This window comes from Bacillus sp. FSL K6-1560 (assembly GCF_038592935.1).
Taxonomy (GTDB): domain Bacteria; phylum Bacillota; class Bacilli; order Bacillales; family Bacillaceae; genus Bacillus; species Bacillus subtilis.
This window is the reverse complement of sequence record NZ_CP151946.1, coordinates 2,217,866-2,333,208: the sequence shown is the minus strand read 5'-3', so window position 1 is coordinate 2,333,208 and position 115,343 is coordinate 2,217,866. Positions and strand designations below refer to the sequence as shown.

The window sequence follows — 115,343 nt, the reverse complement described above, 5'->3', positions numbered from 1 at the left end:
CTGCGAGCGTTTTTTAAATGATGTGAGTCGGGAAGGCACAAGGGAGTTTCCTTATGTGTTTGATGATGAAAAAGCCCGCCGGTTCCTTTACTGGATGGCTCAGTTTAAACATACGAAAGGGCCTTTGCTGGGAGCTCAAAGGGGATGACGTAAGGCAGATTCAAAAAGCGCTGGCTGCGCTTTATTTCTACCTGGATAAAAGGGGCGAAGAATAACGGTATTGATGGCGTGTATGTCCCGAAAACAGCAAATGCAGTCAAACGTTTCCAGCCAGTAAACAGTCTGACTGCTGACGGCATTTATGGTCCGAAAACGAAAGCAAAACTTGAAGCACTATTAAAATAATATAATAATCCTCCCTTGCTAATTGTGACATTACGTATCAAAAATAGCCCTTTAGTAGCTGACTTTTTTTGTTACAATGATGGAAATAGTAAGGGGGGATAATATGGCTTTACTTCGCTTTATAAGTTTGTACGGAATAGCCATCATTATATTGGCGGTCATAGCGAATTTTGCTCCATTTTTGGCGATGCCGTTATACTATATTGCCGTAGTTGCATTAGTCTTTCTGATTGTTTATCTGATATATCATTATACCCGAAAAAACAGTGGGAGGAAAAAGTAAAATTGTAAAGAAATGTATATAAGAGGGCGAGGTGACTGATAAATAGGAGGAGATTATCGTGAAAAAGATATTGCTTTTTTGCCTGACTTTCTCTTTGGTATTTAGTATCTTCGGTGAAGCAGCGAGCGCAGCACCTAAACAAAAGTCACAGCAAGATATTACTGACATTAGAAATTACGTTGAAAAAACAGTTCCTTTGTTGAAATCTAGCCTAGAAAATCTACCCAAAAACTCTTCTTTGGAAAAAATCGAAAAAGTAATTTCGAATCACTACAAAAACAATCCAGCACCTAAAGCATTTAGCAATCCAGACATATCGCTTTATGATGTTTTCCCAGAAATGAAATCAGAACTAGAAAAATTCAACGGTAAAGCTTTCAATATGAACAGCTTTATGGCTGAACAAGAAAAAAGCAAATCCTATGGGGATGTGCTTACTTTTGAAACACAAAACAGTACGGTTAAGGTTTATCTAGGTGATCTGGGGGATATCCAGATACTTGAGCAAAAAACTTTAACTGACTCTCCAGACTCTGATGCAAGCGTCCAAGGCACTACAAAAACAGAAAGGACCACTGGTATTGCTTATGGACTTGGTGGACCGAAGCTCTTCACACTTTGGGCCGAAGGAAGATTTAAATATGACGGCAAAAAAGTTTGGGCTACTTATAAAGATGGCGACTATCAGCGCCACCCGATGGGGACAGCTTTGGCAATCTCTCCTAGGGTATTAGGACAAGACCGGGACGCCAGCCATGGAGGATATGCCTATAGAGAGGTTTATTCACGTATATATGTTGAATCCATTGTAGGTTTTAAATGGGCCGGCATCGTTTTAAACTCAGCTCTTGTTGAGGCGTTTATAGGGTCTACTGCAAAAGGAAGTGTTTACGGAGGCGTGAAGAAAGTGTAAAGGTAATAACCTCGCCCGAAAAGCCCGTCTCATAAGGCGGGCTTTAAATAATCCATAATTTCTTTTCTTTATCCCAAGAAAGAGCACCTTTACGAATTAAGCTTTTTGTAGTCTCACGTATTTCCTGTTCACTTTATCCGGTCTTTCTTTTTAATTCTGGCAAAGTCGGGTTCTTTCCATATAAACGCATGTTAACGATATGATCCGATATAACTTACGTTCAAAATCATTCATGTTACAAGCCTACTTAATAATTTTTCTCAATAATTTGTTAGTGGCTTTACCAGCAGCACGGCGAGCAATTCTTTTCCCGAGCGTTCCTTTTATTGCGGCTTGCACATTACCCAAGATGCGTGCTAAAGTATATAAAAATCCGCGGCTTTGTAAAGACTCAAAATGGTTACTCCCTTATCAAGTTCATACATTAATTATAACAGAAGAGAAATGCCCATATTGCCCACGGTTTGCCCACACTTTTTTATAAACCATTGCAAACCAGTTCAAATAGACATATAATGATGCCTTGCAAAAAGCCTGACGTAATAGGATTTAGTTATAAATGGGTTGTATTCTAAACCCTAGAGGAACAATTGATCTGATGGTCACTAAAGTTAAGATATATTCTAAGTTTATGACCAAAATCAAGACCAAAATTTGACCGAAAAATATAACTAATCATACATACTGTATTACAATTTTATACGAATGAACTTACTGAAACGCGTGATAAATAAGGGTTTTCATTGTTATACATTATGTATATTATCTAAAGAATCATGTTCCGCACGCAAGTATATTCTTTAGAACGCGAACAGTATATGTCTCAGTATTAATCTTTCAACCCCTTGGCACTATTGGTGTTAAGGGATTTTTTATGTTAATAGGTAATAATTTATGGAGCAGCACTGCTAAAAAGCAGGGTCACTTTTATCTATGTCACTAATAAGTCTATGTACTAAATTTTTAATTAGGGAAATAATTCCATGCTTAAGGAAGCAATACGCATAAATAATTCGACAAACTCTGTGATAATTCCATTGTTCAATACTTCTACCAGCAATAATAAGATGAGTGGGTAGATGTTTATCATTGACATCATAACCAAATAAATCAATAATTACGATGAAATCTAAATCAATTTTCAAAAAGGAGATTTTATGAAAAAATTGACTATCTTCTCCGGGGGATTAGGAGTGGTTTTTTCTATACTGGCTCAACTGTTTGCGGTTATAGATGACTCTTACACTTTGGGGAATTTATGGTTTTTAGGTGCTTTGGCGGGAATTATAACCATGCTTGCTTCAATCCAGACAAATAATAAACCAGTCTTCAGCATATTATTAATTGCTAGTTCAGTAATAGGTCTACTTGGAACTGGTCTTGTATACATCATACCAACACTTTTCAATATAATAATAATTTATAAATTTTCAAAAGTAAGCCAATGGTAAAATAAAGGTTCTTTTTTATTTAGTATCCCTTTGACAAGGTCGGTAATGAATCGCAGAATGTTGCAGCTAGGGCTTCCGTGGGCATGATTATCGAACGCCATGTTTCTAGGATACCGGAATTGAAACATTTGCTGAGACATTTCGTGAAGCTGATCACCAAATGACCATTTCCATAGAGGCACGTCTAAAGAAGCTATCATAGGAGGACAACACTGTGTGGAAAGCTTTAAGTCAATTACTCAAGAAACAGAAAAATCAAAGTCCAAGCGATGAAGATTATATACAGATTCCAGAAAAGGATTTTAATCTAGAATTAAAACAAATGATATTTGAATTGGAGAGCCTGGGGGAAGTAGTATCGAAAAAGCTGCAGAATAAGTATATAGATGTTTTTGAAGTACAGGGTAAACCAAACCTTAGCATCAAAATTTGTAGAGACATAGATGGAGATGTGCTAAATGATTTTACAGCTGAGAGATGTTTTGAAAAAGAATACCGTTCACAAATAGCAATTAATTACTATCAACCTGCAATAGTCTGTGATGAAGAATTAGACTGTTTCACAATGGATTTGTGGTATTACTACGGTGGATATAAAGGGACGGGTTGTGGAACTTTATTCGATTTAAATAATAATGACTTAGAAAAAGAAATTGAAGAGGCGCTAATATTTTTACTCAATGACAAACAATTCGAGAAATAAAAAAGAAAGCAGCAAAGAGCTTTCAATCAACTGATGAAGCTAAGAAAAGCGTTTAAGAATTAGCTGACTTGGGTGACAGCGAGTTTTCCAGGAAGGGTGCAGACAACATTAAAGCATTTTATCATGATCATGCCGGCATTACAGATCAATGGATCGATCGGATTGACATGGAAATTGCTTTCTTAAGCATCATTTTTGCAAAACTTGTAGATGCAAAGATGTAAGATACTTACATAGAAGAGTCATTTTTAAAACATGAGCTGGCTAACGATTACACAAAATCAAAATTCATTATGTCTGAACAAAAGAAAACGATGAAAGACATTCTGAATAACATCATTGAATAAATATCTTAAGAGGATAAAAAAGTGAATTGGTCAAAGGAATTGAAATATTTAAAAGGGCTATTAGGCTCCAAAACGCTTGCAAAAGATTTAAAAATCCAAATGAATGTTTAAGTATTTGTTTTCAGGTTTAGTGATAACTATGTCTATACTTAAAATTATATCCATTTGATAATCCAGAGAGAAAAACCTTAATGTCCCGTTTAATAGGGGAAAGAACTATGATATCTCCTAGTCACCAATATATAAGAAATGGGACAAGCAAAGATTTGTTAGGCGCAACTTTAATTAAATAAAATAGCAATCTTGTGATAATAGTAGCTAAGCTGTTGGTACCCTTGCCAGCAGCTTTTATAAAACGTTTTTTTGACTTTAGTTGCTCTTTCTTAGTCTGATAAAACTTCTTCATTAGCGTCCGCTTCTCAATCTAGGATATGTGAAATCCTCAATCGCATTGCAAATTCCCGAAAAGCTTTTTCTGTCTTTAAATCAAGTTCAAACTTCATTTTCTCGGCCGTCTAAGAAGCTAATTTACTGTTTCTTCTTTTCAGGTTCCATGTACCGGTCTTTACAGTGTCTGGAAGAAAAAGTGATTCGGGGCATTCATCTTTTTTTATTTCAGCTAGCGAAGTGAAAGACCGATGGCATTTTTCCTGCATATAATAGCTGGAACTATTCAAAAAGGCAGGGAATGAAGTTGAGTGAATGATGTGATTGTAAATGGAGGTTTTGAAACAGGCAATCTGACAGGCTGGGCTTCTGCAAATACGTCCGTTATTAATACTTTTGCCCATTCTGGAAGATATTCCGCACAGTTTTTCAGTAACCAGCCGTATGCTTTTTTAGGGCAGATCGTGCCTGTCGTTTCTGGACAATCTCTGATATTCATCGTTTCGCTTGGGAGAATTGGAAACAATTCCAGTCCCCAAGTAACTATACAAATTTTATTTGTTAACAGTGAAGGCGAAGAGATTGAAGGCGGACAGGAAATTATCATTGCTTCCGGAAATTTGCCAAATGTCTCATTTAATACATGGAATGAAATATATAAAACAATTGAAACCCCCGCTGAAGCAGTAAACGCAGTAGTGGTAATAAGCAAAACTACTTTTGGGTCTGTTCTAATTGATGATGTTTCTTTAATAGAGTCTGCTGGGGGAATTGGACCGACTGGACCAACAGGAGCAACGGGAGCAACGGGAGCAACAGGAGCAACAGGAGCAACAGGTCCAACCGGATCAACGGGAGCAACAGGAGCAACAGGATCAACAGGAGAAACAGGAGTAACTGGTGCAACTGGAGATACAGGACCAACTGGAGTAACAGGTGCAACCGGATCAACCGGAGAAACTGGTGCGACGGGAGTAACTGGTGCGACGGGAGTAACTGGTGCAACGGGAGTAACTGGTGCAACGGGAGTAACAGGTGCAACGGGAGTAACAGGTGCAACCGGATCAACGGGAGTAACCGGAGCCACTGGATCAACAGGCGCAACAGGAGTTACTGGAGCAACTGGAGCAACTGGAGCAACTGGAGCAACTGGAGTAACAGGATTAACTGGTGCGACGGGAGTAACTGGTGCGACGGGAGTAACTGGTGCAACGGGAGTAACCGGAGCCACTGGAGTAACAGGTGCAACCGGATCAACGGGAGCAACAGGAGTAACAGGTGTAACCGGATCAACCGGAGAAGCTGGTGCAACGGGAGCCACAGGAGCAACGGGAGTAACTGGCGCAACAGGAGTAAAGGGATCAACCGGAGCAACAGGTGCAACTGGAGTAACAGGGGCAACAGGAACAACAGGAGAAACTGGTGCAACAGGAGAAACAGGAGTAACGGGAGCAACAGGAGCAACAGGAGTAACAGGTGCAACTGGAGAAACAGGAGAAACAGGAGAAACAGGATCAACCGGAGAAACGGGAGCCACAGGAGAAACAGGAGAAACAGGACCAACAGGAGCAACCGGTCCAACAGGAGTAACAGGAGCAACCGGAGAAACAGGATCAACCGGAGTAACAGGACCAACTGGTGCAACCGGAGTAACAGGACCAACTGGTGCAACGGGAGTCACTGGAACAACAGGATCAACAGGAGAAACAGGTGCAACAGGATCAACGGGAGTAACTGGTGCAACCGGAGCTACAGGAGTGACAGGAGTAACCGGATCAACCGGAGAAACGGGAGCCACAGGAACAACAGGAGAAACAGGAGTAACAGGAGCTACTGGTGCAACTGGAGCAACAGGACCAACCGGTCCAACAGGAGAAACAGGATCAACAGGTCCAACAGGATCAACAGGAGCAACCGGATCAACGGGAGCTACTGGAGCAACAGGAGAAACAGGATCAACCGGAGCAACCGGACCAACGGGAGCTACAGGATCAACGGGAGCTACAGGATCAACCGGATCAACGGGAGCAACAGGACCAACAGGAGCAACCGGATCAACGGGAGTAACTGGTGCAACCGGAGCTACAGGAGTGACAGGAGTAACCGGAGAAACAGGATCAACAGGATCAACCGGAGCAACAGGTGCAACGGGAGTAACCGGAGCAACCGGAGTAACAGGAGAAACAGGATCAACAGGAGTAACCGGTCCAACAGGAGAAACAGGATCAACAGGAGTAACCGGTCCAACAGGAGAAACAGGATCAACAGGATCAACAGGATCAACCGGAGCCACTGGTGCAACGGGAGTAACTGGAGCCACTGGTGCAACGGGAGTAACTGGAGCCACTGGTGCAACCGGAGCAACTGGTGCAACGGGAGTAACCGGAGCAACCGGAGCAACAGGAGAAACAGGAGCAACAGGATCAACGGGAGTAACAGGAACAACAGGCGCAACCGGAGTAACGGGAGCAACAGGATCAACCGGTCCAACAGGAGTAACAGGAGTAACAGGAGTAACAGGGGCAACTGGTGCAACAGGACCAACAGGATCAACCGGTCCAACGGGAGTAACAGGACCAACCGGTTCAACCGGGGCAAATCCACAGCTGTTTTACAGTGAAATAGCAGGCCCCGTTCCGGTTGCTATTAACGGTACTGAAACGTCGATTGGTACTTTAAGTGTGCCAACAGTCGCAGGACAATTAATAAAATTAGACCTTGCCATTTCTGTAGATGTTACAACGACAGCTAACTCAAACTTTACTTTTCAAACCAGAATTTATAGAAACGGAGTATTAGTAGATACACGCTCCGTCCAAAGAAATATCAACGCTGCAATTACGTCAAGATTTCCAATTGCTACAACGTATGTAGATGCTACAACGGTCACAGGCACGACTTCTTATGAGATTAGGATAATCTTCACAACAGTAAGTAATGTGAGTGGCAGCAGCGCACTAAACCTAGATATAAATGCTATTAGGTTCCCTTAATAATAGAGAATTAAAAAATCACTTTTAAAAAAATTCAAGCATATGAAACAAGAAACCTACTTTTAAACAGTAGGTTTCTTTGTCGTGGTATTGAAACCTTATCATGTCTCGGAATATTCCTCCAAAAATTTTTTAAGGTAATAAGAATACTGGTCTGTATCAAACTCGTTGCCGCATGCATGTAAGACCCAAGGCTCTTTCTGATGAGGGATGCCCACTATATATCCTTTTTTTCTGAACTCAAAGCATTGAGAAGTATCGTATAGATGCCATCCGTCAAAAATATCTTTTCGCCATGGAACATCGTACTGAGTCGCCAGTAATAAACCGTCTAATGCTTGAACTGCTTTCACAGTTTCATCAATTTCATCAAATAATAAATAGTTGTACGTACTGCGGTATTCAATGACTTTTCCGGCTTTTTTAGAAGCCTCCCACCAAATCCCGCTTTGCGGCACTTCTTCACCTCCTATGACACCTATCATGCCAAGCTGATCATTCTGCTGAAAGACATGGAGAATATCATAAATAAAGGAACGATTGATGATAAATGTGTCCTGGTGTAAATACACTTTATATTTTGAGTCAGAGTCCTCCATTGCCGCCTGGTAGCCGGAGGCCATATTGTCTGCGTCTCGGATATTGATTAATTCTACCTTCATATGCGGCGGTACAGAAAGAGACTGAATATGTCTTAGACAGAGATCATAAAGGGTATCGTCATTCACGCATGTAATGAAGCTAATTGAATTTTCGTTTGTATGCTGATTCATCTTTTCTCTGCCTTTATGACATATTGATAGGCTCTGGCCTCCTCCTCAAGATCTGCATGGTGAATTCCCATGCATGATCTGACATAAGCAAGTTTGCTGATCATTTTTTCATAATAATGAGTCGTAAAAACAATAGGCTCGATTTGGCTGATCTTGTAGCCTGTTTCATGAAACATCTTTTTCATTTCCTCCAAGGTGAAAAAACGGAAGTGTGTTTTATCGAGCAGCCCTGCCTGTATATACGTCCATTTGCCGGACAGCAGACTTTCGAAAATCGAGATATGTCCGATATTCGGGATGCTTGCCAAGATACTCCCTGTTTCTTTTACGTAAGGCTTGATGTTACCTAAAACTGCCCACGGGTCTATTAAGTGCTCCAGAACATCACCGAAGATAATGTGATCAAATGTGTTTTTTTGAAAAGGCAGCTTCAGTGTTTCAATGTCTCCCGTTATTACTTCGTCAATATAATGTGTTGCTTTATCGGCAGCTGGTGGATAAGACTCGATCCCGTAATAGGAGCAATTCGTTTTTTCCTTCACAGCTGCGCCAAACAAGCCTTCAGCACATCCGACTTCAAGAATGGTTTTCGCATGCGGTTCTATCAGATCAAATAGCTGCCAGTTGATGCCTTTGTAATACTCTTTATCTTTTAGCTGATACTCTTTCATAGACTCAGCTAGTGACCTTTTATTGCTTTCCATGCTGTTCACCTCCGGAGCTAGCTTGCTGGTGAAGGATATCTTCAAAATATTTTTTGTTAGCTAGCATTCTTGAATCATGGGGACGGAATTGTAATGCGGATTCATTATGCTGATAGGCAAGCTGATGCTGGCCGAGTTTATCGTAGCAGACGGCTAATTGCAGGTGGGGAAGCCAGGTCGAGCAGGCGCGGTTTTGAAAAGCCAGGTTTTCTGCTCCTTTGTTTTCTATTGCTTTTTCATACCAATAGACCGCACTTTGAAAATCGTTTTTTTCTAAAAAAGAGTATCCCAGCCTGCAGCAGGTTTCTGCTCTAGGCGGTCCATAGACGAGCGTGTGGAGCACCCAGCTTAATTCTTTTTCCTTCAGCCCCAATGAATGATAGCAGTCTGCTAATTTATTGCACGCTCTGATATTATCCTCGACCCATCCCTGCTTCGTTTGTAAAAAACGTAAATAGTACTCAATCGCTTGCTCCATTTTTCCGTGATCACACAACTCGTTCGCATAGTAAAATAAATCTCTTGGAGAAAAATCCTTTCCTGACGAGGCCATTTTTTCATAAATTCGGAGGTTGCGATCCGCGTCATGGCTAAGTGGCAGGTGAGAAACCGCTGCATCACTGTGGTGAAGTTTCCCATATACTTCTAGGTATTCATGAACCGCGCCGATCCATTTAAAGCTCTTTTCCCGTTTTACGAGCCGGTATCTCCTTAAGCTGGATGTGACGTTATTTTCTTCATCAAAAGCCAAATGGTATTTCATTGAGACCGCGTCTATATCCGGGTCAAGCGTTCTTTTTAAATCCAATAACAGCTCTTGATCCTTCTTGGTAAACACGTCGTCGGCGTCAAGCCATAAGATATAGTCGGATGTCGCCTGCTGAAACGAAAAATTTCGGGCTGCCGCAAAATCGTCAATCCATTTAAAATCAAAGATTCTGTCTGTATAGCGAGCAGCAATGTCTTTCGTCTTGTCAACTGACCCGGTATCCACAATATTGATCTCATCAGCTATCTCCTGCACAGAATCTAAGCATCGGCCAATAACAGCCTCTTCATTTTTTACAATCATACATAAACTGATTGAAATCACATCGCCACCTCCGTTTTATTCTGTTTTTTCTTTATGGCATGGACAAACATGTAATCAATATGGGCATGTTTTGACAAGTGATCCAAAGACAAACCAAATTGCCCGGCAAGGAATTGAAGTTCTTGTAAAAAGAGCTGTATGTTTGATTCAGTACCGGAGGAATGGGAGGTGATGGATTTTATGTCATAAAGATATTCAGGAAATAGGGTATTTACGTTGCGAGGTGTGATGAAATGTGTGTACGTCGATGCACCACATAATAAAGAGAAAAATGTATCTGGATAGGCAGTATTTGGGATGCTGCAAATCAGCGAGCCAGAAGGCTTTAGATAAACGGCAAGAGTCTCAATTGTATGTCTGGGATTTTTTGAGCAGTTTAAAAGGTCACCGATCAAAATGACATCGAAAAAGGACTCAGGGTAAGGGAGGTCGCATGTTTCCACATCTGCCGAAATGACTTGTTCGTAATAGGGGCTTGCAATGGTCTGTAATAACTCATCCTTTTCAATCCCATACAATAAACAGGATTGCCGGTTCAAAAGCTCTGTCCCCGCAGCTCCCGTGCCGCAACCGATATGTAAGATAGAGTCGGCTTCCGCTGGCACAAGTGCTGTCAGCTGGGGCTGGGAGTCAAAGAATGTTGTTACATCCACCTTCCATTTATCGATGAAGCGTTGCCGGTTTTCTTCATATAATTGACTGATGCTTAAATCTGGATTGCCTGTAAACGTGGCATGACCGTGATGGTGGACAAACGAATCAAGAGCGATTTTTAGCTGATACCCCGCTTGCAGTACGCGGAGGCTTAAATCATCATCTTCAAATGAACCGCCTACAAAACGTTCATCAAAACCGCCGACTTGATCCAACACCTTCTTTTTGACAAGCAGGCAAAATCCGACCAGTCTCAATACAGCTTTTGACCTGCCTCGCTGCTGCAAACAGTAAAGACGAGAAAAATCTTCAATTTCTTCAACGTTTGTATAGTTAACGGGAACTTGCTGCGGACCGCTGACATAATTGCTTACAGGCCCGACCATGCCGATTTTATCATCCTGATAAAGCAGCTTGATCATTGGCTCCAGCCATTGATTTGTTACAACAGTATCATTGTTTAAAAAAAGAATATTGTCCCCTGAGGCAACTTCAAGGCCCTGATTACAGGCTTTTGCGAAGCCTTCGTTCGTTTTATTAAAAATCGCCTTAATTGAAGTTATCTGTTTGAGGTAGTCACGTGTACCGTCATGAGAGCCGTTATCTATAACAATTACTTCTATACAGTCATTATTCGTATGCTTCCATATGCTCTCCAAGCATTGTTTTGTTAAAGCTAATTGATTATAAGTCAGAACAATAATACTCGTTTTCACTATAACCTCCGCCCTTCGCCATATCATTCGGATACTATATGTATATCGTAATGTTCAGACGGAATGATTCTTTCCTGTAAAAAGGAGAATGCTGCTTAAACGTAAAAATGTGAATGGTTTTTTAAAGAAAAACTCGATGAATTTGTTTTACATTTAGTTTTCCCTTAAGGGGATCAACAAGGTTGGGGAATTCAGGGAAATAGGGATGATAAGTTGCCTTAACCAGTTTGTATGAAAGTTATATTTAATTCTTTCTGTATTAAATGGTGAATTAGGAGTTATATATTTAGATCTTCTAGTCTATGAGGCACTTGAATTTAACAAAGAATTGCTATCGAGACTATTTGAGATGCGTCGCAAATCCACAAACTTTAGAAGAAGAGATCATTTGCTCCAACACAAGCCCTCCTATATTAAATATGTAATATTTTATCATATTTAAATGAATATGGAAGACTAATGTTATATTAAAAAACAAAAAAGCCTCCTGTTAAATTAAGAGAAGGGTAAGGGAATTATTTTTGAGAATCATATTCCATTGCTTGTTCACAGTCAGAAATCCTTGAGTTGTTCTAGCAAGAGGCAATATTGTTGAATAAGAATAGTTTTAAAGAGGTTATTGTTGTCTTCATATTGAAATAAAGATTAAGTATATTAGAGGGGAGTTACTTTAATGCATATCACAACAAAAAGGTTATTGATACGTGAATTTGAATTCAAAGATTGGCAGGCTGTATATGAGTATACATCTGATAGTAATGTAATGAAGTATATACCTGAAGGGGTTTTTACTGAAGAAGATGCAAAGGCATTTGTAAATAAAAACAAAGGTGATAACGCTGAAAAATTCCCTGTCATACTAAGAGATGAAGACTGTCTTATAGGCCATATTGTTTTTTATAAGTATTTTGGTGAACATACATATGAAATTGGGTGGGTGTTTAATCCCAATTATCAAAATAAAGGGTATGCTTCTGAGGCAGCCCAAGCTATCTTGGAATATGGATTTAAAGAAATGAACTTACATAGGATTATAGCTACGTGTCAACCTGAGAATATTCCCTCATACCGAGTTATGGAGAAGATTGGAATGAGAAGAGAAGGCTTTTTTAAAAAATGTATTCCAAAAGGCAATGAATGGTGGGATGAATATTATTACGCTATTTTAGAGGAAGAGTGGAATTGTAAGAGGGGTAATGCAGGAATTTGAAACTATAACAGCTATAGAACGTATAGTGATAGTGGGGTTTATAGTGCTTAATATGAATGATGTGAGAGGAGTATCCAATCCAAATGCAAATTCATCTTACCAAAAGCGAAAACAAGACAATCATCATAAATGGTTAGGAACTGTCTTGCTCAGTTGGGGAACATTCGTATTTGCTTTGTTTTTTGCTACTTTAGTTGGTTCAATGGCTAGCCAAGCAGGAGCTTCCAAGCTTTTGAAGCAAGGCATCCAAGCAGGTTTAGTTACATTAATAACTGTCCCGTTGCTCTACATTCTTCTTAAACGGATGTCTAGTAGACCATTTTATTCTATAGGACTGTCTGGATGGCGGCAAGTCATTCCGAAAGCCATTATGGGAGCAATGTATGTGATTGTATTATCCGGATCTGGTTTCGCTATCGCCCATTTATTAGGCTGGATCAAAGTTACACAATTTCACTTCTCTGTCCATTTAGTGACAGCATTGCTCTTAAATATGATTATCGCTTTCTTTTATGAAGCTTTTCCAGAGGAATTAACTTTTCGTGGGACGGTGTACTATGCTCTAAATAAGCGTTGGAACTGTTTTATGGCCTTACTCCTACAACCAATCCTGTTTGTGCTTGCACCAATAAGTGGTTTACAATATATAGCTGGAATTGAATCACCTGCTATCACATTAGATTACATCGTTTTATTGTTGACTTTTGGATGCATCCTTCAACTCCTGCGTATTTTAACAGGAAGCTTATGGACGTCTATCGCTTTTCATCTGGCCTTTCTCGAAAATTCTCGGTTCTTCGTCCTGCAGGGGAAGGAGCGCTTTATTACCTATGAAGAAATTGTTCCGGGAACAGGTGCGCTGTTTGTGATCTTTTTTATGTTGCTTATTGTCGGTACTCTACTCTTAATACCTGTTGCGATAACTCGCCGAAATGCTATTCAATGGCGGAAGAATGAGAAATGCGACCAAGATGTTTAATTTCTAAGTAGAACAGTAGTTTTAAAGTGATTTTAAGGAGGATCTAGACAATGTTGAAGAAGCATTCATTAAGAAAGAGGTTATAAACATGCAAGTTTTAAGGATCATATTTGTTCATGTCTTGTCCGCGTTATCAGCTGCTGTTGTTTATGTTTTTGGCATTGGTTATGACGGCTACATACCATACTTCCTAATAAGTGTTCTTCTCTTTATCTTTTATTTAATCTTTGCTGCACCTGTTCAATATTTCTTAAATCGCAATCCAAAAAGGTTTAACGCGAAATATTTACTCATATACATATTCTTTTCCTTCTTAGTATGGTTATTCTTCGCTTTCATTACTGATCCAAAAAACACCTTAAACTTTCTGATGGGATATGAAATATACTTGTTTAGCGTCTCATTTGCTGTAATATTTTGGATCTGGGACTCGGTTTTTCTGCAAAACATTGGGAGGGTAGCAGCGTAGCTTAAATCATCACAATCCTTTTCCTTATGCACGGTCAAAAAGCTCTTTCATTTACCGAATTACGCCATAAACGGGTAAAGGGAGAGAGGGATGAAAAGGGTTAATCGTTTAACTTTGGTTTGCTTAGGCTTAGTCTCAAGTTTTAATCTTCCGAATGCTGAAGCAAAGCTAACGGTGGATTAAACAAATGTAGACTTTGTTTTGAGCGAGGAATCAACAATTGTCTTCATGGCAGATAATTTCGACCGGAATTCCGACCGCACTTGGTTATAAATTCACAATACACAATAATAAAGACTGTACTCTAAATATGAAACTTAGCAGAATAGCTCTAACTGATGGATATTTTCAAGGAGCGAGAAAGAATTCCAGGAAGTTATTTGGACTACAGTGCAGCAGATCGAGTAGAAGGTGATCAGTTGGAAATAACAAAAAGTTCAGGCTTCGGCGATGTGTGGATAAAAGGTACTTATGGATTTGAACATGAAGAGCGGGATTATTAAATTCAGCGAGGTCAAGGATCCATTATAAACTTAATGATCATTTTAAGTGATCAAAAATAACTAAAAGGTGAGAATATGATTAAATCAAAGGTAAAAACGATTATAGACCAAAGAAAGATCAGTATCCGGAAACTTTCCAGAGATATTGATCATGAGTATCCAACTGTCAGAAAGCTATATAATAACGAAATGGAGCGGTATCCGAGAGAGCTGTTTGATAAAGTCTGGCCCTATCAAAACATCGAACTGCATGAGTTGTTGATATTCCAAAAAGATCATATTCCTAAAGTGAGAATGTCTAAATGAAGATAATGGAGTATATGGAGGAAAGGTTTCAAAACCTCGAATTAATTCCTAGCATCTATAATCAATGGGGCACAGGAATCCATTTTTGTCTTGGGGAAAATATCTATCAACTCAAAGCAAATGAAGAATTGAATCTAAAGATGTTTCGGGTTGTATATGAACAAACCTCAATCATTTTTAATGAATTATTTGAACAAAATGATGACATATTCCTTGTGACGAATATGTATAAGCACAAAAAGAAAGAGAAATGTATAAGAAAATTAAAGGTGTATCAACCGTTTCTAAAATGTAAAAATCATTTGAATCAAATTATGGTGAAGACATATCCCTACCCTTTCGAAATCAATAAAGCTGAAGAATACGAGATGCAACAATTTTCCCTGTTATGCAAACCTCGAGACTTACGTGTAACTGAATTACTTAAAGCAGCCAGTAATGAGGATTTTCCACAAAAACCGAAATTCGGAGGTTACTCTATTGATTACCCTGATGTTTTCTTTGTGAACATTACAAAAGACATTATTTTCTTTATCTATGATGACCGCGGATGCGAAGTCATAGCTCATGATTTCAAACGAATACGTCACCTTTATGAAAAGTATCACGACTGGGTAGAAGAGTATAAGTGAATGTAATACTTTTTTAAAAACGATTTATATCAGGAAAGGCAGAATTAGATTATGAGGGCCTTACATACAAGATTTAAACGGTTATTGAAACTGAGAAACTTAGAATTTTTTCAGTTGGTATTATGTGATGATGAGAGATCTGCATTTTTATTAGTAGTTGATAAAAGATTAGTGGCCTTTTAGATAAAAGAATCCTTTTAAAATGACCTTCAATCCAATTCTGAGTACTGATACTCAATTTATTTTTCTTGTGAGAAAAGGGTTTAAATGAGTTTGTGGTATTTACTACATGAAACAAATTGAGGGCTTAAGAAAAATCAAGAAACAATTGAATCTTAGTAATCATACAACAAATATTAGGGAGGTAAAAATGAAATTGTATAATGAATTTATCAATATAGCTAAAACGTTTAATAAAGAGTTAGGCATAATTCCATTATTATATGGCTCTTTAGGTCTTGAAAGGGTAACTGGGTTGGACTTTTCCCCAGAAGATATTGATATCCTTATTCCTTTAATTTTTTTAGAGGAAAAGCGGGAAAAACTAAATAAACTTATGGAACTGCAAGGGTACAAAATGGTTGATTTACATGAGCATGAATTTAAGAAAACTAATACAAAAATAGGCATTGCTTACATTGAGGATTTAAAACCATTTGCAGATGTAGACTATAATAACCTAGAGGTTTTTGAGGATGGCGGAGCGAAATATCATTTGCTAACGATTGATGATTACCTCAAGATTTATAAAAAGTCTTTATTAGATGGTTATAGAAGAAGGAAGAAGAATCATAAAGACCAAAGTAAAATTAACATATTGAATAAATTAATACGGAATTAATTTCTGTATTCTCTTTTGGTTTCCAGTCTCAATTAAAATTTTTAAGATTAAAATAAGTTTGAAAGGATAAATCATAGTGTTTAACACAGCCATTAATCCTCAGACAGTCAAATAGCCATTTCTACTCCGGTTGAAAGCTTCTCAATTTTTGCTTCTTATTTATCTTTCCTGTATTGATATATGTATGTAGGGTTGGACTTATAACATAAACTATTCTGGCCATTCCTGTTCTTTCAATCATGACCGGGCTTGCCATCAGCATAAATCTAGGCTAACAGTCGCCATACATCCTGTGATCACCTTTATCAAACTCTTAAATGCAACTTACCACTAACCAATTCTTTATTTCGCATAGATCATCTTTGTCATGTGTTTACACAAGAATCTGTTTTGGACTGAGACACTGAATATAACAAAACAGTCAAAAATCAATATTTAATTCATTCTGTTTAAACTTTCTGAAAAAGATGTTGAAAAAGTCGAGAGGATTTTATAATATTAAATCAAGTTAGTTTGTTCGATCAACAAACTAATAAGATGAACTTTCATTGTCCACAAGATAAGGTCTTACTGAATATGGATGGAAGGGGGATAAGAGGGTCGATTTAATGGAGCTAAACAATATAAGAAACGAAAGAATGAGGCTTTTATCCTTTTCCAGGTATATAAGGTATGACGAAAAAAGATGAATTTTTTGCTTGCTGATCACCATATTTTTTTGCACTGTTTTGAAAGCGCTTTTATAAAAGTTTACTGACCGTAAATTCGAGAAATTGTTATACCGTTTCACACTGTTCCATATTAAAGGATCGAAAAGGGGAGAAATCATGCTCAGTGAAAATGTAAAGAAGATTAGCATGGTTGAAAAAGTTGGATATGCGTCTGGAGATTTTGCTTGTAATTTAATTTATGCAACAGTGTCTACGTATCTTTTGTTCTTCTATACAGATGTTTTTGGTTTATCGGCAGCAGCAGCCGGTACTATGTTTTTAGTGGTTAGAATAATCGACGCTCTCGCTGATCCTTTTATCGGAACAATAGTTGACAGAACGAACAGCAGATTTGGACGCTTTAGACCGTATCTTTTATTCGGAGCTTTTCCATTTGTCATACTGGCAATACTCTGTTTTACAACACCAGACTTTTCGGATATGGGGAAATTAATATATGCCTATATAACCTATGTTGGCTTGTCGCTTACATACACAACGATAAACGTTCCATATGGCGCGTTAACTTCTGCAATGACTAGAAATAATCAAGAAGTTGTTAGTATAACTTCTGTTCGCATGTTATTTGCGAATCTTGGGGGACTTGTCGTTGCATTTTTTGTTCCCTTACTGGCTGCTTATTTAAGCGATACTTCCGGCAACGAGTCTCTTGGCTGGCAACTAACCATGGGTATTTTGGGAATGATAGGCGGGTGCCTTTTAATCTTTTGTTTTAAAAGCACAAAAGAGCGGGTCACTCTTCAAAAATCCGAAGAGAAAATTAAATTTACGGATATATTTGAGCAGTTTCGTGTTAATCGTCCACTTGTTGTATTAAGTATTTTCTTTATTATTATTTTTGGAGTGAATTCCATCAGTAATTCGGTTGGCATTTACTACGTAACGTATAACTTAGAAAGAGAGGATTTGGTGAAGTGGTACGGTTTGATAGGAAGTTTGCCCGCTTTGGTCATTTTACCGTTTATTCCAAGGCTTCATCAATTTTTGGGGAAAAAGAAATTACTAAACTATGCATTATTACTGAATATTATCGGCCTCTTAGCTTTACTGTTTGTTCCGCCAAGTAATGTTTACCTCATACTTTTCTGTCGATTAATCGCTGCTGCTGGAAGTCTCACTGCCGGGGGATATATGTGGGCGCTTATTCCTGAAACAATAGAATATGGAGAGTACAGGACTGGGAAAAGAATGGGTGGGCTCATTTACGCTATAATCGGATTTTTCTTTAAGTTTGGTATGGCCTTAGGAGGAGTTGTTCCGGGTCTGGTTCTTGATAAGTTTGGATATGTAGCAAATCAGGCACAAACCCCAACGGCATTAATGGGGATTTTAATTACAACAACCATTATTCCCGTGTTCTTGCTTGTTCTAGCTTTAATTGATATTAATTTCTATAACTTAGATGAGAAAAAATATAAAAACATGGTTCGAGAATTAGAGAATAGAGACAAAGTTTATTTGGATCATATTGACGATTTCAAGGCTTAAAAAAGAAAATAAACTGAGGAGGAATTCCATATGAAAATTATCAATCCCGTACTTAAAGGATTCAATCCCGATCCAAGTATTTGTAGGGCAGGAGAGGATTATTATATCGCGGTATCTACATTTGAGTGGTTCCCGGGAGTCCAAATACACCACTCAAAAGATTTAGTAAATTGGCACTTAGTTGCACATCCATTACAGAGAGTTTCACAATTAGACATGAAAGGAAATCCAAATTCAGGTGGGGTTTGGGCACCATGTTTAAGCTATAGTGATGGGAAGTTTTGGCTGATCTATACGGATGTTAAGGTAGTAGATGGCGCATGGAAAGATTGTCACAATTATTTAGTTACTTGTGAAACGATTAATGGTGATTGGGGGGAGCCGATTAAATTAAATAGCTCGGGGTTTGATGCTTCTTTGTTCCATGATACGGATGGAAAAAAGTATTTATTAAATATGTTATGGGATCACCGTATTGATCGGCACTCATTTGGAGGAATTGTTATACAGGAATATTCTGATAAAGAGCAAAAATTAATCGGTAAACCAAAAGTTATATTTGAAGGAACGGATAGAAAACTGACAGAAGCTCCGCACCTTTATCATATCGGGAACTATTATTATTTATTAACTGCAGAAGGAGGAACACGGTACGAACATGCTGCTACAATTGCCCGTTCTGCAAATATAGAGGGGCCATATGAAGTTCATCCCGATAATCCAATCTTAACGTCATGGCATGACCCAGGAAATTCATTGCAAAAATGTGGTCATGCATCCATTGTTCAAACACATACAGATGAGTGGTATTTAGCTCATTTAACGGGACGTCCTATTCATCCTGACGATGATTCAATTTTTCAGCAGAGAGGATACTGTCCTTTGGGCAGAGAAACAGCTATTCAAAAACTTTACTGGAAAGATGAATGGCCCTATGTAGTAGGTGGAAAAGAAGGAAGCTTGGAGGTAGATGCACCTTCTATACCCGAAACAATATTTGAAGCAACGTACCCGGAAGTTGATGAATTTGAGGATTCAACATTAAATATAAATTTTCAAACTTTAAGGATTCCATTCACGAATGAATTAGGTTCATTGACTCAAGCGCCAAATCATTTACGATTATTCGGTCATGAATCATTGACCTCGACATTTACTCAGGCATTTGTAGCCAGACGCTGGCAAAGTCTCCATTTTGAAGCCGAAACTGCTGTTGAGTTTTATCCGGAAAATTTTCAACAAGCCGCTGGATTGGTGAATTACTACAATACAGAGAACTGGACGGCTCTTCAAGTCACGCATGATGAAGAACTTGGGCGCATTCTTGAATTAACAATATGTGACAACTTTTCTTTTTCACAGCCATTAAATAATAAAATTGTTATTCCTCGTGAAGTAAAGTATGTATATTTAAGAGTAAATATTGAAAAGGACAAATATTATTATTTCTATTCTTTTAACAAAGAAGATTGGCACAAAATTGACGTTGCACTGGAATCGAAAAAATTATCAGATGATTACATCCGTGGGGGAGGATTCTTCACAGGGGCCTTTATAGGGATGCAATGCCAAGATACCAGTGGTAATCATATTCCGGCCGACTTTAGATATTTTCGTTATAAAGAAAAATAATTTGCACATGAAAAAGGAGATTTCTATTTTAGAACTCCTTTTTCATATGAGAAGGTGCCTATGTCACTATTGCTTCAGAAATACTCCTAGAATAAAAAAACTCATCTTTAAAGATGAGCTGTCCATTCCATAAAAAATTACATTGTAATCATGTCCAGAAAATGATCAATCACAATGGAGGACATTCCTAATGCCGGTGCATTCTGTCCTAAGGAAGATGGCAATAATTCATAGCTATTGCCTATTTGGGAATAAACCCTTGATGATACTTCACTTCTCATTGAATTTAAAACCATAGGATGCGATTCAATTATGCTATTTCTTAAAATTACGGCTTGTGGGTTGAAAGTATTTAAAATATTGGTAAGGCCTATTCCTAAATAGAATCCAAAATTTTGTAATGCATTTAAGGTTCCGATATCATTCAGATGGGCGAGGTTTATGATATCTTGATAGGACAGTTTTTTCTCTTTGGTCTGAAGAGATTTTAATAAAGCCTTCTCTGAAGCATACAATTCCCAGCAGCCTCGGTTTCCGCAACTGCATTTAGGACCATTAAAGTCTATTGTCATATGTCCCATTTCTCCAGAGAAGCCGCTTACTCCTCTATATAAATGATTGTTGATAATAACACCGATCCCTATTCCTGTGCTGATACTTACGTAAATAATGTTATCGTGATTTTTTGCAGCTCCAAATACTTTTTCTCCATATGCGCCAGCATTTGCCTCATTTTCAATAAAAACAGGCACATTGTACTTCTCTTGTATCGAAGATTTTAAGTCAATATCTCTCCAGTTGGAGTTCGGAGTGAAAACAATTTTTTGATCTTTATCAATGAGTCCAGGCACGCAAATACCTATACCAATAAGCCCGTACGGAGATTGGGGCATTTGCGTAATAAAGTGATGAATCATATCAATCAAAATGTCTTTCGTTATTTCTGGAGAATTGGATTCCAAATGGCGGTATTGATCAAGAACGATTGTTCCTTCAAGGTCTGTTAAAATGCCATTAATATAATCCACACCAACATCTATTCCAACGGAGTATCCTGCCTTTTTATTAAAAACAAGCATGACAGGTCTTCTTCCGCCACTTGATTGTCCTTGACCTATTTCAAATACCATACTTTCTTTCATTAACGTGTTTACCTGTGATGAGACAGTTGATTTATTTAATCCAGTCATTTCAGATAATTTTGCTCTTGAAATAGGTGAATTTTTAAGGATTTCTTTTAATAATAACTTTTGATTTACTTTTTTGACAAAGGTTTGATCAGCGATATCCACTTCATCCACTCCATTTGTTTAATCTTTAAATTAAGTATCAACATAGTACATAGCGAATCTTCCCTTTATTATATCTAATGTGTTCATAAAAAACTAAAAAAAATATTGAAAATACTGACGAGGTTATATAAGATGAAAATAAGTTAGTTTGTTTAAACAACAAACTAATAGGTGATGTACTTACTATATGAAATAAAATGCATCTGTATTTGAATGAATTTATTTTTAAGGGGGAAATCACATGGCTCAATCTCATTCCAGTTCAATCAACTATTTTGGAAGCGCAAACAAAGTGGTTTACGAAGGGAAAGATTCGACTAATCCTTTAGCATTTAAATATTATAATCCTCAAGAAGTAATCGGCGGAAAAACGATGAAAGAGCATTTGCGATTTTCTATTGCCTATTGGCATACATTTACTGCTGATGGTACAGACGTTTTTGGAGCAGCTACGATGCAAAGACCATGGGATCACTATAAAGGCATGGATCTAGCGAAGATGAGAGTAGAAGCAGCATTTGAGATGTTTGAAAAACTAGATGCACCATTCTTTGCTTTTCATGACCGGGATATTGCACCAGAAGGCAGTACGCTAAAAGAGACAAACCAAAATTTAGATATGATCGTGGGCATGATTAAAGATTACATGAGAAATAGCGGCGTTAAGCTATTATGGAATACCGCAAACATGTTTACGAATCCCCGTTTCGTCCATGGTGCCGCGACTTCTTGCAATGCAGATGTGTTTGCGTATGCTGCAGCACAAGTGAAAAAAGGGTTAGAAACAGCAAAAGAGCTTGGCGCCGAGAACTATGTATTTTGGGGCGGCCGTGAAGGATATGAAACATTATTAAATACCGATTTAAAATTTGAGCTTGATAATTTGGCTAGATTTATGCATATGGCAGTGGATTATGCGAAGGAAATCGGGTACACAGGGCAGTTTTTGATTGAGCCAAAACCAAAAGAGCCGACCACCCATCAATACGATACAGATGCAGCAACAACCATTGCCTTTTTGAAGCAATATGGCTTAGATAATCATTTTAAATTAAATCTTGAAGCCAATCATGCCACATTAGCCGGGCATACATTCGAACATGAATTACGCATGGCAAGAGTACATGGTCTGCTTGGCTCTGTTGACGCAAACCAGGGTCATCCTCTTTTAGGCTGGGACACGGATGAATTTCCGACGGATTTATATTCTACGACATTAGCAATGTACGAAATCCTGCAAAATGGCGGCCTAGGAAGCGGCGGATTAAACTTTGACGCGAAGGTCAGAAGATCTTCTTTTGAGCCTGATGATCTAATATATGCCCATATTGCAGGGATGGATGCATTTGCAAGAGGATTGAAAGTTGCCCACAAATTAATCGAAGATTGTGTGTTTGAAGATGTGATTCAACATCGTTACCGCAGCTTTACTGAAGGGATTGGTCTTGAAATTATAGAAGGAAGAGCTAATTTCCACACACTTGAGCAATATGCGCTAAATCATAAAGCAATTAAAAACGAATCTGGAAGACAGGAGAAATTAAAAGCGATATTGAACCAATACATTTTAGAAGTATAACAGGATAAGCTCCAGATCCTGCTATCAATACCAAGTCACTGAATTACCCGTCATGATTCCTTTCCTATTGCTTGTTGTTATGACGGGTAACTTCTATAATTAGGATTTATTTAGAGTGAATGGTTTTTTAAAAGGGCAAGGAGTGAAAAAATGAAGTATGTCATTGGAATAGATCTTGGAACGAGTGCTGTTAAAACCATTTTAGTTAACCAAAACGGCAAGGTTTGTGCAGAAACGTCCAAAAGGTATCCGCTCATCCAAGAGAAGGCGGGATATAGTGAGCAAAATCCTGAAGACTGGGTTCAGCAAACAATTGAAGCATTGGCTGAATTGGTTTCTATATCCAATGTTCAAGCCAAGGATATTGACGGGATAAGCTATTCGGGACAAATGCATGGATTAGTACTGCTTGACCAAGATCGTCAGGTGTTACGTAATGCAATTCTTTGGAATGATACCAGAACAACGCCTCAATGTATAAGGATGACCGAGAAATTTGGCGATCATCTTCTTGACATCACAAAAAACCGTGTTTTAGAAGGGTTTACATTACCTAAAATGTTATGGGTAAAGGAACATGAACCTGAACTTTTTAAAAAAACTGCTGTGTTTTTGCTTCCGAAAGACTATGTGCGATTCCGTATGACCGGTGCCATTCACACCGAATACTCCGATGCAGCAGGAACTTTACTTTTACATATTACTCGCAAGGAGTGGAGCAATGATATTTGCAATCAAATTGGTATTTCTGCAGATATTTGTCCTCCGCTTGTTGAATCTCATGATTGTGTAGGGTCGCTGCTTCCGCACGTTGCCGCCAAGACCGGGCTATTAGAAAAAACAAAAGTGTACGCTGGGGGAGCAGATAATGCTTGCGGCGCTATTGGAGCAGGTATCCTTTCTTCCGGAAAAACATTATGCAGTATTGGGACGTCAGGGGTCATACTTTCCTACGAAGAAGAAAAAGAAAGAGACTTTAAAGGGAAAGTCCACTTTTTTAATCATGGAAAAAAGGATTCTTTTTATACGATGGGCGTCACGCTCGCTGCAGGATACAGCTTGGACTGGTTTAAAAGAACGTTTGCACCAAACGAATCGTTTGAGCAATTATTGCAGGGGGTGGAAGCTATTCCGATAGGAGCCAATGGACTGCTATACACTCCTTATTTGGTTGGTGAAAGAACGCCGCATGCTGATTCTTCTATTCGGGGAAGCTTGATCGGAATGGATGGAGCCCATAATAGAAAGCATTTTTTGAGGGCAATAATGGAAGGTATCACATTCTCTTTACATGAATCAATTGAGCTATTCCGCAAAGCGGGAAAATCAGTTCATACTGTTGTTTCTATTGGTGGGGGAGCTAAAAATGATACGTGGCTGCAAATGCAAGCTGATATTTTCAATACGAGGGTAATTAAGTTAGAAAATGAACAAGGGCCAGCTATGGGGGCTGCAATGCTGGCTGCCTTTGGAAGCGGATGGTTTGAATCCCTTGAAGAATGTGCAGAGCAGTTCATTCGTGAGGCTGCTGCATTTTATCCAAAGGCACAAAATGTTCAAAAATATAAAACACTATTTGATTTGTATAAGAACATTTATACTCACACAAAGGATCTCAATACAGCTTTGAAGAGCTTTCGAAAAAACTAATGATGTTATTGTCCGGAGATCAACCGAAAAACAATTAATGATCAATCATCATCAAAGGCCTTTGATGACATGGCTGCCTTCTTTTGAAAAGATGGTGAGAATAAGGTATCGCAACCTTTAAACAGTATTGGAGTGTCCAGCAGCAAAACGAACGAGCGGAACCGTATTCTGTCAGCGAACACTTCAAGAAGTGGGGAAGCTTAGGAGTGCCAATGGGTAAGATGTATGAAACCGCGCTAACGACGGTAGAGGGATCTCTTGATTTATGATGAAATAGGAAGGATGTTTACACACAAATAACCCCCTCACATTGACGTGAAGGGGTGTTTTTTATTGTTACTATACAGCGGAAATTTTACAGGCTAGTTGCATGATTTTAGCTTGATAAGCAGAATGGAAACTAGACACGCCATCATCTCTTTCTCATTCTTTGGAAACTGCATTCTGCTAGGTTTGCTGCTTTTTTTAACAAACAGTGTTTTCTATTTCACACAGCCATTAAATCCTCTGTTCGTCACATAACCGCTCTTACTCCAAATTGACAGTTTATCTGATTTTGCTTCTTGCTCATCTAGTCTGAATTGGTCTATGTATTTTGTGTTAGGCTCATATACATATGCTACTCTGGCCAATCCCTCTTTCAATAATGTCTCTTGAACAGATTTGCCGTCAACATAAACGTATGCTAACAGTCTTCCATACTTATCTCTGCGATCGCCTTTATCAAATTCCAGCTGTAGCTTACCGCTGTTGACCAATTCTTTATTTCGTTTCGACGCATCCTCACCGTATGGTTGAACACAAGAATTTGGTTTCTTCGTCTCAGGTGTATCAACGAGCAAGTAGCGAACTGTGTCTTTCTTTCCGTTGTAAATAACCTTAATCGTATCTCCATCTATTGCTCTATCTAATGTAACATTGACCAATTTCTTCTGCTTTTTTGAATGAGGCGTGCCGGCCTTTTGTTCTGTCTGATTATATTCATTAGATTGAGTATCTTGAGAGACTTGCTCCGTCCCATTAGAATCTGAATGGTTTTTGGCTGCGTGATGTGATCCGCAAGCTGCCAAAGTAATACTTAAAACGATTGCGATCATACTGATCAAAATCTTCTTCATATTGATTCCCTCTTTATCATTTTCTCTTTTCGCGATTAAACATCATCATTATAACGATATGGACATTTTTTGTGAATGGAAAACTTCAAGGGAACTTATAACACTCAAATTGCCAATAGTTAACTTCACAACGAGATGATCAAAACATCACCATCACATAGCGGAAATAAATAATCCTGAAAATAATATTGACTGAAAATGCTTTTGGAATTATGATAATATGAGAAATGACAATGATGTGACAAAAACATTACTACAACATAACAATTAATAGCTTAGGTTTATTCTATTGACTAAAAATGTAAACGGTTAAAAATCCAGAGGCGAAAATCTAAGATAGAGATGACTTTAGTTTTGACTCAATATCCACACTGAAAGAGCTTATTAAGTATTCTTAATAAAGGCAGGGGAAATGGATATGAATGAACATCGAAATCGAAGGTTGAAATTAATAATGATTTCAGCAACTTTTGGAGGGCTTCTCTTTGGATATGACACCGGAGTTATAAATGGAGCTTTACCTTTTATGGCAAGGCCAGATCAGCTTGATTTAACACCGGTTACAGAAGGGCTTGTTACGAGTATTCTTTTATTAGGTGCCGCGTTTGGAGCGTTGTTATGCGGAAGATTGGCTGATCGATATGGCCGCCGTAAAATGATCCTTAATCTTTCCTTTTTATTTTTCCTGGCATCACTGGGAACAGCGTTAGCACCTAACGTTTTCATCATGGCGGTCTTTCGTTTTTTACTGGGGCTGGCTATTGGAGGAGCCTCGGCGATGGTGCCGGCCTTTTTAGCAGAAATGGCACCGCATGAAAAGAGAGGGCGTATGGTAACCCAAAATGAACTAATGATTGTTGGCGGGCAATTTTTAGCATATGTTTTTAATGCGATCCTCGGTGTAACAATGGCAAATACGGGACATGTTTGGAGATACATGCTTGTCATTTGTGCTGTACCGGCTATCATGTTATTTGCCAGTATGCTTAAGGTACCAGAAAGCCCCCGATGGCTAATCTCCAAAGGCAAAAACAGTGAGGCGCTGCGAGTTCTTAAACAAATTCGAGAAGATAAACGTGCAGAAGCTGAATGTAGAGAAATTCAAGAAGCGGTAGAAAAAGATACAGCACTAGAAAAGGCATCACTCAAGGACTTTTCTACACCATGGCTGCGCCGTCTTTTATGGATTGGAATCGGTGTTGCCATAGTGAATCAAATTACAGGTGTGAACTCGATTATGTATTATGGCACACAAATCCTTAAAGAATCTGGTTTTGGTACAAAAGCGGCTTTAATCGCTAATATTGGAAATGGGCTGATATCAGTTATTGCAGTTATATTTGGGATTTGGCTGGTCGGAAAAGTGAGACGGCGTCCAATATTATTGATTGGTTTGGCGGGGACGACTACAGCGCTCCTATTGATTGCGATTTTCTCAATTGTGCTTGATGGATCTATGGCACTTCCTTATGTAGTGCTTTCTTTGACCGTTTTATTTCTTGCCTTTATGCAAGGGTGTGTAGGACCTGTGACTTGGCTTGTCATAGCGGAAATATTCCCTCAAAGGTTAAGAGGACTTGGTTCTGGGATAAGTGTTTTTTTCCTTTGGATATTAAACTTTGTGATCGGTTTTGCTTTCCCGATCTTGCTTAGCTCTGTAGGTTTGTCTTTTACATTCTTTATATTTGTGGCTTTAGGTGTATTGGCAATCGGTTTTGTATACAAATTCATGCCGGAAACAAAGGGGCGTACACTTGAAGAATTAGAAGAGCATTTTCGTTCTCGACACGATCATAATACTCCTGAACAATCAATTATTGAGGTATAAATATGTTGAAAATCTCTCTTCTTATAGGAGGGATTTTTTTAGTTTCAGAAAAAACAAAATCCCTCTGGTAGAGGGATTTTGATTCAGAATTTTAAGATGTTCTACACGTATAATACTGGAGTTGATACTTTAAAAATCTCGCCATCTCTTATATAAAAACGAGGGATGCGGCGGCTTAATGTAGACACGACTTCATAGTTAATCGTATTGAGCATTTCAGCCACTTCATCAACGGAAATCTCGGCTCCTTTTTGCTTACCGTAAATCACGACTTCTTCTCCTTGTTTACCTTCACCGTTTTCTCCTAAACTGACCATGATCATATCCATTGTTACTCTTCCCGCCACTGGCACTCGTTTTCCGCGATGAAGAACAAACCCGCGATTGGAAAGGGCACGAGAATAGCCGTCAGCATAGCCAATCGGGAGTGTAGCAATTACTTCATTAGGTTCTGCGACGTATGTAGCACCATAGCTAACGGTTCGGGGTTCTGTACGCATGGTTTTCACATAAGCGATGCGCGCCTTTAAACTTAACGCAGGTTCAAGCTTAACGAGATTTAGTTGTTTAATATAGGCTGAAGGATATAAACCATATAAGCCGATACCTAAACGGATCATATCAGCGCTAAATTCCGGAAATGCGATAGCTGCAGCCGTGTTGCACATATGCACGGTGGGCAGCTCAATCCCCTGTTTTTGTAAAAAGCTGAGAAAACTGATGAATTTTTCGTGCTGCAGCTTTGTGAGTGTTGTGTCCGGTTCATCAGCTGTCGAAAAATGTGTGAAAATCCCTGTCCATCTGAGGAATTTACTTGCCTTTAAGGCTTTCACTACTTCTAAAAGTTCTTCCTTTGTGCGTACACCTAATCGTCCCATGCCGGTATCCACGTTAATATGAATGGCCAGCCGGTTAGCACTCGCTTCTTTTTCCAATATCTCGTTTGCTTCTTTCATCCAATCAACCTGAAATGCTGATAATGTTATATTCCAAGCTGCTGACTTCTTTACACAACTAAGGGATGTAAAACCAAGCACAAGGATAGGCGCTGTAATCCCAGCTTTTCGTAAAACGATTCCTTCCTCCACACTGGCAACAGCGAGCTCACTCGCCCCGTGTTCCAGTGCATGGCGTGCCACTTCTATAGACCCGTGACCATAACCGTTCGCTTTTACGACAGCCATAATTTTGCTCTTATGTGGAATATGACGGCGAATCGCTCGCAAATTCTTTTTAACGGCATCAAGATTGACTTCGATCCAAACTTCTCGGCAAAGCTTTATCATCAACGCTTCCTTCCTTCTTATGGATTATAAATACCACCTATTGCCGCAAGAATAAATGTTAATTGTTGGATGATTCGATCTTATTTTATTCAACTTTATTTGAAATCATTCAACAGCAAATCCATGTGATACGAGAAGGTGCTTATCAATGTTCGAATAGCAAGTACGGGATACATGAGGCTTGTAAGTGGGGTGTTAATGGATACGGCGACCGAGGATTACAAAAATGATTATTTGTTTTGGGACATTTTTTTCTAAGGGTAGATGATAACGAGAAATCTAATCAGGAAATACTTACCGTTGTTATGAACATTGGAAGAACCTTTTAAATGAGAAGGGCTGAGAAAATTCTGTAAAAGATAATCGGTTGAAAAGGCAGTCGATTCCTTGTTCCATAAACCTAACATTAGAGTATATAATTAAACTCGTATTCACAAAAATCGTTTAAGCAAGGGGTATACTTGAATAGGGGAGTTAGTTTTCAAATACCGAATGAATATGGAAATTTTCTATGGAGAATACTGCAGCCGGTAGAAATAGCTAATTATAGGTGGCAAACGAGTGGGGAATCTTATTTTGTTGTAGAAGGAGAGCTCGATGATGAGGAGCTTTTTCATGACTACGCAATTGTTGAAGGGGCAGTTTTTGAGCAACAATTAAAAACGAATCAGTACTATACCATTTTCGTTGAACTGAAAGCATTTCCATATGGAAAAATGGTTAATCAAGTCAATACATATGAAGAGTTTGCTGACAGTGATTGCGAACTTGTCCTTTTGATAGCAGATAATAGTTACGTTTCGATTTACTGTAAAAACAAAAAAATTATTGAAAAACTGTACTTCAATGCTTTACAGAATGATTTTGAAGACGTTCAATTTATAACTGATGAAAATGACACAAGAACAAGCCTTACTGTATGATACTCAATAAAAATTAAAGGAGCTAGTACATGACAATGCAAATTAAAATCAAGTATCTAGATGAAACACAAACAAGAATCAGCAAAATTGAGCAGGGAGACTGGATTGATCTTCGGGCAGCTGAAGATGTAACAATCAAAAAAGATGAATTTAAGCTTGTCCCATTAGGTGTTGCAATGGAGCTGCCTGAAGGTTACGAAGCACATGTCGTCCCTCGTTCAAGTACATATAAGAACTTTGGCGTTATTCAAACAAATTCAATGGGTGTTATCGATGAGTCATATAAGGGAGACAACGATTTCTGGTTCTTTCCCGCTTATGCATTGCGTGATACTGAAATTAAGAAGGGTGATCGTATCTGCCAGTTTAGAATCATGAAGAAAATGCCGGCGGTTGAATTGGTTGAAGTCGAGCATTTGGGAAACGAGGATAGAGGAGGACTCGGTTCAACAGGTACTAAGTAAACAAAATAAATCCTTGGCTGTCTTCATGCTGTGTGATTGATCAATGGAGGTTTCAGCCAAGGTACAAAGAAATACTTTTATCTAAATTTTTATAAGTAGGGGAAGGCAACTACAAACTAGTAATGCCACTAATAATAAGCCAAGTTAAATGACATGTGTTCATTAATAATTGAATTTACAGCAGCCATGAGAACAAGTTCAAAATATAAGATGAAATGAGACATAAGACTTCACAAAAAAATCTGAGTATCGTCGATAAATATCATAAAAAAGCCCCCGGTATGTCGCCGGGGAATAAATAGACGTTTAAGAGATTTAGTGATGTTTTTTATATGATTCGACAAAATCATAATAATGATCATCGTCATCATAATACTTTTTTTCGTAATGATAATCGTGATCATCGTAATACTTTTTATCATGGTCATAATACTTTTTATCATAATCATAATGTTTTTTATCATGATCATAATACTTGTCGCAATCATAATGCTTCTTATCATTGTCGTAATACTTTTTGTAATATGTTTTTTTCCAAGTGTAATACTCTTCTTTATATTTTTTATAATAACCCAATTAAATTCCTCCTTTATGTTATTCGAATTTAATTTATGAAGTTTAAATGATATGGTATGGTCAAATGAAATAAGAATAGTAAAAAGAGGCTGTTTAAAACACTTTCTGAAAAACAAAACGGATAGCTGTTTAAGAGCGAGAGAGAGCACTCAATCACTGTAAAATAATAGTAAAGTGTATAGAAAAGATTAGTATAAGTAAAAAGGGACTTTCTCATTGAAGAATATTTGAACGTTATGGTTAAGATTCAAGAGCTCTATGATGTGATTTTTAACACTGCTTTTGAAGGGTTTAGAGTTAGACATCAAAAACAAACATCAAAACCGGTTAGAAACAGATCATATAAGGAATGAACCGCTGCCAAATATCATAAAAAAAATGAATGAAATTAGAGAGAATTTATTTTAAAGAAAGCCCAATTGCACATGGACAAATGACAATTGATATTGAGGTAAAATACAATACATTAAATCAGAAAAAGCTATTGGAGGATTTAATGTGTTTAGACAATTTCCAATTTGGTATACACAAACACCTGACTATTTGAATTTTTATGTGCCGCAATATCAAACCATTTCTTATAATCCTCAACAATGTTATCAACGGTGTATGTACCAAACTGGCGGTAACTATGAGCTATGTGACAGACTATGTTATGGAGAAATACAGGTGTAAAAGAGGGGGTTATTAACTCCTCTTTAAACACACAGTGAGTGGAATAAGATCCTCACTTTATCTGCGAGTGCTTAGTATTTGCGATAATATTGCATTCGTAATAAATTATGCTTAGAACTGAAAATGAAAGAAGGATATGAATAGTTATGACGCAATTCGATAAACAATACAATTCAATTATAAAGGATATTATAAATAATGGAATCTCAGACGAAGAGTTTGATGTGAGAACCAAGTGGGACTCAGATGGAACACCGGCACATACTCTAAGTGTAATCAGTAAGCAAATGAGATTCGACAACTCAGAGGTTCCGATTTTAACGACAAAAAAGGTTGCCTGGAAAACAGCCATTAAAGAGTTGCTCTGGATTTGGCAGCTGAAATCTAATGATGTTAATGATTTAAACAAGATGGGCGTACATATTTGGGATCAGTGGAAACAAGAAGACGGCACCATCGGACATGCATATGGATTTCAGCTGGGGAAGAAAAACAGAAGTCTAAATGGAGAAAAAGTGGATCAGGTAGACTATCTTCTTCATCAATTGAAGAACAACCCGTCTTCACGCAGACATATTACAATGCTGTGGAATCCTGATGATTTAGACGCAATGTCCTTAACGCCATGTGTATACGAAACTCAATGGTATGTGAAGCAAGGTAAGCTCCACCTCGAGGTAAGAGCACGGAGCAATGACATGGCATTGGGAAATCCATTCAATGTATTCCAGTACAATGTGTTGCAGCGCATGATTGCTCAAGTGACTGGTTATGAGCTTGGTGAATATATCTTTAACATTGGGGATTGCCATGTGTACACACGTCATATAGACAATTTGAAAATTCAAATGGAAAGAGAACAGTTTGAAGCACCTGAACTATGGATCAATCCTGAAGTGAAAGATTTTTATAACTTTACCATTGATGATTTCAAATTAATCAACTATAAACATGGGGCCAAGCTTTTATTTGAGGTAGCGGTTTAATGCTGCCTTTTTATTGTTATTTTTCAGAATATAAGCTGGCATTAGGCTAAAAATGAAGAAATTTCTTCTTCATATTTCTATAAACAAATAGTAAACAAAATTGGAGCCCAACGCGAAACAAAAGGATTGTTAGAAGCGTTGGGTTCTCTTAGTACAAGTGAACAACGATTGCGTGGTCTGAAAAATTAAACGAACGATATGAAAAGGCCATTGGTTTTATAAGGTGTTAATTCCTCCTATTAATATCATAAGGCTCAAGAAAATTGTAATGAAAAGAAAAGCCCATACTATAGCTGAAAAAGGATTGTTGAGTCCCATCCTTTCTTTCCAATTTATATTAGTGGATCGATTGGTTTTGTATTTTATTAACTGGATACATAAGATCACATTAAAAAAAACTGAAATAACAAGAGCTATAACTAAATAAAGGTTCATTTTCATCAACCTTTCTAGGTTTTTTAAACACTTGAATAGCTTAATTGTAAACCTAATATTAACATATACATATTTCACCTTAAAAGACCAGCATCGTGCAATGAATACAATTACTTTGTGCAGTTCTAGGTTATTTGTTTTTATTATGAAACTTTTTGGTCCCTGGCTAAAATTCAACTAAAAATGAAAAGATTGAAATTATCCATGATTGTGTTTCTGCGATGGATTGCCTTAAAATTTGGTAGGGATGAACAAGCACTATATTAAATAATACTATACCAATGAATTTCTATTAGAAAAATTCATAATATTTTAAAATAACCATTTAAATATATTTCTAGAAATTGTATACTTATATGGTACTAAATGAATACATAGAAAGGACTGTTGTCGATGAAAAAAGTTTTTTGTAAGTTAGCCATTAGTTCTATAGCTCTATTTACCCTATCTCTTCCTAATGGCAATGTATTAGCTGCTGAAAAAGGGGAAGAAAAACCTGTCTCAATTAAAGGCGTTGAGTCACAAGTGCATACTGTATTTGCAAACGAGACAACTGGGGTAAAAAGCAATTTAGGAGGAGGGGAGTTTACTGCGCAATTTGTGAATGATTTTCGTAATGTTAAGATGAATGTAAAAACATATAAAAGCTGGTCTAGCTTTAAAAGAGTTTCTGATAATATAGCAACGGGGAGTAAAGGAGGATCTATTACTGCAAACAAAACAGTTACTTTTACAACAACTGTCAGCGGATCTATAAGTGGTTTAGGAATATCCACTGCAGGCTCTGTAGCTAGCTCTAAAGGATACACTCTAAATGTTGGAGCGAATAAAAGAGTCTATATGGCATATAGAGTTAGGTATAATGTAGAAGAAGGGTACAATTGTCGTAAGGATATAGTTACTGGTAAATGTGTATCAAAGAAAAAATACGTAGTTAAAAAACCTATGTATGGAGAATATGCACTGAAAAACTATTAATTTTATATAAAAAAGATTAGCTATAAAAGCTAATCTTTTTTATTAAGAAGGAAATATCCTAATTTTGAAACGAGATACAAAGTGAAAGCAATCATTAATGTTCTCGATATAACAATTCCATGAATAGCCAAATCATATCCAGCAGGTATCAAAGCTTTTGTATTAAACATAAAATACATTGATACCAGAAGAGCAATAATAACTAAAATAATTCCAAAAAGACCTATTTTTCCGTATTTCATACAAATTCCACCCTATATTAAAATATGATAAATAACCAAAGGAGCTGAAGATTTCGATAATTCACTTTACAATCATCAAGCAATGACCAACATCGAACCTCAGTTGGTGTAATTGTCAACTTAAGCTTCAAGTTAGTTATTTTTGTAATTAAAAAAATAATTGAAAGCCCCATAAATAAGGGGCTTTTAATTTATGTAGTTCTATAGTAATTGAATTAATCATACCAAAGTTATTTCAAAATTTCAACTTTTGCTTATGATGTTTTTATCATCGAAACAAAAATGTCTTAATTCTAACGCTGTTCAAATAAATTTTCATATAAAAAGGAAGTACTACTGTTCGTAAATCTATATAGGGAGTGGATTCCGACACGGTTTTTTATGGAGATGGAAAATTAATTATAAAACCGCCAGACAATGCTGGCGGCTTTTTGCTGCTTCGTTTATTTATTAACAGAGATCGTAACGTTATTTCCTGCAACTGAAACCTTTGCGAAATCCTGTGTATCTACCACAGGAGTGACGGCTTTATTGTCGATTGTGATGTTGTTAAAAGATGTCGAAAAGGTTGCTTTGATCGCATCACGCTGGCTTTCATACGAAACAGCCGCGGTAGCAAGGGTTTTCCATTTTGAAATCGTGCCGATGTTGGTTCCTTGAATTTCTGTGATAATCCGTCCGGTGTAGCCGTCATTGTTCGTTCCCCAAAGGGTCATGCGCGTATTGCCGTTTAAGTTTTTATAGATTGTCATTTGGACTGTGCTTCCAGGGCGGAAGCCTTTATTGTATGTGAATTTGTCTTTTCCTTCGATGTACGTTTCTTCATTTTTGGACCCAACCTTCATGAGGGGCTTCCAGACGTTGTATTGTTTGCTGTACTGAAGCCCGATATCGGCTTCAGTTCCGCTTGTTGCCCTAAAGCCAGAATAAATATAGGGAGTGGAGACCGAGTCGTTGTTTTTGACAGTTTCAGGAAGCGTAATTTTAGCTGTAAAAACGGCGCCCGTACTGTTCAGGTAGACACGGCCGCCGATTCCGTTAGGCAGCTGGGATGCTGCTTTTGCGACTTGAGCGTCTGCCGCGGGTAAGCCTGGTATACCTGATGAAAGGGTTCCGAAAAGAACTGCTGTTCCTACTGCACCTGCAATCAATACTTTTTTCACCAAAATTCCCCCTTTAGATAGTGGTTTCGCCATTTATTATACCTTATTTTGGAACTAGATTGATGTATATAAATAGACAAAATATTTCATTTTGAATGATGTTAGGGACGAAAAGCTTCTCCAATCTGAAAGCTATGTAACTTTATCAGAGGAAAGAACGAGATCACAATCGTTTTAACCGATTTGAAATTTTCCTCAAAATAAAAGTACAAATGCTTAAAGAAACGATCATTAAAAGAATGCCCGCTATCGTTTCCCAGCCTGTAAAAAAGAGGTGACGTTTCATCAATGTCTGTCCTTGTAAAATGATAAAAGCACAGATACCGTCTAAGAAAAGAAAACAAATACTTAGGATTGCTAACGCTTTACGTGAGTATGTTTTCATGTCGTCTTTAAGGTACAGCAATACGAAAACAAAGCAGATAACATTGGCTATTGTGCTTATCACCTCAAAGCTTTTCATGACAACTGATATAAATAGACAAAGTAAAATGAGATAAAATACGGTGTTTCTATACAAAAAACCTCTCCTTTTATGTATGATCCTCAAAGAGTTTATAAAAGTTTCTTTGTAACAGCAATAAACTGAATGCGCTCACTTATGAACTAACTAAACTATGTACTAAATTTTCATTATTGTTTTTTAGATTCAGTCACCAAGGTTTTCATAGAAAGGGAAGATTCAGAAATATACATATAGTCATAAACAAAAAAGACCCGGCAATAGCCGGGGGAAAGTAAAAACGAGGAGATGTTAATGGCGTTTAGTAGTGTTTTTTATGCTTTTTATACTCTACAACATAATCATAGTCTTTTTTATCGTGATCATAATATTTTTTATCATAGTCATCATATTTTTTGTCGTAATCACAGTCATCATATTTTTTATCATGGTGGTCATAGTATTTTTTATCATATTCGTAATACTTCTTATAATACGTTTTTTTGACCGTATAATACTCTTCTTTGTATTTTTTGTAATAACCCATATATACTCCTCCTTTATTTTTACTACGCTTTATTATACGGCGAGTAGATTTTGCGGCTTGGACAGTTAAAATCATAGAAGGAAAAAAGGGCTGTCCAAATGATTAAAAAAAGACAGATGACACAAAAACAAATCAAAATAAAGAGCCGATTTTTCATCGGCCCAAACGATTTATCCTACATTTGTTTGTCTTCTTTGTTTTCTGAGTCATTTTTTCTGATATCCTGAGTCAGTCCGCTTGTTGCTTGTTTAAATTCTGATAAGGCTTTTCCTGCTGCACGGCCAAGAGCCGGCAGTTTATCAGGCCCAAATACTAAAAAACCCACAAACAAAATAACGAGTATTTTTGTGAAGCTTAATTCCATATCCTTTTCCCCCTGATTGAAGTACAACCTTTTAAACAAATTATAAGAGATAGCAGTACAAATGGGAATGCATTTATTTTGAACATTTTAAAACCAGCACAAAGGCAGATTCATAAAACGGCTGCTGCTGAATATAATGTCCAATGCCACCTGCCTAAGAAGCAGGGAGGCAGGCTGGATCAATTATGTAGCTCTGCCGAAAATGATACAAACGTATCTGCGGCTATCATTGAAATAGAGGAGTGATGTAGCTGATGAGATTCACTAAGGTAGTTGGATTTTTGTCTGTTTTAGGGTTGGCTGCCGTTTTTCCATTAACGGCACAAGCAGAAAAAGCCGGAACTGCGGGGGCTGGAGAGTGGGATAAGTTGGGGACTTACACATATACTTACTCAAGTCCGACGGTATACTCGACCGGAGGAGATTTTAGAGTGTGCCTTTCAGGAAGCACTCCTTTTTCTGTTTCACTGCACTTATATGAGGATGATCCCGGTGACAATCCTGATGATTATGTAGGGGCAAACTATTTTTCACCCGGAGAATGCCACACCTTTGGCAGTATTGGAAAATTTGTAGATGGGAGCAATAACAAGGCCGAGTTCTTTGTTACCGATTACTCTGGTAAATCTAAAACTGTTACGTTTTATGATTGATGGACTCAAATTGTGAAGTATAACCCTTGAAAAAAACAAAAAAGAGAGATACTCTCTCTTTTTTATTCTTCGATAGCCTTACGAAGCCGTTCATTTACAATGCCAGTCCAGCCGCCATCCATCTTGCCGCGAACGACGGAGCTTTTCTCGTTTGCTTTGCCGATCACTTCATTCGGCTCTTTCCAGCCGCTGTGAATAAGGGTAAACCCTGTCTTTTCCCTTAAGTCTTCTAATTGAAAGGTAACGACCCATCCTTCTGTATCCCATTCAAAAGAAAGTTCAGTTGGAGCTTGAACAGCCAAAACTTTACAAGGGGACGGCCCAAACGGTGATTGTAAGTGAAATTCTTGTCCTTCTTTGAGCTGAAAGTCATTGGGCATAAACCACTTGGCAATGCCTTCTGAAGTAGAGACTGTCTCCCAGACTTTCTGAATGGGAGCCTCTAGGGTAATGCTTTTTGTAATATCTGGTAATTTATTTTCGTTGTTTTGAGCCATTTCGTTTACCTCTTGACAAATGATGTTTTTTCAATTCAATCATATAATAACTAATAAGATCATGTCCATAGCGTGATTATTTATGCTAGAGCTGCTGTTCAACAGCGTGTCAGTCGCCAGTCTGATCTGTGAATGGGAGAATTCTGCATGTTCGAGAAAGAGAGAGACGTGTATGTTGTCATTTCGTTCATGCTTGTTTGCTCAGCCGCAACTGTTATGTTTGAACTGGAATTCCTGTTCAGCCAATTTATTTTGCGATTTTTGTTTTAATAGTAAATGAGCCATTTTCTAAAACAGGAGGTTTTTTATGCTTGGAAAAATCAAAGCAGCCATTGATAACAGTCCAGGGAAGCCGGCCAGAATTTTAGTTAGTGAAAAAGCGTTTCAGCAATTAGAGGAAGAAATGCGCTTTGTTTACGTTTCCAAACCGAAAACGATAATGGGGATTCCTGTGGAAGTTTCAGATCAGGCAGAAAGCTTCAAGCTGGAATTTTAGTTTTCCCAAACTGCTAAAAGGCTCATTTTGTGTTAATTATGCAAAATGGTCAGGTTGATTTCTTTAAAAGCATGATGAAATGTTCATCATGCTTTTTTTATTGAGAAAAAAGACGAACATAAAAAATAGGTATACGGGAAAAATAATCCTATTAGAGAGAGGGGAAATGACAGATGGATAACATGATATCAACACTTACTGATTGGAATGTGTGGTTTCAAGCGTTAGTAGTATTTCTCGTTCCATATGTAATCTATAAAGTGTTTACTTGGATTCATGTATAAGAAGGTGCAATGATGAGGTGGCGGAACAATCAGTACAAAACAAAGAAGCAGCATAAATCAGATTATTCGACAGCTGAAAAGCAGGATCAGGATGTGTTAACCGGTAACATCGGATACGACTTAGAACATGTAAAAAGAAAAATAGGACATAACGGGGACGTTCATTTCCGTGAGCTTGAAATCACTCAATTACATGTGAAAGCGGCATTGATCTTTGTTGAAGGACTGTCTGATCAGGACTTGATTAATAAAGGACTATCAGTGTTAGTCATGAATCAACCTAATCAGGTAAGCGATGAAATTTCTCAATCCGGCAAAGGTATTTTAACTTCGAAACAGATAAAAAATCAAATCGTATCAATCGGTGATGTCATAGAATCAGAGAAAATCAGTGATATCGTGTTGAATGTTTTCATTGGTTCGACAGCGCTTCTCATTGATGGAATACCGCAGGCCTTTCTTCTGGGAACTGTAAAAAAACAAAATCGAAGTATCGAGGAGCCGCTTTCAGAAGCGCTTGTCAGAGGGCCGCGCACAGGCTTTACAGAAGAGTTGAGTACGAATACAGCTCTTTTGAGACAGCAAGGAAAAAATGATCAATTAACATTGCAGAGATTTGAAGTAGGAACACGATTAAAAAAGGATTTAATCATCGCTTATATGAATGACATTGCAGATCCAAAAGTAGTCGAGGAAGTAAGAAAAAGAGTGAGAGGGATTGAGATCGATCATTTGCCGGAGTCAGGCTACGTTGAACAGTTAATTGAGGATAATTATTTGAGCCCGTTCCCGCAAGTACAGAGTACAGAACGTCCTGATCGCGTCATAAGCGGATTAATGGAAGGAAGAGTAGCCATTCTGCTTGACGGCACTCCGTTTGCTTTGATTGTTCCAGTCACTTTCAGCATGATGCTTCAATCGCCTGAAGATTATTATGAACGGTGGTTCCCGAGCTCGCTCATCAGATTGCTGAGGTTCATCGCAGCAATGATAACGTTATTCGCACCCGCTTTATATATATCATTTATTTCTTTTCATCCGGGGTTAATTCCGACCAAGCTGGCGATTTCAATTTCCGGGACGCGCCAAGGTGTTCCGTTCCCATCTCTGATTGAAGCCTTATTTATGGAAGTCGCGATTGAAATTTTAAGAGAGGCGGGGCTTCGTTTGCCAAAACCAATTGGACCCGCAATAGGCATAGTTGGCGGATTAATCATCGGGGAAGCAGCTGTGCAGGCGGGAATTGTCAGTCCAATCATGGTCATTGTTGTTGCGCTCACAGCAATTTCTTCATTTGCCATCCCGCATTATAGCACAGGTATAGCACTTCGGATGCTTCGGTTTGGCGCGATGTTTTGTGCGGCGGTGTTTGGATTGTTTGGAGTCATTATGTATTATCTGCTGCTAAGCAGCCATGTCGTAAAGCTAAAGAGCTTTGGTGTGCCATACGCAAGTCCGGCAGTGCCCTATCACTTAAAAGATTGGAAAGACTTTGTTATCAGAATGCCTCTTTTAGTCATGAAGCGCCGGCCTAAAATGATGAATACAGATAATACAAAACGGGTGAAGTGATGAACTCGACAGGATGGTGATAAAGTCTCATGTTCAGCCCAACCAGTAAAATCACAACCGCTCAGGCAACGATTATCATCATTAATTATATGCTTGCTGCCGGAGTTCTTACGCTCCCTCGGACAGTAACAGAACAAACACAATCTCCTGATGGATGGATTTCAGTTTTATTAGGCGGGGTTCTAGCGGTAATAGCCGGGATGATTATAGTTAAATTAAGCCAGCAGTATCCTCAGGAGACCTTTTATGAATACTCCCGACATATTGTAGGAAAATGGCTCGGGCATCTGATCAGTATTGTTTTTATTACTTATTTTCTGGCACTCGGTGCATTTGAAGTCAGAGTCATGTCCGAAATCGTGGATTTTTTTCTCCTCGAAGGGACACCGTCTTGGGCCATCATTATGACAGTTCTTTGGATTGGGCTTTATTCAATTACACAAGGCCTAGATCCGATTGCACGGCTTTTTGAAATGATTTTTCCGATTACGGTCATCATCTTTTTAACGATAGCCCTCATGAGTTTAGGCATATTTGAGATCAACAATTTGCGTCCTGTATTAGGTGATGGAATCATGCCGGTTCTCAGAGGAGTAAAGACAACGAACCTTTCATTTACATGTTCAGAAATTATGCTCATTTTAGTAGCATTTATGAAAAAGCCGAAAAATGCGGTGAAAGCGGTTGTGATCGGGACAGGCGTTGTGACCAGTTTTTATATGATTACGCTAATTATGGTAATCGGTGCACTATCAGTTGAGGGAGTTGTGACGAGAACATGGCCGGGGCTTGACCTGATGAGAAGTTTTGAAATACCTGGTTTAATATTTGAACGGTTTGAATCATTCCTGCTTGTGATTTGGATTATGCAGCTTTTTGCTACGTTTATTATCACTTTTTATGCAGCTTCCCTGGGAGTCTCACAAGTTTTTAAAAAGAAACCCCTTTCATGTATGTTTGTGCTGCTTCCTGTTATTTATATCCTCTCTTGCATGCCGAAAAATGAAAATGACGTCTTTATATTGGGCGATACGGTCAGTCATATCGCTTTGTATATATTTGGCGCTTTGCCGATTTTGCTGTTAGTCATTTCGAAATGGAGGAAAAGAGGTGAAAAGTAAACTAAAACGTCAATTGCCTGCTATGGTCATGGTATGTCTGCTGATGATTTGCGTAACAGGATGCTGGAGCAGTCGGGAAATAGAAGATCTGGGTCTCACATTCGCTATCGCAATTGATAAAGGAAAAGAAACGAACACTGAAAAAGAGTTAAAAGAAGAGGGCGGGAGCTATCCGAAAAAAGACAACATTACGCTGACCTATCAATTTGTTAATGAAAAAGCGGCAGGCGCGGGCACAAGCGGGGGAGGCGGTAGCGGACAAGGAGCGCAAAAAGCGTATATTAATATAAGTGAAACAGGGGATTCATTACAGCAGATCGGAAGTGAGGTTGCATTAAGACGGGACCGAGAAGTGTTTAGCCCGCATTTAAAAGTTGTTGTCATGAGTGAAGATGTGCTGCACACATTTCCTATCGACGAAATGCTGGATCAATTTTTTCGTGATAATGAAATCAGGCTGAGCTGTCTTGTTTTATCTGCTAAAGGGGAAGCAAGAGACGCTCTCCAGCTGAAAGAGAACGGAGAAATTCCGGCATTTCGGCTGATTGGATTAGGTGAAAATGAACATAAAGTTTCCAGAATTCTTCCCCCTATGACACTCGCGAAACTAATTGGAAAACTGCATTCTGGCAGCAGCTTTTTACTGCAAAATGTGGTTGCGGCGAATGGAGCGGTCAAGTATTCCGGAGCAGCTGTAATCAACGGAAAATCGAAAAAAATGATAGGCACTTTAAATGAATATGAAACTGAGGGAATTACATGGATTAGAGGAGAAGGGAAAGGCGGAGTTGTCAAAAGCCATGATAAAAAGAGCCAACAAACGATAGCGTACGATATCAATAAAATCAAAAGCAAAATTCAGCCAATCGTAAAAGGGAAAAATATTTCATTCCATGTCGATATTGAATCAGAAGGCGATTTGGTTGAAAACTGGAACACAAAAGAGGCGTTGGACACCCAGTTTATAGATCGTCTCGAAACGACTATTGAAAACGAAGTAAAGAAAATAGTTGGTCAGGTATTAAAAAAAATTCAGCGTGATTATAAAGCAGATGTTGCGGGTTTTGATGAATCTTTAAGACTTACATATCCCCACTTATGGAAAAGGGTGAAAAATAACTGGGATGACACCTTCAGTAAAGCCGACATCACATACAGTGTGAACGTCACAATTACTCATTACGGCACGGTTAAAACTCAGTAATGAATCCCAAGGAAGAGAAGGAAACCTCTCTTCTCTTTTTTATACTTTTTTTGGAGAGATATACACTTTTCAAATCGACCAATATGCTAATATAGGAATTGCTTGAAATAGAAGGGAGAAGGGGCTGTGAGGCAGAAACCGATTTATGTAGAAATCGAAATGAAATCTGATCTGGATACACTCTGGGAATATACACAAAACCCATCACTGCATAAGGAATGGGATCTACGGTTTTCAAATATTACGTATTTGAATAGACAACCATGCGAAAAACAGAAGTTTCTTTACGAAACAAGGGTAGGCTTTGGATTAAAGGTGTCAGGTACAGGAGAAACCGTCGGTGTTTTCAACAAATGTTCATCTGAAAGGTCTTCTTCACTGGCTTTTGGCTCTAATCATCCGTTATCTCTGATTCGGCATGGAAGCGGCTACTGGAAGTATATACAGAGAGAAAATGGGAAAATGACGTTTTTAACACAGTACCAATACAAAACAGCCTACGGACTGCCGGGAAGATGGATCGATCGTTTATTATTTCGACCGCTGCTTGGCTGGGCGACTGCCTGGAGCTTTGATGCATTAAGGCTTTGGGTAGAGCAAAATAAACATCCGAAGCGCTTTATTCGATCCGCTATCATCTATGTGTTCATGTGTCTGTTTTTCAGCCTGTTTTGGTTCTATCAAGGCTTTGCAGGTGTTGAGACAAGCATATTGGCAGGAACAGCGGAGATAGGCTTAGCTATTTTGTGGCTGATTCCTTTAAAAAGAAAATGGATCATTCATGGTGTCCAGGCTTGTATTTTTGCTGGGTTTGCTTGTCTAGGTTCCGAAATATTCATGTGGGTTCTATTGAGTGTGTTTTCCGCTGCAAGCGGCGCTCTTAGCCTGCAGCTCCCCAGTGCCAGGCGCACAAAACGAAAGAGAAAGAAGTGACATTGTGAGTTCGATTTATGAAAAATCAATTATTAACTATCATTTGCTGCATCCCAAGCTGCAGAAACGGTACCAATTAGACGGGTCTCATACATTCAGCGGGACGGGAACGATGTCAGAAATAAGCGGAGGCTCTTTTCTGGTTAGAATGCTGTTAAAGCTAGGTGTTTTTTTCAGATGCTTCTTTTCAGAAAGAGGCAAAGACATTCCATTTACAATACAAAATAGAACTTGTCTTTTGAAATCACAACATACAGGGATAGAATGGAATCGTACATTTTTCTTTAAAGGCAAAAAACGTTTCTTTGACGCGATAATGATATATGACGAGAAAGAAAATAGAATACTTGATTTCTTCGGCAAACCTCATCTGCTGTTGTCTGTTTTGACGTTCGAGGCATCTCTTGACGGCTCTCTTACAATCACATCGGGAAAGCAATGGCTATTGATATTTGGAAAAAGAATCCCGTTGCCGAAATGGCTGACCGGTACATCCGTAGTTTGCGAAACGTTTGATGAAAAAAAGAATTGTTTCACCATTGAAGTGCATGTGCAAAATACAATTCTTGGCACTCTTTTCTTTTATAAAGGAACGTTTCAGGAGGAAGAGAGAGAATCATGAAACGAAATGGCATAGTCAGTGCGCTTTGTTTTATAGGATTTCTTGCAGCGGAAGCACCGGATATTTCAGTGGCAGAGGCACTCGTTTTGTTATCCATTCTATTTTTCGTGCCGGGAATTTTCCCTTTTGTTTTTCGTCAATCGCCGGTTCGTGCTGCTCAGTTTATGGAATATGGGCTAATCCAGTGCTATCCGGTAGCCGCATTCTTTGCGGTGCTGGCTCTAGTGACGGAGGTTGGAGGTTTCGCGCTAATCTGGTGGATGTACACAGTTTTTATTGCATTGTATGCGATCCTCCGCCTTTGGGAAACAAAGATACATAGAATCGAAGAGACATCAGTTTTGTTCGGTCTTATTTATTTGGCGGGAGGAGGATTTTGGTTTTTTGCTTATGCTGCCCATTTGCAGATCATGCAATTTGGCCCTCTCATCATTTTGCTTACTGCTGTCCACTTTCACTATTCTGCTTTTCTGATCCCGATCTTCAACGGATTACTCGGCAGAACCATTAGAAAACATCGGATGTTGTATAGTTGGATAACATGGGTGATTTTGCTTTCGCCCCTTCTTATCGCACTGGGCATCACATATTCAAAAACACTTGATGTCATTGCGGTTAGCATTTATATGGCGGCGATTTATCTTCATGCATTTTTGGTGTTCACGGCAGCTTTTCGCACCAAGACGGGGACATTTCTTATTTGGGTTTCTTCCGCTGTTTTAATGATAACGATTGCTTTCTCGATGATTTATTCATTTGGTGTATTTCGGCAAGAAGTTACATTGACCATCAATCAGATGATTTGGATTCACGGTTTTGTCAACGCGTTTGGTGTTATCTTGCCCGCTCTCATAGGGTGGAGAATAGAGGATCCGAAGTCTTTTGATGCAGACAGTGTAAAGACATTCAGCCGTATCTACGGAAAAAGAAAGATTGGAGAAGAATTTTTAGCTAGCATTCAAGCTGAAAATAACGCTCGGTACAGCGGACTTGTGGATGATATGGGCAGCCTGCGTTCAAAAGATTTTTCACCAGAAAAACTGGCGCCGCTCATTCTTTCGTTTTATGAACACACCATCGAATACAATATTAAAGCAAAAGTAACATGGAGCACGTGGTTTCGGCCGCTTGCAATTGTTTACGAATGGTTCAGCAGAAGAATCGGCCAAATACATCTTTCGACGAACCCTGATTGGTATAGGATGTACAGCAAGATAAAAGGTGTTCATTCTAAAAAAGACGGAAGGGAAAGAGTACGTGCCTGGATTAGAACAAATGAAAAAAACGAAACCATTTTTACCGCTCTTTATTCAGTGTATCGTTCAAATGGAGAGGGGTATATGAATATTTCTTTACCGCTTCCATTCAGCAGCATGACAGGTATTTTAAAACCATATCATCATCAGGAGAAGCTGGTTTTAACAAGCAGGCGGAGAAAAGGCAGAGCGGGGGATGAGGGAATTTATCTGCAAACAAGAGCGGGAACTTGTCCGCTTCCTTTATCTGAAACCTTTCTGATAGAAGCTGCATATGACAACAAATTAACCGCTGTTCATCATATGTGGCTGTTCGGAATAAAATTTCTAACTGTTCATTACAGCATTACACATATTAACCAGCCTATTGAAAGAACCTAACACAAAGAAGAAGTTTCGTCTGCCAGTTGTAATAGATGAACTGTTTTAAAAAAATTCTGCGCCGTATCAAGACAGGAAAGGAAGGGTTTATGGTGTTTTATATCAGTTTATTTCTGATTCTTTGGCTGGCTGCGGGGTTTGCAGTGGGAATGAAACAAGTGTATGTCGATCAGCTGTTTGATAAAACTGTGATCGAAAGGCTGGAAAAAGAAGCGAATGATCATGGACACGCTGACCGGATGATCAAACAGCGCGCCCTTTATATTGCAGCAGTGACATTAAGCGGGTTTATTTCTGTTTATTATGAAATGAAAACAATCCCGCAAAGGCGAAACATAAGAAAAATTGAAAAAAACATCATGAAATTAAATCAAGCAAAAAAACGAAGAATGAAGAGAAAATAAAAAATGCACAGGCCAAAGGGCAGGTGCATTTTTGTTTTGTATGGAAATGGGGGAGGTGGTGCCAGCTTACTTTTCATAAATTCAAAAATGAGAAGAACAGCGCCCGGGCTAATGGTATATAATATTGTGAATTTAACAAAAATTTAACAAGGAGGACAAGAGAATTCGTGCTAAAGCCTCAAAGAGACCTACATCCTGTTGATTTGGACTTAGAGGCGGAGTAGATGAAACCGGCCAAAGTATCCCTGCTCCGCCGTTTGCTCCATTCCTTGAAGCATGTTGATTGTAACATAGCCAAACGTTTTCCATCAACTATTAAAATTGTAAAATTATTGTTTATTTTTATGGTATTTACTCCGATTTCTTCAATTTATGCTGAAGATGTATATCAGAATTTTGAGGAATTAAAAAACAATGAAGATCCTTCTGATTACGACATTGTTACGAAAGAAACCGGAAGCCCTGTTCTTGTTTTAGCTATTCACGGAGGAGGTATTGAAGGCGGGACAAGTGAAGTAGCGAGAGAGCTCAGCAAAGAGTACTCGATGTATTTATTTGAAGGCTTAAAATCGACAGGAAACTCAGTCCTGCACATTACGAGCACGCACTTTGATGAACCTCGGGCCCTTAAAATGACGGGAAATCATGAATATGTCATTTCATTACACGGGTACGCAGAAGAAGATCAGCAGATCGAAGTCGGCGGTACAGATCGCGTAAGAGCGGCAGATTTAGTTGAGAAATTGCAGCATGCCGGTTTTCCTGCTGTATTGCTCAATACGGACCATCCGCATGCGGGCGTTAGTCCGAATAACATTGCAAATAAATCAAAAACAGGTTTAAGTATCCAGATAGAAATGAGCACAGGCTTTAGAAAGTCTTTGTTCGGCATCTTTTCTTTAAAAAGCAGAGCTGTTACTCAAAATGAGAGGTTTTATAAGTTTACAGAAGTGATGTTCCGTTTTCTCAAAAATAGCTACTGAAAAATAGGAGGCGATAAGACAGCCTCCTATTCCTTATGTTTCTCTTTCGTTTCGGGAAATAGCTCGTCCGCGGCTTCCGTTTGATACTGCAACGTGTTATCTCTCGCTGACAGTTCATTTCGGAAATTTTCATCAAGCACATTTTTCAGTAAATACCGATGAAAAAAGTATTCAAAAACAGTAAGACAGGCAGCGGAAAGGAGAGCTGCTCCAAATGGTGAGAAATCGTTTCTTGTTTGGGTTAAAACAAATACCCAAAGAATAACGAATGAAAGGCCAAAGTCAGCCAATGAAGCTGTAATATTGTTTGTTCTGGGTAAGACGAGCATGTCACCAGAAAGATAGGAAACAAAACCTAAGAAAAGTGCAATAAACATCACACTTAAAAAGGATGCGTGATAGACTCTGTCCAAAATCACATATAAAAGGGCGAGAGTGAAAGCAATCTTTGAAGCAAGCGCAATGATATGTTTCATTTGACCACCTAAATTGTTATTTTTTGAAGAAAATTCTTGGGCGTAAACAAATGATAAATAATGCAATTCAAAACCATTCATAATGGTCATGTTACTATTTTAAACAGTCCGTTTTTGTTTACACTGGTATTTTTTTCAGCTGTATGAAACTTTCTTATGAAAAAAGACGTATATGTGGATGATCAGCTTTCAAGGGGGGAATGATTTGTGGAGATAAAAGGAATCAATCACTTGTTATTTTCAGTTTCGCATTTGGATACATCGATTGATTTTTATCAAAAAGTGTTTGATGCAAAGCTTTTGGTAAAGGGAAGAACAACTGCATATTTTGACATGAACGGCATCTGGCTAGCGCTTAATGAAGAACCAGACATCCCGAGAAATGACATTAAGCTTTCTTATACCCATATTGCTTTTACAATTGAAGATCATGAATTTGAGGAGGTATCAGCTAAATTAAAAAGACTTCATGTCAATATTCTGCCTGGCAGAGAACGAGATGAACGCGATCGAAAATCAATTTATTTTACCGACCCTGACGGCCACAAATTTGAATTTCATACCGGAACCCTTCAAGACAGGCTTCGATATTACAAACAAGAAAAAACGCATATGCACTTTTATGATGAAACGGCCTTTTGATAGCACAACCATATTTCATATAAGGTTAAATTTAAAGAAGGGTGTTGGTGGAGACTTTATGTTTGGGGAAGGTTTCTACCCGACTTGTTCAACGATGCCATATATTTTGAACTGCACAAGTGATTGGGTGAAGGTGAAATTGAAATACACATTACATTTTATATGAAGAAAGCGAGCTGTTTTATCAGAGTGTTGAACTAATTAATCTATGTACTGAATTTTCAGTATATTTCAATTGCTTCGCCCCTTAATAAATATGAAACCGTATCCTTCCACGACCTAAAAAATGAAACGTTTTTAAGAAGATGGCGTCTAATATTCTAAATGTTCATATTTTGATAAAAGTTTCCTAAAGGAAAGAAAATTTCTTGACTTCAACAATCTTTTGGTGGATAATTATGGTGTAAACATGATGTTCTTTTTCCTCCTATTCAGGCTCGCACCCAAAAGTCAGGGCGAGCCTGCTTTTTTTGAACAACAAACCCCCTCTCCGTAAAGGAAGAGGGGGTTATTTTATGCATCTGATAGATCAATAGATTAATGGACGGTTCTGAACACGCCAATCACTTTCCCTAGAATGCTGACATTCTGCAAAATGATAGGTTCCATCGTTGGGTTCTCAGGCTGCAAGCGAATGTGGGTATCCTCTTTATAGAATCGTTTTACAGTTGCTTCATCATCTTCTGTCATCGCAACTACAATTTCCCCATTGTTCGCTGTGTTTTGCTGTTTAACGATGACATAGTCCTTATCGAGAATACCAGCATCTATCATACTGTCTCCCATAATCTCCAGCATAAATACATGCTCGTCCGGAGGAACCATGCGGTCAGGGAGCGGAAAATATTCTTCAATATTTTCTACTGCTGTAATAGGAGATCCCGCCGTGACTTTCCCGATGACCGGTACATTAACGACCTGGCTTTGCGGAATGTCTACTTCTTCATCAAGAATTTCTATTGCTCTTGGTTTTGTCGGATCTCGTCTGATCAGCCCTTTTGTTTCCAAGCGGGCCAAATGGCCGTGGACAGTAGAACTGGACGCAAGCCCGACAGCCTCTCCGATCTCTCTCACGGAAGGCGGATATCCTTTTGATTTAACCTCTGCTTTAATAAAACGGAGGATATCAAGTTGCCTTTTTGATAGCTTCGTCATTTTTCGCACCTCAAAACGTCGATTTTAAGAAGATTATAGCATGATTTTCCTTACAGTACAAACATAGGTTCGAAAAAACAATTGACAGAAACGTTTGTTCGTATATACTGAAATTATAAAAATGCGAACAAACATTCCTGCTGGAGGTTATGATCATGAGTAAAGAATCTATTATTTTTGTCGGTCTGTTCACAGTGATTTTGAGCGCGGTTATCCTTATGCTGTCATATACAAGCAGCGGCCAGGAGCTTAATCAATATGTTAAAATAGAAGTCCAGCAAGGCGACACACTTTGGTCAATTGCTGATCAGGTAGCAGATACAAAAAAGATAAACAAAAATGATTTTATTGAATGGGTAGCTGATAAAAATCAACTACAAACATCTGATATCCAGCCGGGTGATGAGTTAGTGATCCCATTGAAAAAGAAGCATCAGGATGCATATGAATTGGCAACTGTAAGATAGAGAGGAAAGAGAGATAAAATGAAAGCACTCATTTATGCCCGTGTAAGCACAAATAAAGAACAGCAGGAAACGTCATTAAAGCGGCAGGAAGAGGAGCTTACGGCCATTGCTGCGGAGAACGGCATGGAAGTCGTCAAAGTGATTTCAGAAAAAGCCAGCGGATATGAAATGGATCGGGATGGTGTATTTGAGCTGCTTGATGAGATTAAGATCGCTGGAATTGATGTCATTTTGGTTCAAGACGAGACAAGGCTCGGGCGGGGAAACGCAAAAATCGCACTGCTTCATTGTATTTACAGAGAAGGTGTGAAAGTCTATACAACGGCTCATAGAGGTGAACTGGAGTTATCGGAGGCTGACTCAATGGTCTTGGAAATCGTCAGCATTGTGGAAGAGTATCAGCGAAAGATTCACAACATGAAAATCAGACGGGGAATGAAGCGTGCAGTAAAAAACGGTTTTAAACCGCAAAAAAACTTAAAAAACCAACATGAGAACAGTGGAAAAGAAAAAATAGAGGTGCCAATCTCTGAGATCGTCCGCCTAAGAGCGAATAAACTAACGTTTGCTGAAATCGCGGCTACCCTAAGAGGGTTTGGCTATGATGTCTCTAAAGCAACCGTTCACCGGCGTTTTCAGGAATACATAGAGAATGTAGAGACAGCAGAGTGAATCAGTTGTAAAACTTTTTTTGATCTAGTACTATATAGACAAAATGCAATAAAGGAGTTTAACATGATTTCAAACGCGAAAATTGCCAGAATTAATGAGCTTGCTGCCAAAGCTAAAGCTGGCGTTATTACAGAAGAAGAAAAAGCCGAACAGCAAAAGCTCCGTCAAGAGTACTTGAAAGGTTTTCGTTCTTCTATGAAGAACACGTTAAAAAGCGTGAAAATCATTGACCCAGAAGGCAATGATGTTACACCAGAAAAGCTAAAAAGAGAACAAAGAAATAACAAACTTCACTAATATAAGAGGAATACGGCAATATCGTATTCCTCTTTTGCATATACTATAATCAAAACTCTTATGTGACAAAATTCAACAAGTTTCTCTCAAATTTAAGCTGAAACAGTTGAGAAAAAGTCGTCAGACATTTATGATGTAAGGGTACAACACATAAGGAAGGGGATTTTTATGGATACAATTGAAAAAAAATCAGTTGCTACCATTCGCACACTGTCAATAGACGCTATTGAAAAAGCAAATTCTGGTCACCCAGGGATGCCGATGGGAGCCGCTCCAATGGCATACACGCTGTGGACAAAATTTATGAACGTAAGTCCGGCAAACCCTGGCTGGTTTAACCGTGACCGTTTTGTTTTATCTGCTGGACACGGGTCAGCACTATTATACAGCATGCTTCATTTAAGCGGGTTTGATCTTAGTATTGAAGATCTTAAGGGATTCCGCCAGTGGGGCAGCAAAACACCAGGACATCCGGAATTCGGACATACTGCCGGTGTTGATGCTACAACAGGTCCGCTTGGCCAAGGAATTGCCATGGCAGTCGGTATGGCAATTGCTGAACGCCATTTAGCGGAAACATACAACCGCGATTCATTTAACGTAGTCGATCATTATACATACAGTATTTGCGGTGATGGTGATTTAATGGAAGGTATTTCTTCTGAAGCCGCTTCACTCGCAGGCCATCTTCAGCTTGGCCGTCTGATCGTACTATACGATTCTAATGACATCTCTCTTGATGGAGACCTCGACCGTTCATTCTCTGAAAACGTGAAACAGCGTTTTGAAGCAATGAATTGGGAAGTTCTTTATGTTGAGGATGGAAACAATATTGAAGAATTAACAGCGGCTATCGAAAAAGCACGCCAAAATGAAAAGAAACCTACATTAATTGAAGTGAAAACGACAATCGGATTCGGTTCACCTAACCGTGCCGGTACATCCGGTGTTCACGGTGCACCGCTTGGTAAAGAAGAAAGCAAATTAACAAAAGAAGCTTACGCGTGGACATATGAAGAAGACTTCTACGTTCCGTCAGAAGTCTATGAGCATTTCGCTGCAGCTGTTAAAGAATCAGGTGAGAAAAAAGAACAAGAATGGAATGCTCAATTCGCTAAATATAAAGAAGTTTATCCTGAACTTGCTGAACAGCTTGAACTGGCAATCAAAGGAGAGCTTCCGAAGGACTGGGATCAAGAGGTTCCTGTGTATGAAAAAGGAAGCAGCCTGGCATCCCGTGCATCTTCCGGTGAAGTTCTCAACGGACTTGCGAAAAAAATTCCTTTCTTTGTCGGAGGTTCTGCTGACCTAGCGGGATCGAACAAAACGACTATTAAAAATGCCGGTGATTTTACAGCGGTTGATTACTCAGGCAAAAACTTCTGGTTTGGTGTACGAGAATTTGCGATGGGTGCAGCCTTAAACGGTATGGCGCTTCATGGCGGTCTTCGTGTATTCGGCGGAACTTTCTTTGTCTTCTCTGATTACCTGCGTCCTGCGATTCGCCTTGCAGCGTTAATGGGCCTTCCTGTGACATATGTCTTCACACATGACAGTATTGCGGTTGGTGAAGACGGTCCGACGCACGAGCCTGTTGAACAGCTTGCTTCACTCCGTGCGATGCCTAACCTTTCTTTGATCCGTCCAGCAGACGGCAATGAGACAGCAGCAGCATGGAAGCTTGCAGTGCAAAGCACTGACCACCCAACAGCGCTAGTGCTTACACGTCAAAACCTTCCTACCATCGATCAAACATCTGAAGAAGCATTGGCAGGAGTAGAAAAAGGTGCATATGTCGTTTCAAAATCTAAAAACGAAACACCTGACGCTCTTCTCATCGCTTCCGGATCAGAGGTAGGTCTTGCAATTGAAGCGCAGGCTGAATTGGCAAAAGAAAATATCGATGTTTCTGTTGTCAGCATGCCTTCAATGGACCGTTTTGAGAAACAATCTGATGAATACAAAAACGAAGTCCTTCCTGCAGATGTGAAAAAACGTCTTGCAATTGAAATGGGCTCATCATTTGGATGGGGCAAATACACGGGGCTTGAAGGTGACGTTCTCGGCATAGACCGATTCGGTGCATCTGCTCCTGGTGAAACCATCATTAACGAATACGGCTTCTCAGTTCCGAACGTAGTGAATCGAGTTAAGGCATTAATCAATAAGTAAGCTTTTGAAAGAGGATGAGTCAAATCATCCTTTTTTTCTTGTTTATCCGACAAAAATAGTATTGGCTGTTTAACAGTAATAGACAATTCTTTCTTTTCTTCTTTTGTATAATAGAGAGCAAATGAAATGCTGCTGGAAAAGGGGATGAAAAGATGGAACGTCACTACTATACGTACCTGATCAAAGAGGAATTTGCCAATCACTATTTCGGCCGGGAATCGGTTATGTTTGAGCTGTTTCAAGACTATCATTGGACAAGCCTTGAAAAGCAGCAGTATGAAATGACAGAGAAACAGATTCAATATATTACACAACCAATCCCGATTTTACATATGCATCAGCGGTTAAAAATGAATTTAAACAAGACGGATTACAGGCAGCTGGATTATATTTATAGAATAGCTTTGCCGAAAGCAAAAGGCCACGCGACGTTTATGATGAAGGAGCACATGATAGAAATTGTGGCTTCGGGAGATTACGAGGCAGAAACGATATTCTTTGAAGTGTTAAGAAAAGTAAGCCCTTGCTTTTTAGCAATGGATTTCAATTCGAAGCGTTACGGATGGCTAAATCCGGTGAAAGAAAGAAATTTTGTCTAAAACCGAAGAAAAAGAGATGTAAATGTTGTATAATAGCTTTTGGTTTAGTACACTTTAAACTAGACAACATGAAGGAGGAAATAAAATGACTTTATGGGTTGGCATCCTAGTGGGCGTTGTTGCATTGCTCATAGGTGTTGCACTCGGGTTTTTTATTGCTCGTAAATATATGATGAGCTACCTGAAAAAGAATCCGCCTATTAATGAACAAATGTTACGCATGATGATGATGCAAATGGGAATGAAACCTTCTCAGAAGAAAATCAATCAAATGATGAAAGCCATGAATAATCAAACGAAATAATACGTAAAGATTATGATATAGAGAAACATGGTTATAAAATAAAAAACCCTTATACGGGTTTTTTATTTTGCAATCATTCATCACCCGCTACTGCTCGAAGGCGCTGCTTTTGATATTGTATGAGAAGATGGTCAAGCTCCTGACTGAGCTCTATCGTAATATGAGATGTCATTCCGTTCGCCATGACAATTTGCAGCAGCTCTGCTCTTTTTTTTTCAATTTCTTTTAATAGATGCTCTCTAATCACAGGGATGTATCCTTTCATACATTAGATCTTCAAAGTGAATGTTTATATTATATCCATATTTATACTAATTTTCAAATGAGAAGGAGTATAATGTCTCAATGTCAAATTAAATTATATAAGTTTTTTCTGAAAATAGAAATCCTTCAAGTGAAAGTGTTAAAAAAATGAAATGATTTTGTCATAACTTGAAGGAATGTCAAATCATGAAGGGATGATGACATGGGAGACGTGAATTATTTTTTGACATTCGGTGCGGGGTTTTTATCCTTTATTTCGCCTTGCTGCCTGCCGCTTTACCCAGCTTTTTTGTCATATATTACAGGGGTCAGCATGGACGATGTAAAAACAGAAAAGCTGCTGCTGCAGAAAAGAAGCCTGTTTCATACTTTGTGTTTTTTGCTTGGCTTTTCAGTCATTTTTATTGCTTTAGGCTATGGAACATCTTTTATTGGCAGCCTGTTTAGGGATTATCACGATGCGATTCGGCAAATTGGCGCGTTGCTTATTATTTTGTTCGGTTTCATTACACTCGGTGTGTTTCGGCCTGAGGCAATGATGAAAGAGCGGAGAATCCATTTTAAGCATAAACCAAGCGGGTTTTTAGGGTCGGTCTTAATCGGAATGGCATTTGCAGCTGGATGGACACCATGTACCGGTCCGATATTAGGTGCTGTTATCACACTTGCAGGCACCAATCCGGGTTCAGCGGTGCCATACATGATGTTATATGTACTCGGTTTTGCGGTACCGTTTCTTTTATTGTCTTTTTTTATCACAAAGCTGAAGTGGATAAGGAAGAACCAGCTTTTCATTATGAAAGCTGGCGGCGTTTTGATGATTGTGATTGGTGTGCTGTTATTCTTTAATTGGATGAGCCTGATCATTATTTTGCTGTCAGATCTTTTTGGAGGCTTTACTGGTTTTTGACGGTAAATTACTTTCGTACTACTACTAATCCTTTTGTTTTTGGTACAATAAGACTATTATCTGTGGAAATCGATTGTTGGAGGGGAATATGACAAGAGTTTTAGTTGTAGACGACGCCAAGTTCATGAGAGTGAAAATCAGAGAGATCTTGGAAGATGCAAATTACATAATCGCAGGCGAAGCGGCGGACGGTGAACAAGCAGCGGACCTGTATAAAAAACTGCGACCGGACCTTGTGACAATGGATATTACAATGCCGGTGAAAAACGGCATAAAAGCGCTTCGTGATATCTTAACCTTTGATCCTAAAGCGAAGGTCATCATGTGCACCGCCATGCGCCAGCAAAGAATTGTAACGGAAGCAATTGAGCTGGGGGCAAAGGATTTTATTGTTAAGCCGTTTGAGGAAACAAAAGTGCTGGAAGCTGTAAGCCGCGTTATGGGACATTAAAGTCATTTCTTTTCAAAATGGTTTTTTTTATTGTTTTGGAGTATAGTATATAGTATCAACACTCCGAGAAACAAAGGAATGATAAGTATGATGATTATAGTTTCATCGATTATTGCTATGTTAATGGCTGTAGCTGTGATGGTGGTCAGAATAAAGTCCTCTGACAAGCCTGTTTCACCAAAAAAAATCATTCTTCCGCCGATTTTTATGAGTACGGGAGCGTTAATGTTTTTATTTCCGGTATTTTGGGTAACTGGTGCAGAGTTTTTGGAAGCATTCACTTTAGGTGTGATTTTCTCTATTTTTCTAATCAAAACTTCTAAGTTCGAAATTAAAAATAATGAAATTTACATGAAACGCTCTAAAGCATTTGTTTTTATATTAGTCGGTCTTTTGGTGATCAGAATCGTGATGAAATCCATCTTGAGCACATCAATCGATTATGGTGCACTGAGCGGAATGTTTTGGATTCTGGCTTTCGGTATGATTGTGCCTTGGAGAATCGCCATGTATTTATCATATCGAAAACTTCATAACGAGCTGCAGTCAGCTAATATTCAAATGAATTAAAAAACCTTTCCTCTTGTCAGGAAAGGTTTTTTATTTGAGAAGGGTCTGATAAGGTTCCAAATCGATTTTTTTGTCCCGCAGATGCCTTTTTAAGAAGGTATGGTCTCTTTTAGGAGTTGCGAGAATATAGCCTTTGATCATAAGTTGCTGATCAATCTTTGCTACCTTTTCTTTTAATGCAAGCTCACCGATTTTGCCTGCGATTTTAGCTTTTGCTGCATCTCTGAACAGTTCTGGCACCGGCGCAGTCAATTCATCTAGAAACTGTTTGTTTTCATCGTTCCATAAATGTCTGCTGTTTTCAATATAGTAATCCTGCCAATCAAGCTCTGATCTGCCGTCCTCTTTTGGTAAACGCTTTAAAAACTTTCGAAACATGAAAAAACCGCCGATTGATAATAAGACTACCATCATGATCACCCAAAACAGAATAAACCATAAAAACCATCCTTCCAGCATCAATCATTCCCCCTTATTCTAACCATATTGTATACGAAGAGAGATTAGAAGAACACAGTAAAAAAAGAATAGAAAAAAGTGATAGACGTCTAGTCAAAAGAGATAGTAGATCATATTCTATTGTATAGTGAATCTGCTATTTGGCCATGGGAGAGTCACTAGAGGGTATTTGACGATAAATGGACGGAAAAAAAAGTCACTTTCATAATAGGGGATGAAAGTGACTTTTTATGTTTAACTGAGAGGAAATTGAAGAGAAAAAGAAGAGCCATCTTCTGTTTCTTTATTGACGGCGACTGTGAGTATTTGATTTTCGCATTCGGCTTGAATGGTTTTGTCATTAAAATAAAAAGGAAGCATCATTTGTTTTTCAAAAGTCTGTCCTGACGATTTGACAGTTAAGATGAATTCGCATCCAGAAAGGGTAACTGTTACTTGTGTAGGCTGTAAAAAAGTCAGATCCGCTTCTATAATATACTGCTGACTAGTTTCATATAAATCAATAGGCAATGTTTCGTCGTACCAGGCGAAGGGGTCTTCAAAAAATTGCCGAAGCCATTCATCCATACTATCGAAATCATTTGCATCGTTGCGTTTTGAATGGTCCATGGAAGCATTCCTCCACATATCAACCTTACTTTACATCATATGCGGTGGATTATAATGGGTGAACGCATAAAAAAACAGACACTAAGGTCTGCTTTTCTTACATATCATGGCTTGAGTTGTGCTTTTGTCTTGTATGGTTTCGGTTCTTTACTTTTTTGCTTCCGCTTAGAGGCTCAGGTTGGCCGGGATTGTGTCCTTTAGGGGCGTTTTTATGCATATCTTTACTTGTATTCTTATTGGTCATAAAATGAGAACCTCCTTAAAAGAGTTTGGTGTTATTGATTGGTTTTTCTTTTTTTGTTATTTTGGCGTTCTGCTTCAGTCAGTACAAGCTGGTCGTTTTCAATATAGCCGGCGCCTTTGCCTTGGCTTTTTGCGTCATTCATTCCGTTAATGACGTGATTCGCTTTTCTTTTGACCATCATTATCACCTCAATCATAATATGGCTCCTTTTATTGTGTTATATGAGAGAGCGTAAACAGTAAAAATTACCGGTACATTTTTCTCATAAGTCGAACTTATTGTATTTAATAAAAACATTGATATTTACTTATGTATGATTTTGTTTTAATATGAAATTGTGAGAAAATTGTGATGGAATGTAATGTTCATCTGAGAATGATCTGATCTGAAGGGGGATTTTGGAGAATGGCAAACGAGCAAAAAACTGCAGCAAAAGACGTTTTCCAAGCGAGAAAAACGTTTACTACAAATGGGAAAACATATCATTACTACTCTTTAAAAGCGTTAGAAGATTCAGGTATCGGAAAGGTTTCGAAGCTTCCTTATTCCATCAAAGTTCTTTTAGAATCAGTATTGCGTCAAGTTGACGGCTTCGTTATCAAAAAAGAACACGTGGAAAATTTGGCAAAATGGGGAACTGCCGAATTAAAGGATATCGACGTTCCGTTCAAACCGTCTCGTGTTATTTTACAAGACTTCACAGGGGTTCCGGCAGTAGTAGATCTGGCTTCACTGCGTAAAGCAATGGCAGCTGTCGGCGGAGATCCTGATAAAATCAACCCTGAAATTCCTGTTGATCTCGTTATCGACCACTCTGTACAGGTAGATAAAGCGGGTACAGAAGATGCATTAGCAGTAAATATGGACTTGGAATTCGAGAGAAATGCAGAGCGCTACAAATTTTTAAGCTGGGCAAAGAAAGCGTTTAACAATTATCAGGCAGTGCCGCCTGCAACAGGTATTGTGCACCAGGTCAACCTTGAGTTCTTGGCAAGTGTTGTCCATGCCATTGAAGAAGACGGCGAGCTTGTAACGTATCCTGATACGCTTGTCGGAACAGACTCACACACAACAATGATTAACGGTATCGGTGTTCTCGGCTGGGGTGTCGGTGGAATTGAAGCTGAAGCGGGAATGCTTGGACAGCCTTCTTACTTCCCAGTTCCAGAGGTAATCGGCGCGAAACTTGTCGGCAAGCTTCCAAACGGAACAACAGCTACTGACTTGGCGTTAAAAGTAACACAAGTGCTGCGTGAAAAAGGCGTTGTCGGTAAATTTGTTGAATTCTTCGGACCGGGAATTGCTGAACTGCCGCTTGCAGATCGCGCAACAATTGCGAATATGGCTCCGGAATACGGTGCTACATGCGGATTCTTCCCAGTAGATGAAGAAGCGCTTAACTACCTGCGCCTGACTGGCCGTGATCCTGAACATATTGATGTTGTTGAAGCATACTGCAGAAGCAATGGCTTGTTCTACACTCCAGATGCGGAAGACCCTCAATTTACTGATGTGGTTGAAATTGACCTGTCTCAAATTGAAGCAAACTTATCGGGTCCAAAGCGTCCTCAGGATTTGATCCCGCTATCTGCTATGCAGGAAACGTTTAAAAAGCACTTAGTCAGCCCTGCAGGTAACCAAGGATTCGGTTTAAATGCTGAGGAAGAAAATAAAGAAATTAAGTTTAAACTCCTTAACGGTGAAGAAACAGTTATGAAAACGGGTGCGATCGCCATTGCTGCGATTACAAGCTGCACAAATACATCAAACCCATACGTTCTGATCGGCGCCGGACTGGTAGCGAAAAAAGCGGTTGAGTTAGGGCTTAAGGTGCCTAATTACGTGAAAACGTCACTTGCACCGGGTTCTAAAGTTGTTACAGGATATCTTGTGAATTCAGGCCTTCTTCCATACATGAAAGAGCTTGGCTTTAACCTCGTTGGGTACGGCTGTACAACATGTATCGGGAACTCAGGTCCGCTTTCACCGGAAATCGAAGAAGCGGTTGCGAAAAATGATCTTCTGATTACGTCTGTCCTTTCCGGAAACCGTAACTTTGAAGGACGTATTCACCCGCTTGTTAAAGGCAACTATCTTGCTTCACCGCCGCTTGTTGTGGCATATGCGCTGGCTGGAACGGTAAACATTAACTTGAAAACCGATCCAATTGGTGTGGGCAAGGATGGTCAAAACGTATACTTTAATGATATTTGGCCGTCAATGGACGAAATCAATGCACTTGTTAAGCAAACTGTTACGCCAGAGCTATTCCGCAAAGAGTATGAAACAGTATTTGATGACAACAAGCGCTGGAACGAAATTGAAACAACAGATGAAGCTTTATATAAATGGGATAGCGAGTCAACTTACATTCAAAATCCGCCATTCTTCGAAGAAATGTCTGTTGAGCCAGGCAAGGTTGAACCATTAAAAGGTTTGCGTGTTGTCGGTAAATTCGGCGATTCAGTCACAACTGACCATATTTCTCCTGCGGGGGCAATCGGAAAAGATACGCCTGCCGGAAAGTACTTGCAAGAAAAAGGTGTTTCTCCTCGTGACTTTAACTCCTACGGTTCCCGCCGCGGAAACCATGAAGTCATGATGAGAGGAACATTTGCAAACATTCGCATCAAAAACCAAATTGCACCGGGTACAGAAGGCGGATTTACAACGTACTGGCCGACTGGTGAAGTAACATCCATCTATGATGCGTGCATGAAATACAAAGAAGATAAAACTGGTCTTGTTGTATTAGCAGGAAAAGACTATGGTATGGGATCTTCACGTGACTGGGCTGCAAAAGGAACAAACCTTCTCGGCATCAGAACGGTCATTGCAGAGAGCTTCGAAAGAATTCACAGAAGCAACCTTGTATTCATGGGTGTGCTGCCGCTTCAGTTTAAACAAGGTGAAAATGCGGATACACTCGGCTTAACGGGTAAAGAAGTCATTGAGGTAGATGTTGATGAAACAGTTCGTCCTCGTGACCTTGTGACTGTAAGAGCAATCAATGAAGACGGCAATGTAACAACTTTTGAAGCAGTCGTACGCTTTGATAGTGAAGTTGAAATTGATTACTACCGCCATGGCGGCATCCTTCAAATGGTGCTTCGTGAAAAAATGAAGCAGTCCTGATGAATCAATAGGAAGAGAAGGCATTTCGCTTTCTCTTCTTTTTATGACACAATGTGCTGCGGAGGTGGCATATGCTGAAAAAATGGCTCGCAGGGATCCTGCTTATCATGCTTGCCGGTTATATGGGATGGAATTTATATCAAACATACAGCAAAAAAGAAGTCGGAATTCAAGAGGGGAAACAAGCACCTGATTTTTCTTTGAAAACGCTGTCAGGAGAGAAAAGCTCTTTACAGGATGCAAAAGGCAAAAAAGTGCTGCTCAATTTTTGGGCAACTTGGTGTAAGCCGTGCCGTCAGGAAATGCCTGCGATGGAAAAGCTGCAAAAAGAGTACGCCGACAAACTTGCGGTTGTTGCGGTAAATTTCACTTCAGCTGAGAAAAGTGAGAAACAGGTCAGAGCGTTTGCTGATACTTATGATTTAACGTTCCCCATACTGATTGATAAAAAAGGGATCAATGCTGACTATAACGTGATGTCATATCCAACGACATATATCTTAGATGAAAAAGGTGTTATCCAAGACATACACGTTGGCACCATGACAAAAAAAGAAATGAAACGAAAACTGGATCTTGATTAGATTCAGTTTTTTTTATGCTTAAATATGCTTACAAGTTTTCAGAATTGGAAAAAATAAAAGAATATGCGGAGGTGAAAAGCGTGAAGAAGATGAGAAAACGTTCTTTTCATGAGCTCGTCATGGAAAACAAAAAAGAGCTGATGACCAATACAGAGTTTTTAAATCAGCTTGAGGAAAAGCTTGAACAGCGATTTAAGCAAAAATAACCTTTAATTTGTATTCATGTTTACCCCTCCTTTTGAGAAACCTATCTGTTGAGGAGGGATAAACATGGGAAACAACAAGAAAAACGGTCAGCCTCAATATGCTCCAAGCCACTTGGGTACAAAGCCTGTAAAATATAAAGCCAATAAAGGGGAAAAAATGCATGATACTTCAGGTCAGCGGCCGATCATCATGCAGACAAAAGGCGAGTAGCGAAAAATCGAGTTTATTTCTAGGAGGTACATCCGAATGACAAAGAACCAAAATCAATATCAGCAGCCTAATCCTGATGATCGCTCTGACAATGTGGAAAAATTGCAGGATATGGTTCAAAATACAATTGAAAATATAGAAGAAGCAGAAGCATCAATGGAGTTTGCTTCAGGAGAAGATAAACAGCGTATCAAAGAAAAAAATGCAAGACGCGAACAGAGCATTGAAGCGTTTCGTAATGAAATACAGGACGAATCTGCAGCGAGACAGAACGGATACCGTTCTTAAAAAACCAGGGAAACCTGGTTTTTTTCTTTCTGATTTGATTATGGTAAAATGGGGCTAAATTGACGTTAAGGGAGCAGAGTAATCTTGCATGTATCAAAAAAAGAAATAGAAGTGCGTTACGCAGAAACAGATCAAATGGGAATTGTCTATCACGCAAATTATCTTGTGTGGATGGAGGTCGGCAGAACGGCCTTAATTAAGGACTTAGGCTTTTTATATAGTGATATGGAAAAAAGAGGCGTTCTGTCCCCAGTCGTTGATATCAACATTTCCTATAAAAAGCCGCTTCATTACGGAGAAACCGCGGTTGTACATACATGGATAGAGGAATATAACGGCTTTAAAACCGTCTATGGTTATCACATTTATAATCCGGCCGGTGAGCTTTCCATCAAAGCCACCTCATCTCATATTTGTGTGGATAAAGAAAGCTTTAAGCCAATTCAATTCCGCAAAGCTTTTCCTGATTGGCACACAGCATATGAAAAGGCCAAAAAATAGGGAAGTGAACGGGATATGGCGTTTGGTGTGAAACGGGAGGAACTTAACCGGTGGAAACAAGCAGTGAAAAGAGGAGAAATCGCATTTTTAACACATTACTGGCTGGATGACCGATTTCCAGAAGCAAGGACTGTGACAAAAGCCGGCTGTGCAGACATTGATAAGCTGGTTCAGTGGGGAGCGGCGTACGGGTTAAAAAAAGAATGGATCCATAAGAAAAGTGAATTTCCTCACTTTGATCTGCTGGGTGAAACACAAAAATATATTTTGGAACAAGAAAACCTAACCGATCATCTTATACGATTTCATTTGTAAAAAAAGAACGCACATGATGTGCGTTCTTTTTTATTGGTATTCAAAAACCGGTTCATCAGCGTCTTCTGAATAGCTGACGAGAAGGTCGTGGTTATCAAAGTACCATAAATCACTTTCTTCAATAAAGAAGGTAATGCCGTCAGCTTCTGCAGTGACTCCAGCCTCTTGTGGGGCATCTTTCGCTACACCGAGAGAAAAACCCTTTTGAACGTTGCTGCAGCCTCCATAGCGCACGAAAAAGCGAACCTGGTCTCCGCTTTCCAAATCGAGTTCTTCTTTATACCAGTTCAATGCGTCTTCGTTAATTGTCATATTCATAACAGAACACCCCTTTGTTCTTCATTTGAATTTTCTCTATTATAAACGTATTAGGCTATTCTGTGTCAAAAGAGAAGTTTTTTAAGCTTATAACCATTTTACTTTAGGTTCTGTTTTATTGATAATTCGTTTAATGTTCGCTCGGTGTCTGTATATGACAAAAATAGTGAGCAGGGTAACGACAATCAATAAATACGTATCATGGACAAAGAAACTATATATAACAGTATAGATCCCTGTTAACATCGATGAGAGAGAAACAAATTTAGTCAAGTATAAAAAGATGAAGAATACCGCAACCATCGTGATAAATAACAGGGGTGCGTAAAACAGCAAAACGCCTCCTGATGTCGCCACGGCTTTACCGCCTTTAAATTTGGCGAAGATGGGAAACACGTGGCCTAAAACAGCAAAGACTCCTGCAAGAAGCGGGTGAATATCAACATGCATGAGAAAAGGCAATGCAGTTGCCAGTGTCCCTTTCAAAATATCTCCGGCTATGACAACCGAACCAGCTTTTACACCCAATGTACGGAATGCATTGGTAGCGCCTAAGTTGCCGCTTCCGTGCTCCCGAATATCAATTCCCTTGGCAAGCTTGCCCACAATTAAGCCAGATGGAATGCTGCCTATCAAGTAGGCCAAAATAATCAATAAAGCAATTAACATCTACATTTCTCCTTTTTCAAATTCCCTTCTTTTTATTTTAACATGAGATGTCATGATCTGATGATAAGTTTTTTTGTAAAGTTTGCTTACAAATCCAATCAAACATGCATCATATTTTGATTTCTCCTGTTTTGATCGTGTAAAATAAGTGGAAAAGGAGTGACATACGATGCAAAACCCTTCTAAAGCGGAAATTAAAGAGATTCTTCAAAGAAGCAAACGTATAGCCGTAGTAGGGCTTTCAGACCGTCCGGATAGAACGTCACATATGGTTTCAAAAGCAATGCAGGACGCGGGTTATGAAATTATCCCTGTGAACCCGACAATTGATGAGGCGCTAGGTGTCAAAGCCGTTTCATCTTTAAAAGAGATTGACGGTCCGATTGACATCGTAAATGTATTCCGGCGCTCAGAACAGCTTCCTGGAGTGGCGGAAGAGTTTTTAGAGACAGATGCGCCAGTATTTTGGGCACAGCAAGGGCTAGTTAATGAGGAAGCATACCAGATGCTAAAAGAAAAAGGCAGAACGGTTATCATGGATCTGTGCATAAAAGTGGCACACGCTGTAACAAAATAGGTGCAGAACTGCAAAAATCCTTGTAAATTCAAGGATTTTTGCTTTTTAATTTTAAGATATTGTTTGCGTATTACGGTGAAACAGATACAATAAAGCTTGAACAGCTTTTTTTGAATACCTTGTCCAGCTGGGTTTGGCCGTTCGATTTGCGAAGGTCTGCTGCTTTATATATAATAAACAAACATACGTTCTCATAGTGTAAATACAGCACTAGCCGATGTTTTGAGAAGAACTGATTCGTTAGCTCTATGTTGCGATTGCAAACATATTGGTTATAATGAGGAGTCCAAGGCAGTACTGGCTCGAGGCGAGGTTTATAAAAAATATCTTATATACAAATGATGTGTAACACTGAAAAAGAGAAAGACAATGTTAGTTTTTGAAAGGGGTTTGTACGTTTGGCTAGAAAACAGCAATTTGATTACAACGAAGATGCCATACAGGTGCTCGAAGGCCTTGAGGCTGTCAGGAAAAGGCCGGGTATGTATATTGGCTCTACTGACGCGCGAGGTTTGCACCACTTGGTTTATGAAATTGTAGATAACTCTGTCGACGAGGTGCTTGCCGGCCATGGAGATCACATAATCGTCAAAATACATAAAGACAATAGTATTTCTGTACAGGATAGAGGCCGCGGCATGCCGACCGGAATGCATAAGCTCGGCAAACCAACCCCTGAAGTGATTTTAACGGTGCTTCATGCCGGAGGAAAATTCGGCCAAGGCGGCTATAAGACAAGCGGCGGGCTCCACGGAGTTGGTGCATCAGTCGTGAATGCTTTATCTGAATGGCTGACGGTTACCATTGAGCGGGACGGTTTTGTCTATCAGCAGCGATTTGAAAATGGAGGAAAACCGGTTACATCTCTCGAAAAGATCGGCAAAACAAAAAAGACGGGAACTCTTACACACTTTAAGCCAGATCCAACGATGTTCAGCACAACCACTTATAATTTTGAAACGCTCTCTGAGCGCTTAAGAGAGTCTGCGTTTTTGTTAAAAGGATTGAAAATTGAGCTGATTGATGAACGCAATGACCAGCATGAGGTCTTTTATTATGAAAACGGCATAGAAGCGTTTGTTGCTTATTTAAATGAAGAAAAAGACGTCTTGTCTGAAGTGGTCTCGTTTGAGGGTGAGCATCATTCTATAGAAGTGGACTTTGCGTTCCAGTTTAACGATGGTTATTCTGAAAATATTTTGTCGTTTGTCAACAATGTCAGAACAAAAGACGGCGGGACGCATGAGTCAGGTGCAAAAACTGCGATGACGCGTGCTTTTAATGAATATGCACGAAAAGTGGCTTTGCTGAAAGAAAAGGATAAGAACCTTGAAGGCACCGATATAAGGGAAGGGCTTTCAGCCATTATTTCTGTCCGCATTCCTGAGGAGCTTCTTCAATTTGAGGGACAAACAAAAGGAAAGCTCGGTACCAGTGAAGCAAGATCAGCGGTTGATGCGATTGTTTCAGAGCAGCTTGCTTACTTTTTAGAGGAAAATCGGGACACCGCAACGCTTCTTGTCAAAAAAGCAATCAAGGCGAGTCAGGCGCGCGAAGCGGCACGCAAAGCCCGTGAAGAAGCAAGAAGCGGCAAAAAACGAAAAAAATCAGAAGCGACTTTAAGCGGAAAGCTGACGCCTGCGGGTTCAAGAAACCCGGCAAAAAATGAATTGTATCTCGTTGAGGGAGATTCAGCAGGCGGGTCAGCCAAACAGGGAAGAGACCGCAGATTCCAAGCGGTTCTGCCTTTACGCGGTAAAGTTATTAATACAGAAAAAGCTAAGCTTGCTGATATCTTTAAAAATGAAGAGATCAATACGATCATTCATGCGATCGGCGGGGGAGTCGGAGCAGATTTCTCAATCGATGACATCAACTACGACAAAATCATCATAATGACCGATGCCGATACTGACGGCGCCCATATTCAAGTGCTGCTTCTTACCTTTTTCTATCGCTATATGAAACCGCTCATTGAGCATGGCAAGGTGTTCATTGCGCTGCCACCTTTATATAAGGTCAGTAAAGGAAGCGGGAAGAAGGAAATCATTGAATATGCATGGTCTGATGAAGAGATGGGTGATGTCCTGAAAAAAGTCGGCAAAGGCTATACCATTCAACGATATAAGGGTCTTGGAGAGATGAACGCAGACCAGCTGTGGGAAACGACGATGAATCCGGAGTCCCGCACACTTGTTAGGGTCAAAATTGACGATGCGGCACGTGTAGAGAGACGTGTAACGACGTTAATGGGAGACAAAGTAGAGCCGCGCAGAAAGTGGATTGAGAAAAACGTCGCTTTCGGCTTAGATGAAGAAAGCAATATTTTAGAAAATGAAAACTTATCGGTCGCTGAGGAGGTTTAATGATTGTCACAGCCAGAATTATTTCATGATTTACCATTAGAAGAGGTGATCGGCGACCGTTTTGGACGCTACAGTAAATATATTATTCAAGACAGGGCGCTGCCCGATGCGAGAGACGGATTAAAGCCGGTACAGCGCAGAATTCTGTATGCAATGCATACAGATGGAAACACGTTTGATAAAAACTTCAGAAAAGCGGCCAAAACGGTCGGTAACGTCATCGGTAACTATCATCCGCACGGTGACAGCTCGGTTTATGAAGCAATGGTGCGGATGAGCCAGGATTGGAAAGTTCGTAATGTGTTAATCGAAATGCATGGAAACAATGGAAGTATCGACGGAGATCCCCCGGCAGCCATGCGTTATACAGAGGCACGATTATCTCCGATTGCATCTGAGCTTCTTCGGGATATTGACAAAAACACGGTTGAATTTGTGCCGAACTTCGATGATACAAGCAAGGAGCCTGTCGTACTCCCGGCGATGTTTCCTAACCTATTGGTCAACGGATCTACCGGGATTTCAGCAGGATACGCGACCGACATTCCCCCTCATCATCTGGGAGAAGTCATTGATGCTGTCATTAAGCGTATTCAAATGCCATCTTGCTCTGTTGATGAACTTATGGAAGTCATTAAAGGGCCTGATTTTCCGACAGGCGGTATTATTCAGGGCGTTGACGGGATAAGAAAAGCTTACGAAACCGGAAAAGGAAAAATCATTATCCGCGGAAAGGCTGAAATTGAAACAATCAGAGGCGGACGAGAACAAATTGTCATTACTGAAATTCCATTTGAAGTAAATAAAGCAAACCTTGTAAAAAAAATGGACGAGTTCCGTATTGATAAAAAGGTTGAAGGCATCTCAGAGGTTCGTGATGAAACGGATCGAACAGGGCTGAGAGTGGTCATTGAACTGAAAAAAGAAGCTGATGCCAAAGGCATTTTGAATTTCTTATACAAAAATACTGATTTGCAGATCACATATAACTTCAATATGGTGGCTATCCATAACCGCCGTCCGATGCTGATGAGCCTGCCGTCTATTTTGGATGCATATATCGGACACCAAAAGGAAGTTGTCACAAACCGGTCTGTTTACGAGCTTCAAAAAGCAAAAGACAGACATCATATCGTAGAAGGGCTCATGAAAGCTTTGTCTATTTTGGATGAAGTGATTGCAACAATCCGTTCTTCTAGCGATAAACGTGACGCTAAAAACAATTTGATCGCGAAATATGAATTTACGGAGCCTCAGGCTGAAGCCATCGTGTCATTGCAGCTATATCGTTTAACCAATACAGATATTACAGCGCTTAAGGAAGAGGCAGAAGAGCTCGGTAAAAAAATTGAAGAGCTCGAATCTATTCTGAGCAATGATAAAAAACTGCTAAAAGTGATTACAAACAGCTTAAAAGCACTGAAAAAGAAATATGCAGATACGAGACGCTCCGTGATTGAAGAAAAAATTGAGGAAATTAAAATCAATCTCGAAGTCATGGTTGCATCTGAGGATGTATATGTAACCGTTACGAAGGATGGTTACCTAAAACGGACGAGCCAGCGCTCATTTGCCGCTTCCAACGGACAGGACTTCGGAATGAAAGATACGGACAGGATGCTGCATCAGTTTGAAATGAATACGACAGACGTGCTGCTGCTCTTTACGAACAAAGGAAGCTACATCTATTGTCCTGTTCACCAGCTGCCTGATATCAGATGGAAGGACATGGGCCAGCATTTTTCAAATCTGATCACTATTGACCGTGATGAAACGATTGTAAAGGCCATACCGATAAAAGAATTTGATCCGTCGGCATATCTTCTATTCTTTACGAAAAACGGCATGGTGAAAAAGACAGAGCTCACCCATTATAAAGCACAGCGTTATTCTAAGGCGCTTGTAGCCTTAAATCTGAAGGGTGAAGATGAACTGATTGATGTACATGTAACAAATGGGGAAAGCCAGATCTTTATCGCCACTCACTTAGGGTACGGCCTATGGTTTGGAGAAGACGAAGTGAATGTAGTTGGCGCGCGTGCGGCAGGTGTCAAAGGGATTAACTTAAAAGAGGATGACTTTGTTGTCTCCGGTGAGATCCTTAAGCAATCTGATTCAATTGTCTTGTTCACACAGCGGGGAGCGGTAAAACGCATGAGTCTTTCTGAGTTCGAGAAGACATCCCGTGCAAAACGCGGTGTCGTAATGCTAAGGGAACTGAAAAAGAATCCTCACCGTGTTGTAGCACTGTTCGCTTGCGGTCTTGAACAGCGGCTAATGGCAGAAACAGAAAAAGGCGACAGAAAAGAACTGCAGGCAAAAGAGTTGCGGACAAACGACAGATACAGCAATGGCTCTTTCTTTTTTGATGAAGAGGAATCAGGTAAGGTTACAGCTGTTTGGCGCCTTCATACAGAACAATAATAAAAAACCCGCTCATACTATATGAGCGGGTTTCGTTTGTTTTTTATCAGCTTTCATGGTTGGTGAATAGATCTGTTACCGCATGAATGACTTCAATTCCCTGCCATACAAATAAATTTAGCGCTGTGAAAGAGAATAAGCCTAAAATCACCATTCTTAAGATAAACAACATGTTAAACAGCCTCCTCATATTTTCGTTACATAATCGGGTGATGTTGAACATGAAGTTTGCCGAAATAAGACGATTGATAAAATTTGGCCAGTATAAAGCTTTTTTTCCGCTGACGTCTGCGGGAGTATCCCGTACTTTTGCTTTCAGCGGTCAGCAGCAGAACAGCCATTGCCCATAAAGCGGTCAGTGTAAATGCCCCTGTGATGGATTTCTTCTCATCATCAGCATTTTGGCCGGCTTTCATTTCATGCATTTCCTGCTGGTCGGCTACGGCTTTATAATGATGGCCGATATCAAAGGCGTGGGGAATTGAGAGCAAATGAAAACTGGCAATCGCCAAGAATAAGATGGATGCTTTCAATATCGTTACTTTTTTCAAATGATCTCCCCCTCCTTTAATATTACTGAATATTTTTATAATAATACCCCAATCCATCCTAAAAGTAAACCTGATTTATTAAATTTAAAAATAAATTTCACTTTGTTAAGTATATATCTTTTTACTTATCTTTGAAAGAGAAACATTCTTTTTTTAGTGTATGTATACCCGATTTATGTTGTGAATAAAAGCATATTTTAGATGATATGTTTGTTGTTTAGGGTTTATTACTTTATTTAAGAGCTAAATCATAGGGAAGGCAAGAGAATGGGAAGAAATGATTACATTGTTAATAGGGTACTCTTTTTTTAAAGCCAGCTTGCAAGGAATGTTTTTATTCGTAGGAAAATAATAGAGAAGGGGTCGACAGAGTAACATCTGGCTATGACAATATTCTTCTCGAAAAAACTTCCTAATTCGTCATATTGTGATATAATAAAACTCGTTATGTTAAAAAATCTAACATCAAAATCGAATTCGTATTGAATTGATGAAAACGGGAGGTAAATATGGAGTCTTTTTTCAATAGTTTGATTAATATTCCAAGTGATTTCATCTGGAAATACCTATTTTATATTTTAATAGGGCTTGGATTATTTTTTACCATACGTTTTGGTTTTATCCAATTCCGTTACTTTATTGAAATGTTCAGAATAGTAGGGGAGAAGCCGGAAGGAAATAAAGGTGTTTCATCTATGCAGGCATTCTTTATTTCGGCCGCATCCCGAGTCGGTACAGGGAATTTGACTGGTGTCGCCTTAGCAATTGCGACAGGCGGACCAGGCGCTGTATTTTGGATGTGGGTAGTGGCTGCAGTAGGTATGGCTTCAAGCTTTGTTGAGAGTACGTTAGCGCAGCTTTATAAGGTGAGAGACGGGGAGGATTTCCGCGGAGGGCCGGCCTACTATATTCAAAAGGGTCTTGGTGCCAGATGGCTTGGCATCGTGTTTGCAATCTTAATTACCGTCTCATTCGGCTTGATTTTTAACGCTGTTCAAACAAATACAATTGCTGGAGCATTGGATGGCGCATTCCATGTAAATAAAATAGTTGTAGCCATAGTTCTGGGGGTTTTAACTGCGTTTATCATTTTCGGCGGTTTAAAACGTGTTGTCGCTGTTTCACAGCTAATTGTGCCGGTTATGGCAGGCATTTATATTCTTATCGCTTTATTTGTTGTCATCACGAATATTACGGCTTTCCCTGGCGTTATCGCTACAATTGTTAAAAATGCTTTAGGTTTTGAACAAGTCGTCGGCGGCGGAATAGGCGGCATCATCGTTATCGGTGCGCAACGCGGACTTTTTTCAAACGAAGCAGGAATGGGGAGCGCACCAAACGCGGCTGCGACGGCTCATGTATCCCATCCGGCAAAGCAAGGCTTTATTCAAACATTAGGTGTATTTTTCGATACATTTATCATATGTACGTCCACAGCATTTATTATTTTGCTGTACAGTGTAACACCAAAAGGCGACGGCATCCAAGTAACACAGGCTGCTCTTAACCATCATATTGGAGGCTGGGCGCCGACTTTCATCGCAGTCGCAATGTTCTTGTTTGCATTCAGTTCAGTTGTCGGCAACTATTATTATGGCGAGACAAACATTGAATTTATTAAAACAAGCAAAACATGGCTGAACATTTACCGTATCGCTGTAATTGCTATGGTTGTGTATGGATCTTTATCAGGCTTCCAAATCGTTTGGGATATGGCGGACCTCTTTATGGGTATCATGGCGCTGATCAACTTAATTGTGATTACGCTGCTGTCAAACGTTGCTTACAAAGTGTATAAAGATTACGCGAAACAGCGTAAGCAAGGACTTGATCCTGTGTTTAAAGCGAAAAACATCCCAGGGCTGAAAAACGCTGAAACATGGGAAGATGAGAAACAAGAAGCATAATATAAATATAAAACAAAGCTGCATTCAATAGTTGAATGCAGCTTTTTCATTATTGGAAATAAATTTAATTTTTCGACTCGAATGAAAAATGACGTGTAAAGTCCCAATTCAGTCCAGTTTTCTTTGTTCTATATGTGTCATGTGTGTCTTATTCAATGGAGATAGAGTAAATTGACAGGCTTTTAAACCTCCCAAAAACAAGAAATTAGGTTGATAGACAATCATGAGAAAGATTTTTACAATGAGTTCGTGCTCATAAGAAGTGGAGAGCCAAAATGATGCGAAGGAGGAAAAGATCAGATATGAAACGGTCAATCTCGATTTTTATTACGTGTTTATTGATTACGTTATTGACAATGGGCGGCATGCTGGCTTCGCCGGCATCAGCAGCAGGGACAAAAACGCCAGTAGCCAAGAATGGCCAGCTTAGCATAAAAGGTACACAGCTCGTTAACCGAGACGGTAAAGCGGTACAGCTGAAGGGGATCAGTTCACACGGATTGCAATGGTATGGAGAATATGTCAATAAAGACAGCTTAAAATGGCTGAGGGACGATTGGGGTATCACCGTTTTCCGTGCAGCGATGTATACGGCAGATGGCGGTTACATTGACAACCCGTCCGTGAAAAATAAAGTAAAAGAAGCGGTTGAAGCGGCAAAAGAGCTTGGGATATATGTCATCATTGACTGGCATATCTTAAATGACGGTAATCCAAACCAAAATAAAGAGAAGGCAAAAGAATTCTTCAAGGAAATGTCAAGTCTTTACGGTAACACGCCAAACGTCATTTATGAAATTGCAAACGAACCAAACGGTGATGTGAACTGGAAGCGTGATATTAAACCGTATGCGGAAGAAGTGATTTCCGTTATCCGCAAAAATGATCCAGACAACATCATCATTGTCGGAACCGGTACATGGAGCCAGGATGTGAATGATGCAGCCGATGACCAGCTAAAAGATGCAAACGTTATGTACGCACTTCATTTTTATGCCGGCACACACGGCCAGTTTTTACGGGATAAAGCAAACTATGCACTCAGCAAAGGAGCGCCTATTTTTGTGACAGAATGGGGGACAAGTGATGCTTCCGGAAATGGCGGTGTATTCCTTGATCAATCGCGGGAATGGCTGAAATATCTCGATAGCAAGACCATTAGCTGGGTGAACTGGAATCTTTCTGATAAGCAGGAATCATCCTCAGCTTTAAAGCCGGGGGCATCTAAAACAGGCGGCTGGCAGTTGTCAGATTTATCTGCTTCAGGAACATTCGTTAGAGAAAACATTCTCGGCACCAAAGATTCGACGAAGGACATTCCTGAAACGCCAGCAAAAGATAAACCCACACAGGAAAACGGTATTTCTGTACAATACAGAGCAGGGGATGGGAGTATGAACAGCAACCAAATCCGTCCGCAGCTTCAAATAAAAAATAACGGCAATACCACGGTTGATTTAAAAGATGTCACTGCCCGTTACTGGTATAAAGCGAAAAACAAAGGCCAAAACTTTGACTGTGACTACGCGCAGATTGGATGCGGCAATGTGACACACAAGTTTGTGACGTTGCATAAACCAAAGCAAGGTGCAGATACCTATCTGGAACTTGGGTTTAAAAACGGAACGCTGGCACCGGGAGCAAGCACAGGGAATATTCAGCTCCGTCTTCACAATGATGACTGGAGCAATTATGCACAAAGCGGCGATTATTCCTTTTTCAAATCAAATACGTTTAAAACAACGAAAAAAATCACATTATATGATCAAGGAAAACTGATTTGGGGAACAGAACCCAAATAGTTTAACTTTTGGCGGGCATCAGCAATGATGTCCGTTTTCATTATCTTATCCAGTAAAACAAGGAGGTTTAGGCTGTGGATGAAATACTGAAGCAGTATATGATGCTGTTCAAAGAAATGAATAATGCGATAAATGGTCCGGACTATCCAGGTAAGGAAAAAGACATCCAGCACCAAAAAGATCAGATCGAAGTTTACGAAAAACAGCTGCAGCAAGGATTTTCTACAGATTATGACTATGATGTGTTTGCTGATTCTGTTATCAAATGCGCATATGGCGATATGACGCTGGAGGATTTAGAAGCAGTTTATTATGGATTGACAACGCCATTTTTTTGATTTGTCATTCAGCAGAAAAATTTTAATTTCTGTCTCACTAACTTAAGTATACTTTTATATTGAGACAGGAATTTATTTATTTTCTTTACTTCCTAGAATATATATTATGTAAACTAGAAAAGATGAAGATTAAAGCTTTGCTGTTTTTATGTACATCCTTTCTTCTTCCTTCCTGTAATTCAGCAACAAAATAAAAAAGCGATTTCCCAATCGGAAAATCGCCAATTCAGACACTCTATTATTTATGTGTGTCTTTGTGCTCTTAACGATTTACAACAAATGTTGTTACGCTTTGAGCTGGAAGATGGGCCCAAAAATGATTGCCTGATACAGCGAGATTCGTTCCAGGTTGTAGATTGCTGCTGCTGCTCGTGATCCATCTAGATACGTTTGAAGCAGATCCATTCTGCAAAACAAAGTTTTGGTTGACCCCTGTGTTACTTTTATTGATAGCAACAATAACGACCTTGTTGTCACCTTTATAGGCTGACACGTAAACGTTCGCATTAGGGTTTTTCGTTGCATCAATCCTTACATAGCCGGGACGCACAAACTTTGAGAAATGAGCCATATTGTAGCCGCGTTTGCTGATCGTACCATCTTCTTTCATAGGTCCATATGATCTTCGGATGTACCACCATACATAAGCTTGAAAGTCCCCCTCTACCATCGCATTGTGAATATGCTGTGAAACATCCAATGCCTCAGGCCATCGATCCGCCGAGTTGTTATCACTGTTTGGATAGTATACTTCCGTCATCCAAAGGTCCTTCCCCGCTCCTTTTTGTTTGAAAAGAGGATAAGGGAATTGGCTGACCTGGGTGCCGTACAGGTGGGTTCCGAGAATATCCATATTGGCAAGAGCCTGCGGATCGTTCAAAATCGGGTCCGACAAATTCTTCAAGTATTGAAATGACTCAGGCGCAATGACGCGGGCATTGATCGAGCCGGCGTTTTCTCTCATAAAGCTAAGTATTTCTTGCGGCGTCCACCACGTCCACTCGTGAGCGTAATCAGGCTCGTTTTGTACCGAAATCGCGTAAAGATTCACACCATTATTCCTCATGAAGGTAACAAAATCGTTAAGATGCTGCGCGTATGCTGCGTACTTGTTGTATTTCAGCCGTTTAGCCGATGTGTCACCATTACGATTAAAGGTCTCAACCATATCACTTGGAGGATTCCAAGGAGATGCAAAAACGATTGCCCCATGTTTGACCGCACTCTTGGCAGTCTCCACCTCTTTATACCAATTATTTCGATTTTCATCTACATGAATTCTTAAGATTGAAAATCCTAACTGGTTCTGTCCATTGCCAAAAGCAGTTTCTCTTTGAGCTGCTGTAAGATCCCCAGCCCAAGCGGGATGATTCATCCCTCCAAAACCGCGAATCACTTGTTTCTCTGCAGATACATTAACTGTTACATCACTTGCTGCCAAAACTTCAGTAGCGCCTGGCCCTAACATGACTGACAGCATAGTGAAACATACTAATAGTACACAAATTGTTTTTTTTATGCGTGGAATCATTTATTCCTCTCCTTCGTCATGTGTCTTTTACGGTATTAAAAAATCTGCATGGCATATCCATAATGGCGGGCTGTTCCGGTGCCCGCCCGTACTTCACCCGCCTCGTTTTTAAGCGGTCCCATTACGAGTCCTATCTTTGCGTAAACTGCCAGTAATCAAAATTAAACAAGTTTCCTGTACCTGTTCCGGTAAATACAAAGAATACTTTGTGCACACCGGTTGCCCCGCTTACTGCAGTTTCTATTTCTCTCCACGTTTGCGCTCCGCCTGTTGAAGGCACATTCAGAGTTCCAACAAGCTTACCATCAGCACTGTCGAGGCGCACTTCTATTTTCCCGCCTGAAGTGGATGCTACATTTGCTTTAAATGACCTGGCACCGCCCGCTCCGAAGTCTGCATTTCCTACAGCAATCCAGTCTCCATTTTGAATGCTTGTTACATGCTGATTATTTACTGGCCCGCCGGGTGCTGTGGACTTCTCTGTCAAAATGCGTCCATTCCAAGCAAACGTTTCAGCTTCTACCCGGTTATAAGGATTCAAATTGGAAAGCTGTGTTACACCTGCATAATTTGCTGCTACCTCTTGGATGGATCCATCTGGGTTATGCACCAGCTTATTAATATGGGGAGAACGGTATCCTTTGCCGGCCCCGAACAGAGCGGAACTGACAGTTTGCGCGTGGTACACCACATACCACTCGTTTTTAAAATTGAAAACAGCATGATGATTGTTTCCGCCACCTCCGAAAAATGCACCCGGATTTTTCAGGAAATGCCCTCTATATGTAAAGGGACCCATGGGATTTGAACTGGTCATGTAGCCGATCTCACCCGGGGGTTTATCGGCCGGGTGCGTGCCGCCGAAATTAATGCAATAGGAGTAATAATATGTTCCGTTATACTTGTGCAATCCCGAATCTTCAAACATGAAAGGCGCATCAATTGTAGATGCACTTCCAACAACACTCGTCATATCAGGCCCCAATTTTATGACTCTAGCCGTTTTAGGATTGGCCCATTGTCCCTGCGTTGGATTTGAACCGCCAGGAACGCCTCCCCCGGCATACAGGTAACCGGTGCCGTCATCATCTACAAATACTGCCGGATCAAAAAGCCATACAACACCAGACATTCCTGGCGTACTTGGCGTTACGAGCGGTTTTCCGATTGGGTCGGTCCATGGACCAATCGGGCTGTCTGCGGTGAGAACCCCGATACCTCCACCGCTGTTTGCGAAATAAAGGAAGAATTTATCCTTGCCATTAATTTTTTTAACTGCGATTGACGGTGCCCATGACGCACCTGCCCATTTTGCAATTCCACGGCCTCCATTAGCTCCATTGGCACCTGCTACCGGAATGGCTCCGTGGTCTGTCCAGTTCACCATATCCGCTGAAGAAATGACGAATACTTTATTCAAATTGGCAAATGAATTATCTTTAATCGTTCCGTTGCTATTATATTCATAGTCATCACTTGACATATAAATATAGACTCTCCCGTTATAGGTCAGCGCAACCGGATCCGCTCCCAAATGATGGTCGATAAGCGGATTTGAATTCCCTACATGTTTTGCAATTGTACTACTGGTGGCAGCATACGCAGACTTCCCAGCTAAGCAGCTCAATAGTAAAGCAAAAACAAATAAACATACGCTACACTTTTTCCTCATCACTTCACAGCCTCCTTTTTCCTTAAAATGAAGGGTTCTTTTGAAATTTGTTAACAACAGGTCATGAAGACTGCACCACTTGTTTCTTCAAGATCAATCTAGAAAAGTTCCCCCATTCCTAGCGGTCATTGTCCAGAAAATAAAATGGCGAATTGTTCAAGTCCCCTATAACGCTTGAGCAGGTATGTATATTTATTCAAAAAAATCCCTTTATCTAACATCCTACCTTATTAAAAAAATAGTGTATAGAATACTTTTGGAGGAATTCGTGTTCGATTCTACAAAGGAACTGGATACATTTATTCATTGTTTAGATGGGGCTACATATACGGCTGTTACCGACTCTTCTTCGCTTAGACTGTTCCCTCGATTATTGACATAATAGACATCATCTCTGCTGATAGGGAATCAAGGCTTAAAACCACTCAATCTATTGAAGTATTGTTCTCTTCTTTGCAAGACCTTTCGTTATCATTTCGCCCTCTTCCCCTGCGAAATATGTCATATTTTTTCATCTTTTTGTAATGAGCGTTTTCGAAAAATCAGCCGTTCATGCCGCTGCTTTTTAAAGAGTATAAAAACTATTGAGCGGTATACCCGCTTTTTTCATGTTTTGTTCATATTTTATTAATTGTTTATTCAACACTGTCCGCTATAGTAATCCATATCAACAAATATGACTGCCACTCGCATCTTTTATGAAGGGAGGTCCGTTACGCTGAAAGAAAAAATAAAGACCTTAGGCCGTTTTTGCACCGTAGGCGTCGGCAATACGCTGATAGATTTTGGTGTCTTCTTTCTTCTTACCGCTTGTCATGTCTCTTATCTGCCGGCGCAGATCTGCTCCTATACTGCAGGTATCGTCAACAGCTATGTGTGGAACCGGAATTGGACGTTTTGTGTGAAACGTAAGGCTGACGGGAAAGAGATCGTGCGTTTTCTCATGATTAATATTGCCGCGTCGGGGATCACCTTTTTGCTGCTTTATTTGTTTCAAAATTGCGGCTGCTCGCTTTTGGTGAGTAAGCTCGCCGCCACTATCGGCGGAATGATGATGAATTTTATCGGAAACCGAATCTGGGTATTTGGAGATTCACTGAAAAACATACAGGATCAGGAGTGAGGATGAATGAGAAAAAAAGTGAGAAAAGCAGTTATTCCCGCAGCGGGTTTAGGAACGAGATTTCTGCCGGCGACAAAGGCGCAGCCTAAAGAAATGCTCCCAATCGTCGACAAACCAGCAATCCAATATATTGTAGAAGAGGCCGCAGAGTCAGGAATTGAAGATATACTGATTATTACAGGGAGAAACAAACGCTCGATTGAAGATCATTTTGATCGGTCGGCGGAATTGGAATTCAATCTCCGGGAAAAAGGCAAGACGGAGACACTTAAGGAAATGCAGCAGATTGCCGATTTGGCCAACATTCATTACATCCGCCAGAAAGAACCGCTCGGATTAGGCCATGCGGTGCTGTGTGCGGAGCATTTTATCGGAGATGAGCCTTTTGCTGTTCTCTTAGGTGATGATATTATGGTGTCTGAAACACCGGCTCTTCGGCAATTAATGGATGTATATGACGTTTATGGCACAGAGGTTGTCGGTGTACAGTCAGTTCTCCCTGAGGATGTCAGCAAATATGGTATTATAAATACATCAGGGTCTCAAGGGCATGTATATGAAGTGAACGATTTAGTGGAAAAGCCTTCTCCTGAAGAAGCACCTTCGGAAATCGCAGTAATGGGACGTTATGTGCTGAATTCTTCGATCTTCTCCGTTTTGAAGACAATTGGCAGAGGCGCGGGCAACGAAATTCAGCTGACAGATGCGCTTCGTGAGGTTTGCCGTAAGGAGCCGATCCATGCCCGGTTGCTGGAAGGAAATCGATATGACATTGGCGATAAGCTGGGCTGTTTTAAAGCGAGCACCGAAATCGGCTTAATGCGTCCCGAAATGAGATCTCAGCTTTTGGCCTATTTAGAAGATGTGATCAAACGGGAAACGAAAGAAATGCTGCGGTAAAAAAATTGTAACCATCTTGCTCGTCAATCAGTCATATAATAGTGAAAAAGATTAGGACAGGTTGTGAAGAATGTGGGCAGTTTGATAAGCGAAATTTTAACATGGCTGACGAACATGGGATATGCGGGTATTGCGATTGGGTTAATGATTGAAATCATTCCGAGTGAGATTGTATTAGCTTATGGCGGCTATATGGTATCGGAGGGCACGATTGGATTTATTGGCGCAATTATTGCGGGTGTTATCGGGGGCACCATTGCCCAGATCTTTATTTACTGGATCGGCCGCTATGGCGGCAGGCCATTTCTGGACAAATACGGGAAGTATTTATTGATTAAAAAGCATCATATCGACATGTCGGAAAACTGGTTTCAGAAATACGGCGCCGGAGTTGTCTTCTCGGCTCGTTTTATACCGGTTGTCAGACATGCCATATCCATTCCGGCAGGTATTGCCAGAATGCCTTTTCTCAAATTTGTGGTACTGACTGTGCTTGCTATCATTCCATGGTCTATTCTGTTTGTTTATTTAGGCATACAGCTAGGAAGCCAGTGGGATGATGTTGAGAATATAGCAGGCACTTATACAACACCGATTATGATATTGGCTGTTGTCGTGATAGCCCTTTATTTTGTGATTAAGAAACGTACAGCCATATTTAAACGATAGCTAGCAGATATGCATAGGGGTGACTGACGCTCCCCTATGCATATTTTTTTACTTCCGATGTTGATTTGCCAGCTTCAGATTCTCCGCTAAAAATGCGACAAACACTTCATCCCGCACGAGCGATGCGGCATAATTTCTCTTAATAAACCATTCTGCCTCTTCAAACGCTGCGAATGTTTCGTCTTGGGTTTCTCCGTTAATTTGAATATTCCATTCGTTGTCTAAAGGGAAAAGAAAAAATCTCATTTGTGCGCGATTTTCATATATCGATGTAATCATGAATGGTGCGGAGACTGACTCGTTTTGACCCCATGCTCAAAATCGCAATGTAATCGAGGTGCGGATTATCTTTCCCTAGCCTGTTCCCCAGCTCTGAATGGTACGATTCAGCGTGAACGATGCCTACACAGTGTTCGTGAACAAAGGTTTGTACCATTTCCCTTTTCTTTCTGCGGAGGTAGCGCTCGATTTTTTCGTCTTCTAAATCAAGCAGTTTTTCTTCAAAATCATCGAAGAAAAATTCGTCATGCGCGGAAAGGCGCTGGATCATTTTTGCTTCAAATTCATCGATTGACAGCAAAAAGAAAAGATCATTAAGCCGCTTCGCCTGTTTTTGATCGTACCGCTCCCACTCCCATGTATCGTATTGGCGGACGAGCTCTGTGAATTGATCTAAGGCGTTTGTCGGTTTCATGAAGCCATTTTCAACGAGATAGCCATATAAAAGCGATGTCGCGGATGTGAGCCTTCCATCATCGTATTCCACCTGGACAAATCCCCATTCATGCTCATTCAAATGAAGGGCTGTTTTATGATGGTCAATGAGCTTCACTTTGCCCCCTGCATGAACATACTCATTCAATCTCTCTTCGTTTTCTTCATTGACGGCGAGATCGGTGATGAATAACGCGTCCTGTCTGTTGCTCTCCTTCGCTTTTTCTAAAAAGTACTGCACCTGTGCGTTTAAGCCGTTGACAGAGTTATACCGGACCTCTACGTCTTTTCCGAACGCTAATTTTGCTACGATTCCACACCCTACTCCGTCCAAGTCGTTATGTGAATATAAATGATACATAATGTGGGCCCCTTTTTATGATAAACTGACAATTGCCGCTAGAGGTGCGGCAGCCTTTATTTACTATTCTAAAAAACAAAGCGTTTTATACAAATGTAATTAGTTGACATAATGTTGTTATTGTAAATATATAAAGGAGCGCTTTTTTGCGCTCCTAAGTTCTTGCTTTTACACCGGATAAACCGGATGCTTTCGATTGGTAAATGTCATTTCCTTTGTCATGTATGCCTTGAGCCGTTTGGCCAGCTCATCACGCAGCGAATTGGCTGGGATAACAGCATCAATGATCATTTCTGAAGCCAGACGGTAGATATTGATGTCCTCTTTATATTCTTCCCGTTTGCTGCTGATAAATGCGGCTCTCTCTTCTTCTGGCAGCTCGGCGATTTTTTTAGCGTAGACAGCGTTTACAGCTGCCTCAGGGCCCATGACGGCGATTTGGGCGGTTGGGAGCGCTAGACAGCAATCCGGTTCAAATGCCGGCCCTGCCATTGCATACAACCCAGCCCCGTAAGCTTTTCGGACAATGACAGAGAGTTTTGGAACAGTTGCCTCCGACATCGCAGAAATCATTTTCGCTCCGTGTCTGATAATCCCAGCCTGTTCTACTTTTGTGCCAATCATAAAACCGGGGATATCGGCTAAGAACAGCAATGGGATATGAAAAGCGTCACATAAGGTAATAAACTTAGCCGCTTTGTCTGCTGAATCGTGGAATAAGACGCCTCCTTTTACCTTCGGCTGGTTTGCAACAATGCCGACAGGCTGTCCGTGGATTCGTGCGAGGCCCGTCAATAATTCCGGTGCAAATAAGGCTTTGATCTCAAAAAATGAGTCTTCATCTATGACCCGCTCAATCAGCTCATGCATATCAAAAGGTGCGTTTTGATTTTGCGGAATGACGTCGGCAAGCGGAGTTTTGAAGTGTTTTGGCGGGCGTTTCTCATGAATGGGCGCTTTTTCTTGAAAATTTGCCGGAAAGTAAGACAAATAAGCCCGCGCCAGCTGTATGGCTTCTTCTTCAGTTTCTGCAAGAATATCTCCGCAGCCGGAGATTGAGCAATGCATACGGGCACCACCCATTTCTTCAAGAGACACTTTTTCGCCAATAACCATTTCCGCCATCCTTGGCGAGCCTAAATACATGGAGGCGTTACCGTCTACCATAACGACGATATCACAGAAGGCCGGAATATAAGCGCCACCTGCTGCAGATGGTCCGAAAAGCAGACAGATTTGCGGAATGCGTCCCGATAATTTGACTTGATTGTAAAAAATTCTTCCTGCACCGCGTCTCCCTGGAAAGACATTGATTTGGTCGGTAATTCGGGCGCCTGCCGAATCGACTAAATAAATGAGCGGACAGTTTAATTTTTCGGCGGTTTCTTGAATTCTGATGATTTTTTCAACTGTTTTTGCTCCCCATGACCCCGCTTTCACTGTTGAATCATTCGCCATGACGCAAACGGTTTGGCCGCCGATTTTGCCGATAGCGGTTACAACTCCGTCAGCGGGAAGCCCGTCTGACATACATTCCGCAAAAAAAGCGTCTTCTAGCTCAATGTCATCGTCAAAGAGAAGGGAAAGCCGCTCTCTGACAAAGAGCTTGCCTTTTTCCCGATTGCTTTGATGATACTTTTCCGCTCCGCCTTTTCGAATCCGTTCAGCCCGTTCTGTTCGTTCCTTTTCATAATCCATGAGCATTGCCTCCCTTTTATATTCCCTTGTATACGGCCCGTCTTTTTTCTTGAAAGGCCTGAAGCCCTTCTCTCCTGTCTTTTGTCGGGATGGTTTGTTCATACGCTTTTTGTTCAATCGCAAGGCCTGTAGCGAGATCTGTCTCCAATCCTCTATTGATTGCAAATTTAGCCTGACGGACAGCGATCGGCCCGTTGGCAGAAATGGCTGCGGCCAGTTCCTTTGCTTTTGGCATAAGATCACAAGGAGCCGTGACATGCTCTACAAGGCCGATTTCTTTTGCTTCGTGTGCGGTCACGCGTCTGCCTGTATAAATGAATTCTTTTGCTTTTCCTCTGCCAATCAGCCGGGGCAGCCTTTGGGTCCCTCCAGCGCCCGGGATAATAGCTAACCCTGTTTCCGGAAGTCCCAGCACAGCTGATTCAGTTGCGATTCGAAGGTCGCATGCTAATGCCAATTCTAGTCCGCCGCCTAATGCGCTTCCATTTATCGCAGCTATGACCGGCTGCGGCAAGGCATCAAGTAAAGCCGCCGTTCTTTGAATGAGAGATACACTTTCCAGAACCTGATCTTCTTTCAGTTTTATCCGTTCCTTTAGGTCTGCCCCTGCACAAAACGCTTTTTCACCGGTGCCTGTGAGGATGACGCAACGGATGTTTGAGTTGAATTCAATTTCCTGAAGAATCATTTGCAGGTTTCTAAGCATTTCCGCTGAAAGAGCATTTGCTGCCTGAGGCCTGTTTAAGGTGATCAACGCAATATGTTCATTTTTAACAGTAAAAAGAATAGAGTCTCCCATTGTATGCGTCCTCCCTTTTATCAAGATGATTTAAACACCTGTAAATTTCTGCTCGGCAGCGGTTTGCCCATTTTTTCTTCTATCCATTTGGCCGCAGATAGCAGTTTTTCTAGCTTTACATTTGTTTTGATATCCATCTGTTCAAGCATGTACACGATATCCTCAGTTGCGGCGTTTCCTGATGAACCTGGCGCATATGGGCATCCCCCAAGCCCGCCTGCCGAGCCGTCGAACACCGTGATGCCCATTTGGAGTGCTGTGACCATGTTGGCCAGAGCGGTTCCTCTCGTATCATGAAAATGCAAGGCAATTTGATTAGCCGGGAATCGTGCCAAAAGAGCTTCAAGTACAGTTTCCACTTGGGCGGGATTAGCCGCTCCAATCGTATCTCCAAGCGAAAGTTCAGAAATCCCAAATTCAAATAGAGCTTCTGAAAGGCGAATGACTTGTTCAATGGGGACATCTTTTTCGTACGGACAGCCGAAAACAGTCGAGAGGTAGGCTCTTGTTGTGAGGTTTGCTTTTTGTGCGTCGTTGTTTACTTGTTTGAGTATATGAAGGGATTCAGAAGTGGATTTATTGATGTTTTTTCTGTTGTGCGTCTCGCTGGCGGACATAAAAACGCAAGCCTCGTTAATGCCTCCTTCAAGTGCATTCTCCAGTCCTCTTTGATTCGGGACAAGTGCCGCGTACGTTACCCCTTTTAAACGGTCGATGCCTTTTGCTACGTCGATAGCATCTCGAAGCGCCGGAATCCATTTCGGGTGAACGAAGGATGTGATTTCAATATACGAAAGCCCTGTCCGGGAAAGCTGGTTGATCCAGGTTATTTTATCCTCTGTTGCGATCCATACGGGCTCGTTTTGTAAGCCGTCACGCGGGCCGACTTCTTTGATTGTCACTTTTTTAGGATATGACATGGTCTTCCTCCAAATTATTGAGTGGAATCGCTCAGTTCGAGCAGTACGTCTCCTTCATTTACAAAGTCGCCTTCATTTTTTTTGACTTCTTTTACGATTCCGCTTCTATCTGCAACGATCGGGATTTCCATTTTCATCGATTCCAAAATGGCTACCTCCTGGCCCTTTTCGATTTGGTCGCCGGCTTTGACGTGGACTTTCCACAGGTTTCCTGCCATTTGTATGCTAACCGTCATGACAACTGCCTCCTTTATAGGTGTTGTTTCAAAAAGTCAGTCGTGACATCCCCTTCTTTAAATGCCTTTGTTGCCGCAGCCTGTATGAGAAGCGGAAGATTTGTTTTAATTCCCTCTACATGATAGTCGCGAAGCGCTGTCTCTAGTTTTTCAATTGCTTCTGTTCTGGTTTGGCCTTTGACAATCATCTTAGCGATCATCGGGTCATAAAAAGGGGTAACGGTGCTGTCTTTTGCTACCGCACATTCGTGTCTGACTCCTTTTTGGTCAGGAAGTGAAAACGCAGTGATCGTACCTGGTGACGGGAAGAAGGTCTTGGGATCTTCCGCGTATATTCGCACCTCTATCGCATGCCCGTTCCGTTGGATGTCTTTTTGGGAGAATGTGAGTGTATGGCCCGCAGCAATTCGCAGCTGCTGCTCAACTAAGTCCAGGCCTGTTATTTCTTCAGTCACGGGGTGTTCAACTTGCAGTCTCGTATTCATTTCGAGGAAATAAAAATTTTGCTTCTGGTCAACTATAAATTCGATGGTGCCTGCGTTCGTATAGCCGATTGCCTTCGCTGCTTTTACCGCTGTTTGCCCGATCTTCATTCTTAGTTCATCGTCTACAAATGGAGACGGTGCTTCTTCAATGACTTTTTGGTGGCGCCTCTGAACAGAGCAATCACGTTCAAACAGATGTACTGTATGGCCGTGTTGATCGGCCAAAAGCTGAACCTCGATGTGACGCGCATGTTCAATAACTTTTTCTATATACATCGACCCGTCACCGAAAAAATCTGCTGCGCGCTTTTTGTTTCCCTCGTACGCTTTTTTTAATGCTTCTTCATTTTCAACACGCTGCATTCCGATGCCCCCTCCGCCCGCTGAAGCTTTCAGCATGACAGGATAGCCGATTTGACCTGCGGTGCGGCAGGCTGCCTCTATATCTCCGAGGGATTCAGAAACGCCCGGCACCACAGGGACACCTGCAGCCTCCATTGCTTTTCGCGCTTCAATTTTGCTGCCCATCTTTGCGATGATATCAGGGGAAGGTCCGATAAACACGATGTTTTCTTGCTTGCAGCGTTCAGCGAATCGGCTGTTTTCTGATAACAATCCATATCCAGGGTGGATCGCGTCGGCATTTGCTTTTTTCGCCGTCTTTATGATTCTCTCTATATTTAAATAACTTTCACTGACTCTCGATTCCCCGATCAAATAAGCCTCTGTAGCGGCTTTTGTATGGAGCGCGTCCTTGTCGGCTTCTGAATAAACCGCAACCGTTTTAATGCCGAGACGGCTGCATGTTCGGATAATTCTCATTGCAATTTCTCCGCGGTTGGCGATCAGTACTTTTGTAAACATGATTTCACCTCATTGACTTGATGATAGGTTGAACATTTCAATCGTTTTTCCTCGCAGTTTATATTTTTGAATTTTGCCTGAGGCCGTCATCGGATAGTCATCCGTAAAAATAACATAACGCGGAATTTTGTGGCGGGCGATTTTCCCTTTGCAATAGGCTTTAAGCTCATCAGGTGATACGCTTTTACCGTCTTTCAGTTTAATCCAGGCTGCAGCTTCCTCCCCGAATTTGGCGTCAGGCACACCAACGACCTGTACATCTAAAACAGCGGGATGCCGGTATAAAAATTCTTCAATTTCCCGCGGATAAATGTTCTCGCCGCCTCTGATGAGCATATCTTTTAATCTTCCGGTGATGCGGCAGTACCCGTCTTCATCCATGACAGCAAGATCTCCGGTAAACAGCCATCCGTCATGATTGATTGCTTTTCTGGTCGCATCTTTGTCTTTATAATAGCCTTTCATGACGTGATAGCCACGGGTGCACAGTTCTCCCTGCATGCCTCTTTGAACTTCTTGACATGTCCCAGGTTCTACAATTTTCACCTCAGTATGTGGCAGGGCGCGGCCGGTTGTTTCGACTCTTCTTATGAAGGAATCATTTGCTCTCGTTTGCGTAATGACTGGCGAGGCTTCGGTTTGTCCATAGGCGATCGTAATGTCTTTCATGCCCATTCTTTCAATCACAGCTTTCATCACTTCACTTGGACAGGGAGAGCCGGCCATGATTCCTGTTCGGAGCGTCGATAGATCATATGCATCAAAATCCGGATGATGCAGCTCGGCGATAAACATGGTAGGCACACCATGGAGCGCTGTGCATTTCTCTTTTTCTACCGTTTTAAGGACGGTAACGGGATCAAATTCTTGCACGGGTATCATGGCTGCCCCGACGGATACACATGCCAAAACCCCAAGGACGCATCCAAAGCAGTGAAAAAACGGAACCGGGATACACATGCGGTCTTGAGAGGTTAAAGCCATACATTCAGCGATATTAGCAGCGTTATTGATGACATTGAAATGGGTCAGCATCACGCCTTTTGGAAACCCTGTCGTTCCTGATGTGTATTGCATATTAATCACATCGTCTTTATCCAGGCTGTTCATTCTCTCTTCAAGCTCAGCATCTGTCACTGTTTTCGCCAATATCTCTGTATCGTCCCAATGATACATGCCAGCCAACCGTTTATTGCCAATATAGATTAGCGTTTTTAAAAAGGGATAGCGTTCAGATTTCAGTTGGCCGGGCTTTGCTTCTTGCAGTTCTGGAATTAAACTGTTTACGATGTCTGGATAAGAAGTGCCCCTGTATGAATCCATGATAATAAGCGCGGCGGCATCCGATTGCTTTAACAAGTAGTCCAGCTCGTGTGCTTGATAATTGGTATTGACGGTTACGAGCACGGCTCCGATCTTCGCAGTTGCGAACTGGACGGCAAGCCATTCAGGGATATTAGAAGCCCATATGGCGACGTGGTCTCCTTTTCCAATCCCCATCCGCATAAGACCTTTAGCGGTTTGACGGCACAGACTGTCAAATTGAGCGTACGTATAGCGGATATTTCGGTCTGGATACACAACAGCATCTCGATCGGGATACGCATCAGCTGTTTGTTCCAGCAGCCTGCCGATTGTGGAATGGATGAGTTCAGCCATTCATTGTTCCTCCTTTCTTAATGATAGGAAAGCGTTTACATTTTTATTTTAAAAGCTGTCTGGCGATCACGAGACGCTGAATTTCAGATGTGCCTTCACCGATTTCCATTAATTTTGCGTCCCGCAGCATCCGTTCCACCCCATACTCTTTCATATAGCCTGAACCTCCATGGATTTGAATGGCTTGATTGCAAGCTCTTGTCGCCATTTCAGATGCGAATAGCTTGGCGTACGCCGCTTCTTTGGTGAACGGGTGGTTATGGTCTTTCAGCCAGGCGGCTTTTAACACCATTTGCCGTGCCAGATCAATTTCCATCGCCATGTCAGCAAGCTTAAATTGAATCGCTTGAAAGGAAGAAATCGGCTGTCCAAACTGCTTTCGTTCTTTCGCATATGCCAATGATGCGTCAAGGGCCGCTTGGGCAATGCCGACTGCAAGAGCAGCGATGGAGATTCGCCCTCCGTCCAGCGTATATAGAAACTGTTTAAACCCTTTTGTTGGATCGCCAAGTAAGTTGGCCGCAGGCACTCTTACATCTTCAAGCAAGATTTCCGCTGTATTCGAACCGCGGACGCCCATTTTATCGTACGGGCTCGTAATCGTAAGTCCTGGTGTATCAGTTGGCACGATTAATGCGGAGATGATGTTTTTTCCGTCTTTGTTTTTGCCTGTTACGGCGGTTACAATAACTGTGCGTGCGTAGCTTGCATTAGTGATCCAGCACTTTTCGCCGTTGATTACATACTCGTCACCATTTGAAATCGCTTTTGTTTGAGTGCCTCCTGCATCTGAGCCGGCATTTGGCTCCGTCAGGCCGAATGATCCGAGTGCTGTGCCTGAAGCCAGCGGCGTCAAATGCGTCTGTTTTTGCTCTTCTGTTCCGAAGTAGTAAAGAGGGCTTGCACCTAGCGAGACCGCTGCAGCATAGCTTAATCCAGTACTGCCGCAGGCTTTGCCGACTTCTTCAACCGCTAAGGCATATGAAATCGTATCACCGCCAGATCCGCCATATTCTTCTGGAAATGGAATACCCATCAGACCGAGTTCACCCATTTTTTCAAATGTTTGCATCGGGAACTCGCCTGTTTGATCTACATGTTCAGCGTGAGGAGCAATTTCTTTTTTCGCAAAATCTTTTACCATTTCACGCACCATTTGTTGTTCTTTTGTCAGCTCAAAATTCACATCGTTTCCTCCTTCACATCTTTGTAACATCCTATTAGGCGAGTTCTATAATCATTCCCTGACAAGAAAAGTCTGAAAATTAAAACTGAATCCGTAGGCGCATACCATCCATATCGCAAACGCAATGACTTGGCCCTTTGATAAAGCCGGGAAGATGAGGGGATGATTCCAAAGGGAAATCGTATCAATCAATAAACCGACCGCTGATCCCCATATACCTAGCTTGATCACCTCGAACTGTGATTGATAGAGAAAGAACACAAAGCATAAAACAAGAGCGGTGCCCGCTCCCAAGAGAAGAAAGTTCGGCAAAAAGGCTTCTTCAGCCGGATCAGTCAACACAGCATCTCCGAACAGCACAAAAAATAATGTGGCACCTAACCAGACTAGAAATGAAAACGTAAAACACGTCCTGTACGTGTTTCTCTTCGAATTTACTTAGTACTAGCTTCTCAGATTCCAATAATGGAAAATGTCCAAACACCGCCTACAGCGGTTTACCATCGTTTCCTGTCTCCAAAATCACTTTTAAAAAAAGACGACTTAGAAAGCCGTCCTTCTCATTTCTTATTTTGTTGTTCGTTTGGAAGCCTTGCTTTCGTTATGAAGCCGGTCTGCTGAAGTGACATAATACGTATATTTCTTGTTAGGATCTGCCGTGTTATCTAAGAAGGTTTGCTGCTCATGTGTTTTTCTTTGCGTTGCCAGCAATGTTCTCTGCTTTTTCCCTTCGGCTCTGTATATCGCATAATAGGCTGTTTCTTTCGTTTTTTGATTTGATGGGTGATCTTTAATCTGCAGAAGATTGCCGTTTTTGTCTTCGGTGACTTTCGTAAACTTCGGTTTTTTTGGGGCGGTATTGTCAAGCCAAGGCATTTGCGGAACTAGTGCCGGCTTGCTGTAAAGATCGGCGATAAGCCTGTCTTTGATGCCAAGCGGATTTTTGTTGAGGTCCTTGAGGCTGAAATGCATGCTTCCTTTCACCAGTTCAAGCTGGCGGTTCAAAGTGATTTGCCGCACATATTCCTCAGGGTTGGACCAAGGCGGATCAAAATTGTTATTGATTTTATATGCTGCCTGGCCAATATATAAGTGAACAGGTCTATTTTTGACTTCATTGCTCCACCAATCAGCCAGCACGTCGTAAGCCGCTGCGTTAAAGCCGATACTCCAATAAATTTGCGGAGCAATATAATCGATGTCGCCTTCTTGGATCCAATGTCTTGTGTCTGCATATAGATCGTCATAATTTCTGACGCCTGCTTTTGTATTCGATCCGGTCGGGTCATCTGCGGCGTTTCTCCATACTCCAAAGGGACTGATGCCGAATTTGACATACGGTTTTGCAGCTTTAATTGTTTGGTTGATTTGTTTGACAAGCTGGTTCACATTGTCCCGCCGCCAGTCATCGATATTAGAAAAAGCGTCTTTTCCGTATTGTTCATACTGTGCTTGATCAGGAAATTCCTGTCCTGCTATTTTATAAGGGTAAAAATAATCATCCATATGAACAGCATCGATATCATAATGTTTTACGACTTCTTCAATGCCTTTGACGATAAAATCTCTCGCTTCTGGAATGCCTGGATGATAATACAGCTGGTTTCCGTAGGCGGCAACCCAATCTGGATGTTTTCTTGCCGGGTGACTCTCAGACAATTTATTAAGATCTGTATGATTCATTGTAATACGGTAAGGGTTAAACCACGCGTGAAATTCCAAATTTCGTTTATGGGTTTCTTCAATCATAAATGCAAGAGGATCATAGCCCGGGTCCTTCCCTTGGACACCGGTTAAGTATTCCGACCAAGGCCCGTAAGCTGACGGATAAAAGGCATCAGCCGTCGGTTTAATCTGAACGATAACGGCATTCATTCCCATTTTTTGCACATCGTCCAGCAGTTTGCTATACTCCTGTTTTTGCTCTTTCACAGATAACCCTTTTTTGGACGGCCAATCAATATTTAATACGGAAGCAATCCATACGGCTCTCAGCTCCCTGTCAGACTGCGCATTGGCCATAAACGGAACGGAAATGACAAACGTTCCGATGATCAAGCTGACAAGGAAACGGACAATCGACTTTTGGCAAACCTTCATTCTGTTTCTTCTCCCCCATTACATCACTTTCACTATTCGCTATTACGGTATTCCCGGGCTATAAAAGGGTGATTAACAGAATGTCTATCTCACTAAATAAACGAAAAAAGTCCTAAAGCATGTTGTGAACCGCTTTTAGGACTTTTTATCATTCATCATGGTTTGCAGACTTTTTAACACGTCAATAAGTTTTACGCCGACACCGACAGCCGTTTCAAGGATCGCTTGTGCTCCGGCAATAGCTAAAATAAAGATCAGCGGTATTGCAATACGAGGCAAAAAAAGATAGCCAAGTCCGATCAAGATGGCACACCAAACACCGGCACACCAGTAGCAATTGAGCATGTATCCAAAGTTAGAAGCCGGCACGCTTTTTTCATCTACATGCCCGTTTTGATCAACAATCCTTTTCTTTTTCATAAAAGGTTTTCGGATAAATTCTGTGATTTTGTCGAATACAATCAAATGTGTCAGCCTGTAACTGGCTAGAATCAGCATGATAAACGTAAGAAAAGATAAATGATCCATGACAAGCCTCCAAGAAAAAGGATGATGTTATCATTCCCTAGTGTCATCGATCCATTCTTTGATACAAAAAAGAAGCGGACAGAGAATGCCTCTGTCCGCGAATCCGCTCTATTGTTTGTGCGGGATTGCTTTATTTGAAGTGATCTTTTCTAAAATGTCGAGGATGATGTCAGCATTCTTTTCAGCATATGTTCCTTCCAGCATGTCTTTATGAGCGCCAAAACCCGTGTACTCGCTGTAGTTTCCGCAGGCGCCTTCCCATTTCGTTAAGCCTGTATTCTCGCTGGTTTCGATTTGAATTCCAGCTTCGATGAAATGAATGCTTGCTTTGATGTGCCCTTCATTCAGCAATTGTGCCCAATATTCTTGATAGTTTCTTTTTTTCTTCATCACTTTTTCTCTGACTGCTTCAGGCAGATATGCTGCAGATTCGTCATTCCCGGTATCAATAGGCAAAGGCTGTTCTTTTAGATAAGCGTCCACGATAATGAAGTCGCTGACTTCTAATCCTTTGCGCTCCATAGCCTGTGCCACTTCAAAAGCCAGGTTTCCGCCTGCAGAGTAGCCTAATAAAACGTATGGGCCCTCAGGCTGTATGTCCGTCATGCAATTAACATATTGTTCAATGCGGGTGTCTTGTTCAATAAAGTGAAACCCGTATACGGCTGCCTTCTCATTCAGTAATAAAGCAAGGTCTTTGAAATAAATGCCAAATCCCGATATCGGCGGGAAGCAGAAAAGATTTTGCGCGCCGTGCTGGTTCAGTTTGATCACATGCTGTTCATCTGCCGCTGTCAGCTGTTTAGAATAAAGTTTTTCGGCAAGCTGAGCGATTGTCGGATGTTCGAACAAGAAATCAATCGGTATGTCAATGTTCTGCTGATGTTTGAGTGTATGTATGACTTGCAGTGCTTTTAGTGAATGTCCGCCAATAGCAAAGAAGTCATCATCAATACTGATTGTGTTAACACCGAGGACTTGCTTCCAAATGTTCGCCAATTCTTCTTCAACCAAGTTTCTTGGCAATATGATGTTCTGTCGTTTGGCAGGCTTATTTTCTGGAATAGGCAGCGCGCTGCGGTCTATTTTTCCGTTTCCGGTAAGCGGCATCCGCTCCACACGCACCCAGTGCTGCGGGATCATATAGTCTGGAAGCACACGCGCCAAATCGGCGCGAAAATCCGTATCTGTTTTTTTATGATCACCGACGTAATGAGTGTACAGCTGCGCCTCTCCATCTTTTTCTCTCAATGTCACTGCTGCTTCTTGAACGCCTTCCATTTCTAACAGGCGCGCTTCTATTTCGGCGGGCTCAATTCGTTTTCCGCGAATTTTCATCTGCCTGTCAATTCTGCTGATGTATTCTAAGTTTCCATCAGGCAGCCAGCGTGCCAAATCACCGGTACGGTAAATTCTTTCTCCAGGCAAGAAAGGATGAGGAGAAAAAACAGTATTTGTCATGTCATCTCTGTTCAAATAGCCTTTAGCGACCCCATCACCGCCAACACAAAGCTCGCCGGGAACGCCTATTGGCAAAAGACGTCCTTTTGTATCTAAGATGTAAGCGGTGCTATTGCTGATTGGTTTTCCAATCGGAATCGGCCCCGCATAGTCTCTCTTTATTTCAAAAAAGGTTGAAAAAGTCGTGTTTTCCGTAGGCCCGTAAATATTATGAAGCGCGAGATCTGGGCAGGCGTGCCTGACAGCATTCATCAGAGCAGGCGAAAGTGCTTCTCCTCCGACATATAACGTATGGAGTCCGCGAAACATATCAGATCGTACCTGTGCCAGCTGATTAAAAAGAGCTGTCGTTAAAAATAGCACTGTGATGTCATTTTCAAGCAAATACGCTCCAAACCGATCAGGTGTCAGCATTGTCGATTTATCAATGATATGAAGGCTTGCGCCATGTAAAAGTGACCCGAACATTTCAAAGGTGACGGCGTCAAAGCTGATAGATCCAGTCAGAATAAACCGGTCATCACCGGACGCAGACGTGTAATTGCTGTTTCTGACAAGGGACACGACATTGCGATTCGTGATCATGACCCCTTTCGGCCGGCCTGTTGATCCTGAGGTATACATGATATATGCAAGATCGTCTGGACTGGAGATGGTGTTGATAGGAAAATGGTTCTCTCCCATCAATGCCTGCGCATCTGCAATCATACATGTTCCTGAGAACGCAGCATTTTGCTCCAGCCCCTTTTGAACAATCAGCATTTTTGCTTGCGTTTCCTCAAGCATAAAGCTGACTCGTTCAGGCGGAAGCTCCTCATCAAGCGGGAGGTATGCTCCCCCTGCTTTTAATACGGCAAGCACACTGATCATGAATTCGGGAGAATGTGCAGCCAATATTCCGGCTGTCTCGTTTTTCCGAAATCCCTTTTGAATTAACTCTCTGGCGAGCGCATTAGAGCGTTTATCAAGCTCTTTATACGAAATAGACATATTGCCATACACAAGTGCGGTATGGTCTGGCGTCTTTTCTGCTTGTTCGCGAAATAAATCGATAATTGTATGATTCTTTGGATACTCCGTTTTTGTATTGTTGAACTGTGTGACAATCTGCTCTTTTTCTGTTGCATCAAGAAAAGAAAAATCAGCAATTGGCATATGAGGGTGCTGTGCAGCTGTGCTAAGCGCTTGCGTAAATTGCCTCTTGATACAGCTGATCCAGGCAGCATCGTAAACGAATGCATTATAGCTGAACTTGACGACAAGCTCTTCGCCGGGAGCAACGACAAGATTAAAGTTATATCCTGATTGCTCGGATACTTGAACTTGATCGATTTGCAGCGGTGAATCGGTTTGATCAGCGGAATCGGCGATTTTCTGCTGTAACGGATAGTTTTCAAAGACGATAATGTGATCAATCAGTTCCTGTTTTAATGCGGTGTTTGCCTGAATATCAAATAAAGGCTGGCAGGTAAACGGCTCAGCTTCCAGCATTTCTTTCTGGCATCGTATGAGCAGTTCTTGAAACGTTTCGTCTTGATGTGTTTTAATTCGAATCGGTATGGTATTGATAAACAACCCTATCATTTGCTCCACGCCCGGGATTTCTGACGGTCTTCCTGATACAACTGCGCCAAACACAACGTCGTCTGTGCGGTTATATTGCTGCAGCATCACGCCCCAGACCGCCTGAATTAGGGTAGCGAGCGTGACGCCGTGTTGTTTGGCAGTCTCTTTCAGCTTGTCTGTCAGTGGTTTATTTAATGAAAATATCAAATCTTCACGGTGATAACCTTCTTTTGTTTCTTTATCAGACACACGAGGCAGAGGTGATGGAGTGCTGTAGTTTTTTAAATAGGTATCCCAGTAGGCTGCTGCTTTTTCTTTGTCTCGGTTTGTCAGCCAGGAAATATAGGTGCTGTACGGACGGACAGGGTCTAATGAAAGCGGCCTTCCTGCATGAATCGATTGATAAATTTGCATAAATTCCTGCATAACAATACCTAGGCACCATCCGTCCATTAAAATATGATGGTGACTCCAGATACAGACATGCTCATCTTTAGCTGTTTTGAATAGAGAAATCCGCATCAGCATGTCTTTTTGCAGATCAAAGCCTTTTTGCTTGTCCTTCTCCTTAAAGCGTTCAATATACTCATTCTGGTCGTTTGTTGGCAGATGAGAAATGTCTTCGCTGTACAAATAGAATTCACGTTCTGTCATCACGACTTGCCGAGGTCCCGACAAATGCGGGACGTGCGGCAAAAACACGGTTCTGAAAATATCATGGCGGTCGATAATGGCTTGAATGCTGCGCTGGAACCAGTCATAGCTGAGGCTTCCTTTAATGGTGAAGAGCGACTGCTCGACATACGCCCCCTCCTCTTTACGGAGGAAGGAATGAAAGAGCATTCCCTCCTGCATGTGACTCAGAGGATAAATGTTCTTGATTTTTTTTATGTTATCCATAGTGTCTGCACCTTTCTTCACAGTTTCATTAGTGAAAACTGAGCATATCAGCAATCTCTTGCAGGGCATCCTCGGTCAGTTCTTGATCATCATAATCGCTGATCGTTTTTTCTGTTTCGCTTTTGTTCTGGCAGTGTTCGATCAGCTGTAATAAAAATTGACGGCATGTTTCGCTAAGCTGTTCGATGGTTTTGTGCTGAAAACGGGTAGTGTCATAAGTCATATTGACAGTCATTTTCCCTTCTGCAGCGATTGCACTGATATCCAGCGACTGTTCACGGTTCCATGTTGTGCTGATATCACCTCCGGCACCCAGCGGAGAGAATGAGAAGGCGTCCTCCTCAGGTATTTCAGCTGTGCGGCCGCTTTCAAATTGACCCAGATAATTGAAGCTGATTTCTGGTGCACCTGTGAAATCGATGTCTTTGTTGCCAGGCGGAGTCAAATATTTGATGACACCGTAGCCGAATCCTTTGTTAGGTACACGTCTCAGTGTATCTTTTGTTGTTTTTAGCACATGAACCATGTATTCTTCCGAATCTAGCAAGTCTGCGTTCAATTTAACCAATAACGGATAAATGGCGGTAAACCATCCAACCGTCCGGCTCACATCTATTCCTTCTAATACATCCTCTCGCCCGTGGCCCTCTAATGATAGTTTGAAGGCGGATTGATTGGTCCAATGGCGCAGCGCAAGAATGACAGAAGCGAGCAGCATGTCCTGCGTATCAGTGTTATATGCGCTGTTGGCGTCTTTTAAGAGTGCTGCTGTCTCTTTCTCGTTTAAGGTAAACGAAATCGTGGACCGTTGTCCCTCGTCTGCTCTAGTGCCATCGATGTGATCAAAAGGCAATGCCTCTGTTTGATACTCTTCGGCTTCGCGCCAATACTTGAGCTGTTTCATTAGCTGCTGGCTTTCAGCGTAGTCAGAGAGCTTTTTCGTATACGCTTTAAATGAGCTTGTTTTAGGAGGCAGCTGAATCTCTTCCCCGCCTGCAGCTTGGCGATACCCTAAAGCCAAATCTTCAAGCAGAACCCGCCATGAGATGCCGTCAACGACGAGGTGATGAGCCGATAAAAATAAGAAATCACCGTCAATTGTGTGGAAAAGACCGGCTTGCAGCAGCGGACCATTCTTCAAATCCATTTTCTGCTGAATATCAAGTACATGACGTTTGATAATAGGCTCATACGTGCTATTTCCATCAGTGCCGTCCGGAGCTGATAAATCAATCATCTGAAGGCCGTACAACGCGTCGTCCGAATGACTGAGCGGCCGATTATATTGATCCCACTTTCCTTGTTCATTCTGTGTAAACACCATTCGCAGCGCATCATGATGACACGTTATTGCTTTTAACGTTTTGCGCAGTGCGTCTTCTTGTACAGAGGTGCTTCGATACAGCATTACGGACTGATTAAAATGGTGTTTTTCTTTTATATCTTGAGAAAGAAACCATTTTTGAACAGGCGACCATTGTACGTCTCCCTCAACCGGAGCTTGGCTGGAACTTGTATCTGAATCACGGATATAAGCTGCCAATTCTTGAATGGTCGGATGGCTAAACAAATCTTTCACTGCCATTTGCTTGCCTATCCGGTGAAGCCGCGCAGATACCTGTAACGCTTTGATTGAATCTCCGCCAAGTTCAAAGAACGAATCAGCTGTTCCGATCTTTTCTGCCCCCAGTACTTCTTTCCATATATCTGCCAGTATTTGTTCCATTTTGCTGGCTGGCGGGAGGAATGGACGTTCACCTTCGTGGTTGTATACAGGTTTTGGAAGTGCTCCGCGATCCAGCTTGCCGTTTGGTGACAATGGAAGTGAGTCCAGTTTTTCAATAAACGCAGGGTGCATAAACACCGGCAGCTTGTTTTGTAATTCTGAGCGTACAGCATTTGTGCTCAACTCTGGTTTTGCCACCACATAAGCACTTAATTCGGTTTGTCCTGACGCTGTTACATGAGCAACTACTGCGGCGTCTTTTACACCATTTATACACCGGATGACCGATTCAATTTCTTTCGTTTCTACACGGTATCCTCTGATTTTGACTTGATCATCGATTCTTCCGAGATATTCGAGTGTACCGTCGGCCATCCATCTGGCGGCGTCTCCTGTTCGGTACATTCGTGTTTCGGGTTTAAGTGGATTCTGCGTGAATGCTCTCTCTGTCAGTTCTGGAAGATTGACGTACCCTCTTGCAAGCCCTGTTCCTGCTATACAAAGCTCTCCCGCAACACCGATTGGCTGAAGCTGATGATTGCTATTTAAAATCAGCACTTGAGTCCCGTCAATCGGCTGGCCGATGCTTACGTATGCCTGCTTTTCCATATGTCTCATGACGGTAGTCGCCACGCTGTTTTCTGTCGGTCCATATTCGTTGGCGAGTTCGGTATGCGGACATATAGCTAAGCTGCGGTCGATCAATTCGCGGTCAGCCGCTTCTCCCGCCAGTGTGACGACTCTAAGTGTCTTTACATCTTCCGGCTGCACTATGTCCAAAAGGGCTCGATATAAAACAGGCACAATAATCATATGTGTAATCCGTTGACGAGACAGCTGATGCTTAATGGCCAGAATATCCTTCGCTTCCTCTTCATGAAGCAAAACGGCTTTTGCACCTGACAAAAGCGGTGTAAACATACTAGTTATAAAGCCGTCAAATGAGAAAGAAAAGAGCTGCAGAATGGTATCTGTCTCGTTGAATGCATAAGCGCTTCGCCGCCACTGAAGAGTGTTAGCAATACCTTTATGCTCGACCATTACCCCTTTTGGACGGCCCGTCGTTCCAGAGGTATAAATGATATAAGCCAAATGATGGGCAGACGACATTTGCGGCAGCGGCGATTTGTCGTCTTCCTCTACGCTTTCTATCGTCAAGATCTCTCCTTCAAAGTCAGCAAGTACTCCCAGATCCGCTTCATTTATTGTCATCAGCAGTTTCGTTCCGCTGTCGCTGAGGATATAGCGTTTCCGTTCTTTCGGGTATTCAGGATCAATGGGAACGTAACAGCCGCCTGCTTTCCACACACCAAGTATGGCTGCTATCATACTGAACGAACGATGCATCATGATGCCTACTGGTGTGTCCGGCTTAACACCTCTGTTGCGCAATGCACGTGCGATTCCATTGGACCACTCGTCCAATTCTTGATACGTCAGTGTTTTGTCTCCGCTGACAAGTCCAGAAGCTTTTGGTGTTCGTGCAGCTTGCTGCTCAAACAATTGACTGATTGTTTGAACTCCGTATTGATTCGCTTGCCCGGTGTTAAACTCATTAAGCAGCTGGTGCCGCTCTTCTTGGGTCAGGATGTCGATATGGTTGAGTGTCACCTCCGGGTTTTTGCCGATGATGCTAAGTACATTTGTTAAATGCGATGCCCAGCGTTCAATGGTGGTTTTCTCGAACAATGCGGTTGAATATTCAAAAAGGAAATGAATGTTTCCGTCGCCCTCAGATGCCTGTAGTGTCAAATCGAATTTAGAAACGAGATGAGAAACTTGTGCCGGCTTCATTTGCAAATCATGAAGATGCAATGACTCGTAATCATTATTTTGAACAACTAACATCGCATCAAACACTGGATTCCGGCTCATATCCCGTGTCAATTCAAGCTTATCGACAAGTTCTTCGAACGGGTAATCCTGATGCTCAAAGGCTTCCAATGCTGTCTCACGCACTTCCTGCAAATACTGTACGAATAGCTTCCCGCCCTCCGGGCGCGTCCGAAGCGCCAGCGTGTTCACAAACATGCCGAGTATCGGCTCAAGATCCTTGTGCGGCCGGCCGGCAATTGGCGTGCCGACGATGATATCTTCCTGTCCGCTTAAGCGTGACAAGAACGCGGTGTAAGCCGCAAGGAGCACCATGTACAGTGTGCTTCCGTTTTCTCGTGCCAGCTTGTGAAGGCCTGATGCAACCTCTTGATCCAGCGTAAATAAGACCTTGTCACCCGCGAAGCTTCGCACCGGCGGGCGGGCATGATCAGCCGGAAGATCCAGCACAGGCAGCTCGCCCTCGAGCTGCTTCAGCCAGTACGCCTCTTGCGTTTTGTACGCATCTCCTGTTTTGAATCCTTCTTGCCATACGGCATAATCTTTATATTGAATGCGCAGTGCCGGAAGATTCCGATTATTGTACAGCTCGCCGAATTCCCGAATCAGAATGTTGACGGAAACACCGTCTGAAATGATGTGATGCATATCAACCAGCAACAGGTGCCGCTCATCTGATACCTTTACGATTTGGGCACGGAACAGCGGCGCTTGGCTGAGATCAAACGGTTTGATAAAGGCGGCTGCGGCCTCCTGTTCGGTTCGTTCGCCGAGAACTGTAGTCTGTAACGTAAACGGCACCTCGTCATGGATGCGCTGCACCGGATCGCCTCCTGCGTCCTGTTCGAAGGAGGTACGAAGCGACTCGTGGCGCTTGATCAGCTCTTTGAAAGCTCTGTCCATCCTTTCAGGGTTGAGCTTCCCTTCGAGCTCTAACACAGCCGGCATATTGTAGCCTGTCCCTCCGTCCTCCAGCTGCTGAAGGACATAAATCCGCTTTTGGGCAGAGGAAACCGGATAGGTTTCCTGTTTTTCAGCGGGCTTAATCGCTTCATATGGACTGTCCGTTCCTTCACGGATAACGGTAGCCAGCCCTTCGACTGTCGGATGGGCAAATACATCTTTTAGCGGCACCTGTACATCGAATTCTTTGGCAATCCGTGAGACAAGCGCCGTTGCTTTTAAGGAATGTCCCCCGCGGTCAAAAAAGTTGTCGTGAATCCCGACAGGGCCATTTTTCAGCACGTCCTCCCACAGCTGAGAAAGCTTCATCTCAGTCACGTTTCTCGGCGCTGTGTAGGTCTCCGCATCTGCCGCTCCGCCAGGAGCTGGCAGGGCGTTTCGGTCGAGCTTTCCGCTTGGTGTAACCGGCCACTGTTCCATTTCTATCATATAGGCTGGGACCATGTAGCCCGGCATCAGGCTCTCAAGTTGCGCTCGGACTTCGTTTCTTTGGAGCCCTTCTACATAAGCGCATAATTCCGGCTCGCCGCTGTCTGTCCGTACGGTAACGGCCGCCTCTCTTACACCTTCTATACTTCTTAGTGCCGCTTCAATTTCTCCCGGCTCAATCCGGTAGCCGCGGATTTTCACCTGATCATCCAACCGTCCCAGGAATTCAACATTCCCGTCAGGGAGCCAGCGCGCCACATCCCCTGTTTTGTACATGCGTTCACCCGGGTAAAACGGATCCTCAAGAAAACGCTCCTCCGTTAATGACGGCCGATTCAAATAGCCTCTGGCAACACCGGCTCCGGCAATGTATAGTTCGCCGATACATCCGGCAGGCAGCATCCGCTGCTTTTGATTGAGGATATACAATCTGACATGATGAACAGGTTTTCCAATTGGAATACGTTCAAGTTTTTCATGCAGCGGACAATCAAAGAATGAAGCTTCTACAGTTGCCTCCGTTGGTCCGTAGGAATTGGTTAAAGCAACATTTGGAAGCAACTCGCAAAATCGGGAGACGAGATGGGTTCCCAGCTGCTCTCCCCCGGAAAACACCCGCTTGAGTCCCTTTGTTTTAATCGGTACAGGGCGATATTTTATATGTTCTAAAAATACATGAAGCATTGAAGGCACAAAATGCATAGCTGTGATCTTTTGTTCTTCTATAGCCTGCGCGATCACTTCAGGTTCTTTTTCGCCTCCCTGAGGAAGCAGATAAACAGAAGCACCGGCATAAGACCACCAAAACAGCTCCCATATTGAAGCATCGAATGAATAGGATGTTTTGTGCATAATCATGTCTGAATGCTTTAGCTGATAGCGGGACTGTAGGGAATTCAAAAAATTCACCGCTGATCGATGTTCAATTTCAACACCCTTAGGCATCCCGGTAGAGCCGGATGTATAGATGACATAGGCTAAAGATTGCGGGAGAACGTTCACATTCGGATTGGACAAACGATGTGCCAGTCCGCTATTTGTCTGATTGAGATAGACAATCTCTCCTGTAAATGCCGGAATATGAAGGCTGGCAGACTGAAGCAGGAGAATGTTTGTACCGCTGTCCTCCAGCAGAAAGCTGATTCGTTCTTCCGGATAATCCGGGTCGATGGGCAGATAAGCGCCGCCAGCTTTAAGAATTCCATAAATGCCAAGCAGCATTTCAGGTGAACGCTTTCCTATAATGGCAACAGTCGTTTCGGGTTTTACCCCCCGTCCGATCAGCTCCCAGGCGATACGGTTAGCCTGTTCGTTCAATTCTTTATAGGTCATCACTCCATTTTCGAAGATAACGGCCGCCTGATCAGGCGTTTTTGCTGCCTGCTGTTCGAGTGCATAGTGGAGCGTTTGATTCATTGAATAGTCCGTCTCCTCAAACAGATGGCATGATTCAATGAAATCTCGCTCTTCTTCTTTTGTTAAGATTGGAATATCGTCCAATTCTGTTTCAGGGCTGGCAGCTGTATGTTCCACAAGCGTGGTGAAAAGGCTGGCCCACCTTTGGATGGTTTCTTTCTCAAACAAAGCTGTACTGTATTCAAACTGACAGAAAAGCTCGGAATCATGCTCTGTAACGTATAGGGAAATATCAAATTTTGATATTGGGTGCTCCAAGTCGTTCCACTGAAGCTGTACATCATTCATTTTTAGCTTTTGCTGTTCCATATTCTGAAGGACTAGCGTTGTGTCAAACAAAGGATTCCGGCTCATCTCCCGCTGCACACCGAGTTTGTCCACAAGCTCTTCAAACGGGTAATCCTGATGCTCATACGCTTCTAGTGCCGTCTGTCTGACTTCTTTCAGAAATTCCTCAAATGTCTTATTACCCGCCGGGCGTGTGCGAAGAGCCAATGTATTGACGAACATCCCAAGAACAGCTTCAAGGTCGGCATGGGGCCGTCCGGCGATAGGTGAACCAATCACGATATCATCCTGACCGCTTAACCGAGACAAAAAGGCTGAATACAAAGCGAGAAGCGTCATATAAAGCGTGCTTCTGTTTTTATGGGCTAGCCGCTTTATGCGGGCCGTGATCTCTTTGTCCAATTGAAAGGTTACTTTTCCGCCTATGAATTGCCGTTCTGCCGGACGTCGTTTATCTGTTGGAAGCTCCAGTATAGGAAGGTCCCCGCTAAACTGCTGCTGCCAGTAAGTCTCCTGCTTTTGGTACGAGTCTCCCTTTTTAAATTTCTGCTGCCATACGGCATAATCTTTATATTGGATCCGCAATGGCTTAAGCTGCCGGTTTGCATAAAGATCGGTAAATTCTCGGATTAGGAGCTGAACGGATACGCCATCTGAAATGATATGGTGCATATCCACCAGCAATACATGCTTCTCGTTTGACACTTCTATAAGGCCTGCTCTAAATAATGGCGCCTGGCTGAGATCAAAGGGACGGACAAATCCCTCGATAGTGGTCTCTTTACTTAACGTAAACGGCACTTCGGTGTGGATACGCTGAACCGGCTCGTCATCAGCTCCGGATACAAAGGAAGTTCGAAGCGGCTCATGCCGGCTGATCAGTTCTTTACATACAGCAGACAGTTTGGCGACATCCAGTGCACCTTCCAGTTCTAAGACCGCAGGCATGTTATAGGCGACACCCTCATCAAGCTGTTGGAGCACATAGATTCGTTTTTGGGCCGAAGATACAGGATATGTATCCCTTTCTTCTGCTGGTTCAATTGCTGCATACGGATTTTGTTCTGCCTCTCGAATGATTAAAGCTAATCCTTCAACAGTCGGATGAGCAAAGATGTCCTTAAGTGAAACTTGCACATGGAATTCCTTTGCGATCCGTGACATAAGCACTGTTGCTTTTAACGAGTGGCCGCCATTGTCAAAAAAGTTGTCTTGGATGCCTATATGCCCATTCTTTAGCACATCTTCAAATAGTTGCGAAAGCTTTGCCTCTAACAGATTTCGAGGGGCAGTATATGGGTTTCCGCTGATTGAAGCATCTGGCTCCGGAAGTGCTGCGCGATCTACTTTTCCGTTTGGGGTAAGAGGTATGCTGTCAACCCATATCCATTTCGCCGGAATCATGTATTCTGGGAGCTCACTAGCCATATAACTGCGTAAATCTATTGCATTCAGCTTTTGTACACTGCAATAGTAAGCGCATAATTCATGTTCACCGTTTTGATCTTGCCAGATGAGAATGGCAGCCTCACTAATGTCCGGATGATTCATTAGCGTGACTTCGATTTCTTGCGGCTCAATTCGATAACCTCTGATTTTCACTTGATTGTCTGCCCGTCCGATATATTCGATGTTGCCGTCTTCAAGCCGTCTGGCCAAATCACCTGTCCGGTACATAATCACATCAGGCCTGAATGGGTCGGATGAAAATTTGTCGCTTGTCAGTTTATCGTGATTGACATATCCTCTGGCAACACTTGCGCCGGAAATATAGAGTTCGCCTGGTACGCCGCATGGCTGAAGCTGTTTTTGATGATTCAAAATATATAGATCAGTACAGCCTATCGGTTTACCGATTGGCGGAAGCTCAGGAATAGGGTCTCCAGGATGAATGGTATACGTAGATACCACATGAGTTTCTGAAGGTCCGTAATGATTGTGCAGGTGTATGCCGCGTTCACGCAACACATTTTGGAAAAGGTCTGAAATCATTAATTGTTCCCCGGCTGCGATCAGGTGTTTGACGCCATCAGGAAACGAGTTCGCAAGTTCTCGCTCGCTGAAAATCATTTTGATAAAAGCAGTTGGGAGAAACACAATATTCGTCTGATGCTTGTTTATAAATGTAAACAGCTGAGGCACATCTCTTTTTATGTCTTCTGGAACGATGTGGAGTGTGCCGCCTTTCAGAAGCGCAGAAAATATTTCTTGATAGCAGACGTCGAAGGAAGGTGTCGCAAATTGCAGAACATCTGCTTCAAAGTCAATGCCGGAGTGAGTATATTCGAACTTCAGCAAGTTAGCCATGTTTCGATGCTCAAATTGAACACCCTTTGGTTTACCTGTTGTGCCTGATGTATAAATCATATACAGCAGATCGTCAGCATTGTTGACTGACTTTATGTTACTGCCGTCTACTTTGCTTTCGATATCTTCTGGATGAGTGATAATGTAATTGTCTTCTAACGATGAGGGAAGATGCGCTTGTGAAACAACATGCGAACAGCCGCAATCATGCAGAATATAACGGATTCTGTCAGCAGGGTAATGCGGATCAACCGGAACAATGGCGCCGCCTGCTTTCAAGATACCAAGAACACCTGTGATAAACGCCGCTGAGCGTTCCATCATAATCGCAACGGGTTCCTGTCTCACAACGCCTTTCATTCGTAAATGCCGTGCCAATCTGTTAGCCGCTTTATTCAGTTCTCTGTATGTTAATGAGCAGGCTTGATCAATTACAGCATGAGCATCTGGTGTCTTTTCCGCTTGCTTTTCAAACATGGCATGGATGGTTTCGTAAACTGGTGTTTGATCTGTGATTTCTCCAATCAGCTGCCGCTTTTCAGTATCTGTCGTGATATCGATTTCTTCAGGTGGAAGATTCGGATTATTTAAGATTTGTGATACAGCATTCAGAAGATGCTCTTTGACAGAGAGCACAAAAGACCGATCGTGCTGCTCCGCATCATAGTTCATTTTGATATGAATTTCTTCCCCTGGCGCCACCATAAGATAAAAGCTGTAGTTGGTTTCATCTGCGACAGTGAAATTATGAATCTGAAAAAGATCAGTAGCATGTTCCTGTTTGTTCAGCATTTGAATCTTTTGCTGCACCGGATAGTTTTCAAATACGAGAATATGATCAATCAACCCTTGCTTAACAGCTGAGCGGGATTGAATCTCATATAAAGGGTGGTAGCTGTACGCTTCAGCGGCAAGACGGTCTTTTTGCATATCTTTTATAAGTTGAAGAAATGGCGTTTTTGCCCCCTGCACCCGAACCGGCATCGTATTAATGAAAAGACCTACCATATGTTCAATGCCTTCGATTTCTGCGGGTCTTCCTGAAATGACAGAACCGAATACGGCGTCATCGTTATTATTATATTTTTGTAGCAGAATGCCCCAAATGGTATGAAAAATCGTACTGAGTGTCACTTCTTCTCTTGCAGCAAGCTCTGAAAGTCTGCTGCTTTCTTCCTTAGAGAATGAAAATGTAACGTGTTCCTGCCTGCTTTTTCCCTTTGTTTTTTTCTGCTTCGGGAGCACGGTTTGCTGTTCGTGGCCGGAAAGATAATGGTCCCAATAAGAAACCGCCTGCTCTTTGTCTTGCTCCATCAGCCATTTGATATACTTTCCGTATGGCTGGACCGGCTCCAATGTTATAGGGGATGCATTTACATAAGATGCGTAAATATGCAGAAACTCCTTTAGCACAATGCTGAGGCACCAACCGTCCATCATGATATGATGAAAGGTCCAAATGCAAGAGTACTGGCTCTCTCCTGTTTGAATCAGAGCCATGCGCATGAGCACATCCTTTTGCAAATGAAACCCCCGGTCCCGGTCCTTTTCTTTCCATTGCTCGATAAACTGTGATTGCTCCGCCTCGTTTAAATGAGTAATGTCTTCTTCCAGGACGATGATATTTCGTTCTCTCAGAACAACCTGCTGGGGGGAGGAAACATTTTGGCTGATAAAAATCGTTCTGAAAATATCATGTCTTTCTACAAGAGCGTTGATGCTGTTTTGAAAAAACTGCGGGTTGACTTTTCCTTCTATTGTAAAAGAAGCTTGCTCAACATACGCCTGTGAATCTTTTTGCAGGAGGGAATGGAAAAGCATCCCTTCCTGCATGTAAGACAGCGGATAAATATCCTGAATTGAATTCGCTTTTGTCATGTTCATGTCTCCCTGTCACGATTTTCTACAATTCTTCTACCAAGCTGGATATGCTGTCCAAGTCCTCTGCCGTTAATGATTGACTGCTGAAATCGCTCAGTGTCTTTTCTGCTTTCTGTTGACCGGCGCAGTGTTTCATAATGTCCAGCAAAAAGTGTTCAATCCTGTTAATAAGCTGCTCCATTGTGTTTTTGTGAAAGCGGGCTGGCGGATAACTAAGATTGAAATGGAGCTTTTTGTCTGCTGCCATTGCGCTCATCTCGATCATTTGCTCACGCTTCCATGTATGAGTGATATCCTTTCCGCTACCAAGGCTTGATGGGCGGAAGGTGTCCTGTCTTTCGATGTCGTTGAACTGGCCCAAATAGTTAAAGCTGATTTCAGGTGTTTTTGAAAACGTAATGCTTTTATTTTCAGGGTGTGTAAGGTATTTCAGCATACCGTAACCTACCCCTTTGTTTGGTATCCGGCCCAGTGTATCTTTAACGGTTTTTAATGCGGTTCCGAGCTCATCCCTATGATTTTCAAAGCTTATGAGGGCCGGATACATGGATGTAAACCAGCCGACCGTCCTGCTGATATCTAACTCTGGCAGAATGTGTTCTCTCCCGTGTCCTTCCATAGCGATACGGAGCTTGCTTCCTCCTGTCCATTCACAAATCGCCAAGGATGCTGCGGTTAACAGAATATCTTGTGTATCTGTGCCATAGGCGTGATTGACGTTTTGCAGCAAGACGGCGGTGTCTGCTTCAGTCAGTGAAAAGTTTAATGAGTCCCTTTTGCTGAAGTCGATGTTCACTTGATGCGGTATTTCATAGGGCAGTTCTGCGTCTTGCTGTTCTTCTACAGTTCGCCAATACGCCTCTTCGCGAATCAGCTTACTGCTTTGGGCATATTCCTGTATGCGTCTTGCGTATTCCTGATAGGAATCCGTTTTAGGCGGAAGCTGGATCGTCTGGCCTGCAGCAGCTTGTTGATATCCGGCTGATAAATCCTCAAGCAAAATCCGCCATGAGACACCATCAACGACAAGGTGATGGATCGCAAGGAACAAGTAATCTCCGGTCAGTGTTTTAAACAAAGCGGCGTGCAACAATGGTCCTTCCTGCAAATTGATGCTTTGCTGAAGATCTGCAACTTCTTGTTTGATTTGCGTCTCCCAGCCGCTTTCTGACTGTGAAAGATCAAAGGTTCTTAAGCTGTATAGCTGTGACTCATGAATGCCTTGGTTGATTTGAATCCATCGCCTATCATCGTTGCGATAAACCATCCGAAGCGCATCATGATGCTCCGCCAGCTTTTTTAAGGATGCTCTAAGAGCGTCTTCAGACAAACGGTCAGTATGGAAAAGCATGACAGACTGATTGAAATGGTGTCGTTCTTCTATGTCTTGTGAGAGAAACCATTTCTGAATAGGCGTCCATGGAACATCTCCCTGAACAGGTCCTTGTTCTATGACTCTCTCTGTTTTACGAATAAATGGTGATAAGTCTTTTATCTTTGGACGACGGAATAAATCACTTACCTGCAAGCTTAACCCGTGGCGCCCGAGACGTGCAGAAACTTGAAGCGCTTTGATTGAATCGCCGCCCAATTCAAAGAATGAATCCTCTATTCCGATCCTCTGGATGCCTAGAACCTCCTGCCAGATCAATGCCAGCTGCTCTTCAAGTTCGTTGCGTGGCGGGATGTATGTTTGTTTAGATGCGAAATCTGGTTCAGGCAGTGCTTTCCGGTTCAATTTGCCGTTCGATGTGAGCGGAAGATTCTCCATTTCAATGATATACGCCGGAATCATATAATTAGGCAGTGAACACGCGAGAAGTGAACGCACTTGTTCAGCATTCGTGCCTGCTTTTACGCTGATATAGCCAAACAGCTCTTTGCTCCCGGTCTGGGCTGTACGTGCTAACACTGCGGCTTCTTTGACCCCGTCTATTTGACGAAGTGCTGATTCGATCTCACCCAGCTCCACACGATAGCCTCTGACTTTTACTTGATCATCAATACGGCCAACGTACTCAATTGTGCCGTCAGGAAGCCAGCGCGCCAGATCACCTGTGCGATACAGTCGATCGCCAGGTGCAAATGGATGTGGGACAAATTTCTCTTTCGTTAAATCAGGACGGCCCAAATATCCTCTGGCGACGCCATCTCCGCCGACACAAAGTTCACCGACAGCTCCGACCGGCTGCAGCACTCCCCATTGATTTAAGATATAAGCGGTGGAATTACCAACCGGCCGCCCGATCGGAATGGAAAGTTCATATGTTTTTTGAATGTGAAGGCATGTCGAAAAAGTTGTATTTTCGGTAGGGCCATATCCATTCCATATAGATACTTCAGGGCAGACATTTCTGATTCGATTGACGTGGCTCGGCGACAAAGCTTCTCCGCCAATAATCAAATGTTTCAGCTGTGAAAATGTTTGTTCATTTTGTTCTGTCAAATGATTGAATAGAGAAGATGTCAGCCAAATCGTTGTGATTCCTTGATGTTCTATGTACCTCTTAAGCTGATGGGAATCGAGAAATGTTTGTTGATCGGACAGATGCAAAGCGGCACCATTTAGCAGCGGTCCGAAAATTTCAAATGACCCAACGTCGAAACCGATTGATGATGTCATCAGAAGGCGGTCTTCAGGTGTAAATGTAATATAATTGCTGTTTTTAACAAGACGAATTACACTTCGCTGCTCAATCATGACACCCTTTGGTTTACCGGTTGATCCAGAGGTATAAATGATATATGCGAGTGAATGTGGCCCTGCTGAAGAATCAACGTTCTTCGTTTTTTCTTGCTTTTGAATATCTTCGATTATGATTTGTTCACATTCAATGTCTAATAGTTGTTTTTCTGTTTTTTCAGATTGAAGGAGTAATGCCGCCCCGCTGTCTGACAGCATATAAGCTATTCGTTCAACAGGCAGATCAGAAGCAATAGGCAGATAGGCTCCCCCGGCTTTCAGAATGCCCAGCATTCCTGCGATGAGTTCTGGTGTTCTGCCTGTCAACAAGGCTACAACACTATCAGGCTCTACGCCCTTAATCTGTAGAACTGAGGCAATTTGATTTGCCCAGCTGTTCAGGTCCTCGTAAGTGAATACTTGGGTGTCGCTGACAATTGCTACAGCATTAGGCGTTTGTTCAGCCTGCATTTCAAAGAGTCTGCTGATGGTTTCATTTCTTGGATAATCTATTTTTGTACGATTGAGCTCGTGGATAAGGTAATGGGTCTCATCCTCATTCAGGATATTTATTGTTCCGAGAGCGGCTTTGTTGTCTTTGATGATAAAGAGTAACATATTGATGAAGTATTGAAGCCACTTTTCTATCGTTTTTTTCTTATATAAGTTAGTACTAAACTCCATTTGGAACGTCAGCAAACCGCGGGGCTGTTCCTGGGCATATAGGGTTATATCAAATTTGGACGTTTGATGCCCATTGTTTGCTGCAGGTTTGAGACAAAGCTCATCCAGCTCCAACGATTCATGATCCATGTTTTGAAGAACAAACATTACGTCAAACAGCGGATTTCTGCTCATATCCCGTGTCAATTCAAGCTTATCGACAAGCTCTTCGAACGGGTAATCTTGGTGCTCAAAGGCTTCCAATGCTGTCTCACGCACTTCCTGCAAATACTGTACGAATGGCTTCCCGCCCTCCGGGCGTGTCCGAAGCGCCAGCGTGTTCACAAACATGCCGAGTATCGGCTCAAGATCCTTGTGCGGACGGCCGGCAATTGGCGAGCCGACGATGATATCCTCCTGTCCGCTTAAGCGTGACAAGAACGCGGTGTAAGCCGCAAGGAGCACCATGTACAGTGTGCTTCCGTTTTCTCGTGCCAGCTTGTGAAGGTCTGATGCAACCTCTTGATCCAGCGTAAATGAGACCTTGTCACCAGCGAAGCTTCGCACCGGCGGGCGGGCATGATCAGCCGGAAGATCCAGCACAGGCAGCTCGCCCTCGAGCTGCTTCAGCCAGTACGCCCCCTGCGTTTTGTACGCGTCTCCTGTTTTGAATCCTTCTTGCCATACGGCATAATCTTTATATTGAATACGCAGTGCCGGAAGCTTCCGATTATTGTACAGCTCGCCGAATTCCCGAATCAGAATGTTGACGGAAACACCGTCTGAAATGATGTGATGCATATCAACCAGCAACAGGTGCCGCTCATCTGATACCTTTACGATTTGGGCACGGAACAGCGGCGCTTGGCTGAGATCAAACGGTTTGATAAATGCAGCTGCGGCCTCCTGTTCGGTTCGTTCGCCGAGAACTGTAGTCTGTAACGTAAACGGCGCCTCGTCATGGATGCGCTGCACCGGATCGCCTCCTGCGTCCTGTTCGAAGGAGGTCCGAAGCGACTCGTGGCGCTTGATCAGCTCTTGGAAAGCTCTGTCCATCCTTTCAGGGTTGAGCTTCCCTTCGAGCTCTAACACAGCCGGCATATTGTAGCCTGTCCCTCCGTCCTCCAGCTGCTGAAGGACATAAATCCGCTTTTGGGCAGAGGAAACCGGATAGGTTTCCTGTTTTTCAGCGGGCTTAATCGCTTCATATGGACTGTCTGTTCCTTCACGGATAACGGCCGCCAGCCCTTCTACTGTCGGATGGGCAAACACATCTTTTAGCGGCACCTGTACATCGAATTCTTTGGCGATCCGTGAGACAAGCGCCGTTGCTTTTAAGGAATGTCCCCCGCGGTCAAAAAAGTTGTCGTGAATCCCGACAGGGCCATTTTTCAGCACGTCCTCCCACAGCTGAGAAAGCTTCATCTCAGTCACGTTTCTCGGCGCTGTGTAGGTCTCCGCATCTGCCGCTCCGCCAGGAGCTGGCAGGGCGTTTCGGTCGAGCTTTCCGCTTGGCGTAACCGGCCACTGTTCCATCTCTATCATATAGGCTGGGACCATGTAGCCCGGCAACAGTCTCTCAAGCTGTGCCCGCACTTCGTTTCTTTGGAGCCCTTCTACATAAGCGCATAATTCCGGCTCGCCGCTGTCTGTCCGTACGGTAACGGCCGCCTCCCTTACGCCTTCTATGCTTCTTAGTGCCGCTTCAATCTCTCCCGGCTCAATCCGGTAGCCGCGGATTTTCACCTGATCATCCGTGCGCCCGAGGAATTCAACATTCCCGTCAGGGAGCCAGCGCGCCACATCCCCGGTTTTGTACATGCGTTCCCCCAGGTAAAACGGGTCTTCAAGAAAACGCTCCTCCGTTAATGCCGGCCGATTCAAATAACCTCTGGCAACACCCGCTCCGGCAATGTATAGTTCGCCGGCGACACCGGAAGGCTGTACGGCTAAATGCGGATCTAAAACATACAAACGCGCACCGGGTACGGGCTTCCCAATCGGAATCCGCAAACGATCTCTGTCCCGTTCTGGATCCAATACGTAAAATGCCGCGTCTACCGTTGCTTCTGTCGGCCCGTAGCCATGGATTAATGATACCTGCGGCAAGATAGAAGCAAAACGGGCTGCCGTACGCGGCGCAAGCGGTTCACCTCCGGCGAATACACGCTTTAGGTTTGCCCCGTCACCGAGCGCTAACATTTCCGCTTGATCTAGAAAGCTGTTCAGCATAGCCGGAATAAAATGAGCCGTTGTCACGTTTTCCTGATGAATGGCTTTTACGATCAATGCGGAGTCTTTTTCCCAGCCGGGCGGAAGCAGATACGCCGAAGCACCGGAAAGAGCCCACCAAAACAGCTGCCACACAGACGCATCAAAGGAAAAAGAGGTTTTCACCATGACGATGTCATCTTCTGAAAGCGGAAACTGGTGCTGCATGCCGGTCAGAAAAGAAACAGCCTGACGGTGCTCAACGGCCACTCCTTTCGGCTGCCCGGTAGAGCCCGATGTATAGATGACATAGGCGAGAGATCCGTCGCTAACAGAAGCAGACACATAACGTTTTACTTCTTCACGATCAAGAGATGTCATGTCAACTTCAAGCGTCTCTCCAGAAAAGCTCGGTGCGGAGCATCCCGGCTGTGTCAGCAAGAGCGATGCCCCGCTGTCTTTCAGCATGTAGCTCAGCCGCTCCTTTGGATACGCAGGATCAAGCGGCAAATACGCCCCTCCGGCCTTCAATACAGCAAGGACAGCGATCAGCATGTCAGGTGACCGCTCAGACAGGACACCGACGATACTTTCGTTTGTGACGCCGCGTGCCGCAAGGTGCGCAGCCAGCCGACTGGCATACAAGTCAAGCTCAGCGTACGTCAGCAAACCGCCGGAAAAGCGAATCGCTGGCCGCTCCGGTGTGACTGCCGCCTGTCGCTCAAACAGCCCATGCAGGGTTGGGGCTTCAGGTGAAACAGATACTGTCCTGTTATTTTGAGAAACGATTTTCCGTGTTTTGTCCTCATCTAGCAATGTCATCTTTGACACAGGAAGAGATGGATCAGAGATGACGTCAGAGATCATGTGCTGTAAATAATCTTTTATTTCGGACATCATATTTGGTTGATAAGCGCCTGTATGAAAATGAATCCGAACGTACAAAGTACGCCCTGGGATCACTTTGACACTGCATCTATAATTAGTTACCTCTTCCATCTCAAAATCTTTCACGGAGAAATCAAATGATCCAGCTTGATTCAGCTCTTCAATCTCTTGTTGAGTAGGTGTATTTTCAAAGACGATAATATGATCAATCAGCTCTTGTTTAAGAGCGCTCTGCGCCTGAATGTCATATAAAGGGAAGTAACTATACGCTTCTGCTTCAGTCATGTCCTTTTGCATTCCGCTGACTAGGTCAGAAAAAGACAGAAAATCACTTTGGACTCGAATAGGAATGGTATTGATAAAAAGTCCGACCATGTTTTCCACATCTTTTAGCTCAGAAGGTCTGCCTGATATAACTGATCCGAATACAGCATCGTCGCGGCGATTGAACTTTTGGAGCATGATTCCCCATAAAGCTTGGAAAACAGTGTTAAGTGTCGCACCACATGCTACAGCGATTTTCTGTAATTCGGAGGTTTCTTTTTCAGGAATGGTAAACGTGATCTGCTGTAATGTCCCATCCGACATTTGATCTGTTCTTTTAGGCAGAGGTGAAGCTTTTTCGAAATGCTGAAGCCTTTTTTTCCAATACTCAGCTGCTTCTTCCCGGTCTTGCTGCATCAGCCATTTAATATACGTCCCGTACGGCTGTACGGGAGGCAAATCAGGAAATTGCCCTTTTCCAAGCGCTTGATAAATATGGAGAAAGTCTTTAATGACGATGCCTAAACACCAGCCATCCATTAAAATATGATGGTGGCTCCAGATACAGACATAATGATCAGGCGCCCATTTTAAAATAGATATTCTCATCAGTACATCCGTTTGGAGATCAAAGCCTTTTGATTTGTCCTGTTCTTTGAATGCCTCTGTACAATGTTCTTTATCTTTTTCATTGAGATGAGAAATATCTTCAACATGAACATGGCAATGACGTTGCTTGAGCACGACTTGACGAGGTTTGGCTACATTTTTATAGATGAATGCTGTTCGAAAGATATCGTACCTGTCAAAAACAGCATCCATACTTTTCTGGAAACGCTCCAAGTCAAGCTGTCCATTGATCGTAAAAGAAGCCTGTTCAAAATAAGCTCTCGACTGCTCATCATACAATGAGTGAAAAAGCATCCCTTCCTGCATAAATGACAAAGGGTATATATCCTGTATTTCAGGTTGCTGCGGCATCAGTGAATCTCCTCTCCTATAGTTTGTTGACGGCTCCCATGATCTCACTCAATTCATCAAGCGTTAAGTCTTCATCAGTGAAATCAGATGCGCTCCACTCTCGGTTTTCTTTGCCGGTACAATGCTCAATGATGTTTTCCAGAGTCTGTTTAAAATGCCTGGAAAATGTTTGGATTGTTTTTTCCTCAAATTGAACCCTGTTATAGATGATGTGCATGTTCAGGCACCCCGAAGAAACGGCGCCGCTGATATCCAGTGCATAAGGACGCTCCCAGTTCGGGCTGATCTCATTTCCTGGCTTGATGTCAGACACCTCAAAGGCATTTGATTGAATATCCTGATCAAACTGGCCTAAATAATTAAAGCTGATTTCTGGGCTGTTTTTCTGAGAGCCCCATCTTTTGCTGATATATTTCAGCACGCCGTAGCCCGCGCCTTTATGCGGTATACGGTGCAGCATATCTTTTGTCTGTTTAATAAGGTGGCCCAGCCGCTCTTCTTTGTCCTTATGATCGGAATCTCTCATATCAAGCCACACAGGATAAATAGAGGTGAACCAGCCAACAGTTCTGCTAATATCGATGTCCTCAAGATATGATTCCCTTCCGTGGCCCTCCATGCTGATTTTAAATTGGTTATTTCCCGTCCATTTCTGCAAAGCAAGACCTAAAGCTGTCAGAAGGATATCATTCATCTCCGTACTGTAAGCTTTATGTGCAGCCGTTAGTAGTAATTCTGTGTGATGGCGAGATAGCTCAAAATCAATCACTTCTGTATCTTTGAATGTGTTAGATGCTGCGTCATTGTCTTTTGGAATAGGCTGGATGTGACGGCTCTCGCACTCATCCCAGTACGCTGCTTCGCGCTGCACCTGGCGGCTTTTAGAGTAGTCAACTATTCTTTGTGAATACGTTAAATATGAATCTGTTTTTTGCGGCAGTTTAATAGATTCTCCTGAGACTGCCTGTTTGTAAGCAGCTGAAAAATCCTCGAACAAAATGCGCCAGGAAACCGCATCAACAACTAAGTGATGAATCGTCAGAAATAAATGGTCACCATTCTCGGTTCTAAACAATCCAGCGTGAAGTAAGGGGCCGGTTTCCAAACGAATATGTTCTTGCATCCGGCTGGCTGCTTCCTCAATCGTGTACCGTGCTTCTGTTAGGCTATCCTTTACATCAAACAGTTCAAGTGCATATAGCTCCTCATCTGAAAGATCTATCCCTCTGTTTATCTGCACCTGCCTGCCATCTTCATGCCGGCATACGATTCTCAGTGCATCATGATGAGTCACAAGGCTTTTTAGTACTTTTCTAAGCGCAGCCTCATCAAATCGTTCAGCCCGGTAGATCATAACGGACTGGTTAAAATGATGGCTTTCCAGAGATTGCGAGAAAAACCACTGCTGGATAGGTGTCCAAGTAATCTCGCCTTCGACCGGGCCTTGGTCAATGGCGCGTACGTCTTTTCGAACCCGGGCGGACAGTTCACCAAGAGTCTGATGTTCAAACATCTCACGTACTGTCGTTTCAAATCCGCGCTGCTTCAGTCTGGCACAAACCTGCAGCGCTTTAATAGAGTCTCCGCCAAGCTCAAAGAAATTGGCGCTTACACCCAGCTCATCTACATTAAGAAGCTCCTCCCAAATTTCAGCCATCACCGTTTCAATCTCATTTCTAGGACTGATATCATCAGCTGTATAAGCGTGTTTTTCAGGCTCTGGCAGGGCTTTCTGATCGAGCTTTCCATTAACAGTCACCGGGATGCTGTCAATTTGTATCATACGGGCAGGCAGCATAAAGTCAGGCAAGGCGTTTTTTAGGTAAGTTCGGATGTCTGATATATTCG

The 115,343-nt window shown here is 41.6% G+C and carries 97 protein-coding genes and 11 pseudogenes (2 of these 108 running past the window's edge); 64 read left to right on the top strand and 44 right to left on the bottom strand.

From position 1 onward, the window contains the following. From NYE22_RS12850 to NYE22_RS12840, 3 genes and pseudogenes are all read left to right on the top strand, one after another. Window positions 1–127, top strand: a pseudogene (locus NYE22_RS12850) (terminase large subunit) (its annotated part extends 86 nt beyond the left edge of the window); the annotation flags it as partial. Between the two features lie 10 nt (window positions 128–137). Next, window positions 138–345: pseudogene (locus tag NYE22_RS12845) on the top strand (peptidoglycan-binding domain-containing protein); the annotation flags it as partial. Between the two features lie 341 nt (window positions 346–686). Further along, window positions 687–1,541: a hypothetical protein gene (locus NYE22_RS12840; RefSeq protein ID WP_130572389.1), complete on the top strand. Its 855-nt coding sequence runs from the start codon at window positions 687–689 to the stop codon at window positions 1,539–1,541. Between the two features lie 43 nt (window positions 1,542–1,584). Here the strand turns inward: NYE22_RS12840 and NYE22_RS12835 are convergent. Beyond that, window positions 1,585–1,775 (bottom strand): annotated as a pseudogene (locus tag NYE22_RS12835) (hypothetical protein). Between the two features lie 923 nt (window positions 1,776–2,698). Here NYE22_RS12835 and NYE22_RS12830 point away from each other — a divergent pair. The 4 genes and pseudogenes from NYE22_RS12830 (at window position 2,699) to NYE22_RS12815 (ending at window position 7,422) form a co-directional block, all read left to right on the top strand. Further along, entirely contained in the window at window positions 2,699–2,992 is a 294-nt protein-coding gene (locus NYE22_RS12830) for a hypothetical protein (RefSeq protein ID WP_342411894.1), read from the top strand. A gap of 214 nt (window positions 2,993–3,206) precedes the next feature. Continuing rightward, window positions 3,207–3,293 (top strand): annotated as a pseudogene (locus NYE22_RS12825) (hypothetical protein); the annotation flags it as partial. Window positions 3,294–3,719: 426 nt separating this feature from the next. Next, window positions 3,720–4,033, top strand: a pseudogene (locus NYE22_RS12820) (T7SS effector LXG polymorphic toxin); the annotation flags it as partial. A 707-nt stretch (window positions 4,034–4,740) separates the two neighbouring features. Further along, window positions 4,741–7,422: an NTTRR-F1 domain gene (locus NYE22_RS12815; RefSeq protein ID WP_342411893.1), complete on the top strand. Its 2,682-nt coding sequence runs from the start codon at window positions 4,741–4,743 to the stop codon at window positions 7,420–7,422. 101 nt (window positions 7,423–7,523) lie between these two features. Here NYE22_RS12815 and NYE22_RS12810 read toward each other — a convergent pair whose 3' ends face one another. Genes NYE22_RS12810 through NYE22_RS12795 form a run of 4 tightly spaced genes read right to left on the bottom strand, consistent with a single transcriptional unit; the run spans window position 7,524 to window position 11,365 of the window. Next, the gene (locus NYE22_RS12810) at window positions 7,524–8,195 is read right to left on the bottom strand and encodes a glycosyltransferase family protein (protein ID WP_342411892.1); all 672 of its coding nucleotides are present in this window, start codon (window positions 8,193–8,195) and stop codon (window positions 7,524–7,526) included. Next, complete coding sequence (locus tag NYE22_RS12805) at window positions 8,192–8,899, bottom strand: class I SAM-dependent methyltransferase (RefSeq protein ID WP_342411008.1); 708 nt, start codon at window positions 8,897–8,899, stop codon at window positions 8,192–8,194. The genes NYE22_RS12810 and NYE22_RS12805 overlap by 4 nt, the downstream gene beginning before the upstream one ends. Beyond that, window positions 8,886–9,992 carry a glycosyltransferase gene (locus tag NYE22_RS12800; RefSeq protein WP_342411891.1) on the bottom strand — a complete coding sequence of 369 codons (1,107 nt, stop codon included), beginning with the start codon at window positions 9,990–9,992 and terminating at the stop codon, window positions 8,886–8,888. The genes NYE22_RS12805 and NYE22_RS12800 overlap by 14 nt, the downstream gene beginning before the upstream one ends. Then, window positions 9,989–11,365, bottom strand: coding sequence for a glycosyltransferase (locus tag NYE22_RS12795; RefSeq protein ID WP_342412779.1), 1,377 nt, complete (start codon window positions 11,363–11,365; stop codon window positions 9,989–9,991). The genes NYE22_RS12800 and NYE22_RS12795 overlap by 4 nt, the downstream gene beginning before the upstream one ends. A gap of 670 nt (window positions 11,366–12,035) precedes the next feature. On the opposite strand from NYE22_RS12795, the gene NYE22_RS12790 reads away from it, so the two are divergent. The 9 genes and pseudogenes from NYE22_RS12790 (at window position 12,036) to xynB (ending at window position 20,153) form a co-directional block, all read left to right on the top strand. After that, the gene (locus NYE22_RS12790) at window positions 12,036–12,572 is read left to right on the top strand and encodes a GNAT family protein (protein ID WP_077671700.1); all 537 of its coding nucleotides are present in this window, start codon (window positions 12,036–12,038) and stop codon (window positions 12,570–12,572) included. Between the two features lie 83 nt (window positions 12,573–12,655). Continuing rightward, window positions 12,656–13,551: pseudogene (locus NYE22_RS12785) on the top strand (CPBP family intramembrane glutamic endopeptidase). A gap of 88 nt (window positions 13,552–13,639) precedes the next feature. Further along, window positions 13,640–14,020 (top strand): UPF0715 family protein, encoded by a 381-nt coding sequence (locus NYE22_RS12780; protein WP_029726895.1) that lies wholly within the window; start codon window positions 13,640–13,642, stop codon window positions 14,018–14,020. Between the two features lie 338 nt (window positions 14,021–14,358). Further along, on the top strand, window positions 14,359–14,523 hold the full coding sequence (locus tag NYE22_RS12775; RefSeq protein WP_154213091.1) for a hypothetical protein: 165 nt from the start codon (window positions 14,359–14,361) through the stop codon (window positions 14,521–14,523). 75 nt (window positions 14,524–14,598) lie between these two features. Further along, window positions 14,599–14,829 (top strand): helix-turn-helix transcriptional regulator, encoded by a 231-nt coding sequence (locus NYE22_RS12770; RefSeq protein WP_032725791.1) that lies wholly within the window; start codon window positions 14,599–14,601, stop codon window positions 14,827–14,829. Further along, a complete protein-coding gene (locus NYE22_RS12765) occupies window positions 14,826–15,461 on the top strand; it encodes a DUF3885 domain-containing protein (protein WP_032725792.1) in 636 nt (211 codons plus the stop codon). Before NYE22_RS12770 ends, NYE22_RS12765 begins: the two co-directional genes overlap by 4 nt. 370 nt (window positions 15,462–15,831) lie before the next feature. Continuing rightward, entirely contained in the window at window positions 15,832–16,302 is a 471-nt protein-coding gene (locus NYE22_RS12760; RefSeq protein WP_085187695.1) for a hypothetical protein, read from the top strand. A gap of 827 nt (window positions 16,303–17,129) precedes the next feature. Further along, window positions 17,130–18,521, top strand: coding sequence for an MFS transporter (locus NYE22_RS12755; RefSeq protein WP_017697653.1), 1,392 nt, complete (start codon window positions 17,130–17,132; stop codon window positions 18,519–18,521). Between the two features lie 30 nt (window positions 18,522–18,551). Further along, complete coding sequence (xynB, locus tag NYE22_RS12750; RefSeq protein WP_342411890.1) at window positions 18,552–20,153, top strand: xylan 1,4-beta-xylosidase; 1,602 nt, start codon at window positions 18,552–18,554, stop codon at window positions 20,151–20,153. Between the two features lie 137 nt (window positions 20,154–20,290). On the opposite strand, the gene NYE22_RS12745 is transcribed toward xynB, so the two are convergent. Further along, complete coding sequence (locus NYE22_RS12745; protein WP_342411889.1) at window positions 20,291–21,445, bottom strand: xylose repressor; 1,155 nt, start codon at window positions 21,443–21,445, stop codon at window positions 20,291–20,293. A gap of 241 nt (window positions 21,446–21,686) precedes the next feature. Between NYE22_RS12745 and xylA the strand changes: the two genes are divergently transcribed. From xylA to NYE22_RS12730, 3 genes and pseudogenes are all read left to right on the top strand, one after another. Next, a complete protein-coding gene (xylA, locus tag NYE22_RS12740; RefSeq protein WP_342411888.1) occupies window positions 21,687–23,024 on the top strand; it encodes a xylose isomerase in 1,338 nt (445 codons plus the stop codon). A gap of 150 nt (window positions 23,025–23,174) precedes the next feature. After that, window positions 23,175–24,674 carry a xylulokinase gene (xylB, locus tag NYE22_RS12735; RefSeq protein ID WP_172849957.1) on the top strand — a complete coding sequence of 500 codons (1,500 nt, stop codon included), beginning with the start codon at window positions 23,175–23,177 and terminating at the stop codon, window positions 24,672–24,674. Between the two features lie 104 nt (window positions 24,675–24,778). Continuing rightward, window positions 24,779–24,943: pseudogene (locus NYE22_RS12730) on the top strand (glycoside hydrolase family 11 protein); the annotation flags it as partial. Window positions 24,944–25,156: 213 nt separating this feature from the next. On the opposite strand, the gene yncB reads toward NYE22_RS12730, so the two are convergent. Further along, a complete protein-coding gene (gene yncB, locus NYE22_RS12725) occupies window positions 25,157–25,792 on the bottom strand; it encodes an endonuclease YncB (RefSeq protein WP_017697666.1) in 636 nt (211 codons plus the stop codon). Between the two features lie 412 nt (window positions 25,793–26,204). On the opposite strand from yncB, the gene NYE22_RS12720 reads away from it, so the two are divergent. Continuing rightward, window positions 26,205–27,620, top strand: coding sequence for a sugar porter family MFS transporter (locus NYE22_RS12720; protein WP_087614562.1), 1,416 nt, complete (start codon window positions 26,205–26,207; stop codon window positions 27,618–27,620). Between the two features lie 101 nt (window positions 27,621–27,721). Here the strand turns inward: NYE22_RS12720 and alr are convergent, their stop codons facing one another. Beyond that, window positions 27,722–28,906: an alanine racemase gene (gene alr, locus NYE22_RS12715; protein ID WP_249852705.1), complete on the bottom strand. Its 1,185-nt coding sequence runs from the start codon at window positions 28,904–28,906 to the stop codon at window positions 27,722–27,724. A 461-nt stretch (window positions 28,907–29,367) separates the two neighbouring features. Here alr and NYE22_RS12710 point away from each other — a divergent pair, with 461 nt between their 5' ends. Continuing rightward, window positions 29,368–29,829 (top strand): DUF2691 family protein, encoded by a 462-nt coding sequence (locus NYE22_RS12710; protein WP_029726906.1) that lies wholly within the window; start codon window positions 29,368–29,370, stop codon window positions 29,827–29,829. Window positions 29,830–29,858: 29 nt separating this feature from the next. After that, window positions 29,859–30,293, top strand: coding sequence for a dUTP diphosphatase DutA (gene dutA / locus NYE22_RS12705; protein ID WP_003245820.1), 435 nt, complete (start codon window positions 29,859–29,861; stop codon window positions 30,291–30,293). Between the two features lie 315 nt (window positions 30,294–30,608). On the opposite strand, the gene cotU is transcribed toward dutA, so the two are convergent. Then, window positions 30,609–30,869 carry a spore coat protein CotU gene (gene cotU / locus NYE22_RS12700; RefSeq protein ID WP_064671425.1) on the bottom strand — a complete coding sequence of 87 codons (261 nt, stop codon included), beginning with the start codon at window positions 30,867–30,869 and terminating at the stop codon, window positions 30,609–30,611. Window positions 30,870–31,251: 382 nt separating this feature from the next. On the opposite strand from cotU, the gene NYE22_RS12695 reads away from it, so the two are divergent. The 3 genes from NYE22_RS12695 (at window position 31,252) to NYE22_RS12685 (ending at window position 33,943) form a co-directional block, all read left to right on the top strand. Then, window positions 31,252–31,416: a hypothetical protein gene (locus NYE22_RS12695; protein ID WP_139327911.1), complete on the top strand. Its 165-nt coding sequence runs from the start codon at window positions 31,252–31,254 to the stop codon at window positions 31,414–31,416. Window positions 31,417–31,690: 274 nt separating this feature from the next. Next, window positions 31,691–32,530 carry a thymidylate synthase gene (locus tag NYE22_RS12690; protein ID WP_161986031.1) on the top strand — a complete coding sequence of 280 codons (840 nt, stop codon included), beginning with the start codon at window positions 31,691–31,693 and terminating at the stop codon, window positions 32,528–32,530. An 828-nt stretch (window positions 32,531–33,358) separates the two neighbouring features. After that, window positions 33,359–33,943: a hypothetical protein gene (locus NYE22_RS12685; RefSeq protein WP_038429025.1), complete on the top strand. Its 585-nt coding sequence runs from the start codon at window positions 33,359–33,361 to the stop codon at window positions 33,941–33,943. 29 nt (window positions 33,944–33,972) lie between these two features. On the opposite strand, the pseudogene NYE22_RS12680 reads toward NYE22_RS12685, so the two are convergent. From NYE22_RS12680 to tatAC, 5 genes and pseudogenes are all read right to left on the bottom strand, one after another. Continuing rightward, a pseudogene (locus NYE22_RS12680) lies at window positions 33,973–34,164 on the bottom strand (hypothetical protein); the annotation flags it as partial. Between the two features lie 464 nt (window positions 34,165–34,628). Next, a complete protein-coding gene (locus tag NYE22_RS12675) occupies window positions 34,629–35,351 on the bottom strand; it encodes a YrpD family protein (RefSeq protein WP_161986032.1) in 723 nt (240 codons plus the stop codon). 160 nt (window positions 35,352–35,511) lie between these two features. Further along, window positions 35,512–35,868, bottom strand: a complete 357-nt coding sequence (locus NYE22_RS12670; protein ID WP_161986033.1) for a YoqO family protein — start codon at window positions 35,866–35,868, stop codon at window positions 35,512–35,514. 244 nt (window positions 35,869–36,112) lie between these two features. Further along, entirely contained in the window at window positions 36,113–36,337 is a 225-nt protein-coding gene (locus tag NYE22_RS12665) for a hypothetical protein (RefSeq protein WP_015713994.1), read from the bottom strand. Window positions 36,338–36,512: 175 nt separating this feature from the next. After that, on the bottom strand, window positions 36,513–36,701 hold the full coding sequence (tatAC, locus tag NYE22_RS12660) for a twin-arginine translocase TatAC (protein ID WP_003231634.1): 189 nt from the start codon (window positions 36,699–36,701) through the stop codon (window positions 36,513–36,515). Between the two features lie 78 nt (window positions 36,702–36,779). Between tatAC and NYE22_RS12655 the strand changes: the two are divergent. Both NYE22_RS12655 and NYE22_RS12650 read left to right on the top strand, forming a co-directional pair. Beyond that, a pseudogene (locus NYE22_RS12655) lies at window positions 36,780–36,939 on the top strand (hypothetical protein). Window positions 36,940–36,955: 16 nt separating this feature from the next. Then, a complete protein-coding gene (locus NYE22_RS12650) occupies window positions 36,956–37,354 on the top strand; it encodes a hypothetical protein (RefSeq protein ID WP_009967329.1) in 399 nt (132 codons plus the stop codon). 62 nt (window positions 37,355–37,416) lie between these two features. Here NYE22_RS12650 and NYE22_RS12645 read toward each other — a convergent pair whose 3' ends face one another. Then, window positions 37,417–37,851: an SRPBCC domain-containing protein gene (locus NYE22_RS12645; protein ID WP_161986034.1), complete on the bottom strand. Its 435-nt coding sequence runs from the start codon at window positions 37,849–37,851 to the stop codon at window positions 37,417–37,419. 147 nt (window positions 37,852–37,998) lie between these two features. Between NYE22_RS12645 and NYE22_RS12640 the strand changes: the two genes are divergently transcribed. The 10 genes from NYE22_RS12640 (at window position 37,999) to pghL (ending at window position 47,107) form a co-directional block, all read left to right on the top strand. Beyond that, the gene (locus tag NYE22_RS12640; RefSeq protein WP_015713998.1) at window positions 37,999–38,121 is read left to right on the top strand and encodes a hypothetical protein; all 123 of its coding nucleotides are present in this window, start codon (window positions 37,999–38,001) and stop codon (window positions 38,119–38,121) included. A gap of 37 nt (window positions 38,122–38,158) precedes the next feature. Further along, window positions 38,159–38,347 (top strand): hypothetical protein, encoded by a 189-nt coding sequence (locus tag NYE22_RS12635; RefSeq protein WP_003231626.1) that lies wholly within the window; start codon window positions 38,159–38,161, stop codon window positions 38,345–38,347. 293 nt (window positions 38,348–38,640) lie between these two features. After that, window positions 38,641–40,203: a spore germination protein gene (locus NYE22_RS12630; protein WP_342411887.1), complete on the top strand. Its 1,563-nt coding sequence runs from the start codon at window positions 38,641–38,643 to the stop codon at window positions 40,201–40,203. A 29-nt stretch (window positions 40,204–40,232) separates the two neighbouring features. Beyond that, complete coding sequence (locus NYE22_RS12625; RefSeq protein WP_021479211.1) at window positions 40,233–41,324, top strand: spore germination protein; 1,092 nt, start codon at window positions 40,233–40,235, stop codon at window positions 41,322–41,324. Next, window positions 41,314–42,528 (top strand): Ger(x)C family spore germination protein, encoded by a 1,215-nt coding sequence (locus NYE22_RS12620; RefSeq protein WP_038827867.1) that lies wholly within the window; start codon window positions 41,314–41,316, stop codon window positions 42,526–42,528. The genes NYE22_RS12625 and NYE22_RS12620 overlap by 11 nt, the downstream gene beginning before the upstream one ends. 126 nt (window positions 42,529–42,654) lie before the next feature. After that, entirely contained in the window at window positions 42,655–43,461 is an 807-nt protein-coding gene (locus NYE22_RS12615; protein ID WP_038827866.1) for a hypothetical protein, read from the top strand. A 4-nt stretch (window positions 43,462–43,465) separates the two neighbouring features. After that, window positions 43,466–44,083 carry a DUF4166 domain-containing protein gene (locus NYE22_RS12610; RefSeq protein ID WP_029726669.1) on the top strand — a complete coding sequence of 206 codons (618 nt, stop codon included), beginning with the start codon at window positions 43,466–43,468 and terminating at the stop codon, window positions 44,081–44,083. After that, window positions 44,080–45,720, top strand: coding sequence for a YndJ family protein (locus NYE22_RS12605; protein WP_038827863.1), 1,641 nt, complete (start codon window positions 44,080–44,082; stop codon window positions 45,718–45,720). Before NYE22_RS12610 ends, NYE22_RS12605 begins: the two co-directional genes overlap by 4 nt. Before the next feature lie 89 nt (window positions 45,721–45,809). Continuing rightward, entirely contained in the window at window positions 45,810–46,124 is a 315-nt protein-coding gene (locus tag NYE22_RS12600; RefSeq protein WP_166668700.1) for a hypothetical protein, read from the top strand. Window positions 46,125–46,348: 224 nt separating this feature from the next. Beyond that, a complete protein-coding gene (pghL, locus tag NYE22_RS12595) occupies window positions 46,349–47,107 on the top strand; it encodes a gamma-polyglutamate hydrolase PghL (RefSeq protein WP_169037548.1) in 759 nt (252 codons plus the stop codon). Between the two features lie 26 nt (window positions 47,108–47,133). Here pghL and NYE22_RS12590 read toward each other — a convergent pair whose 3' ends face one another. Further along, entirely contained in the window at window positions 47,134–47,583 is a 450-nt protein-coding gene (locus tag NYE22_RS12590; protein WP_003245454.1) for a YndM family protein, read from the bottom strand. Window positions 47,584–47,790: 207 nt separating this feature from the next. Between NYE22_RS12590 and fosM the strand changes: the two genes are divergently transcribed. Both fosM and NYE22_RS12580 read left to right on the top strand, forming a co-directional pair. After that, window positions 47,791–48,225, top strand: a complete 435-nt coding sequence (gene fosM, locus NYE22_RS12585; protein WP_032725818.1) for a FosM family fosfomycin resistance protein — start codon at window positions 47,791–47,793, stop codon at window positions 48,223–48,225. Continuing rightward, window positions 48,134–48,476 (top strand): annotated as a pseudogene (locus NYE22_RS12580) (hypothetical protein). The gene fosM and the pseudogene NYE22_RS12580 overlap by 92 nt, the downstream one beginning before the upstream one ends. A 286-nt stretch (window positions 48,477–48,762) precedes the next feature. Here the strand turns inward: NYE22_RS12580 and lexA are convergent. Next, window positions 48,763–49,380: a transcriptional repressor LexA gene (lexA, locus tag NYE22_RS12575; protein WP_003238209.1), complete on the bottom strand. Its 618-nt coding sequence runs from the start codon at window positions 49,378–49,380 to the stop codon at window positions 48,763–48,765. 149 nt (window positions 49,381–49,529) lie between these two features. Between lexA and yneA the strand changes: the two genes are divergently transcribed. From yneA to NYE22_RS12545, 6 genes are all read left to right on the top strand, one after another. Continuing rightward, window positions 49,530–49,847, top strand: coding sequence for a cell division suppressor protein YneA (gene yneA, locus NYE22_RS12570; protein WP_003231598.1), 318 nt, complete (start codon window positions 49,530–49,532; stop codon window positions 49,845–49,847). An 18-nt stretch (window positions 49,848–49,865) separates the two neighbouring features. Continuing rightward, window positions 49,866–50,519 carry a recombinase family protein gene (locus NYE22_RS12565; protein WP_024573194.1) on the top strand — a complete coding sequence of 218 codons (654 nt, stop codon included), beginning with the start codon at window positions 49,866–49,868 and terminating at the stop codon, window positions 50,517–50,519. A gap of 63 nt (window positions 50,520–50,582) precedes the next feature. Continuing rightward, window positions 50,583–50,816, top strand: coding sequence for a DUF896 domain-containing protein (locus NYE22_RS12560; protein ID WP_003231595.1), 234 nt, complete (start codon window positions 50,583–50,585; stop codon window positions 50,814–50,816). A 168-nt stretch (window positions 50,817–50,984) separates the two neighbouring features. Next, window positions 50,985–52,988, top strand: coding sequence for a transketolase (gene tkt, locus NYE22_RS12555; protein ID WP_003231593.1), 2,004 nt, complete (start codon window positions 50,985–50,987; stop codon window positions 52,986–52,988). Window positions 52,989–53,140: 152 nt separating this feature from the next. Further along, complete coding sequence (gene sirA / locus NYE22_RS12550) at window positions 53,141–53,587, top strand: sporulation inhibitor of replication protein SirA (protein WP_003231591.1); 447 nt, start codon at window positions 53,141–53,143, stop codon at window positions 53,585–53,587. A gap of 85 nt (window positions 53,588–53,672) precedes the next feature. After that, complete coding sequence (locus tag NYE22_RS12545; protein ID WP_003221221.1) at window positions 53,673–53,891, top strand: YneF family protein; 219 nt, start codon at window positions 53,673–53,675, stop codon at window positions 53,889–53,891. 73 nt (window positions 53,892–53,964) lie between these two features. On the opposite strand, the gene ynzD is transcribed toward NYE22_RS12545, so the two are convergent. Then, on the bottom strand, window positions 53,965–54,138 hold the full coding sequence (gene ynzD / locus NYE22_RS12540) for an aspartyl-phosphate phosphatase YnzD (RefSeq protein WP_010886518.1): 174 nt from the start codon (window positions 54,136–54,138) through the stop codon (window positions 53,965–53,967). 219 nt (window positions 54,139–54,357) lie between these two features. On the opposite strand from ynzD, the gene ccdA reads away from it, so the two are divergent. From ccdA to NYE22_RS12525, 3 genes are all read left to right on the top strand, one after another. Next, a complete protein-coding gene (gene ccdA / locus NYE22_RS12535) occupies window positions 54,358–55,065 on the top strand; it encodes a cytochrome c-type biogenesis protein CcdA (protein WP_015383767.1) in 708 nt (235 codons plus the stop codon). An 88-nt stretch (window positions 55,066–55,153) separates the two neighbouring features. Further along, a complete protein-coding gene (locus NYE22_RS12530; RefSeq protein WP_014476939.1) occupies window positions 55,154–55,516 on the top strand; it encodes a response regulator in 363 nt (120 codons plus the stop codon). A 78-nt stretch (window positions 55,517–55,594) separates the two neighbouring features. Continuing rightward, the gene (locus NYE22_RS12525) at window positions 55,595–56,086 is read left to right on the top strand and encodes a CcdC family protein (protein ID WP_086343887.1); all 492 of its coding nucleotides are present in this window, start codon (window positions 55,595–55,597) and stop codon (window positions 56,084–56,086) included. A gap of 30 nt (window positions 56,087–56,116) precedes the next feature. Here the strand turns inward: NYE22_RS12525 and yneK are convergent, their stop codons facing one another. From yneK to sspO, 4 genes are all read right to left on the bottom strand, one after another. After that, entirely contained in the window at window positions 56,117–56,545 is a 429-nt protein-coding gene (gene yneK / locus NYE22_RS12520; RefSeq protein WP_003231580.1) for a DynA interaction protein YneK, read from the bottom strand. Between the two features lie 234 nt (window positions 56,546–56,779). Beyond that, entirely contained in the window at window positions 56,780–57,172 is a 393-nt protein-coding gene (cotM, locus tag NYE22_RS12515) for an outer spore coat protein CotM (RefSeq protein ID WP_072174018.1), read from the bottom strand. A gap of 79 nt (window positions 57,173–57,251) precedes the next feature. After that, complete coding sequence (locus tag NYE22_RS12510; RefSeq protein WP_003221237.1) at window positions 57,252–57,398, bottom strand: small acid-soluble spore protein P; 147 nt, start codon at window positions 57,396–57,398, stop codon at window positions 57,252–57,254. A 31-nt stretch (window positions 57,399–57,429) separates the two neighbouring features. Then, window positions 57,430–57,576, bottom strand: coding sequence for an acid-soluble spore protein SspO (gene sspO, locus NYE22_RS12505; RefSeq protein ID WP_003244839.1), 147 nt, complete (start codon window positions 57,574–57,576; stop codon window positions 57,430–57,432). Window positions 57,577–57,803: 227 nt separating this feature from the next. On the opposite strand from sspO, the gene acnA reads away from it, so the two are divergent. From acnA to NYE22_RS12470, 7 genes are all read left to right on the top strand, one after another. After that, window positions 57,804–60,533, top strand: coding sequence for an aconitate hydratase AcnA (acnA, locus tag NYE22_RS12500; RefSeq protein ID WP_021479772.1), 2,730 nt, complete (start codon window positions 57,804–57,806; stop codon window positions 60,531–60,533). A gap of 71 nt (window positions 60,534–60,604) precedes the next feature. Continuing rightward, window positions 60,605–61,117 (top strand): redoxin domain-containing protein, encoded by a 513-nt coding sequence (locus NYE22_RS12495; protein WP_342411886.1) that lies wholly within the window; start codon window positions 60,605–60,607, stop codon window positions 61,115–61,117. A gap of 80 nt (window positions 61,118–61,197) precedes the next feature. After that, the gene (locus NYE22_RS12490) at window positions 61,198–61,323 is read left to right on the top strand and encodes an FbpB family small basic protein (protein WP_041851057.1); all 126 of its coding nucleotides are present in this window, start codon (window positions 61,198–61,200) and stop codon (window positions 61,321–61,323) included. Between the two features lie 64 nt (window positions 61,324–61,387). Beyond that, window positions 61,388–61,534, top strand: coding sequence for an acid-soluble spore protein SspN (gene sspN, locus NYE22_RS12485; RefSeq protein ID WP_003231569.1), 147 nt, complete (start codon window positions 61,388–61,390; stop codon window positions 61,532–61,534). A 36-nt stretch (window positions 61,535–61,570) separates the two neighbouring features. Continuing rightward, window positions 61,571–61,822, top strand: a complete 252-nt coding sequence (gene tlp / locus NYE22_RS12480) for a small acid-soluble spore protein Tlp (RefSeq protein ID WP_003231568.1) — start codon at window positions 61,571–61,573, stop codon at window positions 61,820–61,822. 84 nt (window positions 61,823–61,906) lie between these two features. Then, a complete protein-coding gene (locus NYE22_RS12475) occupies window positions 61,907–62,323 on the top strand; it encodes a YbgC/FadM family acyl-CoA thioesterase (RefSeq protein ID WP_017696516.1) in 417 nt (138 codons plus the stop codon). 15 nt (window positions 62,324–62,338) lie between these two features. Continuing rightward, window positions 62,339–62,638 carry a hypothetical protein gene (locus NYE22_RS12470; protein ID WP_024571429.1) on the top strand — a complete coding sequence of 100 codons (300 nt, stop codon included), beginning with the start codon at window positions 62,339–62,341 and terminating at the stop codon, window positions 62,636–62,638. Between the two features lie 30 nt (window positions 62,639–62,668). Here the strand turns inward: NYE22_RS12470 and NYE22_RS12465 are convergent, their stop codons facing one another. Further along, window positions 62,669–62,956 carry a HesB/YadR/YfhF family protein gene (locus tag NYE22_RS12465; RefSeq protein ID WP_003231562.1) on the bottom strand — a complete coding sequence of 96 codons (288 nt, stop codon included), beginning with the start codon at window positions 62,954–62,956 and terminating at the stop codon, window positions 62,669–62,671. Window positions 62,957–63,043: 87 nt separating this feature from the next. Further along, window positions 63,044–63,625, bottom strand: coding sequence for a glycerol-3-phosphate 1-O-acyltransferase PlsY (plsY, locus tag NYE22_RS12460; protein WP_003231560.1), 582 nt, complete (start codon window positions 63,623–63,625; stop codon window positions 63,044–63,046). 169 nt (window positions 63,626–63,794) lie between these two features. Here plsY and NYE22_RS12455 point away from each other — a divergent pair, with 169 nt between their 5' ends. The 3 genes from NYE22_RS12455 to parC all read left to right on the top strand — a co-directional run bounded on the left by NYE22_RS12455 (window position 63,795) and on the right by parC (window position 68,992). After that, window positions 63,795–64,202: a CoA-binding protein gene (locus NYE22_RS12455; RefSeq protein WP_003245606.1), complete on the top strand. Its 408-nt coding sequence runs from the start codon at window positions 63,795–63,797 to the stop codon at window positions 64,200–64,202. A gap of 398 nt (window positions 64,203–64,600) precedes the next feature. Continuing rightward, a complete protein-coding gene (gene parE / locus NYE22_RS12450) occupies window positions 64,601–66,568 on the top strand; it encodes a DNA topoisomerase IV subunit B (RefSeq protein WP_014479944.1) in 1,968 nt (655 codons plus the stop codon). 3 nt (window positions 66,569–66,571) lie between these two features. Next, on the top strand, window positions 66,572–68,992 hold the full coding sequence (gene parC / locus NYE22_RS12445) for a DNA topoisomerase IV subunit A (RefSeq protein ID WP_342411885.1): 2,421 nt from the start codon (window positions 66,572–66,574) through the stop codon (window positions 68,990–68,992). A gap of 46 nt (window positions 68,993–69,038) precedes the next feature. Here parC and NYE22_RS12440 read toward each other — a convergent pair whose 3' ends face one another. Next, window positions 69,039–69,164, bottom strand: a complete 126-nt coding sequence (locus NYE22_RS12440) for a hypothetical protein (RefSeq protein WP_003231548.1) — start codon at window positions 69,162–69,164, stop codon at window positions 69,039–69,041. Window positions 69,165–69,189: 25 nt separating this feature from the next. Continuing rightward, a complete protein-coding gene (locus NYE22_RS12435) occupies window positions 69,190–69,543 on the bottom strand; it encodes a hypothetical protein (RefSeq protein WP_014476950.1) in 354 nt (117 codons plus the stop codon). A 509-nt stretch (window positions 69,544–70,052) separates the two neighbouring features. Here NYE22_RS12435 and NYE22_RS12430 point away from each other — a divergent pair. From NYE22_RS12430 to NYE22_RS12420, 3 genes are all read left to right on the top strand, one after another. Next, window positions 70,053–71,450: an alanine/glycine:cation symporter family protein gene (locus NYE22_RS12430; protein WP_342411884.1), complete on the top strand. Its 1,398-nt coding sequence runs from the start codon at window positions 70,053–70,055 to the stop codon at window positions 71,448–71,450. Between the two features lie 302 nt (window positions 71,451–71,752). After that, window positions 71,753–73,252 carry an endo-1,4-beta-glucanase EglS gene (gene eglS / locus NYE22_RS12425; protein WP_161986038.1) on the top strand — a complete coding sequence of 500 codons (1,500 nt, stop codon included), beginning with the start codon at window positions 71,753–71,755 and terminating at the stop codon, window positions 73,250–73,252. A gap of 74 nt (window positions 73,253–73,326) precedes the next feature. Beyond that, the gene (locus tag NYE22_RS12420; RefSeq protein WP_032725831.1) at window positions 73,327–73,590 is read left to right on the top strand and encodes a YnfE family protein; all 264 of its coding nucleotides are present in this window, start codon (window positions 73,327–73,329) and stop codon (window positions 73,588–73,590) included. 262 nt (window positions 73,591–73,852) lie between these two features. On the opposite strand, the gene xynC is transcribed toward NYE22_RS12420, so the two are convergent. Together xynC and xynD are read right to left on the bottom strand one after the other, a co-directional pair. Continuing rightward, entirely contained in the window at window positions 73,853–75,121 is a 1,269-nt protein-coding gene (xynC, locus tag NYE22_RS12415; RefSeq protein WP_161986039.1) for a glucuronoarabinoxylan endo-1,4-beta-xylanase XynC, read from the bottom strand. A 130-nt stretch (window positions 75,122–75,251) separates the two neighbouring features. Next, window positions 75,252–76,793 carry an alpha-L-arabinofuranosidase gene (gene xynD, locus NYE22_RS12410; RefSeq protein ID WP_342411883.1) on the bottom strand — a complete coding sequence of 514 codons (1,542 nt, stop codon included), beginning with the start codon at window positions 76,791–76,793 and terminating at the stop codon, window positions 75,252–75,254. 676 nt (window positions 76,794–77,469) lie between these two features. Between xynD and NYE22_RS12405 the strand changes: the two genes are divergently transcribed. The 3 genes from NYE22_RS12405 to NYE22_RS12395 all read left to right on the top strand — a co-directional run bounded on the left by NYE22_RS12405 (window position 77,470) and on the right by NYE22_RS12395 (window position 79,485). After that, window positions 77,470–77,916 (top strand): GtrA family protein, encoded by a 447-nt coding sequence (locus NYE22_RS12405; RefSeq protein WP_014479951.1) that lies wholly within the window; start codon window positions 77,470–77,472, stop codon window positions 77,914–77,916. Window positions 77,917–77,922: 6 nt separating this feature from the next. Next, window positions 77,923–78,816: a UTP--glucose-1-phosphate uridylyltransferase GalU gene (gene galU, locus NYE22_RS12400; protein ID WP_003245127.1), complete on the top strand. Its 894-nt coding sequence runs from the start codon at window positions 77,923–77,925 to the stop codon at window positions 78,814–78,816. A 72-nt stretch (window positions 78,817–78,888) separates the two neighbouring features. Beyond that, window positions 78,889–79,485 (top strand): DedA family protein, encoded by a 597-nt coding sequence (locus tag NYE22_RS12395; RefSeq protein WP_003231529.1) that lies wholly within the window; start codon window positions 78,889–78,891, stop codon window positions 79,483–79,485. A 48-nt stretch (window positions 79,486–79,533) separates the two neighbouring features. Here the strand turns inward: NYE22_RS12395 and NYE22_RS12390 are convergent. The 16 genes and pseudogenes from NYE22_RS12390 to ppsB all read right to left on the bottom strand — a co-directional run. Next, window positions 79,534–80,560, bottom strand: a pseudogene (locus NYE22_RS12390) (oligoribonuclease). 168 nt (window positions 80,561–80,728) lie between these two features. Next, complete coding sequence (locus NYE22_RS12385; RefSeq protein ID WP_072175928.1) at window positions 80,729–82,264, bottom strand: acyl-CoA carboxylase subunit beta; 1,536 nt, start codon at window positions 82,262–82,264, stop codon at window positions 80,729–80,731. A 10-nt stretch (window positions 82,265–82,274) separates the two neighbouring features. Then, window positions 82,275–83,057 (bottom strand): enoyl-CoA hydratase, encoded by a 783-nt coding sequence (locus NYE22_RS12380; RefSeq protein WP_015251989.1) that lies wholly within the window; start codon window positions 83,055–83,057, stop codon window positions 82,275–82,277. A 20-nt stretch (window positions 83,058–83,077) separates the two neighbouring features. Beyond that, entirely contained in the window at window positions 83,078–83,977 is a 900-nt protein-coding gene (ldeG, locus tag NYE22_RS12375) for a hydroxymethylglutaryl-CoA lyase (RefSeq protein WP_038827842.1), read from the bottom strand. Window positions 83,978–83,991: 14 nt separating this feature from the next. After that, complete coding sequence (locus NYE22_RS12370; RefSeq protein ID WP_014476962.1) at window positions 83,992–84,213, bottom strand: acetyl-CoA carboxylase biotin carboxyl carrier protein subunit; 222 nt, start codon at window positions 84,211–84,213, stop codon at window positions 83,992–83,994. A gap of 14 nt (window positions 84,214–84,227) precedes the next feature. Next, complete coding sequence (locus NYE22_RS12365; RefSeq protein WP_342411882.1) at window positions 84,228–85,562, bottom strand: acetyl-CoA carboxylase biotin carboxylase subunit; 1,335 nt, start codon at window positions 85,560–85,562, stop codon at window positions 84,228–84,230. Window positions 85,563–85,571: 9 nt separating this feature from the next. Then, on the bottom strand, window positions 85,572–87,221 hold the full coding sequence (locus NYE22_RS12360) for an AMP-binding protein (protein WP_282627600.1): 1,650 nt from the start codon (window positions 87,219–87,221) through the stop codon (window positions 85,572–85,574). 43 nt (window positions 87,222–87,264) lie between these two features. Continuing rightward, window positions 87,265–88,407, bottom strand: coding sequence for an acyl-CoA dehydrogenase (locus NYE22_RS12355; protein WP_014479960.1), 1,143 nt, complete (start codon window positions 88,405–88,407; stop codon window positions 87,265–87,267). 51 nt (window positions 88,408–88,458) lie between these two features. Further along, window positions 88,459–88,749, bottom strand: coding sequence for a hypothetical protein (locus NYE22_RS12350; protein WP_342411881.1), 291 nt, complete (start codon window positions 88,747–88,749; stop codon window positions 88,459–88,461). Beyond that, a complete protein-coding gene (locus NYE22_RS12345) occupies window positions 88,739–88,891 on the bottom strand; it encodes a hypothetical protein (protein ID WP_128992931.1) in 153 nt (50 codons plus the stop codon). Before NYE22_RS12345 ends, NYE22_RS12350 begins: the two co-directional genes overlap by 11 nt. 83 nt (window positions 88,892–88,974) lie before the next feature. Then, on the bottom strand, window positions 88,975–90,507 hold the full coding sequence (locus NYE22_RS12340) for a glycoside hydrolase family 10 protein (RefSeq protein WP_342411880.1): 1,533 nt from the start codon (window positions 90,505–90,507) through the stop codon (window positions 88,975–88,977). A gap of 135 nt (window positions 90,508–90,642) precedes the next feature. Next, window positions 90,643–91,035: a DUF1360 domain-containing protein gene (locus NYE22_RS12335; protein WP_014476970.1), complete on the bottom strand. Its 393-nt coding sequence runs from the start codon at window positions 91,033–91,035 to the stop codon at window positions 90,643–90,645. 108 nt (window positions 91,036–91,143) lie between these two features. Further along, window positions 91,144–94,983 carry a plipastatin non-ribosomal peptide synthetase PpsE gene (gene ppsE / locus NYE22_RS12330; protein WP_342412778.1) on the bottom strand — a complete coding sequence of 1,280 codons (3,840 nt, stop codon included), beginning with the start codon at window positions 94,981–94,983 and terminating at the stop codon, window positions 91,144–91,146. A 7-nt stretch (window positions 94,984–94,990) separates the two neighbouring features. After that, on the bottom strand, window positions 94,991–105,802 hold the full coding sequence (gene ppsD, locus NYE22_RS12325) for a plipastatin non-ribosomal peptide synthetase PpsD (protein ID WP_342411879.1): 10,812 nt from the start codon (window positions 105,800–105,802) through the stop codon (window positions 94,991–94,993). A gap of 25 nt (window positions 105,803–105,827) precedes the next feature. Beyond that, window positions 105,828–113,495 (bottom strand): plipastatin non-ribosomal peptide synthetase PpsC, encoded by a 7,668-nt coding sequence (gene ppsC, locus NYE22_RS12320; RefSeq protein WP_342411878.1) that lies wholly within the window; start codon window positions 113,493–113,495, stop codon window positions 105,828–105,830. Between the two features lie 16 nt (window positions 113,496–113,511). Beyond that, window positions 113,512–115,343 carry the 3' end of a plipastatin non-ribosomal peptide synthetase PpsB gene (gene ppsB / locus NYE22_RS12315; protein WP_342411877.1) on the bottom strand. Its footprint extends 5,851 nt past the window's final position, so the window shows 1,832 of its 7,683 coding nt (coding positions 5,852–7,683); its start codon lies beyond the right edge, outside the window; it ends in the stop codon at window positions 113,512–113,514.

What these genes read in the sequence shown, in the direction of transcription:
- NYE22_RS12830 (WP_342411894.1), top strand. Translation starts at nt 2,699, where the DNA reads ATGAAAAAATTGACTATCTTCTCCGGGGGATTAGGAGTGGTTTTTTCT.
- NYE22_RS12810 (WP_342411892.1), bottom strand. Translation starts at nt 8,195, where the DNA reads ATGAATCAGCATACAAACGAAAATTCAATTAGCTTCATTACATGCGTG.
- NYE22_RS12805 (WP_342411008.1), bottom strand. Translation starts at nt 8,899, where the DNA reads ATGGAAAGCAATAAAAGGTCACTAGCTGAGTCTATGAAAGAGTATCAG.
- NYE22_RS12790 (WP_077671700.1), top strand. Translation starts at nt 12,036, where the DNA reads ATGCATATCACAACAAAAAGGTTATTGATACGTGAATTTGAATTCAAA.
- NYE22_RS12780 (WP_029726895.1), top strand. Translation starts at nt 13,640, where the DNA reads ATGCAAGTTTTAAGGATCATATTTGTTCATGTCTTGTCCGCGTTATCA.
- NYE22_RS12775 (WP_154213091.1), top strand. Translation starts at nt 14,359, where the DNA reads ATGGATATTTTCAAGGAGCGAGAAAGAATTCCAGGAAGTTATTTGGAC.
- NYE22_RS12770 (WP_032725791.1), top strand. Translation starts at nt 14,599, where the DNA reads ATGATTAAATCAAAGGTAAAAACGATTATAGACCAAAGAAAGATCAGT.
- NYE22_RS12765 (WP_032725792.1), top strand. Translation starts at nt 14,826, where the DNA reads ATGAAGATAATGGAGTATATGGAGGAAAGGTTTCAAAACCTCGAATTA.
- NYE22_RS12760 (WP_085187695.1), top strand. Translation starts at nt 15,832, where the DNA reads ATGAAATTGTATAATGAATTTATCAATATAGCTAAAACGTTTAATAAA.
- NYE22_RS12755 (WP_017697653.1), top strand. Translation starts at nt 17,130, where the DNA reads ATGCTCAGTGAAAATGTAAAGAAGATTAGCATGGTTGAAAAAGTTGGA.
- xynB (WP_342411890.1), top strand. Translation starts at nt 18,552, where the DNA reads ATGAAAATTATCAATCCCGTACTTAAAGGATTCAATCCCGATCCAAGT.
- xylA (WP_342411888.1), top strand. Translation starts at nt 21,687, where the DNA reads ATGGCTCAATCTCATTCCAGTTCAATCAACTATTTTGGAAGCGCAAAC.
- xylB (WP_172849957.1), top strand. Translation starts at nt 23,175, where the DNA reads ATGAAGTATGTCATTGGAATAGATCTTGGAACGAGTGCTGTTAAAACC.
- yncB (WP_017697666.1), bottom strand. Translation starts at nt 25,792, where the DNA reads ATGAAGAAGATTTTGATCAGTATGATCGCAATCGTTTTAAGTATTACT.
- NYE22_RS12720 (WP_087614562.1), top strand. Translation starts at nt 26,205, where the DNA reads ATGGATATGAATGAACATCGAAATCGAAGGTTGAAATTAATAATGATT.
- alr (WP_249852705.1), bottom strand. Translation starts at nt 28,906, where the DNA reads ATGATAAAGCTTTGCCGAGAAGTTTGGATCGAAGTCAATCTTGATGCC.
- dutA (WP_003245820.1), top strand. Translation starts at nt 29,859, where the DNA reads ATGACAATGCAAATTAAAATCAAGTATCTAGATGAAACACAAACAAGA.
- NYE22_RS12695 (WP_139327911.1), top strand. Translation starts at nt 31,252, where the DNA reads ATGAAATTAGAGAGAATTTATTTTAAAGAAAGCCCAATTGCACATGGA.
- NYE22_RS12690 (WP_161986031.1), top strand. Translation starts at nt 31,691, where the DNA reads ATGACGCAATTCGATAAACAATACAATTCAATTATAAAGGATATTATA.
- NYE22_RS12685 (WP_038429025.1), top strand. Translation starts at nt 33,359, where the DNA reads ATGAAAAAAGTTTTTTGTAAGTTAGCCATTAGTTCTATAGCTCTATTT.
- NYE22_RS12665 (WP_015713994.1), bottom strand. Translation starts at nt 36,337, where the DNA reads ATGGGTTATTACAAAAAATACAAAGAAGAGTATTATACGGTCAAAAAA.
- tatAC (WP_003231634.1), bottom strand. Translation starts at nt 36,701, where the DNA reads ATGGAATTAAGCTTCACAAAAATACTCGTTATTTTGTTTGTGGGTTTT.
- NYE22_RS12650 (WP_009967329.1), top strand. Translation starts at nt 36,956, where the DNA reads ATGAGATTCACTAAGGTAGTTGGATTTTTGTCTGTTTTAGGGTTGGCT.
- NYE22_RS12645 (WP_161986034.1), bottom strand. Translation starts at nt 37,851, where the DNA reads ATGGCTCAAAACAACGAAAATAAATTACCAGATATTACAAAAAGCATT.
- NYE22_RS12640 (WP_015713998.1), top strand. Translation starts at nt 37,999, where the DNA reads ATGTTCGAGAAAGAGAGAGACGTGTATGTTGTCATTTCGTTCATGCTT.
- NYE22_RS12635 (WP_003231626.1), top strand. Translation starts at nt 38,159, where the DNA reads ATGCTTGGAAAAATCAAAGCAGCCATTGATAACAGTCCAGGGAAGCCG.
- NYE22_RS12630 (WP_342411887.1), top strand. Translation starts at nt 38,641, where the DNA reads ATGATGAGGTGGCGGAACAATCAGTACAAAACAAAGAAGCAGCATAAA.
- NYE22_RS12625 (WP_021479211.1), top strand. Translation starts at nt 40,233, where the DNA reads ATGTTCAGCCCAACCAGTAAAATCACAACCGCTCAGGCAACGATTATC.
- NYE22_RS12605 (WP_038827863.1), top strand. Translation starts at nt 44,080, where the DNA reads ATGAAACGAAATGGCATAGTCAGTGCGCTTTGTTTTATAGGATTTCTT.
- NYE22_RS12600 (WP_166668700.1), top strand. Translation starts at nt 45,810, where the DNA reads ATGGTGTTTTATATCAGTTTATTTCTGATTCTTTGGCTGGCTGCGGGG.
- pghL (WP_169037548.1), top strand. Translation starts at nt 46,349, where the DNA reads ATGAAACCGGCCAAAGTATCCCTGCTCCGCCGTTTGCTCCATTCCTTG.
- NYE22_RS12590 (WP_003245454.1), bottom strand. Translation starts at nt 47,583, where the DNA reads ATGAAACATATCATTGCGCTTGCTTCAAAGATTGCTTTCACTCTCGCC.
- lexA (WP_003238209.1), bottom strand. Translation starts at nt 49,380, where the DNA reads ATGACGAAGCTATCAAAAAGGCAACTTGATATCCTCCGTTTTATTAAA.
- yneA (WP_003231598.1), top strand. Translation starts at nt 49,530, where the DNA reads ATGATCATGAGTAAAGAATCTATTATTTTTGTCGGTCTGTTCACAGTG.
- NYE22_RS12565 (WP_024573194.1), top strand. Translation starts at nt 49,866, where the DNA reads ATGAAAGCACTCATTTATGCCCGTGTAAGCACAAATAAAGAACAGCAG.
- NYE22_RS12560 (WP_003231595.1), top strand. Translation starts at nt 50,583, where the DNA reads ATGATTTCAAACGCGAAAATTGCCAGAATTAATGAGCTTGCTGCCAAA.
- tkt (WP_003231593.1), top strand. Translation starts at nt 50,985, where the DNA reads ATGGATACAATTGAAAAAAAATCAGTTGCTACCATTCGCACACTGTCA.
- sirA (WP_003231591.1), top strand. Translation starts at nt 53,141, where the DNA reads ATGGAACGTCACTACTATACGTACCTGATCAAAGAGGAATTTGCCAAT.
- NYE22_RS12545 (WP_003221221.1), top strand. Translation starts at nt 53,673, where the DNA reads ATGACTTTATGGGTTGGCATCCTAGTGGGCGTTGTTGCATTGCTCATA.
- ccdA (WP_015383767.1), top strand. Translation starts at nt 54,358, where the DNA reads ATGGGAGACGTGAATTATTTTTTGACATTCGGTGCGGGGTTTTTATCC.
- NYE22_RS12530 (WP_014476939.1), top strand. Translation starts at nt 55,154, where the DNA reads ATGACAAGAGTTTTAGTTGTAGACGACGCCAAGTTCATGAGAGTGAAA.
- NYE22_RS12525 (WP_086343887.1), top strand. Translation starts at nt 55,595, where the DNA reads ATGATAAGTATGATGATTATAGTTTCATCGATTATTGCTATGTTAATG.
- yneK (WP_003231580.1), bottom strand. Translation starts at nt 56,545, where the DNA reads ATGCTGGAAGGATGGTTTTTATGGTTTATTCTGTTTTGGGTGATCATG.
- cotM (WP_072174018.1), bottom strand. Translation starts at nt 57,172, where the DNA reads ATGTGGAGGAATGCTTCCATGGACCATTCAAAACGCAACGATGCAAAT.
- NYE22_RS12510 (WP_003221237.1), bottom strand. Translation starts at nt 57,398, where the DNA reads ATGACCAATAAGAATACAAGTAAAGATATGCATAAAAACGCCCCTAAA.
- sspO (WP_003244839.1), bottom strand. Translation starts at nt 57,576, where the DNA reads ATGGTCAAAAGAAAAGCGAATCACGTCATTAACGGAATGAATGACGCA.
- acnA (WP_021479772.1), top strand. Translation starts at nt 57,804, where the DNA reads ATGGCAAACGAGCAAAAAACTGCAGCAAAAGACGTTTTCCAAGCGAGA.
- NYE22_RS12495 (WP_342411886.1), top strand. Translation starts at nt 60,605, where the DNA reads ATGCTGAAAAAATGGCTCGCAGGGATCCTGCTTATCATGCTTGCCGGT.
- sspN (WP_003231569.1), top strand. Translation starts at nt 61,388, where the DNA reads ATGGGAAACAACAAGAAAAACGGTCAGCCTCAATATGCTCCAAGCCAC.
- tlp (WP_003231568.1), top strand. Translation starts at nt 61,571, where the DNA reads ATGACAAAGAACCAAAATCAATATCAGCAGCCTAATCCTGATGATCGC.
- NYE22_RS12470 (WP_024571429.1), top strand. Translation starts at nt 62,339, where the DNA reads ATGGCGTTTGGTGTGAAACGGGAGGAACTTAACCGGTGGAAACAAGCA.
- NYE22_RS12465 (WP_003231562.1), bottom strand. Translation starts at nt 62,956, where the DNA reads ATGAATATGACAATTAACGAAGACGCATTGAACTGGTATAAAGAAGAA.
- plsY (WP_003231560.1), bottom strand. Translation starts at nt 63,625, where the DNA reads ATGTTAATTGCTTTATTGATTATTTTGGCCTACTTGATAGGCAGCATT.
- NYE22_RS12455 (WP_003245606.1), top strand. Translation starts at nt 63,795, where the DNA reads ATGCAAAACCCTTCTAAAGCGGAAATTAAAGAGATTCTTCAAAGAAGC.
- NYE22_RS12440 (WP_003231548.1), bottom strand. Translation starts at nt 69,164, where the DNA reads ATGTTGTTTATCTTAAGAATGGTGATTTTAGGCTTATTCTCTTTCACA.
- NYE22_RS12430 (WP_342411884.1), top strand. Translation starts at nt 70,053, where the DNA reads ATGGAGTCTTTTTTCAATAGTTTGATTAATATTCCAAGTGATTTCATC.
- eglS (WP_161986038.1), top strand. Translation starts at nt 71,753, where the DNA reads ATGAAACGGTCAATCTCGATTTTTATTACGTGTTTATTGATTACGTTA.
- xynC (WP_161986039.1), bottom strand. Translation starts at nt 75,121, where the DNA reads ATGATTCCACGCATAAAAAAAACAATTTGTGTACTATTAGTATGTTTC.
- xynD (WP_342411883.1), bottom strand. Translation starts at nt 76,793, where the DNA reads ATGAGGAAAAAGTGTAGCGTATGTTTATTTGTTTTTGCTTTACTATTG.
- NYE22_RS12405 (WP_014479951.1), top strand. Translation starts at nt 77,470, where the DNA reads ATGACTGCCACTCGCATCTTTTATGAAGGGAGGTCCGTTACGCTGAAA.
- galU (WP_003245127.1), top strand. Translation starts at nt 77,923, where the DNA reads ATGAGAAAAAAAGTGAGAAAAGCAGTTATTCCCGCAGCGGGTTTAGGA.
- NYE22_RS12385 (WP_072175928.1), bottom strand. Translation starts at nt 82,264, where the DNA reads ATGCTCATGGATTATGAAAAGGAACGAACAGAACGGGCTGAACGGATT.
- NYE22_RS12380 (WP_015251989.1), bottom strand. Translation starts at nt 83,057, where the DNA reads ATGGGAGACTCTATTCTTTTTACTGTTAAAAATGAACATATTGCGTTG.
- ldeG (WP_038827842.1), bottom strand. Translation starts at nt 83,977, where the DNA reads ATGTCATATCCTAAAAAAGTGACAATCAAAGAAGTCGGCCCGCGTGAC.
- NYE22_RS12370 (WP_014476962.1), bottom strand. Translation starts at nt 84,213, where the DNA reads ATGACGGTTAGCATACAAATGGCAGGAAACCTGTGGAAAGTCCACGTC.
- NYE22_RS12365 (WP_342411882.1), bottom strand. Translation starts at nt 85,562, where the DNA reads ATGTTTACAAAAGTACTGATCGCCAACCGCGGAGAAATTGCAATGAGA.
- NYE22_RS12360 (WP_282627600.1), bottom strand. Translation starts at nt 87,221, where the DNA reads ATGGCTGAACTCATCCATTCCACAATCGGCAGGCTGCTGGAACAAACA.
- NYE22_RS12340 (WP_342411880.1), bottom strand. Translation starts at nt 90,507, where the DNA reads ATGAAGGTTTGCCAAAAGTCGATTGTCCGTTTCCTTGTCAGCTTGATC.
- NYE22_RS12335 (WP_014476970.1), bottom strand. Translation starts at nt 91,035, where the DNA reads ATGGATCATTTATCTTTTCTTACGTTTATCATGCTGATTCTAGCCAGT.
- ppsD (WP_342411879.1), bottom strand. Translation starts at nt 105,802, where the DNA reads ATGACAAAAGCGAATTCAATTCAGGATATTTATCCGCTGTCTTACATG.
- ppsC (WP_342411878.1), bottom strand. Translation starts at nt 113,495, where the DNA reads ATGCCGCAGCAACCTGAAATACAGGATATATACCCTTTGTCATTTATG.